Source organism: Mesorhizobium loti (assembly GCA_014189435.1).
GTDB classification, from domain to species: domain Bacteria; phylum Pseudomonadota; class Alphaproteobacteria; order Rhizobiales; family Rhizobiaceae; genus Mesorhizobium; species Mesorhizobium loti_G.
On record CP050295.1, the window covers coordinates 519,041 to 634,383 of the forward strand.

Here is a 115,343-nt window from a genome sequence, read left to right on the forward strand (position 1 = left end):
AAGTCTCGAGGAGAACGTCACCAATTTGCTGCTCGCCGATACTGGGGCGGTGGTAGACGAGCCGAACGTCCTGCTCCAATCGGAACTTCGGGAGACCCAACGCTACGCCAGCATCCTGGCGGCGATCGCGGACGGCTGCACCAAACTCGGGGAAATCGGCGGCCGTCTCCGGGACATCAAGGATTCCGTTTCGCTGAGCCCCTACATGAAGCGGCTCGAGCGCATGCGGCTGGTTCGGACCGTACATTCCCTCGACGCCAACCCCAAGTCACGGGACACGCGTTACTTCGTGGACGATCCGCTTGTTGCCTTCTGGCATCGGTTCGTTCGGCCGAACATGTCAAGTGTGATGCAGGGCTTCGGTCCCGAGATTTGGCGGCACCAAGTGGTGCCGCGGCTGGACGAGTATATGGGCGGCGCGTTCGAGGAAATCTGCCGAGGGCACGCCCGCCGCCATGCGCAGGAGGCTCTTCCGTCTCCGGCCCAGGAGATCGGTCAAATCTGGGGTGCCGAATATGACATTGACGTAGCCGGACGCTTGCTGGACGGATCGATGCTATACGGCGAGTGCAAGTGGCGCCGCGGAATGATCGGGGCGGATGTCCTCGCGACACTGATCGAGCGCGCCGGAAGAACCGACTATGGTCGTGGCGTAGAAGATCGCCACTTCGTCCTATACGCGCGCACCGGTTTCAAGGCAGGTGTCCAAGAGCGTGCCAAGGAGGACGGGCGAATTGTGTTGCTGACGCCCGACACCATGCTCGCCCTCTGAAATCCTCAGTCAAATCGGGCGACGGTCGATGCGGTCCTCGGCCCAGTCACCCTCGCGGTTCAGTCCGACGCGTCCGGCTTTCTCGAGGGTGCTAAGGATCGGAGACAGGCGCTTGCCGATGATGGTGACGGCGCGCGGATCGTCCCCGGACACCCGTGCCTCGTTGCGAACTCCTGCGCGCATTCGGCGGTCGACATCGGACGCTTGGCGGTCCGCAGAATGTCGAGAGTCATCTTGCGCTTGTTTGTCTCGCCGATGACCTTGTCGAGTTCCCTGACGCTTTCGGCCATGGGCAGCCGGCCGCGGCGCTACTGAGGCTGACCCAAGTCGTTCCCAGAGCTTGGCGCGTGCATCGACAACCGCAAATCGCGTGATGGGTTCGGCGGTTTGCGATGTGTCGCTGCGCGCCCACGATCACGTGGTGCCGGCGGCCGGCGAAACCAAGGCCAGCGGTAAGAATCGGCGTCAAATGGTGCGACACTGCCAAGATGCCGGACCTGCAACGGATGCAAGAATCGACGACAGCGATGAGCGGAGCGCCAAAGCGCAGTGACAGGCCGTTAAGCGCCGGGCAGCGTGCCCTTCGCTGACATCTCGAAGACATCGAGCAGGATGGCCAGCCCGACGCCGCACGCGGTCAGGATGAGGCCGGCCATGAAGATGCGGTTGGCGCGTTCGTAGATGGGTCGGCGCAGCGAACTCATGTCGAGCAGCTTGGACAGCGCCCGCATCTGCAACGCGATGCCGACCAGGATCGGCACAACGGCGAATAGGTCGTAGAGCCGCCATGGCACGGGGTTCGCCGCCCAATGCGTGACGAAGCCGAGCGAAAAGGCAAGCAGGATGCCCACGACAGTGATTGTGCCATTGCGGAAAATCGTCTCGATCAGCTCTTCCTTCGGATCGTGCTCGTCCAAGCAGCCCTCCCCTCCCTCAGCCGTAGCAGGCCCTTGCACAGTGTGAGACTAAGCTCTCGGGAAATCCCTGTACATCGCAGCCAATTAGTCAAGAGAGCTTCTGGCAAAGCGAACAGGTGGTTGTGGGGGGAATTAGCGGAACTGGGCGGTGAAACGCCGTTGAATTTGGCACTGACTGAGACAGGCGATCGGAGCCTTGTGCCCTATCGTCCCATATGGGCGCTCCTTGTTGTAGTATCTGCGACAATCCTCCAACTTTTCGAAGCCCTTTAATCTGACTCGCGCCAGATACCTAACATGATGCCATCGCAACGAGTTGGCGACGGAAGCATTGTCTGCACTTTGGGATCATGCCAGGCATTGCCTTCTTAAAGAGGTCGCGATCCGTCTCGTCCCAGTAATGGTCGCAATCATTCTTGATTGCGACTTTCCGTAGCCAGCTCCGGCCATTTATTTCCCTAAGATCTGCGATGCAGGTCGAGGCGTTGTCGCAGTTTTGGCGGGTAAGATAGGCAAGACGACCTCGGGTACCTTTCCGGTCAGCGAGTTAAGGAAGGCAACGAGCAGGTCGACTTCTTCGGCCTTCAACTCTTCGCCGAGCTGGGTGGTGCCCATAATAGCCACGGCCTGTTTCAGATCCCAAACCTTGCCCGAATGAAAATAGGGCGCGGTGAGTGCCACGTTGCGCAGCGGCGCCACGCGGAAAACAAAGGAATCGTCGGCTGAATTGGTGACGGCAAAGCGGCCCTTGTCGTTTTCCGGCCGTACCTCGGCGCTGGGCTTTTCAATAAGGCCGAATGCGTAATAGTCCTCCCCGCCAACGTTGATGCCGGCATGGCAGGACGAGCAGCCTTTGTCCATGAAAAGCGCCAGCCCCTGTTTCTGTTCGGAAGTCATGGCGGCGTCATCGCCATTGAGGAAAGCATCGAAGGGCGCCGGCGTGACCAGTGTCGCCTCAAAGGCTTCAACTGCCTTGGCTAAGTTGTCGAAGGTGACGCGATCGGCCTCACCGGGGAAAGCTGCATTGAACCAATCGACATATTGCGGCATCGACTTGAGCGTCGCGATGACTTGACCCGGAGTGTTGGCCATTTCGACACCGGCTTGGACCGGTCCCTTGGCCTGAGCCTTCAGGTCTTCGGCGCGACCATCCCAGAACTGCGCGATGTTAAAGACAGCGTTCAGTACCGTCGGCGCGTTGCGCGGTCCCTTCTGCCAACCATGGCCGATCGAGGTTTCAAGATTGTCGTCGCCCCCAGTCGCCAAGTTGTGGCACGAGTTGCACGAGAAGACACCTGACGCCGAGACACGGGGATCGAAGAACAATGCCTTGCCGAGGGCGATCTTTTCCAGTGTGATCGGGTGGTTGGCGACTGCCGGCGTGGTGGATGGCAAAGCCTTGAAAGTGGCCAGTGCCGTTTCTCTGAGGTCGGCGGGGATCGGTTCTGCAGCAAAAGCGATGGCTGCCGGCAAGGCGACAGCCATCGTAGTGAATAGCATTTTCATAAATGATCTCCGAGCGTTGTGCACGGACGCCATTGTGGGATATGCGGTTCGTGAACGCCCTGCGCTAGATCAACGGCGGGAGAGGACCGGGCCTGACGGCCAGACTTCGATCGGGTCTGCGATCGAATGGCGGAAGCCGCCACCAGGCTGTGTTCATCGCTGCGACCGTGGATCCCAACACGTGGCCGGCGCCATCGCAATTTGCTCGCGCTGACGGCCTGGTTGGTTCCTTGGGGCGTGGCGACGATCACCATAACAATGCCAAGGCGGCAAGCATCATTGGAGACCATGAAGGTCGAAGCCGTGTATCCGATGACGTACGAAACCTTCAGCGGCGCGGAACACCTTCGGCTTTTTCATTTTGCAAAATTCAAACGGAGGGGATCGAGCTTCAAAGCAAACTCCGACCCAGTTACGGGACAGCCAACACCGGGCGGATCAACGTGCATGACGGTGGGATGCGGCGCTATAGACCTCGATGCTGGGATGAGCATCGCAATAATCCTGTCGAGACAATTGTTGCGTTCAGCGGCAACCCCCACTATGAAGCGACGCTTCGCCGACTATGTTTCAAGCCGCCCGGAGATTTTCATGACAGAAGAAGCCGACAAAAACATCGACACCCTCATCGAGCTCACAGCCGATGTGGTCTCAGCCTATGTCTCCAACAATCCGGTTCCGGTAGGGGACCTCCCTGCTCTGATCGGCCAAGTGCATGCGGCTCTGAAAGGCACGGCCGGAAGCGTCTCCGCAGAAGAGCCGGCGGTCCTTAAGCCTGCAGTCCCGATCAAGAAGTCGGTGACACCCGACTACATGATCTCCCTTGAGGACGGGAAGAAATTCAAATCGCTAAAGCGCCATCTGTCGACCCACTACGGGCTGACGCCGGACGAATATCGCGCCAAATGGGGCCTGCCGGCGGATTATCCCATGGTCGCCCCGAACTACGCCGCGGCGCGCTCGGCATTGGCCAAGACGATGGGGCTCGGCCGCAAACCGAAGGAGCCGGAAACGCCGGCGCCAGCGCCGGCGAAACGGACCCGCAAGAAGGTCACGGCTTAATTCCGGCAACCGAGATTCGTTTTGGAGTGTGCTGCTGCCATTGGCATGATCTGCGCGTAATATGAAAAGGCGGGGGGAGCAACCCCGCCTTGTCTTTCCAGACAGCCTGGTTTCAGGAATTCGCGACGGTTTGCAGCAATCTGCTGACCGAATCTCCGGTCAAGCCATGTTCTCGTCCACTCTTGTCGAGTGGGTCAGCCCATCCGGGACGCGCCGCGTGCTTCCGGCTCTTGCGGGACGCAGCCGAAAAATCAGCCAGCTTTGCTGAGGCTGCCAGCGGATGACTTGCCAGTGCGGCGGTCCTGTTCGATCTCATAGTTGATCTTCTGGCCGTCAGTGAGGGTTGAGAGCCCCGCGCGCTCGACAGCGGAAATGTGGACGAAAACATCCTGACCGCCATTGTCGGGCTGGATAAATCCAAATCCCTTGCTGCTGTTAAACCACTTCACTGTTCCGGTCGCCATATGCGTATTCCTTTGTACAATTGCAACGTGGGCAGGCCGTTAGGCCAGTCCGATACATAGCCGAGACTTTAGGCAAAGCAAAAACGAAAAATTGCGGGGCCCGGCTCGATCTGCTGATGGTGGCTCGCGCCACTGGGTCAACGGCCGGGTGGTTCACGTCGCCACCTTGGTGCATAACCCTGGCGAGGCTTGAAGGAGTTCGGAATTGGATTGTTTCAAAAGGATCGAGGCGTTAATCGATGCGGCCAGCGCGGATGCGATCGATAGGGCGCGCGTTTTGCTGGATCAGTTGGACGATAAGTCGCAAACAATCGCCCAAGCGATCGACGACTTCCTGCTTGATCTGATGACCCTGGTGTTTGTTATAGAAAGCACCCAAGAGATGTTCCATTATCCGGCGCGGCGGTTGGCACATCTGAAATTGACCAGGGTCAGGCTGTTGTTGGCATCATAGCCTTGAGCTTAGAGCCGGTCCCGGTTAGAAGGCATCGATCTGTTCGTCGGCTCACCAGCGCGCAAAAACTGCCTGCATGGCGTGTGCAAAATTCCGTCGCCCCCTCAGCCGGCGGCGGCTGCAACTCCTCACCTTTCCAGCATCGCCGCCCCGATCGGAAAAGGAAACGTTCAATGCCACACGGACATCAGTGAATAGCGCACTCGGCATGGCGCCCACGCAAAAGGCCCCTCTTTGTCGCCCACTTGACCACCCAGCACCGAAGAACCCGATCGGCGGAAATTGTTAGCTTGTTCCGACGACTGAACGGAGAAGAGAAAAAATTCCGATCCAAACTGCCCAAACTGCAAAGTGTGTTTTCGGCACTTTCGCAGATGGCGAAGCATCAGATGTTCTGCCTTCCAATCGGGGCTGCGCCCGATCCTGGCTGCGCCAGGCTGTAATGAGCGAAGTCCATTTCCGTTGCCGAAAATGGCTATGCAAACACCGTGCGATTTCGGCTCTCGAATGGCAGCATCTATCTCGATGATTGACCCAACGCCTTGAGGTAGGCCGCCACCTAAACTGCGAACAACGACAATACTAGCCCCAGCCCTGTTCCTGGAAAAACAGGATAATGCGAAAATTACCCTTTGATACAGTTCTGATCGCCAATAGAGGCGAGATCGCCGTACGAATCATCAAGACGCTGCGCGAGCTGGAGCTGCGCTCTGCAATTGTCTACCACGATCTCGATGCGGGGACGCCAGCCGTCTCAATGGCCGACGTGGCGGTTCCCACAAGCGGTCGCACACCGGTCGCGGCCTATCTCGATACCGCTCATCGCTGCCGCCCACGAGGTGAACGCCGGGGCGATTCACCCGGGCTATTGATTTTTGTCGGAGAATGCGGAATTTGCTCGCAAGGTGTTGGAGGCCGGCATCGTGTTCATTGGGCCTACTCCAGAGAATATCGAATTGATGGGCGACAAGATCCAGGCCCGCAAGTTCGTTCAGCGGAATGGCTTTCCCGTCGCGCCTTCGGCGATCGAGGAGGATGATCCAGCAACGTTCATTTCGCGCGCACGGTCCATTGGAGCGCCTTTGCTGGTGAAGCCATCCGCCGGCGGCGGCGGCAAGGGCATGCGGATCGTGCGCGACCTCGATGCATTGGAACACGCCATTGTGCATTCACTCAGTGAGGCGCAGCGGTATTTCGGAGATGCTGCGAAGCCACGATTATCGACGACGCTGGCAAGGAGTTGCCGCCAGGCGTGACAGGAGAAATAGCGGTGCGGGGCCCCAACGTCTTCTATGGATATTGGCGCGATCAACAAGCGACCCGAGAGGCGCAGCATGAGGGATGGTATCGCAGTGGCGATCTCGGTCACCGCGATGCCGACGGTTATTTTTGGGTCCGTGATCGCAAAAAGAACCTGATCATTTCCGGCGGAGAAAACATCTATCCGGCGGAAGTCGAGCGTGTGCTTGACGAGCACCCCGATGTCGCAGAATGCGCTGTCGTCGGCCGGCCGGATCCGCGCTGGCACGAAGTACCTGTCGCCTACGTGATCAGGCGGGCGGGGGCTCGGATCGAAGCAGAAGCACTGGCTGCCTATGTGCAGTCCCAGGTCGCCCGTTTCAAAGTCCCGCGCGAGTTTATTTTCACGAACGAATTGCCGCGAACGGCGTTGGGCAAAATCCAGCACTCTATTCTGAAAGAGCGCGATGCGCGATCAAGCGGGGCGTTGCGCGATGACTGGGTTCTTTTACGGCCACAGGTGAACTTGCGATTCAAGATGAATGCGGCTGTGACGGTGCCATACGAACCCGGCCTCGGCGAAAGGTTCGGAGGCTATCGCCTGTGATTCTGTCGCGAATTCAGATTTTGGACGAGAAGCGTAATATTGAGCGCGCTGCTCATGCCGCCCCACCAATCGCCGTCCGGCCGCGTCGATCGCCTTTATCTCGACGAGTTGCAGCCTGCGGTTGCCCGGCGGGATCAGCAAAGGGCGTCGCGCAAGGCCCTTCGTCCTCGGATGCGCCGATATATGGTCAACAAGCCGCAATATCTCAGCGTCCTTGAGGACGGCGATTGCGGTTACGTGGTCTGCTCCGGACATTGAAGAAGGCACGCCGATAGGAAGCACGCCAGGAGCACCTCCCGGCGCTACCTTGTTTTGTGGGTTTTTCAAAACGGAAGGCGCTCTCTGTCGGCTTGGGTGCGCGGCCCAGCGTCTAGCAGCCGCGCGATCTTGTCGGGAGGTGTACACACATTGCCTCACGATCCCCGATAGCTTTGGACAGCTCTGGCAACTGATCAAGCACGCTGCCGAGGCCAGACCCTGCAACGCCACGCTCTCGCCAGGTGCCCTTGAGCGGCCTCCTTGACTCCGGCCTGCCGAGCTCCCCCTCGCCTCTCCGCCACCTCCACTGCGAATAGCCTGGCGGCCACCTTCCTTCCTAACCGGCCAGGCTCCTGACTCCTCTGCTCGTTCAGCGTCGACCCTGGCCTGCCTGTCGAGGACAGCGTTCTGCGTCGACCACCATCGTCTCGATTCCAACCCTCTCAGTGCCGCGGCCAGTTCGAGGCGCATTTTATCCCCCGCCGCGGCAGCACGCTCAATCGTCTTCCGCACGAGCAAGATATCGTCCCAAGCCGCAAGCGCTTCGCGTTCGGCGCCGTCCGATGTCCGACAATGTCGGATACGCAACATAGCAGAGCCCGATTTATCACATTGCCGAAACGGTTTTCTCATTTGGCACGGCACGTGCGCGGTCATCCGCAAACGCGTCACGGACCAAGGAGAAGCCGTCCCATGATCACCTCACCAAAAAATAAGGCCGCACGTCTCCCGGACGCATCCAAAGATGAGGCTCGAGCAAGGCCTGGCAACATGCAGACGGCTCGGGTGGATCGGCGCTGCCTACCGGTCCACTTTCTCCCACACGGGGAGACGGGGACGCAGCGCCTTAAAAATGAGGAAATCGCTTTGCCACGAACCTTGCCGATCGTCCGGCCACCACAACCGGAGCCATCCACCAAACTTCCGTCTCGGTGGCTGCGCAGGGCATTCATTGAGACCGCCTTGGTTTTCGCGATGACCGCTCCGGTTCTGGCCGCCACCGACGACGGCAAGGTGACGGATTTCCTGCTCGACAACGGCATGGAGGTGGTCGTCGTCCCCGATCACCGCGCGCCGATCGTCACCCATATGGTGTGGTACAAGGTCGGCAGCGCCGACGAGCCGTCGGGCAAATCCGGCATCGCGCATTTCTTCGAGCATTTGATGTTCAAGGCCACGGCCAATCACGTCGCCGGCGAGCTGAACCGCGCGGTGGCCGAGATCGGCGGCTCGCACAATGCCTTCACCTCTTACGACTATACCGCCTTCTACCAGAGAGTGGCGCCCTCGGTGCTGGGGCAGATGATGGGCTTCGAGGCCGACCGTATGCGCAACCTCATCCTCACCGACGATGTCATCAAGACCGAGCGCGACGTGATCCTGGAGGAGCGCCGTTGGCGTATCGAGACCAACCCGCAGGCGGTGCTGGATGAGGAGGTCGACGCCACACTCTGGCAGAACCACCCCTACCGCATCTCGATCATCGGCTGGATGCAAGAGATGGAGCAGCTGAACCGCGTCGACGCCGTCGCCTTCTACAACAAATATTATAACCCCAACAAACGCCGTTGTGGTGGTGGCGGGCGATGTCGACCCGGAGACGGTGAAGGCGCTGGCCGAGAAGACGTATGGCAAGCTCTCGCGCGGACCGGAGCAGCAGCCGCGAGTCCGGCCGGTCGAGCCGGAGCAGAACACTAAGCGCACGGTGACACTCACCGACGCGCGCGTTTCGGTGCCCCGCTTTTCCACGCAATGGGTGGTGCCGTCCTATCATACGGCCGAACCTGGCGAGGCCGAGGCGCTCGACCTCCTGGCCGAGATCCTCGGCGGCGGCACCCGCAGCCGGCTCTACCAGCAGTTGGTGGTGAAACAGGGAATAGCCACCGAGGCCAGCGCCAATTTCCAGGGCACCATGCTGGATGCCACCAACTTCGCCATCTACGGCTCGCCGCGCGGCGGTGCAAGGCTTGCCGACCTAGAAGCCGCAGCCGACGCCGAAGTCGCCCGCATCGCCAAGGACGGTGTGACCGATGAAGAGCTGGAAAAGGCCAAGGACCGGTATGTCCGCTCGGTGATCTTCGCCCAAGACGAGCAGGACTACCTCGCCAACATGTATGGCTCGACGCTTGCCACCGGCGGTACCGTAAAAGATGTGCAGGAATGGCCGGACCGCATCCGCAAGGTCACCGCCGATCAGGTGAAGGCCGTCGCCGCCCGCTATCTCGTGCCCGACCATTCGACCACCGGCTATCTCTTGCCCAAGACGGAGAATTGATGTGACGATGAACCAACACCGTGCCGCCTATGCACAAGCCCTGCCATTTCCGCTTTCAGTGGCAGAAGGCAGCGTCGCACGCCTCGCCACCCCGCTGGCCATCCTCCTCCTCGCCATCCTCTTCCTCATCCTGCCTGCGCTCAGGGCCCATGCGGCGATGAACATCCAGGAGGTGAAATCTGAAAAGGGAATCAACGCCTGGCTGGTCGAGGACCATACGGTGCCGATTATCTCGGTCCGCTTCGTCTTCAAGGGCGGCACCACGCAGGACCCGGTCGGCAAGGAGGGGCTCATTCACCTGATGACCGGCCTGTTCGACGAGGGCGCCGGCGATCTCGACAGCGAGGCCTTCCAGGTGAAGCTCGACGATGCCGGCGCCGAGATGAGCTTCGACGCGCAACGCGACGGCATCCATGGCTCGATGCGCATGCTTTCGGAACAACAGGACGCCGCTTTCGATCTGCTCAGGCTCGCGGTCAACAGGCCGCGCTTCGACCAGAAGCCGGTCGACCGCATCCGCGCCCAGGTGGTCTCCGGCATCATTGCCAATGAGCCCGACCCCGATGCGATCGCTCAGCGCAAATGGCTACGCGCGATCTACGGCACGCATCCTTATTCGAGGCCGGACGAAGGTACCAAAGTGAGCCTCGCCGGCATAAGGCCGGCCGATCTCGGCGCCTTCCACAAAGCCATTTTCGCACGCGACGGGCTCCATGTTGTCGTGGTTGGCGACATTGACGCGAAGAGGCTGAGTGAAAAGCTCGACCAGCTGTTCGGCGATTTGCACGAGAAGCAGACGCTCTCCCCCGTTGCCGATGTCGCCGCGAAACTCGGACAGCAGGTGGAGGTGAACTACGAGCTTCCGCAGACCTCGCTGCGATTGGCTTTTCCTGGCGTCGGACGCAGTGAGCCGGATTTCTTCGCCGCACTGCTGATGAACGATATCCTCGGCGGCTCGCCCTCCACGTCGCGCCTGTGGGAGGAGGTGCGCGAAAAGCGCGGCCTTGCCTATGGCGTCGGCTCTAATCTGGCCGGTTACGAGCATTCTCATGCGCTGCTGGTTAGGACGGCGACACGCTCGGACCGCGCCGCCGAGACGCTGAGCATCGTGCATCAGGTGGTGAAGCAGATGGCACAGCAGGGGCCGACGGAGGCCGAGCTCGAGGCGAGCAAGAAGCATTTGATCGGGGCCTATGCCATCAACTATCTGGGTTCCTCCAGCTCGATTGCAGCCACGCTCGTCGGATTGCAGCTCGACAATCTCGGCACCGACTACATCCAGCGCCGTTCCGCCCTCATCGATCAGGTGACGCTCGACCAGGTCAAGGCTGCGGCGAAGAAGCTGCTTTCGGCCGAGCCCGCCATTATGGTCGTCGGCCCGCCGCTGGGGGCAAAGGATGAGACCAGGACGCCATTTCGCCTTCCTTCTCCCCTTGTGAGGTCTTCCCATGGGGGAGCGAAACCCTGTTCGGTGGGCTAGTGGGGTTTTTTAAAAGCCCGCCGAGCGGTTTTGGGGGCCCTTGCGAGGCATCTGCCGGTTCAGGCGGCCTACTCGCCTGATTGTGGCACGCTCCTCCTCACGCCAGCTTCTCTTCGGGTGGTAGAGGACCCCGATCATGGTCCGCAGATTGAAAGGCGCAGGCCCCCTCCATGCACTGCGTGCGGATGGCGAAGCCGACTTCCGATTTTTTCGCCTAACGAGAACCGCGAGCATCGATTAGAGAATTCAAAGTATCCTCCCTTTCCAGTTTGGGGACGGTGGTCTACCGGCTGCCTGGCTGAGGCCCTAAGGAACCCGGACGTCGCGGAATACATCGCACCCTGCTACATATACCCGCTGCGTCGAGGAGGAATCCGGTATTGCCCCTGTGCCTGCCGATGATCCGTCACTTGAGATCCCCCGACCTGTTTGGACCCATTGATCGCCTGCCAGCACTTGGCATGCCGATTGGCGAGCGGACATTTGAGGTCCTCAACCCATCGACTGGCGAAGTGCTGGCAGAGCTTCCCGACATGGGCGTGCAGGAGACGCGCGCTGCGATCGACAAGGCCTATGGCGCCCAGCCTGGATGGGCAGGATTGACCGCACGTGAGCGCAGCGACGTTCTGTGGCGTTGGCATCAGTTGATCATCGACCACGCCGACGATCTCGCCGCTATACTCACAGCGGAGATGGGCAAGCCGCTTGCCGAAGCCAAATCGGAGATGTCGCATGCTGCGGCGTACCTGCAATGGTACGCCGAGGAGGCCAATCGCATCTATGGCGAGACGATCTCCGCACCATCGACGGACCGCCGCATGCTGGTGATCAAGCAGCCGATCGGCGTCGTTGGCACGATCACGCCATGGAATTTCCCAGCCTCGATGGTCGCGCGCAAGATCTCGCCAGCCTTGGCCGCAGGCTGCACGATCATCCTCAAGCCCGCTGAACAGACGCCGCTCGTGGCTGGCGCCATGTTCGCACTTGCGCACCAGGCTGGCTTCCCCGAAGGCGTGGTCAACCTGGTCTATGCGTCCGAAGGCGACGCGGTCGGTCGCGAACTCTGCGCCAATCCCAAGGTCCGCAAGATCAGCTTCACCGGATCGACCGAGGTTGGCCGGCTGCTGATGCGCCAATGCTCGGACCAGATCAAGAAGGTCAGCCTCGAACTCGGCGGCAATGCACCTTTCATCGTCTTCGACGACGCCGAAATCGACGCTGCGGTCGAGGGTGCGATCCAGGCGAAGTTCCGCAATGCCGGCCAGACCTGCGTGTCGGCGAACCGCCTTTACGTTCAATCGAACGTTCACGATGAGTTCGTCGAGAAATTCGTTGAGAAAGTCCGCCGCCTATCGGTCGGCGATGGCTTCGCTGCCGGAGTGGACATCGGACCGCTCATAGACAAGCATGCTCTAGCCAAGATCGAATCCCATATCGCGGATGCGGTCGAAAAAGGTGGCACAATTCGATGCGGGGGCAATCGCATCGGCAAGGATGGCACGTTTTTCGAACCAACGGTCCTCACCGAGATTTCCAGCGTGATGGCGGTTGCGCGGGAAGAGACTTTCGGGCCGCTGGCGCCGATCATTCGCTTCGACGATGCGGATCAGGTCGTCCGTGAGGCCAACGATACGATCTACGGCCTCGCCGCCTACTTCTATGCCTCAAGCCTGAAGCGTGTCTGGCGTGTCGCCGAGGCCCTGGAATATGGCATGGTCGGCATCAACACCGGACGCATGTCCTCGGAAGCGGCACCCTTCGGCGGGATCAAGCAGTCCGGCATCGGGCGTGAGGGTTCCCGCCATGGCCTCGAGGATTACATCGAAATGAAATACCTTTGCATGGGCGGAATCTGAAGCTCTGCTTGCGCGGTTCGCAGTCCGAAGGCGCCGCGGGTCAGAGCAAGAGCTGGCTCGAGCGAGAAGCGGTCCGGGTCCTCAAGCCATGCGCCGTCATACTCGAAAAGGATGGCCTCCGTGCCTCGGACGCGATTGCTCCTCGCCATTCCGATCGGGCGTATGCGACCGTTCAGATCGATATGCACCTAGTCAGTCATCGCACGATGATGCGACTGGCGGCCTGAGATGGACGTGCTTAGGCAGATCGGCGCTGGCCAGCGCCTGTCCGACGCTGTCGTTTCTGATGTCGGCGACTTGACTCAGGCCCTCTAGCAGGCCGAGCGCCTGCAGGACGCCGGCCATAAATGCCGATGCTGACGGTGTTGGTCTCCGGCTTCGACCCTTTGGAGGGTCGAGCGAGACGTGAAGGCGCGCTCGGCCACGACCGCCATCGGCAGCCGTCGCCGTCGACGCGCATCGTGAATGTCCGCCCCAAGCTTACGCATGGCGCGCCGCACGGCAACAGGAGGGTTGTGTGGGGTTGGCATTTGAGACCTTCGCACTACAAAATTGCGGAATATGTCGCACGAAAGTAACAATCTTCTAGCCCGTCAAGGCCGCCGTCCCAGCAGGGAGCGAAGGTTTGATCTTACGCCGTCGCGATGGCATCGACCGGGAGATTCCGAACGTCAGCGATCGCGCGGCGGCAGTGGTTTTCACGTCAGCGGGCTCGTTGGGACGACTGTCGACCTAAGTGAAGGGTCATCTGTCTCCGTCAGGATACGATCGATCGGGAATTCGGTGACGAGGGGCGCCCCCTCCGAACCGAGCGGGGTATCTCAGCAGCGACGGACAAATAGCAGCCGAGCGTCGCGTCTGATTGGGCGCAGGAGTTGTCGTGGCGGATCTGTTCATGCGGTGATGGACATGGAGATCTCGCGCCAGCTCACGGGCGGCGCGACGCGATCATCCCGTCGAACAGACGCCGGCTGCGGTCGCTCAACCGGCGATGTTTTCCGATACCACCATCGCATCGTCGGACAAAAGCTCCTCGACGACGAGTTCCTCGCCCCTGGGCGCCGAGTCTATCCGGCGCTTCTTAATGCCGTCGGAAATCCCACTCGAGACGGTTGGAGATTGCCTTCTCATATTCCATTCGGCGCGGACATTGCCGCCGCCCAACTTCAACTCCTGAACACCAGGGGCACATCCACCCTGAAACCGGATGCCCGGCAGGAGACTGAGCTCGCTGCCGGGCCGAGTACGCCTTGGGAGGTGGCGTAAGTCAGCGGCTTTTCGGGTCAATGAGACGACTTCTCCTCAGTCCGAACGCCTTTTGCCGTAGACCTTGCATGTACCGTGCCAAAGCAAAAAAGCATTCAAAAATGACTGATGCATCAGATCATGCTGCGTTGCGTATCCGACATGGTCGGGTATCGGACAACGCTGAACGTGGCTGAATGGTGCATGAATTAGCTTTCCCCGGGCAGATTCTGTTTGAGATAGCGCCGGGCACCCGGGACCTGCTGCACGCTAGGCACACCCTGATCGATTGCGACGGCTCTCGCATCGAGTGCGACCTCTAGTTCGACCGAGCTGTCGGGTCGATGCGGGGACGGCGCGTAGCGCTGTCAAACTTTCCCGCGCATCATCATTGCACGTCTGTCTGCGGCGCGGCAATCAATGTGAGGTGCGCCAGGCCAAGCTGGCGTGTTCCAGCCGGTGCGAGTCCGGCCCGGGTAAGGGGTAGCGCCCGCCCGGTAGCGAGTGTTGCGGCGTGGGAGGTGACGACCACGGCGAAGCGTACACAGCAATCATGCGGGGTGTGGGAGTGAGCCACGATAGTGATAAGATTGCAGGGGCCGAGACTTTCTCACCTGTCGAAGGCAACATGTGCGGAGCCGATAAGCGAGGCACCGTCGCCCTGCCGGGGTCTAGGGCCACATCACGCATGAAAGGAACACGTCGGAACCTGGCGATCCGCTCAGGCAGATCAGATCGACCCAGCGTCACGCCGTAGAAGAAACGCAAGGCGCAAACGGTCTGGTTCAACGCGCCCCACGACCCTTCGGCCCACCAAGTGGGCCTGATAGGCGCGCACCTCTTCGTATCCCAGTTGATCGGGTGATCGTCCAAAAAATCGACTGAACTTCGCCACGTGATGCACGTAGGATCGCTGGGTCTCCGGTGACAAATTGCGGATCGTCAGATCTTCAATCATCCGCTGACGCAGAGGGCTTATCTGGGCCATGTGGGGTTCTCCTGTCTGGAAGGTTGGCTCGACACCAAATCTTCTCAGACAGGGGCCTCCTCAGGCCAGACCCGCGCATCAGCTACCGCGGCAGCGGTTTAGTTCAATCACAAACTCGCCCGACTGGGAATCCCAAGCCGATTCAATCAATCAATGAACCGCTCTAGAAGAGTAGTAGCGGCTGGCCGCTAGTGACGTTTGAGGCTCCGAGGGTACACGATGGGCCGGCATTCGTGGGAGCGACCGTTTCCGTTGGTGTGCTCCGGTTCGGCCAAGCAGGCGCAGCTTGACGAGGACACCGAGACACTGACGATGAATCCCGCGCCAATGGAAGGCAATTCAAACGGTGCGCGAGAACGTCACTGCGGCGAATGCGAGAATGCCACCTGCGCGCTTCCACGTGACGTCGCGCAGCTTTGGCAAACCGAACCTTTGGCGGTGTTCCAATTCTGGAATTTCGCCCGGCACACTCGCTGAACGGCAGAGCGAGTACTATGCCCCCCAAGGGGCATCAATCTCAGCCATTCTCACCCACATCGGTGGCACGCCGCGATCACACCGCCCGAGGACTTGATTCCGGGATGGGCGCTCGATCGCTCTCCATCAGATAAAGTCATTGGCGGCATTACCTTTTTGCGAGGTTTCCAACGCTTTCTAATGTGCTACCGGAATGCAGTGGCGGTCGAGAGCGCGCATATGCCAGACCCCTCTTCCAGGGCCTGGCAATACGCTTGGTCGCCCAGTGAGTACGACACGCCGAGCGCGGCTGGCGGCAACACTGCAACTAGAAGAAACAGGGAGAACTACTATGAGCAAATGGGGTAAAAAGTCGGACCTAGCCATCACGCCTAACAGAAGGCAAATTCTCAAATCCGCAGCTGGCGTCGGCGCTTTGGCGATTGCGTCGTCGAGCGGAATTCTGCCAGTGTTCGCTCAAGATTCCGCTCCCAAGAAGGGCGGCCACTTCAAAATCGGCCTCTCCGACGGCGCCACATCCGACTCCCTTGACCCTGCGATCTCCGCGACCGCATTCACGCGACTGTTCCTCAAAACCCTGCATGGCTATGTAACACAGATCGACGCCGACGGAAATCTTACCGGTGAGCTAGCCGAATCCTGGGACGTATCGAAAGATGCCAAAACCTGGACCTTCAAATTGCGGAAGGGGGTTGAGTTCCACAATGGCAAGAGTTTGGAAGCAGGGGATGTTGTTGCCTCGATCAATCACCATCGCGGGGCGCAATCCAAGTCGGGTGCCAAGGTCACCGTTGAACCGATCGAGGATATCCGTGCGGACGGACCTGGAACAGTCGTCTTTGTTCTGAAAGACGGTAACTCAGATTTTCCCTATCTTCTTGAAAACTACCAGCTCCCCATTTGTCCTACGAATGACGGAAAGGCGGACTTCTCCGGGGTTGGCGCCGGAGGCTACGTACTCGATCATATCGACTACGGCGTGAATGGCGCAGCCAAGCGTTTCGCAAACTACTGGAAGTCGGATGCGGCCTGGTTTGATTCATTCGAGGCTCTTGTCATACATGATGTCACGGCGCGCACAAATGCCCTTACGACAGGCCAGATCCATGCAATGCAGCAATGCGACCTGAACACGGTCCATCTATTGGAGAGGAATAAAGGTCTGGAGATTTCGTCGGTCGCCGGCACCCAGCACAACACAATGGCCATGGTCTGCGATGTCGCTCCATTCGATAACCCAAATGTGCGACTCGCGCTCAAATACGCGATCAATCGCCAGGAACTGCTCGACAAGTTGCTCCGCGGGTATGGGCAGGTTGGCAACGATCACCCGATCGCCTCCACAAATCGCTTTTTCGCCAAGAATCTGCCGCAGCGTGAATTCGACCCGGACAAGGCTCGGTTCCACCTCAAGAAGGCTGGAGTTGCGGAGCTGAAGGTAAGCTTGTCTACCTCGGATGCAGCCTTTTCGGGCGCAGTCGACGCTGGAGTGCTCTATCAGCAAGATGCAGCCAAAGCCGGCATCAGTATTGATCTAGTCCGCGAGGTAAGTGACGGCTATTGGGACACAATTTCGAAAAAACCCTTTTCATGAGCCAATGGGCGGGCCGGCCAACCGCCGACTGGATGTTCTCCCAAGGTTATGCAGCGCACGCCGCATGGAACGAAAGCCATTGGACAAACACCCGCTTCAATGAACTATTGGTGGCTGCCCGATCGGAACTTGATGACGCCAAGCGGCTGGAAATGTATTCTGAAATGCAGAGCATTTGCAAAGATGATGCGGGCGAAATTATTCCCGTCTTCGCTAACTACGTCAACGCTCTTTCGACGAAAGTTGGCCACAAGAAGCTCGCTTCCAACTGGGATTTTGATGGTTTCCGCTGCGTAGAACGCTGGTGGTTCGCTGATGAGTGATGTGGTGGAGGGCTGAGGTTCTGTCGGATCATCGTTCAGCGCGTCGTCAGCGACGCGCTGAACGATTGGACTCCCAGCAGGGGCGGAAGCCATCGGCACTTGCGAATGCTTATCTTTGAACTTCTTCGGTAGCCGAGATGCTGCAAAGAGATCACGGACCAGATGACCTAGGTCATTGACAATATACCCGCTGAATGCCGGCCAGTTTACGCCAGCACTGGCAGGTCCATTGCGATACCGATCAAGTCGAGATCTTGCTACGCCCAACCAACAGGTTGCTTATCGGCAGTAGGGTGAGAAGGAGCTGTAATGACCTTAGTTCGCTTGTCAGAGCATCTCTGGAAATTGGTGGACACCTGCAATGTTTACGTTCTGAAGAGCGGCGGCGATTGTTTGCTGATTGACGCAGGATCGGGCTCAATATTGCGGCATCTCCATACCATCGGAATTGAACGGATCGATTGGGTTCTACATACCCATCACCACAGGGATCAATGCTGGGGAACACCGAGCCTTCAAAGAGCGGGAGCGAAAATTGCCGTTCCGGAATATGAGCGCCACCTATTTGACAATGCCGAAGCCTATTGGCAGGCTAGACGTATATACGATAACTATAATGATAGCAGCACGTTCTTCTCGATTGGCCGCAATATACAAATCGACGCCGTTCTTGAGGACTATGGTAACTTCGTCTGGAAAGAGTTTGAATTTGTCGTACTGCCGGCAAAGGGCCACACATATGGAATGGTCAGTCTAGTCGCAGTTATCGACGGCATGAAGATCGCGTTCACGGGCGATCTGATAGCGAAAGGCGGAAAACTTTACCAGCTCCACGCTATGGAGTATGGTTATGGTGACCTTTTAGGCGTCGAATTTACTATGCAGTCAATTCTAGCTCTTAAGAAGGAGTATGTGCAAAAAGCCTATCCTTCGCATGGGGAGCCGATCACCGAAGTGGTCGCCGATATTGAGGCGCTTGAGAGACGACTCGACGCCCTTGCTGGCATAGGTAGATTGTTCACTTCGGGTCGAGACCACAATTTCAATGATACGCACCTCATACGCGAGAGCAGGCTGGAGGCCATATCCGAGCATCTCCTGTGGGCCGGTCCGTATACCTGTTCTAACTTTTATGTTGTTTTGAGCGGTGACGGCCACGCAATGTTCATTGATTATGGGTTGGTATCGCCTGGGCATCTCCATTGTAGCGCTGATTCGGATGGAATGCAGGCGTTGCGTTTTGTTGAACATCATATCGACCAGCTGCGTCAGGACTACGGGGTCCAGGACATCGAACTCGTGGTGCCGACGCACGCCCACGACGACCATGTGTGTGGTATTCCGTTTCTCCAGCGCCATTTTGGCACGAAGTGCTGGGCTCTAGATTGTGTTGCTGACATCATCGCCGCCCCTACTGCGTGGGCAAGTGCGCCTTGCTGTTTTCACAAACCTATCGCAGTGGACCGAATTCTGCGTGACGGTGAGGCATTTCAGTGGAGGGGGTTCGAGTTTCAGGTTTACTTTGCTCCAGGTCAAGCCGAATTCCACGCGGTGATTGTGGGTCATATAGACGGCAAGCGAGTTTTGTTTGGTGGAGACAATTTGTTCCTTTTCAATCCTGCGGCGGGCGGTATTGAGCGGAATATTCTCGTTCAGAGTACCGTCATGCGCAACAGCTTCCAGTTGGACATGCATAGCCGTTGCGCGCATGTCATAGAGTCCATCAATCCTGATCTCGTGTGCCCGGGGCACGGACAGTTGATTGCCGTGGATCAGGCAAGGATCGACGAGTACACAGGCTACATCAGGCGTAAGGAAGCAGCCTTCCGCGATATAGTAGATGAACCAGCAGACCATTTTATCGATCTATTCTGGGCGCGAATGCTTCCGTATTTTTCGGAGGTTCGGCCAGGCAGCAAGGTAAACTATACCGTCAGGATTCGCAACAACTTGGAACGCACTGCTATATATGGCGCGCGCCTACTACTGGAATTTGGTTGGGCCTCGGATGGAGAAGCTAAAACCGTCATGCTTCAACCGGGCGAGCGAGGTGAGATAATGCTCGGGGCCACTGCCCCGTCTCAGGTCGATCCGCGGCGAAGGCTTATCAGCGCTGAAGTTCTGATCGACGGTGTATCGCAAGGACCGATCTGCGAAGCCCTCGTGTCAACCTTATTGGACGCGGATTGCTAACCAGACTCCGACGGGCGCGGCGATGAGACTTTGGCGTGGAAAGTTGGTCAGAAGGCGGTCATGGCTGGTTCCAACCGACGAAATTATTGAGACGGCAGAACATGCGCTAGATTACGATTTAGTCGCGGCAGAGGAAGGTTGAGAAGAAGGTCTCAAGATGCGATTTGCGTCTGTCGGATATGTTGGCAAGCCTTCCCGTTCACTGATCGGGTGGCCCATGGCGTTGCTCGCGTTGCCCTTGTTAGCGTTGCCGAGACGGTTTCTGCTATCTGTTCAACATGCCTTAACCCAAGACGGTCTCGACAACATTCGCTAATCGTCGGCGAGCAGAGCGACCGCGCGACCCTGCGCCTAAACCGCAGGAGCAAATCTCCCCAGAGCAGAGCCATTGTGGCCATGCGTATGGACACGCCAACTGGTTGCGGCGCCAGCGGCAAACGTGACCGCTTTCTCGCTGCATAAGACCGCTTATCGGTCCTGCTTCGGATTAGACACTTCCTAGCGGATCGTGCTGGATAACCGCAGCCAGCCCTCTCGGGATTTCAGTTAATGTTGGGTTGACGATATTGCATTAGCTGGTCAAAGCGAGGATAGAGCGTACGCATACGACGAAGGCCGCATGATTGGCACACGCGCGCGTGCGCGGCAGGCTCTATGATGGCGTTGCGTGAAGGTCAGGCGGTCTGCTGATCGACCGGTTTGTCGGCATCGCGCAGGCGCTTCCATTCCCAGGGCAGTAGTTCGTGCAGACGCGAGGCGGGAAGATCGGCAATGCGGGCCAGGACGTCGGCGAGCCAGGCTTTCGGGTCGACGTCGTTGAGGCGTGCCGTCGTGATGAGGGTAAGCATAACGGCGGCGCGGTCGGCGCCGCGCTGGGAACCGGCGAAGGTCCAGTTTCGCCTTCCCAGAGCCATCGCAGGGTCATTCTGCCCATGTCGGGCAGATGATAGAGTTTCATTATCGCTGGCATCCATATTACGGCGGTCGTTTTCGGCATGAAGGTCGCGAGGACCGGGCCAATGGCGCGATCATTCGGGTCGAGATTAGGCCGGGTGAGATCATCCAGGTGGCGGAGTGGATGCTGGATCGGGCGTTTTGCGCCGACATGGAGACGGGCGAACCGCGCGTTGCGGTGATTGGGCTTGTAGAGCTTCATAGACTGCTTACCGAGCGCGGTTTCAGGCAGACTTCGACGGATGGACTCACGGCCATCCAGGAGGCGCGCCATGAAGGCACTACCACGACCCTCGTCGCTACCGATGCTGACCCAGCAGCTGAGCATGCCGCTCGATACGCCGCAGATGCGAGGCCTGAGCGACCCGGAACGAAGCGTTGTTGTCGCCAGGCTGGCGACCCTCCTGATGGCCGCGGCCGGCGTCGCGACGAAGGAGACGAGCGATGACGGGCAATGATCTCCTTCCAGCGACGGTGCTGAAGCGCAAAGCTGTGGTCTACGTTCGACAGTCGACCCCCGGTCAGGTCCAGAACAACCTGGAAAGCCAGCGGCGACAATATGAACTTTGTGGATGTTGCGCGCCGCTGGGGTTTCCGTGATGTCGATGTGATCGACGATGACCTTGGTCGTACCGCCAGCGGTGCTGTAGACCGCCCTGGTTTCGAACGACTGGTCAGCGGCCTGTGCACGGGCAAAATTGGCGCAGTGCTCTGTCTCGACGCATCGCGCCTTTCTCGCAATGGTCGGGATTGGCACCATCTCCTGGAACTGTGCGGCCTGGTTGAAGCGCGCGTCATAGATCTCGACGGGGTGTACGATCCCTGTCGGCCGAACGATCGATTGTTGTTGGGCATGAAGGGCAGTATCAGCGAGTTCGAGCTCGGCATTTTGCGAACGCGCATGCTTGACGCGGCTCGCGCCAAAGCGCGGCGGGGGGAACTGCGCCTCAGTGTTCCGATCGGCTATATCTGGCATCGTGAATACGGTCTGGGGCTTGATCCTGATCTTCGGGTACAGCAGGCGATCCGCCTCATCTTTTCGCGCTTCCGCGAGCTTGGCAGCGCCCGTCAGGTGCTGATTTCGCTGACGGCTGATAATTTCCATTTTCCCCGTCCTTCTGACGGGCGCAAAACGGTGTCCTTCGACTGGGTGCCGGTTCGCTATCGAAGTGTTATTTCGATCCTGAAGAACCCATTCTACGCCGGGGTCTACGTCTATGGTAAAAGCGAGAAGCGAACGGAGATTGTCGATGGCAGGGCTCGCAAAAGCTACGGCCACGACAAGCCCTTTGGAACGTGGGAAGTGCTGCTCCAGGATCATCATGAAGGCTATATCGATTGGAGTGAGTTTGAGAGGAACCAGAGCCATATCGCCGTCAATGCCTTTGGACAGAAAGGCGGCATCAAGTCGGGTCGTGGCGGCCGGGCGCTGCTCGCGGGCCTGCTCACGTGCGGCCGATGTGGAAGGCGGTTGGGCGTTGTCTATTCGGGCCGGCCTCCGGGTCATCCCTATTACCGCTGCGAACGTATCAACCAGATGCTGGCCAAGCCACGATGCATGACTTTTGGCGCATCTCGCATCGACCCTGCCATCGGCAAAGAGATATTGAGGGCCGTGACGCCAATGGCGATCGAGGCCGCAATGGAAGCTGACCGTGCGCAGCAGCGTCTGGCGGTCCATGCCGCCGATCCGTGCAGCATCTTCCCGGCTCATCCCGTCCATGGCCGCAGCAACCGACAACAAGCGCCTGCTCTGGTTGACGTCATTCGCCACCTTCGCCAGTCGCCGAAGCGCCGCAGCCGAATAGTCCGTACCGCTGATCCCATCGCCCGAATCCTCCTCGCGACAAGGAATCACGGATCAATCGCTGCGGATAACCTGCCCCGGTTACCTCCCCTCCTACATCATCAAAGGAGGTAAAGAGGGCCGGGCGCGCCTTGCCGTCATTTCGCGCGTGCTGGCGCCTTCAACGCAATCGCTGCTCGATCGCTTCGAGCCGCTTTCGGATTTCACCGTGATCGACGCCGGCTGCGCGGGCGGAGATGTAAGCTTCGAGTTGGCGCAGCGGGTCGGGGCTAATGGCCGCGTCGTCGGCATTAACTTCGACGAAAGCAAGCTTGTGCTGGCGCGCGAAGAAGCCGCCGCGCGCGGCATCGGCAATATAGAGTTTCATAACGCGAACATACTCCATCCCTGGCCGGCGGACGGAGCCGCGCTGGTTCATGTCCGCTTCTTGCTCACGCATCTCGCCGATCCTGAACGACTCCTCGAACGGGCATGGGAGGCGCTCCTGCCAGGCGGCGCGATCGTTACTGAGGACATCGACCACGGCAGTCAGTTCTGCGATCCACCCTGCCCGGCTTTCGACCGCTACGCCGAGCTCTACGTCGAAGCGGCCCGTCGGCGCGGCGCCGATCCTTTCATCGGGCGCAGGCTTGTCCGCCTCCTTGAAGGCGTCGGGTTCGCGGATGTCGACTCAGCACTGACGCAGCCATACGGCCGACAAGGGGACGTCAAGCAGGTTCCGATGCTTACTTTCTCGGCAATCGCTAACGCACTGACGTTATCGGGTATCGCCACCAGCGACGAGGTCGGTCGTGTCACATCCGAGCTCGACGCCTTTGCTGCGCGGCTTGATACCACAATGTCTTGCCCGCGCATCCTTCCAGGCTTGGGGCCGAAAGCCTGTGGGCGCTCAGTTCCGACCGGCCAAGAGCGCGGCGATAATCTGAGGGACCATAGCTGACAGATTTTCCGCAATGAGCCCCAGCCCGAGCTGCGAGCTGCCTCCGCATGCACGGGACGGCCGCGCGACCGCCTCAGAATGCCGGCATCCTCTGGGCCAGAGAGCCGGCTAAACGGCCTCGAACGAACTTTGAGCGCATCGGCACGGCAGGACGGCGCAACCGCAATCTGTCGAGCGTCAGCCGTTGCGAAAGGTGTAACCGTACCCGTTGATCGCCGGCGCGCCGCCGAGATGCGCGTAGAGGACCCTCGACCCCTCTGGAAAGAAGCCTTTCTGGACGAGGTCGATCATCCCTTGCATCGATTTGCCCTCGTAGACGGGATCGGTAATCATACCCTCGAGACGCGCACACAGGCGGATCGCCTCCTTCGTTCCCTCGGACGGAATCCCATAACTCGGGTGCGCGTACTCCTCGAGCAACACCACGTCATCCTCGACGAGTTCCGTTTCGAGCTCGACGAGCATCGCTGTATGTTGGGCAATGCTTAGCACCTGCGCCTTGGTCTTAGCGGGGATGGCAGAGGCATCGATACCGATCACGTTGCGCTGTCGACCGTCCTCGGCGAACCCGACGAGCATCCCGGCATGCGTTGAACCGGTGACAGTGCAAACGACAATGTAGTCGAAGGCAAACCCAAGCTGTTTCTCCTGGGCGCGCACCTCCTCCGCGAACCCCACATAGCCGAGGCCTCCTTTCGGGTGAACAGACGCCCCGGCTGGTATCGCGTAGGGTCTGCCGCCCCTCGCCTTGACCTCATAGAGCGCTTTTTCCCAACTGCGGCGGATACCGATGTCAAAGCCATCGTCGACCAGGCGCACCTCTGCTCCCATGATGCGGCTCAAGAGAATGTTGCCGACCCGGTCGTAGACGGCATCCTCATGTGGTACCCAGCTCTCCTGAACCAGGAGACATTTCATGCCGATCTTGGCGGCGACCGCGGCGACCATGCGCGTGTGGTTGGACTGCACGCCCCCGATGGTGACGAGCGTATCGGCATCTGACGCGATCGCGTCGGGAATGACGTATTCGAGCTTGCGCAGCTTGTTTCCCGCCGAAAGCGAGACCGGAATTGCAGTCCTCGCGCTTGGCGTAGATTTCAACCTTTCCTCCCAGATGCTTGCCGAGGCGGTCGAGCTTCTCGATGGGTGTGGGTCCAAATGTGAGCGGATAGCGTTCGAACTTTTCCAGCATATTCTCTCCAGCAACACGTGACTGAGCTGAACCAGCTCCGCCCTCGCACATGGGCTTTTGATTTGGAGCCAGCTGCGTCGTCGGACGTTGCAGAAGGCTCCCATTTTTCTTTCCAGCGCCGCGTTCGTCATCGAGACAAAGCCACCCGCATGCCGGCGTGCTGCGGCGGCTCCTGTGCTTACGGAACCCAAACAGCTGCATCTCCCGCCGTTCGACGGCCCAGGATGCGGTCACCTCAGCTCATTTCAAGCACCTATTCTTGGACGGTCAGCTCGATGTCCCTGGTTGATCCAAAGTGGCGTGAATCTGAGTTCTGATCTTCCACTGCGCCTCAACGGAGCGGCGACATGCTGCCCATCGGAACGAGTTGAGGCGCATCTGAAGAGTCATTCCTCACCTCATCATGGTCTGCCGGCTGGGATCGAACTTCCTTGCAACTACTGAAATGCTCAGTCCTTTGGCCAGCTCTGCTAGCGCAGCCAGACCGCCAGACCAGAAAGAGCACGCTTGCGAAATAGCCCACCTGAAGGAGCAGTGAACAGGCCAGCGTCGTGACAACTGCTAGACGGATGGAATGCGAGGCGAAGTAGACAGTCACAGCATTGCCGCACAGGACCAGCACAAACACGGCACAAAAGATTCTAAAGGGCAACGCCGTTCTCCTGGTTTTCGTCTCGTCAAATCATTGCTGCTCATTCAGCGAGCTCGTCGGCCGCAACATGGGTTTGGCAGTTCTTCGGGCAGACGCGGCCGCAGGCTCCGCAGCCAATGCAGCGGCCGGCATGATCGACAACCATGATCATGCGATTGAGCTCGCCGTCGAAATCCTCGTCTTCGCCGTCGCAGACGCCGAGGATTTCACCCGCGTCATCGACGCCGTAAAGGTGCATGACCTCGCGCGAGCAGACCTTGAAACAGCGCCCGCAGCCGATACAAGTCCTGCCATCTATAGCGGTCAGATATTCCGGCAGCCATATGGAGCCGTCGCGGGTGGTGAATGTGCTCCTCATCGTAAATTCTTCATTGCAGCGAGCTCTCTCTTGGCATCATCCAACTCGGCAAAAACGGCGTACGCTTTCTCAGCAACCTCCTCTATCTCAGTCCATTGGACCGGAAGATCCTCTGCAAGGTCGCGCAATTTCATCTTGGCAACTGCCGCGCGCAGCTGAAGCTTTCGGACTTTCTTGCCCATCTCATCCAGGTTTGACATAAATCCTTCCTCGAAATCGGTTTCATAACGCCCACGCCACGTCGGGATAGACAATAGGTGCAGTCGCATCGTCGACCAGTTTCGTACCGGCCTCCGCGAGTTTCCCGGAACGTCTCGAAGCCGAACCGGTGGACGTCTTGACAGAAGGACCAACCGCCCGACCGTGAAAAGCATGCGCTCGAAGCCCCCATCGGTTTCATCTCCATCATTGGCGATGTCATCAGGCCGGAGCGCTCCTCGATGGCAAGCCCCACGGCGGTGTAAAACGCGTCGAGCCTCCACAGCACGTCGGGATCAGGATCGCCCATGACAGGGATCGCACGGCGCTGTTCCGTGGTGACGATGAAGTCGGCCAGCAGCGTGGCGTCCGATTTGCCTTCCCATGAGCCGTCGAAGTCCTGAGCACGGATCAGCCGCACGAGGCATTTGACAAACGGGGTGGCAAGGGCCGCCTGCTCCTCGTTGATAGCAGGGCCAACCGCGGCATCAGACATTTCGCCTTCTCCTCAATTTCAGTCCTCGTAAGGACGATTTCTGTGTTCGGGGACGCCGACTTCGGGCACACTTGCGCAGCCGACGTCCGGCTTGGCCGGGCCGATTCCACGCAAGTGATGTCCCTGTGGCCGACCTTGAACACGTCCTCGACTGTGACGTCTTCCACGACTGGCCAGAATTCGCGTCGAACATCGCGTCCGCAGCAATTCGGCCGGAGGTCATTATAACATTTGAACCTCCAATCTGCGGCAAGCGATGCGCCCTGTGCTGCAATGGACATACTTACTGCGGGCTCGCCGCAGACAATGGGCGAATTGGCCAGGGTTCAATTCCAATTGTCATCCCTTTGCGATCTTTGCTCATGAGGCGACTGCGGTTTGATTTTCAGGCGCCTTGTTTTGCGGAACCACGCAAAGATCCGCGTAACAGGCGTGCTCACCCGTGTAGTTGGCCAGGGCTTGGAGCAATGGGGTAAGGTAGTGCTGTTTGATGTGGTCCGGCATTGGCTCCGGATCACCCAGCGATTTCAGTGCAACCTCGATCAACTCGATCGCGCGATCCTTGTCGCCGCTCTCGTAATAATACTGAGCGAGCGGGACGTACCAAAGGAATTTAAGGGGGCCATCGCCTTGTGGAGGATTGAGTGTCAGGATCTGTTCCGAGAGCTTGTCGCCCATCGCAAAGCGCTCAGCACGCGGGAGATGGGAGTTGTCCATCTCGGGATCGAAGAGTTGGTTCAGGGCCATAACCATCCAAGACACGGCCTCGAACTTTTTGTCGATCGCGTCTTCGACCAACTGGCGCATGAGTGGCAAGCCGGCCCGCATGTCGCGCAGCTTGTGAAGCAGTAGATTCGCATGAGTGCGCCGGAACTCGATATTGTCTGGCATCAAGGCGCGGCCTTCTTCGACAGCCGAGAGCGCCGCCGTCCAATCCTTGGCCTCCATCGCCGGCCGAAGTTTGGCGTATATCGGCTTGGTCAGCGATTGTTCGCGCGCTGTGCGTTGGTGACTGGCAATCCGCTCCCTATCAGCGGCTTTCGCTTCATCGCTGGGGCGCCAGCTGCCGTTAAGCACTTCCGGCAAAACCTCATCGAGTTGCATCGGATGACCGATAAAGGCGATGTGGCCGTCTCGATCGACCACGAACGAGGCCGGAATCCCGACAGAAAAGCTGGGTTCCATCCAAAGCTTGTTCATTTCGCCTGTGTAGTCGAACGCGATCCGATAGTTCAGATTCGAGCACTTTTCGGTCAACCACGCGTCCAACTTGGTTCGGGCCTCGACGGCCGTTGGAGCGTCTTCATCCGCCGCGACCCCGACGACCTCAAGTCCGCTGTCCTTGTATTTCTCCTGCAGCTGCACCAGATGGGGCATCGCCGCCACGCATGGTCCGCACCAGGTTGCCCAAAATTCGACGATGTACACTTTGCCGGGCTGGAAGTTCGTGAGGGGCTCGCCACGCAGCCAGTCCTCCACTTTGATCGAAGGAGCCGGGGACTCCATCTGCAATTCCATGTTGCTCTCCAAAGCTACTGCCAAAGGTTGCGCGCTTTATGCGCGAGCTTGTTTCCCCCTTAGAGACGGGGCAGAAGGTTCAAGGAAGGAGCATCGCTCGTCTTGCTCGTCTGCATGCAGTCAGCCTTCACTCAGTTGCCGCATCTCAACTTGCAAAGGCCGTGCCAGCGCGCTCAGCGACGCAATAAGCCCATGATTGCGCTTAGAAAAAACTCCAAGTGGCCAAGATGGCCGGTTGTATTGAACCGGACATGTTTTCTGCCGCTGTCAGGTTTTGGACACGCATCATGCGCTTCGCGCCGCCAGAAAAAGCGTGGCCGCGGACGACGCAACATATATTCGGATTGAGGGACGAGCAGATGGACATCATGACTGCGCGGGCTACCGCCATGCTCTTATCATCGTCCGCTTCACGCCACCTGGCCTGAGCTTCTTGCCGTTCGGGTCCTCAGGCGGTAGCGGATCCCGCCCTTTGCGATTGCAAGGGGCCGCTCCATCCGAGCCTGTGCCCTGCCCTCTTCCGCCCTGCGATGGAATTCCTAGCTGGCGGCATAGGAGTCCTTCACGACGAAGCCGGTCCAGCTGCGGCTCGCGAATACCGCCATGGTCAGATTGACGATGATGATCGTGGTGAAAAAGGCCAGGATGAGTGCCGGCATGTACCGGCCGGTGAACGCTCCGGGATTTTCTGCTCTCGTGTCGTTATCTTCCGTGTCCCCTGTGCACAGGCGCTACAGGGACCGCCTGATGCGAATATAAGCGTTGTCGGAATTGACCAGCCCGAAAACCGCCCGGTCGCTACGCGGCTCGGGCCGGACCGGCTGAAAACGCTGAAGATGCCGCCGCCCTCGCCGCTACTGGCTACCGTCTCAGGCGATGACAACGCGATTGATGCCATCCATTCACGCCGACTACGGCCAAGAATACGACCGTCTCGACTTGAAGTTGAGGCCTCGGCCACGGCACGGCCGTTGCGTCGTTCAGCTCCCAGCCCAGTGTTGAATGAGATCGCGATAGCGCGCATGCGATGCCGCTACGGCTCCGAACTCGGCCTGCCGCGCTGAAACGGCTCTCCTTCTCTCCTGACGCCGACCTGCGAAGCCGTGGTTTTGAGTGCATTGAAGAGGGCCTGCCCGGCCGGTCTCCGCGTTGCGGATCATCTCGGGGCGAAGAGAACCCCGAGCGCGCGCTAGAGACGTCTGATGGTCTAGGCGAGGGCGCGTGCGGATTGGCTGCGAGGAGGTTCGCGAAATTTCCCGCGTTTGCCGCGACCTTTCTTCGAATTGGCATCAGGATAGGTGACCCAAGGGAGTAGAGCTTCGAACAACTCGGTGCTCCCTGGAACCAGTCAGCGAGCCAAAAACAGCGGCAATGGCAGCTTCCCAACTATCCATCTCGTGACACCGCCGAAGAGCCGCTCACGCAGCCGGCGGCTGCCATATGCGCCCATGACGATCATGTCTGCGGACGTGTCGATTGCGTGCTGCGCGAGGACCGTTGCCACCGGTTTGCCGGCACTCGGCAGCCGGTCAACTGACACTCGAGCACCGTGCCGAGTAAGATAGGCAGCGATGTCGGCTCCCGGCTCAGCGCCGTTTCCGTTGAAAGTAGCCTTCGGATCGACCAGTGTGACACGAACTTCCTCAGCTCGGGATAGCAGATCCAGCGCTTCCCGAACCGCGCGGGACGCCTCGACTCGCGAATCCCAGCCAACCAACACGCGCCGCGGCGACAGCGTCGCCTCAGCGCCCTTGGGCACAACAAGTACCGGCTTTCCCGTATCGAACAAGCTGCCGTTGATAACAAGGGGTCCGAGATTATTGTCGTTGAGAAGTGCGGGGCCGACAATTGTCAGGTCGGTGCAGTGCGCCCGCTGTCGCACGGCGTCGCCGACGTCGGCCTCATCGCAGTAGTCTGTATCGACGTCAGAGCAAAGCGACATGGCTTTCAGCAGTTTCTGAATTTCCTTGGATGTTTTTTCCAGATGGGCCATGTCCTGCGAAAATGTCTCGATCTGCCTAAACCGTTTGTCCAACATGGCAATGGCCTGGGCGCGTTGTACCGGCCACTCGAGGATGCCATCGCCGAGCGGCGGAGGCGACATAACGAGCGGTGGAGGCGACATAATCAATACGGAAAGATACGCGCCGACCTCGGCACACAAGCCGGCAGCTGTTCTGACGTCCTGATCGGAATGGTCAGAACCCGTCACACAGAGTACGCTTTTAAAACCCATTTGCCTGCTTCTTTCTAAGTATGTCGTACCTGTAGGCACGTTTCGAAGCCGCAAGAGTTGTGCCACTCCTCATCTCCGTCGTGCTCAGGGCCACCGGTTCGCTATTTAGCCGTCCGGCCTCTCGAGCGAGTAGCCGGCCGACCTGGTGGTACGGATGACGGTGGAGGGCGAGGCCGCCTTCAGCGCCTTTCTGAGCCGGCTCATATGCACATCGACGGTGCGCACACCGACGTGGATGTTGGCCGGCCAGGCCGCGCCGATCAGCTCGTCCCGAGTGAAGACCTTGCCGGGAGTCTCAAGCAAAAGCCGCAGCAGGTTGAACTCGATCGGCCCGAGATGGATCTCGTGGCCATTGCCACGAACCCGGTGGGCATCGAGCCTCATTTCAAGGTCGCCACAGGAGAGCCAGCCGCCGTTTTCAACCCCGTTTGCACCCCGCTTCGTCAGCGCCAGCCTCGCCCGTAGACAATCAAGCAGCTTGGCCGGGGCGATCGGCCGCACAAAGCTCTCGTCAATGCCTGCCTTCAGGAGATCGAGGTGCTGGTTCTCGGCGCCGGGCGCGATCAGGGCAATAATCGGCAGCGCGCCGGTCCGGGGCTCCCGCTTGAGCCGGGCGCAGATTGCGGACCCGGTTATGCTCGCTGGCCCGCAGTCCAGCACCACGGCCTGGAAGTCCCGTTCGTCGGCCATTGCAAGTGCTTCCTTCGCGCCGCCTGCCGGCTCACTGGTGAAGCCGTCCACCTCCAATATATGGCTGAGGAACAGATAAAACTCGGCATCTTGCGAACAGATCAGGACGAGTGGCTTCATCAGCGCTACCCTAGGAACCAAATCGGTCTCGACCGCGTCGGTTGAGTGGGCTGGCCATCGCAGCTGCTCAAGACCTGACATGACCCCCCCTGTCCGAAACTCGGTTCCATCACGCCCGTGCCACGTCGGGATAGGCTTCAATAGCTGCGATGCCATCGCCGACCAGTTTCGTGCCGGCCGCCGCGAGCTTCCCGAACGTCTCAAAGCCGAACCGGTGGACGTCGCGCAGGGTCTTCGACAGGACGACCAGCCGTCCGGCCGCGAAGAGCACGCGCCCAAAGCCCTCATGGCTCATCTCCATCATCGGCGATGCCATCAGGCCGCAGCGCTCCTCGATCGCAAGCCCGACGGCGGCGTAGAACTTGTCGAGCCTCCACAGCACGTCCGGATCGGGATCGCCGATGATCGGGATCGCACGGCGCTGTTCCTTGGTGATGATGAAGTCGCCCAGCAACTCGGCATCCGGTTTGCCTTCCCATGACCCGTAGGAATCCTGAGCACGGATCAGCCGCACGAGGCATTTGACGAACGGGGTGGCAAGGGCCGCCTCGTCCTCGGCGACAGCAGTGCTAGCCGCGGCATCAGACATTTCGCCTTCTCCTCATTTCAGTCGTCCTCGAAGGATGGCTTCTTCTCGGTGACGCCTGCCTCCGCCAGCACCTTGCGCAGCCAAGGGGGAGGACACGTCCTGAGCATCATCTGCGTGCGCAACAGCACCTCCTGGATGCTTTGGGGGTGCGGCACCTTGATCGGATGGATCTTTGCCGAAACAATCTTGGCTGCCGAAGGTCCGCCGATCGCCAGACAAAACAGCAGATGACAGCCCTTCAGCGCCTCCACCTTCGGCGTGATGCGGTCATCGCCCTCGCTCCGATGCTCCCCGCTTTCGTCGGAAACGTCGTCGAAGGCCACGGCTTCCACGAGCTTCCACTCCTCGCGCGTCACGTCGTAGACAGCAAAGCGTTTGGCCGACCCGAAATGGGCATTGAGGTCCTTCATGTCTTGCGTGGCGATCGCCACGCGCAATGCGCCTGTTCGTCGTGTAGGCATCGGAGCGTGAACCTCGTCAGTGACGAGTGAGAGGCGACGGACGGGGCCCATCTGGCGTTTCTCGCTTGCGGAGGGGATCAAGTTCTTCAGGTGTCGGCGCCTTCCAGTAAGCCTGGAAAATGTTGGCAACTTCGAAGACCAGGTCGCGGGTGCCCTGATAGAGGATTGTGAGCTTGTGCTGGCTGCCGAGCCGGTCGAAGACGGGAAAGCCGACGCGCATGAGCGGAATGCCAAGGCGCTGCGCGGCCTGGCGTCCATGGGAATGGGTGACGAGGAGATCAGCGCCGGCGGCAAGAGCTTCCAAATCGCCGAGATCGCCGATTTGAACCGACTGCGCTGGTACTTTTTCCAGAATTTTCGACATATCGGTCGTGGCGACGGCCGCCGCGATTTCGGAGCCCATGCCGACGAAGAACGTCGCGAGTTGATAGAGTTGGTCTGGTTCAGCAGCGATCGCAATTTTCTTGCCTCCGAAATGGAAATGTCCGTCGAGTAACGCATCCTGCAATTGGCCCCGGCGACGGCGCACCCCGGCCGGCACCGACGCGCCTGAAACCGCGGACAGCAGCGAGACGAACCGATCGGCGCCCTTCAATCCGGTCAGCGACTGGAACAGCACGTAAGGCACGCCGGTCAATTTCTGCAGCACCTCGGCCGGGCGGCGCATATGCTCGCCGATGGCGATGCATTGCTCGGCCGTGCCAAGCTCGCGGATGTCCTCGACGCTGGTGCCGCCATAGGTGGTCGTGACCCAACGGTCGGGCACGGTGCCGTCGAGCGAGCCTGAAACGTCCGGCAAAATCACCGGCTTCAGCCCAAAGCTTTCGACCATCTCACGCAAATGCTCGATGTCAGCCACAGTGAGGTTCCAGCCGGGCAGGATTGCGATCTTCTTTGACTGCCGCACCTGCTCGCCAGGGCGTGTAATGCCTTCGATCATCGCGGTGACAGCCTTGGCCCAGCCCTCTTCGATGGCGCCGTCGAAATCCGGCGTGTTGGCCAGCACGATCTCCGTACCCGCGATCTCTTCCGCGTGCTTCAGCCTGATGCTGGCGATATCGCCTGCGCAATCTTCGCCACGGGTTTCCACCAGCGCCGTCGTGCAGACCCCGATCAGCTTTGGCTTTGTGCGGACCTTGAGGTTGAGGATCGCCTCTTCCAGATTGTCCGCCCCGCCGAGGATTGTCGTCACTTCGTCCATCGCGGTGGTCTGCAGGGGGATCGCTTCCTTGAAATGCCGCACGAAGAGCACGAGCGCGAAGCTGGTGCAGCCCTGGCTGCCGTGGAACAGTGGCATCGCACCCTCGACCCCAAGAAAGGCCAAGGCCGCACCCAGCGGCTGTGACGATTTCAGCGGATTGACGGCTGCCGATTTGGTCTGGGAAAGGATGCGGGCCATCGGCTTTCCTCAACGCTCGCCGCAATCGTCGGCCGTCGTACCGGCGACTTCCTGGACAGCGTGCAACGTCGCGGTCTCGCTCCTCGTGCCCGGCAGTTCGTCCTCCACCGCAGGCTGGCAATCCCACGGAGCCGGCTCGCGCACCTGGGACCAGATCGGGTTATGAATGGCGAGGTCGATCTGGCGTACGAGTTCCACCATGCCGTCATAGCCCGCATAAGGGTGCTGGCGCTCCTGGTTGATATCGAGCCAGGGTGTCTTGGCCTTGAGCGCGATGAATTGCGTGCGCCCGCCCGACAGCATGATATCGGCCTTGTGTTCTGAGAGCATGGCGTAAAGGTCGCGCGCTGCCATCTGCTCGAACATGTGGTTGTCGTCCTTCAGGATCTGCTTGATGCGCTGCTTGTCTTCGACTGTCGATTTCTTGACCGAGGTGCCGACGATCTCCATGCCGATCTCCATCAGCGCGTGGACGATCGACCAGGACTTCACGCCGCCTGTATTGAGAAGCACGCGCTTGCCTTGAAGCCGCCGCCGATAGGCTTCGAGCTTCCTCCACGCAATCGCCTCTTCCACCGCGATCAGCGTCCGTGTGCGGTTGAGGATCTCGCGATCGGCGCCCTTCCTCACGAGCAGCTCAGCAATGTTGCGAAGTGCTTCCGAGGTGTCGGTAATGCCGTAGAAGGAGCCTTCGAAAAACGGGATGTCCCAGCGCTCCTCCATCTTGCGGGCAAGATTGATGAGTGCCGTCGAGCACACGATCATAGCCGCCCGGGCGCGGTGCGCGGAAGCAACGTCAAGGTAGCGCGCGTCGCCCGGAATGCAGGCGCGCACCCGGATGCCTAGCCGATCAAGCAGAGGCTTCACCAGCCAGAATTCGCCGGAGAGGTTGAATTCGCCAAGGATGTTGATGTCGTAAGGCCCGGCGTCATCGGGTTCTACCGTGCCGATGACGTGATCGAGCAACGCCTCGGCGGCGAGCTTGTTGCCGAGGTTCTTGGAGCCGGCCAAGCCCGGGGCATTGACCGGCACCACCGGCAACCCGAATTTTTCCCGCGCACGCTTGCACACGGCCTCGATGTCGTCGCCGATCAACGCCGTCACGCAGGTCGAATAGACGAAGATCGCTGACGGCGCATAGGCTTCCCTAATCTCGCGGATCGCCTTGAAAAGCTTGCGCTCGCCCTGCCCCATCACCACGTCGAGTTCGGTGAGGTCGGTTGTGAAGCTTGTGCGCCAAAGCGTTGGCCCTGACGAAGCCGCGCCGCGGTTGTCCCAGGAATTGCCCTCGCAGGCCAGCGGCGCATGGACCAGGTGCGCGACGTCGGTGATCGGCTGCAGCACGATCTTGGCGCCGTCAAAGGCGCAGCCGCCGGCTGCCGCCCCGGGGGTCAGCGGCTTCGAGCAGCCCTCTTTGCGCGCCTTGGCATCCTTGCCGCGGTTTTTATCGCAGGCGGGCTCGTTGAAGACATCCTGGATTTTGGCGCTGAGCGAGGACATTGCGTCGGTCTCCAAAAGTGCATTGGAAGGCGGCCAGCCTCGGCGAAAGGCCGGCCGCCGCTGCTAGCGGGTGAGGTCATAAGAATAGTCCGTCACACCCGTCTCGCTGGTCTCGCGATCGAGCTTGTCGAAGATCTTGTCGAGGATCGTCGTCAGGACGCGTAACCCGCCCTGGTAGCCCATGAGCGCAAAGCGATGGTGATGGTGCCGGTCGAAGATCGGGAACATCAGCCGGATCAGCGGCGTGCCGGTGTCGCGCTCCAGATACTTGCCATAGGAATTGCCGATCAGCAGGTCCACCGGCTCGGTGAAGAGCAGCGAGCGCATCGCCCACAGGTCCTTGCCCGGCCAGACCTGGGCATCCTTGCCGAAGGGCGAGGATGCAAGCAGTACCTTCATCTCGGCTGCCCATGCCGAGCTGCCGTTGGTGGCGAGGCAATGGGTCGGCTCGCCGCCGGTCTCCATGACGAAGCGGGCCATGGCGTAGACGAAGTCCGGATCGCCGTAGATCGCGTATTTCTTGCCGTGCAGCCAGGACTGGCTGTCCGCCATGGCGTCAACCAGTCGGCCACGCTCAAGGCGGATTGTCTCGGGGATCTCCTTGCCGGAAATCGCCGAGACCTTCATCAGGAATTCGTCCGTCGCCTGGACGCCGAGCGGGTAATGGAACGAGGCCGTCGCCTGCCCGACTTCCCGGCAGTAGTCCAGCGTTTTTCGGGTGTTGTAATGCTGCAGCGAAAGTGTCGCCTCGGCGTTGAGCGCCTTCTTCACGTCTTCGATCTTCGTGCCGCCATCATACATGCGATATTCACCGTCCGACGGCGTGTCGAACTGGTCAGAGGCGTCCTGGATGAAGGTGTAGGACACGCTCATCAGATCGAGCAGGCGCTTGAGTTCCCGGTTGTTGCCGACGCAGAAGCCGTCGAAACCGGGAATGATGTTGATGGTTCCCCCGGCTTTCGTGCGCTCCTGGCCTTTCCAGAAGTGCTCCAAAATGCCCTTGACCATTACGTCATAGCCATCGACATGGCTGCCGACGAAGGCCGGCGTGTGGGCGAAGGGCACGTCGAAGTCGCGCGGGACCGAGTTTTCGTCCTTGGCGTTCTCGATGAAGCTGTGCAAGTCGTCGCCAATGACCTCCGCCATACAGGTGGTCGAGACGGCGATCATCTTCGGGTCGTAGAGCTGGTAGGTGTTGGCGAGCCCGTCGACCATGTTCTTCAGGCCGCCGAATACCGCCGCATCCTCGGTCATCGAGGAGGAAACCGCCGACGCAGGCTCCTTGAAATGGCGCGACAGGTGCGAGCGGTAATAGGCCACGCAGCCCTGGCTGCCGTGGACGAAGGACATGGTTCGTTCGAAGCCCGCGGCCGCGAACACCGCGCCGAGCGGCTGGCAGGCCTTGGCGGGGTTCACCACAAGCGCTTCGCGGGCGAGATTCTTTTCGCGGTATTCCCACGTCTTGGTGAATTCGCGTTGCTCGGTAACGATCTGATCCGGGTGCGGACATTCGAAATTCAGCTTCTTCTCCGCGAGCATCTGCCTGTATTCCGGCTCGCGGAACAGGGGAGCGTGGTCGAGAATTTTTTCAGCCGACTGCGGCATTGGTGATTACCTCTTTTTCATCTGGCCGCCCCATAAGGCAGCTCAGGGACGTCGAGACGTTTCAGGTGTCCCGCGGGCCACGGGGCCGCGGGCGTTCATCGTCTTCCTTGGGGAGACCAGGCTAAGGCCGGGTGTTATTCGGCAGCCATCGCCCGCCCACGGCTCGGGCTTTTTTCCAAGGGGCGTCGTACAGGCCCCAGACCGGGTTGTTGATGGCAAGATCCACGTCGCGGGCGAAAATGGCAAAGCCGTCATAGCCGTGATACGGTCCTGAATAATCCCAGGAGTGCATCTGGCGGAACGGTATGCCCATCTTCTGCACGGGGTATTTTTCCTTGATGCCCGAGCCAACGAGATTAGGGCGAACCCCCTCGATGAACTTCTCCAACTCGTAACCGGTCACGTCATCATAGATCAGCGTGCCGTTCCTTACGTAATGGCCTGTGCGCTGATAGTCGTCGTTGTGGGCGAACTCGTAGCCTGTGCCGACGATCACCATGCCGAGGTCCTCGTATGCTGTGATGACGTGGCGGGGGCGCAGTCCGCCGACGTAGAGCATGACAGTATTGCCTTCCAGGCGCGGCCGGTACTTGGCGATGACGGCGTCAACAAGCGGTCTGTACTTGGCGATAACCTTCTCAGTCTTCTCCTCGATTTCAGGGCCAAAATGCATGGCTATCTTGCGCAGGGAGGCTTCGATCTGGGAGGGGCCGAAGAAATTGTACTCCATCCAGGCGACCCCATACTTTTCCTCCATGTGCCGGCAGATGTAGTTCATCGACCTGTAGCAATGGATGAGATTGAGCTTGGCCTTCGGCGCGCGCTCTATCTCGGCGAGCGTGGCGTCGCCCGACCAGTTGCCGACCACGCGCAGCCCTATCTCCTCGAGCAGGATGCGCGAGGCCCAGGCGTCGCCGCCGATATTGTAGTCACCGATCACGTTGACGTCGTACGGGCCCGCCTCGAACTCCACGTCCTTCTTCTCGAAGACCCAGTCGCGGATCGCGTCGTTGGCGATGTGGTGGCCGAGCGATTGCGAGACGCCGCGGAAGCCCTCGCAGCGCACCGGCACGATCGTCTTTCCGTGCTCCTTGGCCTTGTTGCGGGATACTGCTTCGGTGTCGTCGCCAATCAGGCCGATCGGGCATTCGGATTGCACGCTCATGCCGTTGTTGAGGGGAAACAGTCCCTCAATCTCGTCGATGATCTGTTCCAGCTTCTTGTCACCGCCGAAAACAATGTCCTTCTCCTGGAAATCGGAGGTGAACTGCATTGTCCCGAACGTGTCGATGCCCGTCGTGCCTACATAGTAGTTGCGGCGCTGCGACCAGGAATATTGCCCGCAGCCGACCGGGCCGTGCGAGATATGGACCATATCCTTGATTGGACCCCACACCACGCCCTTAGAGCCGGCATAAGCGCAGCCACGAATCGTCATCACGCCCGGAATGGACTTGATGTTCGATTTGACGTCACATTCGGAGACGACCTCGCCAGCCTCGTCCCCGCTCTTTGCGACGCTAAGGTGCTTTTTGCGGCGCTTCGCCGCCTTGTCGGGATATTGCGACAGCACCTCCTCGATAAGCTTTGCATGGAGAGTGCCGTCATTCTCGTAATCCAGGCTCATGGGACCCCTTTAAAGGTTCGAGTGACGCCTCACCGACGAGGCGCCGTTCTTTGAAAGGCGCGTCAGCTCAACGCGGCGCCTCGTGGCGGCAGCGCTCGTTACTGGGCGGCCGCTTTCGTCGCTTCCTTGGCCTGAAGCTCGGCAAGCATCTGCTCGTCGGTCTTCATGATGCCGAAGTCGAGCAGCATGTCCTCGAGCTCCTCCATGGTGATCGGAGTCGGCACGGTGCCCTGCCCCGAATTGCCATGGATCTTCTCGGCCAGCGCGCGGTATTCCCCCGCCTGCTTGGAGTCCGGGGCATACTGGATAACCGACATCTTCCTGAGCTCGGCGTGCTGGACGATGTTGTCGCGCGGCACGAAATGGATGAGCTTGGAATTGAGCCTGGAAGCCAGTGCTTCGGCGAGGTCGAGCTCGCGGTCGGTTTGACGCTCGTTGCAAATCAGGCCGCCGAGCCGCACGCCGCCCGAATGGGCATATTTCAGAATGCCCTTGGCGATGTTGTTGGCGGCATAGAGCGCCATCATCTCGCCGGACATGACAATGTAGATTTCCTGGGCCTTGCCCTCGCGGATCGGCATCGCGAAGCCGCCGCACACCACGTCCCCGAGCACGTCGTAGGAGACATAGTCGACATCGTCATAGGCTCCGTTCTCCTCGAGGAAGTTGATCGAGGTGATGACGCCGCGCCCGGCGCAGCCGACACCCGGCTCGGGACCGCCGGATTCCACGCACTTGATGCCTTTATAGCCGACCTTGAGCACGTCCTGGAGCTCGAGGTCTTCGACCGAACCTTCCTCTGCCGCGAGGTGCAGGACCGTATCCTGCGCCTTCGAGTTCAGGATCAGGCGGGTGGAGTCGGCTTTGGGGTCGCAGCCGACGATGAGGATCTTCTGCCCAAGGTCGACAAGTGCGGCGAGCGTATTTTGGGAGGTGGTGGACTTGCCTATGCCCCCCTTGCCGTAGAATGCGATCTGACGCAGACCTGACATTTAGCTTTCCTTCCTTCGTTCCATCCATCGCGGCTGCCCGCGACATGCCGGTCGGCAGCTCTCGCCGCCTCACACCCAAAGGGTCTCAAGATGCGTGCCAATTGGCTTGATCGAACACAAGAAAAATTTTGATGTTGCTTTTCAGCTATTTAGCCTGAGGGCAAACAGTGCTCGTCGGAACAAGTCCGTGTAGCGGACGCGACAAAGGCGACAGAAAGATCGGATGGCGCTGCTCGAGACCGCTACAGGTTGACCTCGGTGTCCGGAGCAAGTTGGAGCAGCGAGTTAAGGCGACTTTGGTCGAGAGACCTGCTGCAGAGACTTCGGTCCACGCGTAGCTGTGTATCGCTCCAGGCTGCTTTTGATCCCGCGCGGTTCAGCCTTTGTCTTCGCGATCGCGAGGTTTGCTTCTTCGCACCAGACGTCCTGTAGGCTTGGCTGCCATTTCTGCTGATACGCTTGGATTGACCCCAAGGCGAGCATTTGCACCAACGGAAAACGAGCACAACCGGCCGAGCTCATGGATCGTCACGCTGGGAATAGCTGCCTTGGCGATCTCGCACAGGTGTCGGTTATGCGTCAGGTAGATCACCTGACCGGCACATGCCATCTCACCAAACAGTTTGAAGACCTCCTCTGATCGGCCGTGGTCGAAGGTCTCCATTATATCATCGGCGATAAAGGGCACGGAGGGCCTAGACGGAACCGTCGGCCGTCAGCTCCGAGATTGACGGGCGCGCCCTCACCGACCGTTTCCCAGATCAGGCCTCCGTTCCTACTGACCGACAGGCCTCCTTCAGTCGCGGCGTAAATCGTGTCGGCGTCTTGCCGATGCGGCGAGGTCGATCAGCTGGGAGCGGTCCAACCACAGCCACATCTTCCCGGCAATGTCGGGCAGCAGGCGCTGTACGTGTTTTCGCTGCTTGCCACCATAGTTCAGTTCGGACCGGGCCTGCGCTTCTACAGGAAGGGTTTGCCTACCCTGTGATCCACAGCCCTTCGTTCGCCGACGTAGCGGTTACCGTCCAGAGCGAGGCGATCGCAGTTGCTTGGGCAAAACGTTTCAAATTCGACTTCATGCTGATCTTTTGCGTTCAGGGAGCCACGGCGCCTGGGTTGACTGATGAACACCGTCCGTTCGCGCATGTGGGGTCGAATTAACTCTTGGCGAAGAGGAGGCAGACTCATCATCCAACAGTAGCCGGAGTTCCGCTGGGTCGAATGCCATCATTGGTGGGGAGGCGGGTTCATCATCCAATAGCTGCCAGGGCTCCTCCTCGTGCGGCATGCGCCCCCTCAGTCGGTTTTGCAGCGCCTGCCGATCGGCGATGAGGTTGTCGAGGTGCAGCGGCTCGTGGTCCGGCCGCTGCCCGTCCACCAATCGTCCAACCAGCGCCCACGTGCCCTCCAGCACAAAGACGCCGCAATCGTAATCGTTCGGCTGTCGCGGCATGCGGGCTGGCGTCAAGGTGGCGTTCAGCAGTCTTGCGAGTTGTCTTGCAGGCACGTCGTTGTACCCCTCTCGCTGAAGGGAGTCGTAGTGATAGGCGAACCGCCTTTCCGGGTTGCGGCGATCAACGAGCAGCAGCGACCAATGGGTGCCGGGGCTATTGGGAGTGCCATTGTTCAATGGCAGGAACAGGAAGTCGGCTGGAGCGTCGTTTTGATTATAGATGGACTGCAATGTGCCTCGCGCGTTCTGCGGCTCCATGTGGCGCAGTAGATGGGATACCGACGGACTGACTAGCCGTGTCCGGGCGGCGAGCGTCGGATTGATCCCCTGCAGCTGCTGCTCTACGAAATCGTAATCCATCTGCACATGGGCGTCGCTCAGCCACTCGGTGGCGCCGAGCACCGACCCGTTGGTGACATTGGACGAGGCTGTCGTATCCAACGCCCCGATCTGGACATCGGAGGAGGTGGTCGTGGACGTAGTCACATCAACCACGGGAAGACCGCGGTAGGTGTCTGGCAGCTTGGCGGTGACTGGCCGGCCGGGTCCTGGAGCCCTTGCCGGTGCCGCTGGCGCAGCTTCACTCATGGGCCGAGGTCGAGTGTGATGGATGAGCTGAACGTCATCGGGGCCTCCCTGCCTCAATACGGCGGCGGACCCTGTCCCTTGCATCATCTGCTGCCACTCCGTCTCGACCATCTGCCCGCGCGGACGCACCGGTGCAGAATGAGCATCGTCGCGCAAGTCGACCGGTGTGGACGGCAAATCAACTAGAGAATCAAGATCGCCGTAGATGTCTGAGGGAGCTCTGGCAGAAGGCGCCGGCGCAAAGTGAGCATTGTAACCCAACTCAGCCGGATCTGGATCAACCAATGCTTCAAAGCCAGGATAGAGATCCTGAGCTCTGGCAGTTGATGGCGACGCCGGTTCTTGCATCCGCCGCCGCACCAACTCCTCGCTCAACCACGCCAAAGCTTCATCGTCCGAGGAGGCTGGCACAAGAGAAAGCTCCTGCGGCGAGCCGGGCTGTCGAGCGCCCTGGTAACGACCAGGTACTGGCCCGGTAAACAGCGGCGGAAAGGCAGGCGATGGAACCCAAGCGTTAAGCTCGAATGATGTGGGCGGATTCTGATGAACCGCCTCAAACCCGCCGTCCTGCCGGCTTGGCAGGACGTTGCTCCCGGCCAACTCGTCCGCGGCCGACTGGTGGTCGTTGCGCCAGTTCAAAGGATGAACGGCTTCTGCGGAATCCGGCGGCTGATGATGGCTCGCGCTTGGCCCGAGAAATGGCTGTGGGCCGGCCTTATCCAATCCCCCCAAAGCAGATCCTGATCGTAATCTTCCATGGGTGGCAAAGCGATAGCTTCATGTGGGGCACTGTGCTGCGCAGTGGCGCCTCCGATCGCGCTAGTCTCCGCATGCAGCCTTGGGATGTATTCGCCCTCTCTCTCCCGCATAACGGGCTGCCCTTCCAATGGCAATGCGCCCACCGGGTAGGTGGAGGGCTGCATCGGCATGCGGCCGACTGAATTGCCGATCTCGCTCAGCTGCTGCTGAATGGCGACGGTTGACGGCGCATTCAGGGTCCTCTGCCGCTTTGCCGGCCTCAACAGCGCTGTGGAATGTTCATTGTTGATGATGACCCACTCGGTTGGCAGGAGGTTGCCCCTGTCAATCGCGCCAGGCGAGCGCCGAATCTGCTGTTCGCTGACCGCTAACAACGGCCGGGTGGCAGCCTGAACACCAGCCTGCCCAGAGCCGGCTGCTCCGAAAGCGCCCGCCCCTATGCTGTCGAGGTTATCCAGTCCAGCGGGCAACTTCCCTGGAGCAATGAAAAATGACGGGGCTGGTTGATTATCCTGCTGTCCTTGAAGCTCCTCTGGCCAACTGCCAGCTTCCGGCCACGCGCTTTGCTGCGCAGCGGCGTCGCCGACCCGCCTCGGCTCCATCAGTGCCGCGTCGTCGAGATCAGGACCGGTGGGAACACGGCGCTCGAGCTCCATCGCTTTAGCGCCGGCCTGCGATTTTCGGAGCTGAGCCAGTGCGAAACCGATGTTCCGATGACCACCGGTGTCCTCCTTGAAGGCCTTGACATCTCCATCCAATGCCTCGCCGGAAAGCCGACCAGCAATGCCCTTCTTGTTGTTTTGACATAGGTAGTCACTGAAGCTCCTAAGATCAGTTGCATTGGTGCTGCCGATATTTGTCGCTGCTTCCTTTCTGTACTCTTTGATGAGAGCCGCGTCCTCCGGATACGGAGTCAACTCAGGGCGGCCTGCGATCGGCACGGTTCCCCCCGTCGACTGCGAGGTCCGGAGATGACTTATTGCCGTAAGCAGCCTCGAGGGATCACCCTTTCCGATGAATTCGCACGCATCATCGGTCAGCGACTGCTTGTCGAGCCGATCCTTCACGGGATCTTTGTTATTTGCGAAGAGCCAGTGGCCAAAGCCGAGAAGAATACTTACATTGTTCTTGGCGGTCTGCTCGGCGGCCCCGCCTTTGACGAGGGCCTCCTCAAGACTGAAAATAAAGTCTTGATCCCTGAAATGAAGAGGGCGCTTGCTGACCCTTTTCAAAAACCGAGTTGACTGAGCCGGCTGTGGCGCCGAGGACGACGGGCCAGATTCGTCGATCAGCCGATCGTGGCTTTCCGCAGGAAGCTCCTTTGGCCAACTGCCAGCTTCCTGCCACGCGCTGTGCTGCGCAGCGGCGTCGCCGACCCGCCTCGGTTCCATCAGTGCCGCGTCGTCGCGATCAGGAACGGGGGAAACACGGCGCTCGAGCTCCTTAGCGCCGGCGTGCGATTGTCGAAGATGAGCCAGTGCGGCACCGATGTTCCGATGACCGCCGGCGTCCTCCTTGAAGGCCTTGACATCTCCATCCAATGCCTCGCCGGAAAGCCGACCAGCAATGCCCTTCTTGTTGTTTTGACGTAGGTAGTCACTGAAGCTCCTAAGATCAGTTGCATTCGTACCGCCGGTGTTTGTCCCTGCTTCCTTCCTGTACTCTTCGATGATAGCCGCGTCCTCCGGATACGGAGTCAACTCAGCGCGGCCTACGATCGGCACGATTCCCCCCGTCGACTGCGAGGTCCGGAGATGACTTATTGCCGTAAGCAGCCTCGAGGATTACCCTTTCCGATGAATTCGCGCGCATCATCGGTCAGCGACTGCTTGTCGAGCCGATCCTTCACGGGATCTTTGTTATTTGCGAAGAGCCAGTGGCCATAGCGGAGAAGAGTACTTACATTATTCTTGGCGGTGGGCTCGGAGGCCCCGCCTTTGATGAGGGCCTCCTCAAGACTGAAAATAAAGTCTTGATCCCTGAAATGAAGAGGGCGCTTGCTGACCCTTTTCAAAAACTGAGTTGACTGAGCCGGCTGTGGCGCCGAGCCGGCCGGCATCGCTCCACCACCTCCACCTGTATTGGCGACCTCGCTCAGTTGCCGCTCAAAGGCCGCCGCACCTGCGGACGGAGCCGCGGGTGAGCTCTCTTGCGGGCCAGCCCTGTTCGATTGTCCACGCACCCGCTTGGTCGAGGTGAAGTCCATCGGTTCTCACTTTCAGCAATATAAGCCCGTTTGAAGCTGGGCTTGGATTTGACACAGGGAAGCTATCGAGAACCTGACGACGACAACGTTCCCGTCAAGACGGATGGGTTGCTAAGTTTTCGGCAACCAGAGGCATGGCATGGGCTCCGGTGTTTCGCCGGAGAGTTCAGATGTTCAACGGTCGCCATTTCGACCAGTCCGTGATCCTGCTTTGCGTTCGCTGAAAACTGGCCTACGGCTTGAGGCTTGGCAATGAAGGAAATGATGGCCCGAGCGTGGCATCAGGCCATCGATCATTCGACGATCTATCGCTGGGTCGTTCGCTTCTCGCCCTTGCTGCTGAAACGCTTCAATGGGCGCAAACGTGCCGTGACCGGCAAATGGCTTGCGGACCAATCGGGCGGCCATTGTTTCCTACAACACGACCAACCCCCTCCGGGACCGTTCGCGGCGCAGACTGACGCCGATCCAGATCCGCAGAGCCAATACCTCAACAATCGATCGAGCAGGACCATCGGCGCATCAGGTGTCGTGTACGGCCCATGCTCGGTTTCAATCACGCGCCAGCGCGATCGGCACGCTGGACGGGATCGAGATGATCCACATGATGCAAAGACGACAGGCGAGGATCTGGCGATCCGCAAGCTGCATGAAGGCAAGACTGGAGGAGCGGTGCCCATGCGGGTGCCGTTCGCACCAGCCTGAAACCGCCGATTTTAGAGCATCCTCAGCAGCGCGCCGCCTATCGAATACCCCGCGCCAAATGCGCAGATCAGGCCGAAATCGCCGGGCTTCATGTCGGCGTGGTTCTCTGACAGCGCGATGATGGCGCCGGCGCCGGCCGTGTTGCCCAGCCGCTCCAGCACCATCGGCGCACGGTCGTGGTCGACCTCGTGGCCGAAGGCCAGTTTCAGGATCATCGCGTTCATGCGCGCATTGGCCTGATGCAGCCAGAAGCGCCTGACCGCCTGCGGCGTCAGCCCGTGCTCGGCGAGGAATTCGACGATGAACTTCTGCCCGGCGACGGTGACTTCCTTGAACACCTTGTTGCCGACCTGCTTGATCAGATTACCTTCCAGATTGATCATGTAAGGATCATCCTGGGCGGTGCGGGTGTGGTAGCCCAGATTGGTGCGGATGTTGTTCGACATCTGCGTCCAGATGCGCGTGTCGAGCACCTCGAATCGTCCCGGCCGCTTCTCGCCTTGGGCAAGACCCTCCACCACCATGGACACGGACGCGTCGCCGAAGATGAAATGCGTCTGCCGGTCGCGGAAATTGAGATGGCCGGTGATGATCTCCGGCGTCGTCACCAGGATGCGTTTGTGTGCGCCCGACCGCACCAAATTGACGGCGATGTGCAAGGCGGCGGCAGCCGAAGAGCAGCCAAGCCCCATGTCGAAGCCGGCGCCCTTTGTCCCCAACACTTGCTGCATTTCGATGGCGATCGCCGGATAAGGCCGCTGGTGATGCGAGGCCGAGCAGATCGCCAGGTCGATATCGGACGGGCTCAGTCCGGCATGGTCGAGAGCCTTTCGCGCCGCGGCGATGCCGAACTCGGCCTCGAGCGATAGCGCATCGTCGGGCCGCGCCGGAATGCGCGGGGCCATGCGGGTCGGGTCGAGAATGCCTTCGCGCTCGATCACATGGCGGGTGCGCACGCCCGAAGCGTGGACGATGAAGTCGCTGTCCGATTTCGGCAGCGGCGGCTCGCCGGTCTCCTGGCGGCGCGCATTCTCCATGTCGACCCAGGCATTGAAGCTGGCGACCAGTTCTTCATTGGTGATCTTGGCTTCAGGGACTTCAACGCCGATGCCGCTGATGATGACGCGATGCATGTTTCAGTCCGTCGCACGCGCCGGCGCTGCGGCTCTCACGTGGGCGTCGAATTCGCGAGCCGGCCGCGTTCGCTCATCCTCGAATTTGACAAAGAGGGCGCCGGACCGGTCAGCCATGTCAGCTCCCACAATCATTCGACGGTGACCGATTTTGCGAGATGGCGCGGCTAGTCGACATCTGTGCCCATGACGAGCGCCGTGTGGTAGGCAAGAAGCTGTATCGGCACCGAGAAAATCATTGGCGCGACTATCTCGTCGACTGCCGGCAGCCCCCGCAGCCGCCAATTCGTCCTTCAACTCGGCGAAATTCTCGATAATGCCGTTATGGACGACGGCCACACCATCGCTAAAGTGCGGATGCGCGTTGCGTTCAGTCAGTGCCCCATGAGTTGCCCGGCGCGTGTGGGCGATGCCAATGGTGCCGCCCAGCGGCTCTTCCTTCAGCCTCGCCTTGAGATTGACGAGCTTGCCCTCGGCGCGCCGGCAGTGCAAGGCGCCCTCGGTGATCGTCGCAACGCCGGCTGAGTCATAGCCGCGATATTCCAGACGCTTCAACGCGTCGACCAACCGCTCCGACACTGGCTGTTGCCCAACGATGCCAACAATCCCGCACATGCTCGTCTCCGATTTCTCCCGGCAGCCTGGGTCGACCGGAAGGACACCCGCCCGGCCGTTTCTATTCAGAGCCTCCTAGGGGAATTCGGTACGATTGGTAAAATCGATTATTGGGATAACTGTTATCCACCCAGTGGATGGGGCTAGGACGCGTTTGGGCTACGTCCTCGATCATCCCGGCGGAAACCGCTCATCTCGGCGATACGGGCCTCCTGAACGATCCGGGACGCGAGCACCTCACGCAGATTGCGCGGATTGGCCCTCAATGTCTTATGATCGAAGACGCGCCCCAGCAACGCCAGATCGGAGGGATTGAAGGCGCCGGATTGCGCGAGCATTTCGACGAAATCGGCATGACACCCCCTTCGCTGCAGGCTCCGTCGAGCACAATCGATAGTTGGGCGCTATTGCAAGGTCCAGGCTGGACACTATGGCAGCAAACGTCCCGCGACCAAAAACAAGTGCTCAAGAGAAAAACCCGCCGCGCTTCGCGGCGCGACGGGTCGATCAGGCGTTGCATGAAGCATCGCTGCTGCGTCGTCATGAAACGCTGGGCCCACCCCTTTGCCGACCGATGTTCCAGGAGATACCCTCGCGCTGAACCACGCCAGAAACCTCCTTGCCGATGTGCCGATGGAGCACCGGCCGCCATGGCACCAGCGTGAGCTCGCGCGACCTCTCGATCGCGGCATATTTGCCGCAGGCGAGCTCAACCGATCGGCGCAGCATACCCTCTATTCGATCTCCTGCCCGGGCTTCGGCATACGAGAGCCCAAGTTCCTGCGAAAGCTGACCGACAACACGGTTCAGCTCACGCTAACGCAGGATCGAAATCATGTTGGCGCGATAAACTATCCGGTCCTGCTCTTCACTCGCGAGACCCTGCACGAGCAGCCACTGCCGCCTGCGTGCCTGCGCGGCCCGCACATCACGGCCGAAACCCGAGCCATGCAAAGCCTCCGGTCTGTCAGAGACCAGCTCGCGGTCAATCCAGGTGGCGCCGTCGAAACCAATCTGTTGCTCAAGCGACAATGAGGAGAGCTTCTCGACCGTGACAGGTTCTTCCCTGGCACGCTGACGCTCGTAGACGACGACGCGTTTGGGATGGTCCGGCCCGATGACCCTGGTGCCGTCAGGCTCGCGCTTCACTCCACCGGTGGCGTGGCGGATCGCTTCAAGGCGCCGGACGTGCGTTTCGGCGAAAGGTTCGGTGACCGACCGATCATGCTTGAGATGGATGTCGATGTTGTAGCGCCCGTTATGGGCGGCCACGATGTCCGCGATCGTACGGTCAAACTGCCTTGGCTCGGTGTTCCTCGGGGTGACACGAAAGCAGCTACGCTGGACAACCAAAGGGTTGTTATGGCCAGGGATCAAAGCCCGAAGGGCCGAGACCGCCGTACCAGAGCGAATGAAGCGGACTCGGTTCACGAGAGCCCGCCGTGCGTCATCAGGCGCGCGGGCGCCCGCCAACGTCAATAGGACGGGTTTGCGATAGTGGGGCTTGGGGGCTTGATCCTGTACTCGAAATCTTCGCCCAGCTGGGATCGAAAACCGATCGTGTCGGCGAGGTCGAGGATCCGTCCACATCGACGCGCCGACTATCCCGCTTGGATGGCCGCGAAGGATGCTTCTGGTCAACTCTTGAAGATTACAGCAGCGGTGGACGGTCTGGCGAAAGTCCCATTTTCGAGAAGAACACGTTCCATACCTCAACCTCGCCCAGTTGATCAGGAACATGGTTCTCCTGATGGATACTGCAGCGCTCCGGGACTGGCCCTATGAACTTCGACTTATCATATGCATTCCCGTTGGCGCGGAAATAGGCCACATGGAACCTTGAGTGTCCCAATTTTTTCTCAAGTAGAGTGACCATCTCCTGGAGATCGTCTACGCCAAACGTCTTTCCCATCTGCTGATCCCCCGGAGCATCCGTCGCCGAGACATAACGCACAAACAACGTCTTTCGTGTCCGAGCGATGTCAAGCATCTTATTGTATTTGTAAATCAGCTTCTCTCGGCAGGACCGTAACGCTTCCGGCGTGAATATCACTGCGTTGGACGTGGTCCGATCGAATTCATGGTGGTAAACTACCCCGTAATTCTCGCAAAAAGCTGACGTCCCATTGAAGCAGGCTGATACACGAAGCCCAAATCGCGCTCCATCATCTGCCAATATTTCCTCGATGGAGGCTATAGGTGTCACAATCCAATCAAAACAGCTGCTCGGGCGCCGTTTGAAATAGCGTCTGATTTGCGTCGCAGGAGTGCAGTCAGATCCAAGGCTAAAAATAGCTTCGTAAGGCATTGCCCGGTCCTTAGGTGGTACCAGATAGGAGTGAAAGAGCGATGCTTTCCAGCATTTCGAAAGATAGGGCAAATCGATTGTATTGATACGGACCATCAGCGCTGCGGATATGGAACCACGCAGCATCAAACTGGCCAAGCCGGTCATCATCGCGCGGCTTAGGATCGTTGTCCGCGATAAGCTGTTACCTGTGGGTTCGTTCCTCGCCGAATGGAGGCAGCGGTAAGCGAACGCACTCTCCATCGGCGGCGGCTCGCTGGCCGTGCGGGCGAAACGAAATCGTCGAAAATGGAGGTCATTCAATTTCGGAAGCAGATACAAGCTGCAGTCGTGGGGCAGCGTGTCTGGCGATACGCTGGTGGCAACCGTGTCCTTGATCGCCTGCTTGAACATCGACAATGATCACCATCGGCCGTGACAGCGACCGGCTGGCGAGGCACTGGCCATCGGGCGGCTGCCGCCGTGGATGTCATTCGGCCACCGGAGGGCAGCAAGATGGTACTTCAGACGCCGCGTAGGCACGATGGCGTCGACGCATAGCCGCAACGGGCGGAGCACGGAGGCGCCGGAAACGGCGATCTGCAAACTCTGGCAATCCTGTCGCAGCAGCACGTGCTGCATCCCTGCTCGCGTCAGCAGGACGTATCGGTGCGCGCATAGTTTGGAAACATTTCCAGCTAAACCGCCTCGAAAGACACAACAGTATGCCTCAATAGGTTTTCCGCCGTCCGAAAGGTGGGGTGACTGAGGCTTTTAGGTGAAGGAACGATTTTTCCGGATGCAAAAGCGTCCGGAAAAATCCTCTACGGAACAAACAGAGAATTGACCGCATGGAGGGCATTTCGCCCGACGCACAACGATACTCACCCCCCAGCGAGTTCTGCTGTACACACACAATGGAGCCTTCTAGGCATGGAAATAGGAAAGGGCAACACTTCCTCTCGAGCGCAAATCCGCCTAGCGCCTTATTTGCGCGAGCAACGCGTCATTAATCGTCAATTTGGGTTATCGATTTCTTCTCATGCGGTAGGCCTCCAGGCTTGAATAGGGAACACGAAGTGGGCAACATCGATCGGTCCAGGAGGCGACGAAATAGCAGGCGCAACAACCGCATCGGGCCTTATGCGAAATCTGTTGCATCAGCTCTCGTGGCCGTCACGCTGCTCGGTGTCGGCTCAGCTTGGTATCACAATACAAATCCCCTCTTCGCGGCAGACACCGGGAAAGGAGTAGAGCTGATTGGCCGCGCTTCCGTGGTCGATGGCGACACGATCGAAATTCATGGCGAGCGTGTCCGCTTCAACGGGATCGATGCACCTGAGTCTGCCCAGACCTGCGATGACCGCGAAGGCAAGGCCTATCGTTGTGGTGCTCAGGCAGCCAAGGCCGTCGACGCGTTCTTATCCGCGTCCTCGCCCACTCGTTGCGACTTTGTAGAGCGCGATCGGTACGGCCGCTTCGTCGGCGATTGCTATCGGGCAGATGGCACAAGCGTCCAAGCGTGGATTGTCGGAAATGGGTGGGCGATGGACTGGCCGCGGTACAGCAACGGCAAATACGCGAACCAGCAGGAAGCCGCGAAAGCCGACCGGCTCGGAATCTGGGCCGGAACCGTGCAGCCGCCTTGGGAATGGCGGGCTGAGGGCCGCAAAAATCTGCCTAGCCAACCAGCGCCTCTGGTTGGCGTCACCTCCGGCGGCGCCAAAAGCTGCAACATCAAAGGCAACATCAGCACTACTGGCGAACGCATCTATCATGTGCCTAGCCAGCAGAACTACGAGAAAACCAAGATTACGGAGGACACCGGAGAACGGTGGTTCTGTTCAGAAGCCGAAGCACAGGCAGCCGGATGGCGTGCTGCCAAGAGATGACGATTTCTGGGATTGGATTGCAGCGGCCGACCATCCGAATGAACCACACCGTCGACGTCCTGCATATGTCGTGTGGCCGAATCCGAGCACCCTAAAGTGGACATCCTGGACGAATTCCCGGCATAGGTAGCAAAAGGCGCCTTCGACGCCCGGCTGTCGCAATTGCGATGGTGAAATCCGATCAGATGCATTTCTATGTGCGCCACTGCAACGGAGAGAGGCCGATGACGAGCATGACCAAAGGAAGCTGTCTGTGCGGAGCCGTTGCCTACGAGGTACATGGCGACTTGCGTCCGATCGTCGCCTGCCACTGCAATCAGTGCCGGAAAGCATCTGGTCATTACGTTGCAGCGACTCAGGCTGAACTCAAGGATGTCGTCATCAAAGGCGACACGCTGAAATGGTTTCAGTCCTCTGAAACGGCCAAGCGAGGCTTTTGCTCGAACTGCGGCAGCAACCTGTTTTGGCAGGGTTTCGGAAGGCCTCATATTTCTATTTGGGCCGGCACCATCGACGGTCCAACCAAACTAAGGATGGAGAGCCAGTTGTACCCTGAATCGGCCGGCGACTATTACGATCTCCCCGATATTCCCGTGGTGGAACAATCGTCCCTCAGAGAATGAACATATGGTCATGCTGTCGAGACCAGGACCGCAGCTCGCGATGAGGCGGTCGGTCAGACCTGGTGGCGTTTACTGCCGAAATCTAGCTCGTCGAATCCGCGATTGCGCGGGTTCCCCGATCACTTCTCATTATTCGTCACAATGCCGTCGCAGGGCCAGACTACCGCCACGTATTGACGATCCACGGCGCGACAAGACCGTGGCATCGCAGCCCGGCGATGAAGGTCTGCGTCTGCCATTTGCCGAATGGCGCATGCGTCCTGAAGCGCTCGCCCTTCGGCGCCCAGCCGGTGCGTTTGGTCAGCTTGGTATTGGTCGACGTCTCATCGATGAAGATCAGCCGCGCCAAAGCCTTGTTGAAGAACCGCTTTCGCCGCCCGGTCCACAATTCACGCGCCTGGCGCACGTCGGCCCGCTGCTGCTCGCTGGCCTGTAGAGTTTTTTTTATGACTGAGCCCCAGGCGATTGAGCAGGCGCCCGACATTGGAGCGATGCACGCTTACCCCACGCACCTCCAGTTCGACGCAAAGCTCATCCAGCGTCAGTTCGCCGGTCTGGGCCAATCGCAAGCGAACAAACTCGGCATGCGGCTCAAGCTTGCCGCCGCCCACATGGCCCTGCCGGCGCGCTTCAAGCGAACCGGTCTGCCGGCGCAGGTTGATCAGATTGTTCACAAAGCGAGGCGAAACGCGGAAATGGCGCGCAGCCTCGCGGTGACCATGTCCCTCATCGACATACGCAACAACACGCCGACGCAACTCAAGCGGTAGCGGCTTGCCCATCGCGGTCTCCTTTCAACCGCAATGAATCACGAACTCAAATCAAAGGGAATCCTGAATCCCTTAAATCGCGACACGCTTTAGCCCAAAAGCAACAGTCACAACTTCTCTCAAGTCCGCACGATCCGCCTCCTCGTCGCCTTCCAGCAAGCGGTGCCAGAGCTTCGTCGATCCCTGTGGTTCTGCGTGCTGCCTCAATGCCAGAAGCGCCTCGTGTTAACAAAGGTGTCATGCGCTTCTGCGGCGTCTTCAAGAAGCTTGGACTTGTCTTCGGAGCGGAAGAGATCCGTCGCACCAGCCACGTCCGAAAGCGCCAGCGCTGCCAGCATATCGGGGGCGGTGGCGAGATCGTTGAGGCTGCCGAGCTGATCCTGCAGGTCCTTCATCGCCATGATGAACCGTCGATGGCGTTTGGCTTCCGCCTTGCTCTTGTAAAGCGGCTCGAAGAACTCCGCCGCATAGCGCAGTTTCTTTGCGGCGATGCGCACTTCATGGCGGGTCTCGTCATCGGCATCGATCAGATTGTTGCCGCCCTTCGCCACCTTTTTCCAAAGTCTATCAAATACACCGGAGGCGAAATCCCGCGACGACTGCTCGTGCAACGTTTCGTCCGTTTGGTCGGTTCGCCAGTCCCTGATGGAAATCCACTCGGCGGCATCGATCATCAACGTGCGGGCGCGCGCCGAGGAGAGCGATGCTTCGACCGCCGCATAGGCTTCGTCGCGCGCGTCTTGAAGACGGATTGAAAGAGCCTCGCTCGAAGCGCGGTCGATCATCACGTCGATATTGCGCGCATCGCCAAATTCCGAGGCGAGCCATGTCAATTCTTCGCGCAGGCGGTCGAAACGGCAGTCGTCGAACTGCGACTTGCAGATCGAGCATAGGGAGCGCAGCCGTCGCAGCGACACGCGAGCCTAGTGTACGGCCTCGGCATCGCGAAACCAGCCCAGCGCCGTTTCATTGAGACGAAACTGTTTGAGACACGCCGCTGCGATGCGCGCGAAAGCCGTTGCCGCGCTCATCTCGCATGTAAGCGGGGTCGCGGCCGCGTTCACAGCACAGGGCGCCGAGCCAAGCAGACGATAGCCCCGTTCCGCTTTGCTCAGCACCCCAAGATGTGCCGGCGTGATCAGGTCGACTTTCCGGGCGAGCGCAAACAGCGCTGTCGTGAACCCGCCTTCTTTTCCAACTCTATCTCGCAGAGCGGCGCCTCACGATCGGCCGCAAGGACCTTGCCAAGATCCAAAGCGACTTCGATCGTGGCGTCGCCATCCATCACATTCCAACGATGCCGTTTGACATGAACCTCGAACAAGGGCGCAAGCTTTGGGCCAGCCCCTGCAAGCAGGTCTCGAATCTGCGGACCGTCAAGTATCGGGGTATCGCCGTAGACCGGTCGCTCCCATTCCTCGCGCGTGAACGATCCGACCGCGGCACCATCGCCGGCTTTGACGGTTTGTATCCGTTCATTTCCCGATTGCCGAATGCGAAGCGACAGGCCGCGCTTGGACAGATCCCATCCAGGGGTGTCGAAATAGATGGATCTCTGCTGAAGAATGGTGGGCGAGGATCCGAAAGGATTTTTCCTCAGCAGCGACGCTGCACCCGACCGCGAGAGCTCGAGCTTCAGTTCCGTTTCCTGCATGATGTCCTCGGCGTCGCTTCACGATAATCGGAGGGACCCCACCACATGGTGCGTCACACTCGGTTTTTGATATCACGAGTCCATGTGACCTGTTCACTGTCCTTGAATGCCTTGTGCAGCATGGCTTCCAGCATCCGCGTCGGTTCGCGAATGCGCTCTCCAAAACAGAGTTGAGCACTTTTTTGCGGATGCGCAGGAAGCCCTTCGTCGGTACGAAGGGAAGATTTGCCCGTCCTATAAGGGCAGCGCTCCGGTCCGAATTGGGCCGAAGCCAAAGGAATTGCGGTCGTGGCGAAACGGTAGACGCGCAGCGTTGAGGTCGCTGTGGGGCAACCCGTGGAAGTTCGAGTCTTCGCGGGTTTCAAACTTTTTTTGGAAACTGCAGGAGCTTGCCCTTTTTCGCCCCGGCCTTGATCGCTGCCGAGCGCTTCTTTTCGGCAGCCATTGCACCATACTGACGCCGGGTTGCCGTTGCCTCGCAGGGTGCGCATATTGGCGGCAGGAAAAAGGGGAGGGAACTCGATGAGCAGGACACCAAAGCCACCCAAGGGAGGTCTAGCTGGCGTCGACGAGTTGCAAAAGTCGATGAGAGAGATGAGGGCAGCCGAACTGGCTATTCTGAATCAACTCGTGAAGGAAAAGCCCGAATTAGCGAAGCCGGATCGGCACGATGATCTCCTTGAAGAATTCAAGCGGCGCCTAGAGAAAAGCCGCCCCCGATAAAAGGGGACGGCTTGGCCAACGCCACCATTGGCGGCCGGGTAATCAGGCGGGCCGCGTCAAGGCCGCAGATGGGGGAACGTGGCTATCATCCATGCTCGAAGCGCAAGGATATCCTCCGCAGGTCGGTCCCGGTAATACTCCTCGATCTCATGTAAGACCTCTACTAAATTAGGGCTCATTTGCTTTGCCAGGGGTGACGCCGGCAGCGCCCTGGTCGAGGTCGCGGGGGCTAAGAGTCGGTTTGGAAAATCACGGATGGGCGTTTCTGCGTAGCATGATGCCGCCCATGGCGACGAGGATCATGGCCTGCGAGACATCGATGCGCTGCTCGTAATCGCGCACGAGGCGTCGCCACCGGATCATCCATCCGAACGTCCGTTCGACGACCCAGCGACGCGGTAGAACCTTGAAGCCTTTCTGGTCGTCGGTGCGGCGGATGATCTCGACGATGAAGTCGAGATAGCAGGCCTTATCCATCAGCTTGAGCCGGTCATAGGCCCCGTCGGCGAAGAGATGCTTGACCCACGGCCAGCGTTTGCGGATGCCGTCGAGTATCGCCTGCGCACCCGCGCTGTCGGAGATGTCAGCGGTGGTCAGGTTGACCATCAGGAGCCGTCCGTCCGTATCGACCGCAATATGGCGCTTGCGCCCGACGATCTTCTTACCCGCGTCGTAGCCTCGTGCTTTTGCATGGGGTGCCTTGATCGACTGACTATCAATCACACCAGCGCTGGGTGAAGGTTCGCGGCCCTGCCGCTCGCGGTCGAGCATCAGTTCCACGTCGTGGATCGTCTGAAACAGGAAGCGCCGTGCCAACTCGCGGAACCAGCTATAGACCGTCTGCCACGGCCCAAAATGAATGGGCAACATCCGCCACCCACAGCCTGAGCGCACCAGATAGCGCACCGCGTTGATTACCTCCCGAAAATCCACCTCGCGGGGACGCCCACGCCGACCAGGAACCGGCATCAGTGGCGCGATCCGCTCCCATTCCTCATCTGTCAGATCACACGGATAACGCTTCGTCTTACGCGCGATCTTGGCAACACGGCCACGGCTCTGTTCGGTCCACATCCTCGCTCTGAATCAGACTTCATGCGCAAACGAAACCCCTCAAATCCGATTTTCCAAACAGCCTCTAATCCGTCAAGTATTGAGCGGCGGGATATTTTCGTGGTATTAACGCAATCGGTCATTGGAAGCTCCTACTAGCTTTTGGTGACAAGTAGCGGGAGGCTTGTTGGTCGCAAGCCCCCGCTGCGAACCTCAGAATCATTGCTGGATTTGCATATTTTTGCAAGAGGGGGCCAGTTATTTATACACTTCATGCATTTTTATGACTTCAGTTTCCCTTGAGATCAGCCGTCAGTTATTCGTGTTTTTTCGATCCAGTTCTTCGCAAAGTTGGGAGGGGATCTATGGAATTCAACGAACGGGAGAAGGCCGCTTTAAGCCCAACTCTGATTAATGCAGCGGCCTTCTGCATCGTCCTTTCGACGGTCTATCTAGTGGATTGATCGAGACAAAAGAGTCCGATGTTGGATTCCCATCGGTTTTCGCATGTGCGACGATCGGGCATGCGCACCGGTATTACATTTGACGTCACTGCCGCCGACAGGATCCGGCTCGAAGCCATCGTGGCAAAGCACGGTTCGCCGCAGAAGCATGCGTGGCGGGCGAAGATCATTCTGATGAGCGATGACGGCTTGGGAACCGTGACCATTATGGAGGCTACCGGCAAATCGAAGACCTGCGTGTGGCGATGGCAGGAGCGTTTTATGGCCGAAGGCGTGGATGGCCTTTTGCGCGACAAGAGCCGCCCGCCAGGCATTGCGCCACTCGATCCCGAACTGGTCGATCAGGTGATCGCGCTGACGCTGGAAACGCCCACCACCAGCGCCGGCGTGCAGGATTCATCGGCGATGTCGACGAGGCGCTGCTGCGCCGATCGCATCTCCTGCAGCAGCTTTACCGGGTCCAGCCTCGCCTGTGTTTGCGCAAGCCTGGCACGAACCGGTTCAGGCGTGCGTGGATCTGCCAGCAGTCGCTGGCACGGTGTTGCCGCAGGGTGATAGCGCTTGCGCACGCGGGCGCCGTCCCGTTCCTTTCCGGCCAGCTTGAAGGAGGGTTGGAAGAAGTTCACGAACAGCCGAACCGTCGAATAGAGCTGTGCAAGGGCAGCAGCGGCTTCACGCCCCTCCAGCCGACGATGCGTCGCGCCACGGCGCCGTTCTTCTGTTCGACGAAGGCCTGGTCATCTTTGCGGTAAGGACGGCAGCGGGTGAACTCGATGCCGGCATCCAGACAGTAGTCGCGTATCGTCTCGTTCAGGAACACGCTGTCATTGTCCGTGTCGAATCCGAGAAGCTGAAATGGCAGGAGCCGCCGTAATACCGTCAGCACCTCGCTCAACAGCTTCTGTTCACGCACCAGCAAGGGCGCGCATTCCGTCCACCCGCTCGCGATGTCGGTAAGACAAAGCGTTTGTATGAAGCTTCCCCGCGTCGTCGGTCCACTGTGCGCCACCAGGTCGGCCTCGACGAATCCAGGCGGAGGATCCTGCCAATCGGAGAAGGTTCGGATCGGAATGCTGCGCCGCAGCGCGGTGGACGCTGTACTGCGACGGCGTCTCGGCCCACCAGCGATGTCTCGAACCTCGCGAAGGGCGCGATCGATCGTGGCCGCGCTCATCGCCAATAGCCGTGTGCGGATCTCGGCGGTTAGGTGCAGATGCCCGTGACGCTCCATTGCCTCCACCAGAATCGGAATCAGCATCTTCAGACGCTTGCCGCAGATGCGATCCGAAGCTTCCCAGAGCACGATCAGCGCTTCGCGCACCGCGTCGTCATAAAGCCGGCGCTCCGGTCGCGGGCCCGAACGCTGCGCCTGTGGTCCATTCCGCAGCAACCGCATGGCATGCTTGCGGTGAACGCCGCTTACCGCCGCGAATTCATCGAGAATGCGCGACTTCTCTGCCCGATCGCCTCGGGCGTAGCGCTCCGCTACCACCTTCACCAGCTCATCCCGCGTCGCCATGCTTATCCGCCTCATCTGATTTGCTCCCGCCCCAAAACTGCGGGGAGCAAATCAGATGAGGCAACGGCCCAACATCCGGGAGCAGTTCAGGCGATGCAATGCGCGCTCTCACATTGATTGCCGCGCCGCACGCGTTCGCGATGTCGTCGTCCGGCTGATCGATTCCGTTCCTCAGAAGTCGCGAGAGGTTGGGGAGCGACATCTCATGTATCTCGAAATCCGGGCAACGGTACTCGATCTGGAGGAGCCAGGACCTGCTGCTTTGCCCTTGCGGGATGAATGCCCATTTTTTCTCAGACGCCCATAATCATTGCATATATGCGCGCTACGAAGGGTCAGAATTGGGAACGAAACCAAATCGGGCGAGGCTTGATCATGTCGACCGCTAGCCGAGGGAAATCCTCCGCACAGCTTTTCCGCCATCTATCGGCAAAGTGGCCTTCAGCGTTCAATCCGAAAGCCCCCAGGCCGCTCAAGATCGGCATCCATCATGACATTCGCGCGCTTGATGGCGAACTGTCTGATGATGAATTGAGGAGAGCCCTGCGCGCCTACACCAGAATGGCCAGATACTTGGCCAGGCTGGATGCAGGCGCCGCGCGGGTTGATCTCGACGGCAAGCCGGCCGGCGAGGTATCGGATGCGGACGCGGCGACCGCCAAGGCTTTGCTGTGCGCCCGCAAGGACAAGCAAGAGACCAAGCAAACGCCGGAGCCAAGCGCAAAGCCTGAAGCGCCACCCAAACGGAAACCGAAGCAAACGGTCGTGTTCAAGGCAAAGAATACGGCCCACAGCCCGACCGGAATAGTCGTTGAGACGAAGCGTCGCCGGTCATTCCGAAAGCCGATGGCTTGATCGCCGCTGAGCAATCACGTTGTTCGAACAGGAAAGCCGCCTAGCTCTGCATTGGCAAGCGCATGATCTTTTCTACGGATTGCCGATCATCGTTGATGAATGGCTGCCAACGGGAGAGTGAGACTGCCCCATCTGGTCGGCCAGCGATTCGAGGAGTTGGCAAACTTGATCGGGCCGGCCGGAGCTTTCGCTTTGGAAGGCAAGGCATCCGCAGCAGCATTGTCGACATTCCGCGCCCATGAGAGCCTGCGCACGTCGCTGTGTCACGGTGTCGGCAAAATTGTACTCGACCAACAAGGGGGTTGGTTGCTCGTGTTCAGCGGAAAAGGTTACCTGTCCAGTTCTGCTAGCCTCGGCAAAGGCCCTCCGAGAGCCGACGGCAATGGAGCGACAGTATGGCGACCGCCTTCTGTCGGCGTCCGGCAAACCGACGAAGCCCATGCGCACCTTCACGCCTACATCGTCCCTGACGACTTGCGCGCCTCCTGCCTTCATCCGGGCGTTGATAGCGCTGGGATATCCTCAAGCGCCTTCCGCCACTTGACATGATATCACATGAGATATCATATTGAAGCTATGAATGTGTTCGATGCCAATGTCTTGCTGGCTGGATTGCGGTCATCGAACGGTGCTTCGAACGTGATCGTCCGCGAGATGATCCAGGGAAACGTCCCTTTCGCCGTGTCGCCCGCCGTCTCGCTCGAATACGAGGACGTGCTGAAGCGTGCCGGGATTCTCGGAGAGAACCCATGGATCACAAACGAAGAGATCGATGTTGTCCTCGACGCGGTATTCAAGCGCGCCAAACTGGTCTCCCCTTGGTTCCGGTTCAGGCCGTTCCTGACCGATCCCAAGGACGACCTTTACATCGAATGTGCCCTCGCCGCCGGAGCGAGGACCATCGTCACCAGTGATCGGCATTTTGACATTCCGGCAGTAGGCGATTTTGGCATTTCGATCATCAAGGCAGGAGCTTTCGTCGCCGAATTCAGAAGAAGGAACCAACCATCATGAGCACATATCCGTTGAGGCTTGCCGACCATGTGATGGAAGAGGCCAAGCAGGCTGCAGCAGAAGACAACGTGTCGCTGAACCAGCTCCTATCGGCGTTCATTGCCGACGGTGTCGGCCATCGGCGCGCAATCCTCAGTCTCAAGAAAAGGGCCGCGCGCGGCAGTACCGATGCGGCCTTGGCGATCTTGGATCGCGCGCCGGATGTCGCGCCAGATCCAGGAGACGAGCTTGTAGAGGAAGGAAGTTCGGTTAGCCCGAAAATGTGAGGACTCCAAAAGGGTCGCCTGTGTTTGGTAGATAGGCTCGATCCCGTTAGCCCTTGCCTTGGGGTTCTATCAAGCAGGATCGACAGCCTTTTCGTGGTGGATGCCTCCGCCCTCGCGCGCAACGCAGCCAAGCTCTTAGTGAACACAAATCCTATCCTGCGGGCGTTCTCTTCGTCACTGCTTAACTCGTTCTCTCAGGCATGGTGATGTTCCTTTGCCAGTCCTCGGTGAACAGCATCAGGAGGCCCGCGGGCGTGGACCGGTGCGCCCCCATGCCCCCACCCCGCGCGGAAACGACTCCTTGCGAAAGCGGCTGCACCATCACGGGAGTCCTTTGCGAAAGGATTGACGCGAGCATCCGCCCCTCCCCGGCGCGCTCCTCGGGCGCCAGGTCTTTCGATTCAGGGTTGACGTCACGTCACCGCCGCAGGCTTTCATGCGCGGCACGGCTTCCCCGAAGCCCCCCGTTCCGTCAGTTTCCTCACCGTCCCGGCCTCGGCCGACGTCCTTCGAAGGCAGCGGCTGCCCGCGGCCTCTGCCAACCGCTCCGCCGCAGCGACCGTTCTATCGTAGGCTAATCCTTGGTGGGTCCTGAGCAGACCCGATTTCTCGTAGGCAGCGACACAGGACCTGCCGCCTGGTCTTGTCGAACTGACGCATAGGTTGTAGTGCCGACGTATGGCGCTAAGGGCAGGAATTTTCCCTCAACCGGGACAAGTGTTGATATGCGATTTTGGACCAGAACCCGACAAGATTGCGGAACCAGGGATCATGAAGGGCCCGCTCGGTGTCAAACCTGAGATGTACAAGGAGCGTCACTGTGTCGCGCTGAGTGCCGGCCGAGGACTCACCACCATCGCACCGTTCTCAACTGTCGCTCCAAAAACACCGCAAAAGTATCATTATTGCATTCCTCCGGGGGCGTACCCATTTTTTGATCCGCATGAGGAAAACTGGCTCAAGGCCGACATGCTGGAGACCGTTAGCAACGAACGCCTCGACCAGCCTTTTTTGGCAGGGAAGAGGTCTAACGTGAGCCTCTCGAAAGTGGACTTGTTGGAGGTGCGTAAGGCTATTTTGCACTGGCTAGGCCTCAGTCGCTTGACAGAGCACCTGTGAGCCACCATATTTACGAATGTCAGCCGTACCCATTCGGCAAGATAGATCGTCAAGGCCCTGCAGGTTCACGCCTGTGGGGCCTAAGCTTTTTTGGGAGTAAAAATGCGCTGAATATGCCTGATAGGGCATTCGACCGAGTTGATGGCGGCGCAGCGCAAAAACCGGGGGCCAAGCCTGCCAGCTTACTGCGACCCGCCATGACGAGGACGTGATTTGCCTCCGACGCCATCCGCTATTCGGTGGCACCGCCAGAGAAGATAGTCTCCAATCACCAATCGATGGGAACCTGGGATCGGCAGGCGATCGAACGTTTTACCCATCTCTGGAAACCGAGCCAGATTCTTACGGGCCTCGTCCCAAGACAGTGCCACCTCATGAAAACTTCATGACCGCCATAGTCTGCGGGAGCGACCTTCGCTGGGATCGATCGCTGCGGACCTTCGACCAAGTGGCGTATCACGACGAGATTGCAAAATATCTAATGCCGTATCCAGAGGTATAGTGGATGCGTTCAGCTGGCGCCTGAGATACTGCGCCTCGGAACCTTTGCGAGCCCGAAAGGTTGGGGCGGGTGACGGCGGGCCATCGCGCTTCCCTCAGGGGTTTCGAAATCGCCCGGCTCGGCGAGCCTGCGATCCGGGAACTATTGAATTTGCTCCAGTCGAAGTCCAATCACAGGAAACTGCAGACCGGTCCCAAAACCGCTTTCTGCCGCCTGTATGACTGGCTCGCCCACGAGTCCGACGACGACGCCTATGAACCCCTTCGTGACATCATCATGCGCCACTCGATCGAGACGATGCCGGTCGTGTCCAGAGGATGAGATCTTCGGAAGGCCGGTATCTACCCGGAAGTTGCATTCCGTACGAACCGCATCCATCGAGTTCGAAACTCATCCCAAACGCCTTCGCAAACTGCTCCTTCTTGGCAAGTTGATCGATGAGACGACACGAACTGTCCCCGATGACAAGGTGCTCTTCGATGCCGAAGAAGGCCGCACGTTCATCCGGCGCGTGTTCGACGCTTTGCCTATGACGGATGCTGCGAAATACCTCAACGTGCCTCGCCTCCACGACCGCGGCCTGCTGGAGCACGGGTTCATCCGACCCGTGATCGAACTCGACCAAGGAGTTCTTACGCACTACAATTTTGCAAAGGCGGCCCTGGATGATTTCCTGGCGCGCCTCCTCGCCGGCGCAGACGAACCTGGCGAGGCGGACCCCGGGTTCTGCAATCTCCTCAGTGCCGGAAAGCAAGCATGCTGCGCTGTCATGGAGATCGTCAGGCTTAAGCTCGAAGGGAAACTGACGCGCACGAGAAAGTCGCCGACTGACTGCGGTTTCCTTTCTCTCCTGGTCGATCCGGATGAGGTCCGCCTACTGGTGCGACGAGAGGAGCATGGCGGACTGTCCCTTCGCGAAACCGAAAAGAGCCTCGGCGTAAGATCTGAAGTTCTTACCGCCCTCCTCGCGCAAGGCCACCTCCCATTCAGGGTTGGCATCAATCCCGTCAACCGTTGCCCGCAGAAACTGGTGATGCGAGCCGACCTTGATGAATTCATGAGAACCTATGTGTCGCTCATTCGGCTCGCAAAGGAACGGGGAGTTCATTTCAGCGGATTGAAGTCGGCTCTTGAAGAGTCCGGCGTCCCGCTGGCATTCGACCGCGAAACGATCAGCACGAGGTTTTATCGTCGAGACTCGCTGCCGTCCGTTTGACCCAAGACGTCCATCAATACAAAGCCCGGCGCCTGCCGGGTTTTTTGTACCCCAGCACAAGTGAGGCGCACTGTCGTGTCCAAAGCGAGGCGTCCTGTTGTGTCTAAAGCCTGAATTCGTGAGGCATTTCTGTATAAAATATTGAGATATTTCAAATAGTTACACGACGATGCGAGGCAAACTTTGAGGGTCCCGACAGGACGTCGTTGGCGCATGCGTCGCCTCCATGCGGGATGTGTTCCCGCCATCGAAGGGCAAAGCCGCCATTGATGCAGCCTGTAGACCTTTACAGCTTGCTAGCGAACGACGCGGCCAAGATTCGCCTGACCGGAGCCTGCGTCGTGGAGATTGACCGCATCAATGCTGACAAGGCCTTCCGGCGTCATCCGCTGGCCTTTGACCTCGATGGGTGCGCGGCGTGGCGGCACCCAGCCGATCTGGCTGAAATCAGGGATCAAGAGGAGGCTCCGATCGATTGGTCGATGCGAACCGCAAACAGGGGCTCGCAGACGGCAACGCCTTCGGTGAAGGCGGGCCGTCGTTCCGCTGCCAGCGTCTCGACCGGACGTTCGCTTTTCAACGGATAGAGCGTGGTGGCGATGATGGTTGGCTCGCCTGCCTGATAGGCTGCGTTGCGCCGCGCTGCCGCGGCATGAACGCGTGCCTGGATATGCCCGCCCTGGAGGCTGGACAAGACGCCGCCCTCGGCCTCGATTGTCTGCAATTCCGCCCAGGCCATCTCGCACAGTTCCGCGGTCAGCGCTTCGACCGCGCCGGATCCGTAGGCAGGATCGGCGACATGATCGATATGGCTTTCATTGGCCATGATCAGTTGCGCGTTGCGGGCAACGCGGCGGGCAAAACCCGCCGGCAGACCATGCGCGATCGTGTGCGGCAGGATTGAGATCGAATCGGCGCCGCCTGATGCTGCCGCAAAGCAGGCAATCGTGGTGCGCAGGATGTTGGTTTCGGGGTCCAATGCCGTCATCATGCGAAACGACGTCTCTGCGTGGATATTGGCGGTGGAATTGGGGATCGAACAGGCTTCCTGCAGCCGTGCCCAGAGCCTGCGCAGTGCCCGAACCTTGGCCACCGACAGGAATTGGTCCTGGTCGACGCTGAGCGCAAAGCCGATATGGGGTGCGGCATAGACAAGCGGCTGCCGCGCCGTCTCGAACATTCTGAGATAGGAGACCGCCGAAGCCAGCATGATGCCAAGCTCTTGCGCCTCCGTGGCGCCGGCATTGTGGAGCACGCGGCCGTCCGCCTCCAGGAGCACGCCCGGAACGCCCATCGAGAAGAAATGCGCCAACGACTGCGGCATCGACGCCTGCAACGCCTCGATCGACATGCGCAGCCGGCCGGTCCCGGCGAAGATCGCCGCCGGATCGATGCCGAAGGAGAGGTTGAGCTTTGCCGGGTCCGAACGGCGCTTGCTCAGGAGCGCCACCAGCCAGTCGGCCACGGCCCGGCTCCAGGGATGGGCATCGATGCGGATCTGGATACGGTTGAGCGGCACACCGTCCAGCACTGTCTCCAGTGCCTGCGCCGTCCTCGGCAAGCCGTAGCCGAATGCGTTGGGCGCGCCTTCAAAAACAAGCGACAATCCCGTCGCGCCTTGCGCTACGTCCTCCAGGGCCTGGGCCCTGGCGCGGTCGATATCCGGATCGTCGACGCGCTGGCTGACGATCCAGGGCGATTTCGGGTTTGCGCGCACGGTTGGTTCCGCTGCGGTGCTGCGGTCGTAAAGTGGTTCGATGCGGATGTTGTCGTCGGTGTGCGAGACCAGCTTTTCCTCGAAGGATGCGCCGGCCAACGCCTTTTCCGCCAGGGCCAGCCATCGCTGGCGCTCGGCATTCTCGGGTTCAACATCCCTGGTCAAGGCTCCAGCTCCCATCCTTCTTCCTCGTTTTTATGCGTCCGCATCAGCCTGGAACACAGTCTACGGTTCCCGGTCCGATATCGTAATGCAATGCACTTGTTGGATCTGAATTCGACCTATCGGAATTATGTCAGCCTGTGGCACAAACCATGGCCGATTGCCACATACCGGCAAAATTGACGATCTCGGCAGCAACCCACGAGCTCCATCCATCTGGTCGGGAAGCGCATAGTTCAGGGCGATGCTGCGTGATCAGGTGGGTGGTCTCCGGCTGTTTCGTTGTTTTTGAGTTTGCAACCGACATCGAACTGATGTGTGCGACCCCGGCTCAACAATCCCTGCAGGTGGGGCGAGGCGTCCGCCTTCGTCTCATGGCTAAATCCGGCATCAAAGACAGCCGATGGCGCCACTCGCGGCCAGTGCCGACCTTTCGAACAGGGCAAGGACTGCCTTGTCATCAGATGGATCCACCATTGTCGGCAGGAGGTGGTTGCGCAATGTCACGCTCGTTCAGCCAAAGTTCCAGGGCCTCTACCATCTCTTCGGCTGACTTGCCGAGTGTCTTGAGATGGATTTCGGGTTTTTCCGGTACTTCATACGGTGAATCGACGCCGGTGAAATTCTTGATCTCGCCATTCAGCGCCCGGGCATACAGGCCCTTTGGGTCGCGCCTGGCGCATTCTTCGAACGGCGTGTCGACGAACACCTCGACGAATTCGCCGTCGGCCATCAATTCCCGCGCCATGCGCCGCTCGGCGCTGAACGGCGAGATGAAGGACACGATGACAATCAGCCCGGCATCGGCCATCAGCCGCGCCACTTCGGCGACGCGGCGGATGTTTTCGACACGATCGGCGTCGGTGAAGCCGAGATCGCGATTGAGGCCGTGACGGACGTTGTCGCCATCCAGGATGTAGGTATGGCGCCCGGTGGCGTAGAGCTTCTTTTCAAACAGATTGGCGATGGTCGACTTGCCGGAGCCGGAAAGCCCGGTGAACCAGAACACGGCGGGCCGCTGGTGCTTCATGTCGGCGCGGACGCGCTTGTCGACATCGAGCGATTGCCAGTGGATGTTTTCGGCGCGGCGCAGCGAATGCAGGATCATGCCGGCGCCGACTGTGGCGTTGGAGATGCGGTCGATCAGGATGAAGGCGCCAGTGGTGCGGTTCTCTGCGAAAGGATCGAAGGCGATCGGTGTCCGCGTCGAGATGTTGCAGATGCCGACTTCGTTCATCTCGAGCGACTTGGCCGCCTCATGAGCAAAGTCGTTGACGTTGATCCGGTATTTCAGGTCGGTGACGGTGGCGCTGGTCTGGTCGGTCTCGGTGCGCAGGATGTAGGAGCGACCCGGCAGCAGCGCATGCTCGTCGAACCAGACGATGTTGGCGGCGAACTGGTCGGCGACCTGCGGCCGTGCTGCCGGCGACACCAGCATGTTGCCTCGGGAAACCTCGACCTCGTCGTCGAGGACAAGCGTGATGGCCTGGCCGGCGACTGCCTTTGGCAGGTCACCGCCATGCGCGACGATGCGCCTGACATGCGAGGACTTGCCGGATTTGGCGACGACAACCTCGTCGCCCGGCGAAACCGAGCCGGAGGCAATCGTGCCGGCAAAGCCGCGAAAATCGAGATTGGGACGGTTCACATACTGCACCGGAAACCGGAACGGCAGTTCGACCGCGGCTTCGTCGACCGATACGGTTTCCAGATGCTCGATCAGCGTCGGGCCGGAATACCATTCCATGCTGTCCGAGCGGCCGGTGACGTTGTCGCCGTAGCGGGCGGACATCGGGATCGGCACGATGGTCTGGAAGCCGAGATCGCGCGAGAATTGCCGGTAGGCCTCGGTGATGCGTTCGAAGATCGCCTGGTCGAACCCGACGAGATCGATCTTGTTGACGGCCAGCACGATGTGCCGGATGCCGAGCAGCGAGGCGATGATCGAATGGCGTCTCGTCTGCGGCAATACCCCTTGCCGGGCATCGATCAGCACGATGGCCAGGTCGGCGGTCGAGGCGCCGGTCGCCATGTTACGCGTGTATTGTTCGTGGCCGGGCGTGTCGGCAACGATGAACTTGCGCTTCGGCGTAGCGAAGAAGCGATAGGCGACGTCGATGGTGATACCTTGCTCGCGCTCGGCCTCGAGGCCATCGACCAGAAGCGCGAAATCGATGTCGTCGCCGGTCGTGCCGTGTTTGCGCGAATCGCGTTCGAGCGCGGCGAGCTGGTCCTCGAAAATCTGCTTGGTGTCCGACAGCAGGCGGCCGATCAGCGTCGACTTGCCATCATCGACGGAACCGCAGGTCAGGAAACGCAGCAGCGATTTCTTCTCCTGCGCCGCCAGATAGTCGCGGACGCCGTCAGTGGAGGCGAGGCTCTTTGCCATGATGTGGCGCATGGTCAGAAATACCCCTCGCGCTTCTTCTTTTCCATCGAGCCGGCTTCATCGCGGTCGATCAGGCGTCCCTGCCGTTCGGAGGTGCGCGCGGTCAGCATTTCGCCGACGATGGCTTCCAGCGTGTCGGCATCCGATTCGATGGCGCGGGTCAGCGGATAGCAACCGAGCGTGCGGAACCGCACAAGGCGGTCCTCCACAGTCTCGCCGGGGCGCAGTTTCATGCGCTCGTCATCCCGCAGGATCAGCATGCCGTCGCGCTCGACGACGGGCCGTTGCTTGGCGAAATAGAGCGGCACGATCGGGATGTCTTCCTGCAGAATGTACTGCCAGATGTCGAGCTCGGTCCAATTCGACAGCGGAAAGACGCGGATCGATTCACCCGATGCGATGCGGGTGTTGAATATCTTCCACATCTCCGGCCGTTGGTTCTTCGGGTCCCACACATGCTGCGCGTTGCGGAAGGAGAATATGCGTTCCTTGGCGCGGGATTTCTCCTCGTCGCGTCGGGCGCCGCCAAAGGCGGCGTCGAAACCGTATTTGTCGAGCGCCTGGCGCAACGCCACGGTCTTCATCACATGGGTGTGCGTGTTCGAACCGTGATCGAACGGGTTGATGTTGTCGCGCACGCCATCTTCGTTGACATGAACCAGGAGATCGAAGCCGAGTTTCTGCGCCATCTGATCGCGAAAGGCGATCATCTCGCGGAATTTCCACGTCGTGTCGACGTGAAGGAAGGGGAATGGCGGCTTGGCGGGATAAAACGCCTTCATCGCCAGATGCATCAGCACGGAGGAGTCCTTGCCGACCGAATAGAGCATGACCGGCTTGGCAAAGGCGGCCGCAACCTCGCGGAAGATGTGGATGGACTCGGCCTCAAGCCGTTGCAGGTGCGTCAAAGGAACATTCATGTCGGCACTTTCTAATCCAGCCTTTGACGGCGCTTAAAGCGCCGCCCCGGGCAGAACTGCCAGTCATCCCCGAAGCGGGCCCCTGCAAGCGCGAATGTGCGCCGGACGTTCGACGCTTGCTGAAACCATATGATCACAGCTTTCGTCATCGCAACGATCTGAGACATCCGAGAGATTGCCCCAATGGTGTGCTGTTCAATCAGCCGGCAATATCATACGCCGGCCAAACGGAATGAACGACCATGCCCGTTCGTGGAGATAGTACAGCACGATTTTTGTAATAACTTCAGCACTGGCGATCGATCCTGCGGAAACGACATTTCCAGTTATGAGCCAGCTCAGCGCGAACGTATCGACACTGCCTGTGATGCGCCAACTGACGGCCTTGGCTATGGATCTGCCGTGGGTCTCGGGAACAGGAATGAACATGCGCAATCGCTCCAGGGGGACGTCAAAACCGACCTGATTTGGTCAGCTTGGTTTGATGGTGGGAACGTTCTTGATCCTGCCTGTCGATCAGGTCGGGAGGAAGTACGTTGGCGGTCATGCCCTTCTTCGCAAGTCTGCAACAAGAACGCACTTAGTTGATGCCAATCGCGGCCAAGTGGCAGCCCCGTCGTGGAGCAAGCCCGCTACTGGCTGCGAAGGCCAGTCAGACGGCAGCGACGTCAAAGAACCTCGCATAAGGTCCGTCTGCGAAGTGAAGCCGCAACTCGTCGAAGTTCTCTACCGTTTCGTCGAGCGGTCGCGCTTCCTGGCGCTGAAGGATGGCGCGACCGGAAAGCTGAAGCCCCGGAACCCCCAAGAAATCCCAAACCGCTCCCAAACATGCGGCGGGTTCTTGAAGAAGGCTCTCATATTCGATTACCAGCACGTTGGACGGCGCGAAGGCGTGCGCAACTCGAGCGTAGAAAGCGTCGGCGGTTTTGAAGTACGCCTCGCAGTTGTCGATTGGCAATCTGACCCGTGGTGGCGGAGCCCCATCCTTGTCCGAACTGAACTTCAGCCATTGGCCGCTTTGCCGTGCCTGCACGAGCGACCTTAGCGATTCCAGTATGTTTCTCCGGACCACGAGGATGACCTTGAGTCCTGGCCAACGGGCCAGTTCCGCAAAAAAGCCCGGATGATCGTGAAACTGAGGTTCGTTGACCTTGCAGCCAACATGCGTCACCGTCTTGTCGCTCCAAGTGGGACAGCGCACGTAAGCAAGCTCTAGGAGCTCGCGATCGCCGAGCAGCAAGCGATCCTTATCGGGCCAGTTGGTGTCGTACTCGTTGAGCAACTCACCGTTACTCAATATGTTCGGATGCTCGTTTAGCAATACTTCCAGGTAGTGTGTCCCGGTCCTTGGCATAGCAAGGATGGCAAAAGGCTCAGGTGTCGGTGAAATGTGGGTCATGGTGTGTGTTCCAGCTGATGATAGTTTCGACGGTTCAGGGCGCCCAGGACAAGAATACTGGATGTGATCTCTTGAGACGCGGAAGGATGCAATCCGCGCTCATGCAGCCGGATCGCGCCATGAGGTTCTGGTATCGCAGACCGGCGTGCAAGGCTGCGTCCAGTCGCGTGTGCGCCTCAGCTTGTGTGTTCTGCTGTCCCCAACTCACAGTCGCTGGGCCAAGCACGTTCGCGGCTGTAGCCGTTCGCGATGCCGACTCTCGTTCTCCTTCTTGTATTCGTAAGTAGCATCAACGCAGCAGGCGCCGGCGAAGCAGCACCATCGAGAGGAAGAACGGCACTACCGCGTATATGCAAAGCGCACCAATGTGCAGGGCGATGTCCCCAGCCGGGCGATCAAGCATGCCCGGACGAATCAGGTCGATCGAATGCGCCAGCGGTAAGATGCCCGCTATGTGCTGAAAGGTGCTTGGCAGTTGAGTGACCGGGAAGACAGCGCCGGACAGGAACAACATGGGTGTGAGGAAGAGCGTCTGGTAGAATATGAAGTAGTGGTAACTGGGCGCAAGCGCGGTTACGATCATCGCCAGGCTCGCAAAGGCCAACCCAGTGAGAGCGATGACTGGTAGCACATAGAGGACGGACGACCATGCTGAGTAGCCCGCTATGACGGCCACCATCGCAATTGCCGTACCGGCCAGAAAGGCTCTTGTCGTTGCCCACACCAACTCACCGAGAACTATGTCGCCAAGGGTAAGTTGTGTGTGCAGGATCGCTTCCCAGGTCCGCTGTTCGTTCATGCGAGGGAAAGTCGCATAAATTGTTTCGAAGGTGGACGCGGTCATCGCACTTGTCGCGACCATGCCGGCTGCCAAAAAAGCAGGGTACGACGCGTCTTCAACGCGACCTACCATCATTCCGAGACCAGTGCCGAGTCCGAACAGGTAGATCATAGGATCGGCGAGGTTACCGAGAATCGACGCGAGCGCGACCTTCGTCCATGCCAGATAGTTGCGGCGCCATACCGCAATCCAGTTCCAAGCGTTGGCGGGTAGAGCCGCCGAAAAACCTTTACCCATCGTTCACTTCTCCATCTCGCGTCCGGTCAGCCGCAAGAAAACGTCCTCCAGACTGGGTGGACGCTCCAGAAGGCGCAGACCCGCGCGCCCGCGCAGTTGTACGCGAACCTGCTCCGGATCGGCCGTATAGCAAAAGAGCGTCTCGCCGCTCACCTCGACGCGCTGCACGTATGGCCTGATCAGCGAAACCAACTCCTGGGGATTCCCGCCGAAGATCTCGATCACCTGGCACCCGATGTGTTCCTCAATCAGGGCATGAGGGCTGCCTTCGGCGAGTTTGCGTCCATGCTCCAGAACGCACAGCCGATCGCATAAACGCTCGGCCTCTTCCATAAAATGGGTAGTCAAAATGATCGTCTTACCGCGCCCCAGCAGGAAACGCAGACGCTCCCAAATCAGGTGTCGCGCGTGCGGGTCGAGGCCGGTCGTCGGCTCGTCCATCACGAGTAGCTGGGGGTCGTTGATCAGCGCACGTGCCAGTGTCAAACGCCGTTTCATGCCGCCAGATAGTTCGCCGACACGTGCATCCGCCTTGCTCTCAAGACGGGCGAACTCGAGGAGCGACGGGATGACCTCTTTGATCTTGCGTGTGCTCATGCCGAAGTAGCGCCCGAACACCAACAGGTTCTCTCGTACGGTGAATTCCTGGTCAAGGTTGTCGAACTGCGGAACCACGCCGATGCTCTTGCGTGCCAAGCGACTCCGCGCACCCACTGGCTCTCCAAGAACCGTGATCTTGCCCGCATCAGGCACTGTCATGCCAAGGAGCATACGCGCAATCGTGCTCTTGCCCGCACCGTTCGGCCCCAGCAAACCGAAGCACTCTCCCGACGCAACGGTGAACGACAGCCCGTTCACAACAAGCTTGTCGCCGAAGGACTTCTTCACGCCGGCAAGGTCGATTGCTACTTTGGACATGTGTCTATCTCAGTCTTAAGAGGCCATCAGCCGGCCCGGTAGCTTACTTGCGAATATTTCTTGGCAGAACCGGCCATCGCATAGTGACGGCCCCTTTGGATAGTCACAGCCGAAGCAAGCGTGTGTCGCTCTCACCGGACGGATTAGCGTCGAGATGCAATCGATCGCCGTGCTGACAATTGATGGATGTTGCCCAAGCTCACAACGTGTCCATCCAGCCAACGCACTCGATCACTCAGCGCTGCAAACGCTGTCCGCGTTCACCAACTTTGAAGAATCGCGCGGAAGATCCGTTCTTCGAATTGCCTCAGCACTTCCCGAACTGCCTGTACCAACTCCGGCAATCGGGTTTGCGACGATGATCTGCTTTTTGTCGGCGTTGGGCAGGGTGGCAGTCTTGCGTGAAAGCCAATCACTATTGCTCAAGGTGCACAAAGCATAGGCTTTCAAGGGGAGTAACAGAAAGATGTTGATAAAAGTGTGCAGTGAAAAGCCGATAAATCGAGCTTGCCGAGCTCGACATGCTGTCACGGTGCACCGAATGATGGTCATTGCTGCAATAACGAGGATTGTCGGCCACGGCAGCGTGGCTGTCAGTGCAAACTGCGCAATCCCGGCTATTACAGACAGGGCAAGAAGTAGCGGGCCAAGATTCTGTCCGACGACGTCCAATGTAAGATAGCGATCGAGGCCGGGCAACAGGCGCAGCGCAAGCAGCGTGTCCCGGAAAGTGCTCCGTGCCCAGCGCAGTTGTTGGCGCAGATAAGGTCCTAACCTATCGGGAACCACCGTTACAGCAATAGCGTCCGGAACGTACTCGGTTCGAAAGCCTGCCTCCAGCATGAGGATCGTAAGATGGCGATCCTCACCGAAGTCGCTTGGCTTGCCCCGAAACATCTGCGTCTCGTACTGGTCTAGCAGCGAAAGCAGCGAAGATCGGCGGTACATAGCACATGGGCCGCAACAGCACATGACAGCACCGAAGCGGGCTTGCGCCGCCCTCTCCTCGTTGCAGGCCAGCCAGTACTCCATATCGATCAATCGGGTCAGCCAAGTGTCGCTCCGGTTGCTTGCCGTCAACTGGCCCATGGCAGCGCCGATTGCTGGATCCTGCATCTTCCGTGCAAGCTTCCTGATGACGTCGGACGCAAGTGTCGTGTCCGAGTCGACGTTGAGCACCAAATCTCCAGATGAGCGACGTATCGCGGCGATCTGCGCTTTGCGCTTGCCGACATTCTCTGGGAGCAGAATGAAGTCGAATCGCGGGTCGCCGGCGTAATTGTCGTGAACGGGAATGACGGCGTCGCGATTTCCAGAACCGTCATCAACCACGTAGACACGTAGCTTTCCGGCGTATTCCTGGTTTGCAATGGAATCTAGGCACGCCGAGAGCGTAAGCGGGCCTTCGTTGTAGCAGGGGATGATGACATCCACGCTCGGCCAGAGGTCGGAGCCGACCAGGTCTTCCGACGCCGGTGCAACGGTTGGCGGCAGGGAATAAACCGCCTGCATGCCCTTATAAACAGTCGAGAGCAGTGCATAGCACGCGACGGCGACAGTACTGGTCGTGGTAAGCAGGTCCATGGGATCTCGTATGTTCAGTGATGTTGAGGGAGCGGGCGGATTACAAAACCGCGGTGATGCAGCGCTGGAATCAGGATGGATAGCGCCGTGACAGTCTGGTCACGCAGACTGGCGTAGGTGGCCGATTTCAACTCCTCGGGCCACCCGTCGTGCAAGAGCACAATTGCGCCCGGCCCAACACCGGTGAGCACCTCATCGACAATCGCGTCGACGCCAGGGCGAGCCCAGTCTCGCGGGTCAACTGACCAATGGACGCATGCCAATCCAGCGCGCGCCGACGTAGTGAGCACGTCCTCGGTCCAGACCCCATACGGCGCGCGCATGCGCCGCACCGTGGCCTCGGGACACGCCATCCTGATGGCGTTGCTTGCCTCGACTATTTCACGTTCGACTTCGCCGGGTTCGCATCTGGACAGGTCCGGATGAGTCATCGTGTGATTGGCTACCTCGTGCCCTTCTGCAATCATTCGTCGGATGAGTTCCGGCTGGTCTGCTGCGTGGGCACCGATGACGAAGAACGTCGCCGGCACCCGATGTTGCGCCAACAAATCGAGGATCTGCGGTGTGCAAACTGGATTGGGCCCGTCGTCAAACGTCAAATAGACGCTGCGATCTTGAGTGCCGTCAGCGCAGTCACTGGGCACTTCGCACATGTAGTCCACATTTTTCATAGGTTTGGAACGCTCCGATCGATCAGGGTGCCGGGCGGCCACTCGCCCATCGAGCATCGAATTGGCGCAACATGGTTCGGCATCGCCTGCCAAACCGTGTCGGATGGAATGGAGAGGTTGTCGCGTCGTGTCGACGCGATGGACCTTGCACGGGTCACCGAAGAACCAAGCCGCAATCGACATGCGACTTGATTGATGTTGGGCGTATGCCGGAAGGCGTACACCAGAAAATGCTCCTCGGAGCCGAAAGTGCTCCTCGGAGCTAAGGCAAACATCGACAACGTTCCTTTAGGACTTCCTTGAATTCTCCCTATGCGACGTTCTGCAAAATCGGTAAAATCGTTTGTTTCGATCAGATGCATCCACGCTTTGGATAGCTGATGACATGCGTTTTCAAACGGCTCGATGTAAATCTCCTCGTGGTGGACGACGCGCGCTCGGCGGGCGCGGCCTCACTGCCGCGGCAAGCCGAAGCATCGGATGACACGAGCCCTTTCGAACAATCATCGTGACTAGCCCGCCAGCTTGCGGCGCGCTATGGCGTCGCATTGTGTGGTCCAGCGCTATCGAGCTACGGGTAGCGCTCGGCCTGGGGTGGCCATCGCCGCAGCGTTCTGGAGCATCGGCGTTCATCATCATCATCGAGCGGATCGAGCAGACCTCGAATCTGACGCTGCATCGGCAGAAGCTGGCCGCACGCGGTATCTTAGTGTCCCGTAATGCGGTTTGGCAGTTTCTCAGGCGCGAGGGGGGAAGATGGGCCAGCTCATCCACACAACCACATCCACCGAATGCGCAAACCACCTCGCAAACGCTCGTGGGCATGCTTCTATCAAAATGCTCTAAGCCAAGCGGCCATGTCGTCGCGCGGCTGCACGATTCTTTCAACGATGAAATATTGCCATGAACAGCCGCGAACTTATTCTAATACCGCGTGCGGAAGCACTCGCCCCCTAAGTTCGTTAGAGTGGAGACCTCTCGCGTGATGCCTACCCGCACTGTGGCCCATCTCCCGCGTAATCTCGGCCGCCACTACCTGCCGCTCTTGGCCATCAGGGCGGCCGACGGCCAAGGGTGATCACGCCGCTCTGCTGGGCTATCTGAAATCACGCATATTGCTGCCCCTTCGGTGATGCTGGATGAATCCCAGATCTTCGTGGCAGATAGCTGGTTGCGCAGGTCGCGGACCGTGACGCAAGGGCGTTTTGGAACAGGTAAGGTCCGGTCAGCCCGTGCTCAGATCATCGCCAAGCCGCCATTCACATGGATGGTCTGGCCGGTGACGTAGGCGGCTTCGTTGGAGGCGAGATAGGCGACGGCGGACGCCACTTCAACACTCGAGCCCATGCGGCGCGTCGGAATCGCCGCCATGATCATCTCCTTCTGCTTGTCGTTGAGCTTGTCGGTCATTGCCGATTCTATGAAGCCCGGGGCGACGCAGTTGACGGTGATGTTGCGGGTGGCGATCTCCTGCGCCAGCGATTTGGAAAAGCCGATCATGCCGGCCTTGGAGGCGCAGTAGTTGGTCTGACCGGGATTGCCGGTGACGCCGACCACCGAGGTGATGTTGATGATGCGGCCGTGGCGGCGGCGCATCATCGGATGGGTGAGTTCACGGGTCAGCCTGAAGACAGCGGTCAGGTTGACCTCGAGCACGGTGTCCCAGTCGGCGTCCGACATGCGCACGAACAGACCGTCCTTGGTGATGCCGGCATTGTTGACCAGTATGTCGACACCTTCGAGATCGGCCTCCGCCTTCTGGCCGAGCGCCTTGACCTCGTCGCGGTTCGACAAATTGGCCGGGAACAGCTTGACCCGGTCGCCAAGCTCGGCGGCCAGCGTCTCCAGCTTCTCGACGCGGGTGCCGTGCAGGCCGACGACGGCGCCTTGCGCATGCAGCACCCTGGCGATCGCCTCGCCGATGCCCCCGGATGCGCCGGTGACGAGCGCCTTGCGGCCAGTCAGTTCCAACATTTATTATGCTCTTTTCAAATGCTGCAGCATCGCCGCGCCAGAAGTCTCGGTTCGTGGCAGCTTCCTCGCCGCGAACTCGCGCAGCGCAGAGGTCTCGGCCACGATAATTCCAGGCGCCGGATGACCGACGTGATCACCTCAATCTGCTGCTTCACTGGGCTACTGCAAGTACTTGCACTACATCCAACCCTTCAGCCCACCTGAGCAAGGAGGCCGCTACGGACCGATCGGGGATTCCGCAAACATCGGGATACGGAAGGTGACCTTGCCGGCATGTCGTCCTACACCTGCCTGAATGCCAGAACTGCGTTCATGCCGGCCATGGCGAAGGCGTTGCTCAGTGCCACGCGGACCTTGCGCTCGCGCGCGACGTTGGGCGTGACATCGAGATCGCAATCGGGGTCTGGCTCGCGATAATTGGCGGTCGGCGGCACGACACCCTCTTGGATTGCCATCACGCAGGCGATCATTTCAAGCGCGCTCGCGGCGCCGAGGCAATGCGCGTGCATGGACTTGGTGGAAGAGATGGACATCGAGTTGGCGTGGCCACCGAAGACTCGCTTGATCGCCTCCGTCTCCATCCGATCATTGGCCTTGGTGCCCGTGCCGTGCGCATTGATGTAGTCGACATCCTGGACATTCAGCCCGGCATCGGCAAGGCAGGCGCGCATCGCCGCCTCCGGTCCCTCGACAGCCGGCGAGACGAGGTTGAAGGCATCAGCGGAAAGGCCGATGCCGGCTATCTCGGCAATAATCGTTGCGCCGCGAGCAGTGGCATGTTCATAGCTTTCCAGCACTGCCATCCCCGCACCCTCGCCTAGCACCAAGCCCCTCCTGTCGGAGGAGAAGGGCCTGCAGGTATCTGGCGCAATCACGCGCATTGCTTCCCACGCTTTCACCACACAAAATACGAATGGCGCGTCGCTGCCTCCGGCAAGCATCACGTCGGCCCGGCCGCACCTGATCTGGTCTACGGCTGAGGCAATCGCATGGTTGGCAGAGGCGCAGGCGGAGGTGACGCCGAAGACCGGCCCGCGCAGGCCGAGGCTCATGCTGACCTGGCCGGCAGCGGCACTCGGCATCGCCTTGGGTACGTCCATGACGCCAGCACGGCGCGCGCCGTTCAAAAGGAGAGCGCGGTAGCTTGCCTCGATCGCTTCCCAGCCGCTGCCGCCGACGCCCACTATCGCACCGAAGCGATAGGCATTTCGTTCATCGCAGGAAAGTCCGGCCTGTCGCATGGCTTCCCGCGCTGCAAGCACGGCAAGCAGGCTGAAGCGGTCCATGGTGACGAGCTGCCTGCGGTCGATGTCGTGCTCAGGGAGCGTCTTGATCTCGGCACCGATCGTGCCGGTCAACCCATGAAGCTCTGAAGTGACAATCGGGCCGATTGCTGAGCGACCTTCGCGCATCTCTTTCCAGATGGAGGGGGCATCAGTGCCCAGCCCGCACAGCCCGCCTATTCCGGTGATGACGACCCGCCTGTCCATTCAAGCTGCCTCAGCAAGCAAGCCGCGGATGGCTTTCACGATGTCGCCAACATTCTGGAGATCCGACCACGCCTCCGATGTGTTCATTTCGATCTTAATGCCATAGGCTTGCTCGAGGTCCCAGAGCACGTCCGCCAGTCCCAGCGAATCGATGCCGAGCGCGGTCACTTCCGTCTCGGTCGTTATTTCGCCGACTATGGGTCGAAACGCTCCCGCAAAGTTCTCAGATTCGACGCGTTTCTTGATTATGGTAATGATTTCCGTTGCGAGTTGATCAGCCATTCTGTCTGTTCCTTTCGATTTCAGCTGGTTTGACGTGGACGCGGCTCAACTCCTGCGGGCCGCGTTGCGAAAATAGCCACCGACAAAGCTCATGCTCATAAGGGCGGGCTGAGTTCCGGCCGATCGGCGGCGTAGGCTCTGATGACGAAGAAGGTCGCCGGCACCCGATGTGGCGCCAGCACACGACGGATCTGCGGTATGCAATGTGGGTTAGGCCAGTCCTCAAAGGTCGGCGTCAGCGCATCACCCGGCACTCACATGTGTAGTCCTGCTTACAATTCTGGACCGTTTCGGTCGATCAGGGTGCCGGGCGGCCACTCGTCCATCGAGCGTCCAATTGGCGCAACGAAGACGATCACGTCCTCGACGCGGGTAGGCGGCATGTAGGGATGTATATTTGCGAGGGTGGACCGTACCTCAACCCCCGACACAATGCTCGCCAGACCGCCGCGGCAGAACCTCTCAACGTGGTTCCGCATTGCCTGCCGAACCGTGCCGAACACAAATGGAACCCCCATCCGCTGCAGCAATGGGTACACAACGCTCAGTGAAAAGCTGATTCCGAGTCCCTCAAGATCCGGACGGACCCCGTATAAGCCAATTTCGGCCACCAGTAGATCGACCTCGCCAACTTTGATGAAGCGGCGCAGTATGCCAATATGAGCCGCTATGCCGTGCGCGTCGTAACCGATTGCGCGGAATTCCGGCCTTGCACCGGCCCAGCTACGGCCGCCTTCGAATGGCTTTGCGAGGAAGGCCCCATGCCGTCCATAAGTCTTTAGAAAGAAATCGGAGAGTTCGACATGGTCGGCCAGTTGCAACTCATTTTCCCAGCACAACTTCCACCGTACGTCAGAGCCCATGGAAATACCTCATCTTGATTGCTGTTTTTGAGATAAGCGCCTACGCATGGAGAGCTTGTCGCGTCGAGCTGACGCGATGGACCTTGCGCGGATCACCGAAGAACCAAGCCGCAACCGACATGCGAGTTGATTGATGTTTCGGCGTATGCCGGAAGGCGTACACCAGAAGATGCTCCTCGGAGCTAACGCAAACATCGACGATTTTCCTTTAGGGCTTCTTTGAATTCTCCCTATGCGACGTTCTCCAGAATCGGTAAAATCGTTTGTTTCGATTGACGGCATCCACGCTATGGATAGCTAAAGACATGCGTTTCAAAGGGATTGACCTAAATCTCCTCGTTGTGCTCGACGCGCTGCTGGTGGAGCGCAGCCTCTCGGCGGCGGCCCGCCCCATCAACCTCAGTCAGCCGGCCATGAGTGCGGCCGTCGCCCCCGCTGCGCGATTTTTTCGGCGATGAACTGTTTACGACGAGCGGCCGCGAACGTTTTGTGACCCCGCGTGCGGCAGCACTTGCCCCCGCGGTTCGCGACGATCTCTGCACATCCAGTGCTCGATTATGGCTGTCCACCACAAGCAGCTGTCCGGCAGCTTACGTTCGAGAGATACATGTCGATGAGGCACGTCTCGGTCAGGTTCGGGCGTATTCTGAAGCCCTCCATCGAGGAATGGTTCTTGCTTGAACCCCCGTCGCGACCCATCGTCGGCATCGGCGGAAGACACTGTTCCATTTGCCATATTCATCAGGCAGATGACGCCATTGCGCCCCGGTTCGGGCCATACATATCATGCCTTCGAAATAGCGCCGATTATCCTTGCGCCGGACGGCACCCTCGACCCCGCTGTGCTGGCAGCAGCGGCCCGATCAGTGCCCATTCCTCGTCCGATACCCCAATCCGCGCGCCCAACGCTGCCTCCAAAAGACAGCCTTGAATCAGCGACCGAGTCTAGCGTCAAGCTTTGTCCACGAAGCCTAAGCTAATAGACGACAGTGTCTCCAAACTTGCCCCAACACATGTGTGAGTTTTGCTACGCGCGCGAGTGCGCCTCGCACTCGTGCTTTGCCAGCCGCCCGCGGGCTTATTTCGTCACAGCAAGGGCATTGTCTGTGGCTAAAACCGGCCAGTATTTCGAAATTGCCAGAATGGCGCCGACGGAAGAAAAATGACCGTAGTCGAAATAGAGAAACTCGCCTGCGTCGGCGTAGGGGCAGCGTCCTGCGCTACAGAGGAATTTCAGCGGATCGATAAAGGTGGCGCCTTTGGTAAATGAGCGCACACGATTGTTGATGTCGGGATCCATGGCCATTGGCCAGTATGTATCATCCGAATTTCTGCGCTTTGCGAAGAATGCGATTTTCCGAACGTCGGTTATGAATTGCGGAGACTGGCCGATGACGAACACGCGCACACCCCGGCCACGAAGCGTATCGATCGTTTGCTGGAGACCGTCGAAACTTCTCGCCTCGTAGTCGGTCCACCGCCCGCTGAGGACAACCGTCTTGATGCCTGCGTCCCGGATGATCTCCAAGGCCTTCTGATTGAACCGTATGCAATCCGGGCGTGCATACGAGAAGTAAGAGAGAATCGGTGGACAGCCTGCGTAAGTATATTCCACGACGTTGGCTTGAATTTTCTTTTTGTTGGCCTCCAGCCCTGAAACATAGTGGGCGGCGAAGGAGTCGCCCCACAACAAAACGGTCGTAGCGAAGCCGCGAGTGCGTGTGCAGTCCTCGATGTTCCAGCTTTCGATCCGGCTCGAGCCCTCGTTGAAACAGGTCCCCTCGAGCCAGTCCCCGGCAGGAATCCGCTGCTGGGCATACTCCGGGAACCGTTGCGGAAAGCCGTTGCCGATCGCCCCGGCCGCCCCGCCAACGCAAACAAGAGCGATCGCACCCGCTGAAAAGGCGAAGATCGGCAACGGGGCGGTGAAGGACCTTTTCTGCCGAAACGGCTGCTCGATATACTTCCAGGAGAATGCAGCCAATGCGAAGCTTGCAACCGTCATCGCAATGATTATCGACGGGTCGAGATTTTGTAACGAAAGATAGTGCGCGAACGCATTGATCGGCCAGTGAACAAGATACAGCGAATAGGAGATGAGGCCGATCAAGACCAGTGGCCGGACTTCGAGTATGCGGCTAGCAATCGTCGATGGGCTATTTTGGCCGACATAGATAAGGAGGGCCGTTCCGAGGCACGGATACAGCGCGTTGTAGCCCGGGAACGGATCGCTCTCCGAAATCGCGAAGAACCCGATGGCGAGAAGGCCAAATCCGGCCAGCCCTACCATTTCCATAAGAAATCGATTGTTCAACGGCGGGGGCCGTTTCAGCATGAGCACGGCGCCCAGCATGAGTTCCCAGACTCGTGTCGGCAGCAGGTAGAATCCAGCGCTTGGCGCCAGCCATGTCGCCATGACCGCGAGCACGAAGCTGCCGAGAATGATCGGTAGGAGTGCTGTCAGCCAGCGCTTCGCAAAATAGCGATAGATCAGGAACATCAGGATTGGGGCAAAGATATAGTACTGCTCCTCGACCGAAAGCGACCACGTGTGCAACAGCGGTCGGAGCTCGGCATCGATGGAGAAGTAATTTGACGTTTTCCAAAAATAGATGTTTGACCAGAAAGTCGATGCCGCTATGACGCTGAGACTGAATTCGTGCAGATCTGACGGCAGAAGAATGAACAATGCCGCGATGCAGGTGAGGAGCGTGACAAAGATCAGGGCCGGCAGAATGCGTCGGGCACGGCGCCAGTAGAAGCTGACGATCGAAAACTCGCCGCGTTCAAGGTCTTCCAGAAGGCTTCCGGTGATCAGGTAGCCAGATATGACGAAGAAGATGTCCACACCGGTAAAACCGCCGGGAATTGCCGAGATTCCGAAATGGAACAGTACGACCGGCAACACCGCAAGGGCCCGAAGGCCATCGATATCACGCCTGTATGTCATTAAATTAGTCCTCTGTTCACAGGCCACGGCGAATGTCGGCAGCACACAGTTTGGGCTGGCGTCGGTACCCGCAGCCCTTGGCGGCCACTCCCCTTCTGCTCGCCCGCAAAGCTCTCCGGACGTGTTCGACCATGTCATCGACGCCAGCCTCCTTCGCTGGGACAATGACATTTTCGGGGAAGGCATTCGGGTTAAGGCGTTCTCTGCTATTGACCCGCCGAACCAAGAAACATCCTGTGCCAGGTGTCCTGACGTGATTTCCAAGCATGAGGATCCATTGCGATGCTGCGTAGTCGGTTCCAAAAATCGGCACCAAAACTCAGTCGACGGCGGACTAACGTCTCCTCGCGCTATTGAGCAAATCGATTTTGTTTATGCGGCCCCATCCAATTGATGGATGCATGCCCCCCGGGCGCCTTCACTGCCGGAATTAAGGAGACTGGGGCTCGGTTCAGATAGAGGCGAACGAGACGATCAGGTTGTGGCGTGACCGGAAGCGGCCATCCTTGCTACAGCCTGATTGATGGTTCGCACGCCAAGCTTTGCCTTGGCGTTTTCCAGATGGAAGGTCACGGTGAGTTTCGAGAGGCCGAGGATCTGGCTGATATCCCACGCCGCGCCGCCCATTTCAGAGCTTCGAACTCCCGCGTCTTTGCGCCATCCACCACGCAATTGCCGGCGAGCCTGCGCCGGACATGAATGTGGAAGTTGATCGCTACCAACTGCAAGGCTTTTTCGTAGCATTCCAGCGACCGCAAGACAGGCGGACGCGCCTCATCTGAAGCGAAGGTCAGCCAGCAAAGCGGCCGCGATGATCATGCATGGACATGGTCAAGCCGCACCGAATGCCAAACTGAGCTGCGTTTTCCAAAACTTCTTGCTGCGAGGCTGGCAAATACCGATGATCTCGATCCAGCCCCCAGTGGAAAGTATCCCAGCCTCGCAGCCCGCGCAGGATCACCGGATCGACGCTGTGGTAGCGCGGTTGCAGATAATTGGAGGTCCAGGAAGAAGGATAATTCGAGATCACTAACGGCGTGTCGCTGGAGGCTGGCGGGTAAGTGAAGTAAGCGAAGAGCGGAAATTCCAAGCCGGCGGCGGCCGAGGCCATTGCCTCGTGGAGATCCGCAGCATCGACGCTTGCTGAAAGTTGCTCGATGAATTTTTCAAATAGCCGATGCATCTGGTTTTGCGTAAACTCCGCGGATGTTCCTCGATGCCAGGCGCGGGGCTCGGGCTAAACGATCGCGAATCGAAGCGACGCGCAGGATCTAGTCCCCATCATCGCTCCCATTACTTTCCTGCTTCTGCTTGAAGACAACGCCGCGAACCTGACCAATTGCCAGGCGGTGACGTTGACACATTGTCGATGAGCCGTGTGTCGCCCAGCCAAGCCGCGACAAGCAGCCGTGCCGGTCGGTCAAGGCTTGCCAAAGCTCGCAGATCTGTTTCCCCGCGAAGTTCCAGGTATTCGACCTCGCGATAGCCGGCGGCCAGAATTGTTGCACGCGCTTCATCAAGCGTTGGCTGACGGGAGAGCCGCGCTCAAGCCGCTCGGCCGTATCGAAGAGGACCGATGCCAGCTTTGGGGCGATGACGCGTTCCGCTGGCGAGAGCCGGACGTTGCGCAATATCAAGGTCCCTCACCATGCGTCTGACAGTCTGAAGCTGCTGGAAATCCTTCTCGCCAAAAAACGCGAAGTCAGCGCCGGTCTGCGGAAAGAGCTTGGCCACGACCGTCGCCACACCATCGACAGCCAGCTGCGCTCAACCCGCGCCTCCTTCCCTTGCGTTACCCGCTGCGGGTGTCGCGTTTGGCATATTTTTGTGCAAATGCGAAGAGCTAAAAAAGCGGACTTGCGGATCTGCGGTGTTGACGCGCAGACCTCCACGCTTACACTAAATCGATTAAGGCGCCCCTAGCTCTGGGCCAACCACTTCGCGGACATGGACCACAAGAAAACAGGAACCAGGAAAGACAGAGCCGCCATCAAGGCCGGCCAAGTCAAAGTCGATTTGATCGCCGTTGTCGTCGCCGTCAATGACAGTGAACCCTGTGTCCTAACAATCGGCCGGATGAACACCCTTCCCTCCGGACCGTTTGCGCTCGAGCACCGATCGCTGCAATCCGGCCTGAGGGGGTGGGTCGAGCATCAGACCGGCCATTCGCTTGGGTACACCGAGCAACTCTACACGTTCGCGGATCGGGACCGCATCGGCGCCGAGCGCGAGCGCGCCATCTCCATCAGCTATCTCGCACTGACCCGCAAGGAACAGAGCTCGACCGAGTGCGGCTGGCGAAGTTGGTACGAATATTTTCCATGGGAGGATCACCGCTCCGGCACGCCGCCGGTGATGCTGGATTTTGTGCGACCGCGCTTGATCGAGTGGGCGGATGGCGCAAGCGACGCAGCCACGCGACGCGAACGCCGTCAGCGGTCGGCGATAGCGTTCGGCTTCGATGATCGCCATTGGAACGAGGAACTCGCGCTTCAACGCTATGAGTTGCTTTACGAAGCAGGCCTGGTTCAGGAGGCCGGAAGCGGCACGGACGCGACCCCGCTTCCCCTGGTGCCCAGCGAGTCCATGGTCGCCGATCATCGCCGCATCGTGGCGACCGGCATTGCGCGGCTGCGCTCTAAAATCAAATACCGGCCGGTCGTCTTCGAGCTTATGCAGCCGACTTTCACACTGCTGCAGCTGCAGCGAACGGTGGAAGCCTTAGCTGGCAGGCTCATCAACAAGCCGAACTTCCGCAGGCTTGTTGAGCAGCAGGAGCTGGTCGAGGAAACTGGCGAGACTTCCGTTGATACGGGGGGGCGACCAGCAAAGCTCTATCGTTTCCGCCGTGGGGTCCTCGATGAAAGGGCGGTCGCGGGCACAAAATTGCCGCTGACGCGGGCTTGACAACCTTATAGTCAAGGTAGACATATCCCCTTATTATCAGATCGAATATAATCGGAGGCGCTGATGACTGGGGCGTTACCTACTGCCGCGTCGTTGTACGAGCGCGTCCGGCGCGTGGTCCCGCCAGTCGAATGGTCGGCCTTTGCAAACGACATTGATGCCATCCTCGCGCTGAAGCGGGAGCGCAACGCCATCATCCTAGCGCACAATTATCAGACGCCTGAGATCTTCCATTGCGTCGCAGACGTCGTCGGCGACAGCCTCGCACTGGCCCGTAAAGCAATGGCGGTGGATGCCGACATCATCGTGGTTGCCGGCGTGCATTTCATGGCCGAGACCGCAAAGCTGCTAAATCCGAACACGACCGTGCTCATCCCGGACATGGGCGCCGGTTGCTCACTGGCGGATTCGATCACGGCACAAGATGTGCAGCTGATGCGGCAGCGCTATCCGGAGGTCCCGGTTGTCACCTATGTCAATACGTCCGCCGCCGTGAAGGCCCAATCCGACATCTGCTGCACCTCGGGCAACGCCAAGGCGGTAGTGGAATCGCTCGGCGTGCCGCGTGTGATCATGCTGCCCGATGAATTTCTTGCGAAGAACATCGCCGCCCAGACGAAGGTCGAGATCATCGCCTGGAAGGGTCATTGCGAGGTGCATGAGCGCTTCACCCCGGCCGATATCCGCGAGCTGCGCGCTGCACACGCGGGCGTGGTCGTACTCGCCCATCCCGAATGTCCGCCCGACGTTGTCAGAGAGGCGGATTTCTCGGGGTCGACGGCCGCCATGTCGGATTATGTCGAGCGGGAGAAACCGGCACGGGTCGTGTTGATGACGGAATGTTCGATGAGCGACAACGTCGCGGTCGCGCATCCCGACGTCGAGTTCGTTCGCCCCTGCAATCTTTGCCCACACATGAAGCGCATCACGCTCGCCAACATTCGCGCCGCGCTCGAGGAGAACCGGTACGAGATCCGGATCGATCCCGGGATAGCCGACCCCGCCCGCCGCGCGGTCGAGCGCATGCTTTCAATATGAACCTTGATGTCCTCGACATCGCCGGAGCGCCGGTCGTCATCGGCGCCGGCATTGCCGGCCTGATGACGGCGCTTCATCTAGCGCCGGAACCGGTCGTGCTTCTGTCCAATGCGCCGCTTGGAACCGGAGTCTGCAGCGAGCTCGCTCAGGGTGGTCTTGCGGCAAGTCTCGGCGGCGACGACGACCCCGAACTTCATCTTTGCGACACAATTGCAGCCGGCGACGGCCTCTGCGACGAGGCGACGGTGCGGCGAGTGGTCCGGGCTGCAACCAATGCGATCAAGACCCTGGACCGCTTCGGCGTCGCCTTCGACCGCTACCCTGAAGGCGCTTTGCGGCTCGGGCTTGAGGCAGCACATTCGCAACGGCGGATCGTGCATGCCGGCGGCGACGCCACGGGTCGGGAGCTGGTCCGCGCACTCATCGCCGCAGCGCGCCGGACAGCCTCGATCACTATTCTCGAAAACGTGGAGGTCCGCCGCCTGATCGTGGAAGACGGGTCGGTCATCGCCGTGGTCGCGGTCGGGTACGCGGGTGCGGTCGCTTTGCCCACGCGCCGCGCGGTGCTGGCAACCGGCGGCATCGGCGGCCTGTTTTTCGACACGACAAACCCGCCTGGCTCATGGGGACACGGGCTGGCACTCGCTGCCTGGGCCGGGGCAGAGCTCGCCGACCTGGAATTCGTGCAGTTCCATCCGACCGCCCTCGACACCCCGGGTCGGCCGATGCCGCTGGTGAGCGAAGCAGTGCGCGGCGAAGGCGCGATGCTCATTGACGAGCGAGGAGAGCGCTTCCTCGCTGAAACGCCTGGCGGCGAGCTTGCGCCTCGCGACGTGGTGGCGCGCGCCGTTTGGCATCAGCTTGCTGCCGGGGGCCGCGTGTTCCTGGACGCGCGGCGATGTCTCGGCCCTAGTTTTGAAAAGCGCTTCCCAGGCATTGCCGGTTTGTGCCGCGAGGCAGGCGTAGATCCTGCGACCGACCCGATTCCGGTGCGCCCAGCGGCACATTATCACATGGGCGGCGTTGCCGTAGACGCCGGCGGCCGCAGCTCCGTCGAGGGATTGTGGGCGTGCGGCGAGGTTGCTTGTACTGGCCTGCACGGCGCCAATCGTCTCGCAAGCAACTCGCTCACCGAAGCGGCGGTCACCGCGAGCTGGGTTGCTGAAAGCGTTGCCGGCGCATCGTATACCCGGCGACGGCGTGTATGTTCCACGTTGGTGCCTCCACGGCCAGACGCTTCAGGCATCAGGGCGGTCGTCTCCGCCGCACTCGGCATCATCCGCGATGGCCAGACGATGCGCGAAGCGGTGGCGACCCTGCTGCCGATGGCAGGCCACGACGGCCCCAAGTCCGGCCCGGCTTTGGTCTCACTGATGCTGGCCGTTGCAGCCCTACGGCGAGAAGAGAGCCGCGGCGCGCACTGTCGATCCGATTTCCCCCGGCGCGATGCAGACGCGTGTACGTCACGGCTGACGCTGAACAGCGCAATGCAGGCCGCCGCCGCACTCAGTTGCCGGGCACCGACACGGAGCACGTGATATGGTTTCATTCTCACCCCTCCCCTCGACCCTGATCGAACCGATCGTGCGCGGTGCCCTTCTCGAAGACCTTGGCAGATGCGGCGACCTGACCAGCGATGCAGTGATCCCCCACGATTGCATTGCCACCTTGGTGCTCAAATCGCGACAGGCGGGCATCGTTGCCGGGCTCGATCTGGTCGCGTACGCCTTCCTGCTCGTGGAGCCCGCGATCGACATTCACATTTGGCGTCCTGACGGCAGTGATGTCGGGGCGGGCGAAACCATCGCGAAGCTGTGTGGACCGGCGCGCGGCCTGCTCGCAGCCGAGCGCACAGCGCTCAATTTCCTGTGTCGCCTGAGCGGCATTGCCACAGCCACAGCGGCGATGGTGGAGTCCGTGCGTGGCCACAAGGCGAGGATCGTATGCACTCGAAAGACGACTCCCGGCCTGCGCGCGCTGGAGAAATACGCCGTGCGCGTCGGCGGCGGCGCCAATCACCGCTTCGGGCTCGACGACGGCGTGCTTATCAAGGACAACCACATAGCGATCGCCGGTGACATCCGCACAGCTATAGAGCGGGCGCGCGCCGCCGCAGGCCACATGGTGAAGATCGAGGTTGAGGTCGACACGCTGGAACAGCTGGATATCGCGCTTACAGTTGGAGTCGACGCGGTGCTGCTGGACAATATGTCAGTCGAGGACCTTGCCCGCGCCGTGGCAACGGTCGGCGGCCGCACAATCACCGAGGCCTCAGGTCGGGTGACTCCGAAAACGGCTCCCGCAATCGCAGCCACCGGTGTCGATCTCATTTCCATGGGCTGGCTGACCCACAGCGCGCCGATCCTCGATATCGGCCTGGACATGCCAGCCCTGGGAAACATCGGCACCCGCTTGAACTGATGGAGACGAAATGAAGAGCAGTACCCCTCGGACCTGCATGCAGCGAAAAGGTGCTCGAAGCGAGCCTGTTACCGTTCAACGACGTGAGATTCGAGGCGCATTGCGCTGACGACGGTCATAGCGCTGCGAGCCCCGCCGGTCGATTGACCCCTGCACGCGCTCGCCAACCAGCAACAAAAGGCTTTTGAAGATGACGATTGAAATGAACGCGGAAACCGATGTGAACCAGGTTGTGGACACCATCGACGTAGCGCTACCCCGATGGTGCAGCAAGGAGGCGGAGGCGATCCACGGCATGCCGTTCAATGACCTGCTCTTCCTGGCTCAGACGGTTCACCGCCAGAACTTCGATCGCAACCGGGTGCAGCTGTCGCGGCTGCTCAGCATCAAGACCGGCGGATGCCCGGAGGATTGCGGTTATTGCAGCCAGTCTGCACATCACAAGACCGGCTTGATGGCCACGAAGCTGATGGAGGTCGAGCGGGTCATCACTGAGGCGACCAAGGCGCGTGACGCCGGCGCCACCCGCTATTGCATGGGCGCGGCCTGGCGCAACCCGAAGGAGCGTGACATGAACGCCCTGATCGCCATGGTCCAGGGCATAAAGGCACTCGGCATGGAGACCTGCATGACGCTCGGCATGCTCGAACTTGGCCAGGCGCAACGCTTAAAGGCGGCCGGCCTCGACTACTATAACCACAACATCGACACCTCCGAGCGCTACTACCCAGAGGTTGTCTCGACCCACACCTTTGCCGACCGGCTGCAAACGCTTGGCCACGTGCGCGAGGCTGGCATAAAGGTCTGCTGCGGTGGCATTTTCGGGATGGGCGAGGAAAAGGCCGACCGCATCGACATGCTGGTCACGCTGGCCAACCTGCCTGAGCCGCCCGAAAGCGTGCCGATCAACCTTCTGATCCCCATCAAGGGCACGCCGCTTGCCGAGGCCGGCCCCCTCGACCCGCTCGCCTTCGTGCGTACAATTGCGCTCGCTCGCGTCATGATGCCCAAGTCCTTTATAAGGCTGTCCGCCGGCAGGACGGCGATGAGCGACGAAATGCAGGCACTGTGCTTTTTCGCCGGCGCCAATTCCATATTCGTTGGGGACACGCTGCTGACGGCGGAAAATCCCGGCGAGGACAAGGATCTTTTGCTCTTCCGGCGCCTTGGCATCGAGCCGATGGCAGTCGAGGCGCAATGAACGGGGCACCGCTTGCCCGCTACGAGGCAACCTTGCAGGGACTGGCGCGCAGGGACCGGTTGCGCACACTTGCGCCACGCGCCGGGCTCGACTTCTCGTCGAACGACTATCTCGGGCTGGCCGCCTCCAGGAGACTTGGCGAGGCGGTTGCGGCTGCCATTGCGCGGGGTACGCCGGTTGGCGCAACCGGGTCGCGGCTGTTGCGCGGCAACGCGCCGGAGCATGAGCAACTGGAGGCAGACGCGGCCGCGTTCTTCGGCACCGAACGCGCGCTGTTCTTTGGCAGCGGCTACATCGCCAACTTCGCCCTTCTGACCGCGCTGCCACAGAAGGGCGACCTGCTGGTCCTCGACGAACTCGCCCATGCCAGCATGCATGAGGGGGCGCGGGCCGGACGCGCCGAGTTCAAGCTGGTTGCGCACAACGACGTCGATGCTGCCGAGGACGCGATCACGCGCTGGCGCGCCGAAGGCGGCATGGGACGCGTCTGGATCGCGATCGAAAGCCTCTACAGCATGGATGGCGACCGCGCGCCGCTAAAAAGTCTTGTCGCGCTTGCCGATAGGCACGAGGCATTCCTTGTCGTCGACGAAGCGCATGCCACCGGTGTCTGGGGACCGGATGGCCGGGGGCTGGCCGCCGCATTCAAGGGCCGCGACAACATCGTCGCGCTCCACACATGCGGCAAGGCGCTCGGCGCGTCGGGCGCACTGGTCACCGGACCGCGAACGCTGTGCGACTATCTCATCAATCGGTGCCGGCCATTCATCTACGCCACCGCGCCATCGCCGCTGATGGCGGTGGCAGTGCGCGAAGCGCTCGCCATGCTGTCCGACGAGCCCATGCGCCGCGTTCAGCTGCAGGATCGCGTTGCCTTCGGCGGCCGTCAATTGGCCGAGCGCTGCGGCGTGAAGCCGAGCGGCTCGCAGATACAGCCCTTTGCCATCTATGTCGGGCGCACCATGGTGGTGGCGGCGGAACTGCAGGCCCGCGGCTTCGACATCCGCGGCATCCGCCCGCCGACCGTGCCAGAGGGCACATCGCGCCTGCGCATTTCGCTGACGCTCAACGTCGACGAAGCTGCCATCTCGGCCATGGTCGACGCGCTCGTTGAGGTGTTGGCCCAAACATGACCAGAGCGGCATGACCCAACGCATCGTCATCACCGGAACCGACACCGGAATTGGCAAGACCGTGTTTGCGGCTGGCCTCGCCGGTTTGCTCGACGGTTTCTACTGGAAGCCGGTGCAATCGGGCCTCGACGGCGAGACCGACAGCGAGGTGGTTGCGCGGCTTGCCGGCTTGCCCGAGGAGCGCGTGCTGCCGGAAGCCTACCGCTTGAAGAGCCCGCTGTCGCCGCATCGTTCGGCCGAGATCGACGGCGTCGCGATCAAGGCTGCCGATCTTACTTTCCCCGTCCTGCCGACGCCGCTCGTCATCGAGGGCGCGGGCGGGCTGATGGTGCCGCTCAACCGGCGCACAAGGTTCATCGACATCTTCGCTGAGTGGCGGCTGCCAGTTATTTTGTGTGCCCGCACCACGCTCGGCACCATCAACCACACGCTGCTGTCGATCGAGGCCCTGCGCGCCCGCTCCATCCCGCTGGCCGGCATCGCTTTCATCGGCGATGAGATGGCCGATACGCAACGGACAATCGTGGAAATGGGCGGGGTGCCGCAGCTCGGCAGGCTGCCCTATCTCGATCCGCTGACGAGAGAAACGCTGCGAGACGCAATGATTGCCGGCTTCGCCTTCGCCTCGATTGCGGGAGGTGACTGATGTCGCAGTCCCATGTCTGGCACCCCTTCACCCAGCATGCGCTCGAGCCGGCGATTCCTGAAATCGTCATGACCGAAGGCGCCTATCTCCACAAGGCCGACGGCGCGCGTATCCTGGACGCCATCTCCTCCTGGTGGGTCGTCACGCATGGCCACCGCCATCCGCGCATCATGAAGGCAATCGAGACAACCGCGTCGAGCCTCGACCAGATTATCTTTGCGGGCTTCACGCACGAGCCGGCAGAGCGCCTGGCCAAGGCGCTTGTCGGCCTCGCTCCCGCCGGACTCGATTGGGTGTTCTATTCCGACAGCGGCTCGACCTGCGTCGAGGTCGCGCTGAAGATGGCGCTTGGCTATTTCCGCAACATCGGCGCACCGCGCTCGCGCATCGTCGTCATGGAGCACAGCTATCATGGCGACACGATCGGCACGATGAGCGTCGGCGCCCGCGGTGTGTTCAACGCCGCCTATGAGGCTTTGCTATTCGAGGTCGACACCATCCCCTTCCCGGCCGCCGGGCGAGAGCAGGAGACGCTGGATCGGTTCGAGGCTGTCTGCCGCGACCTGCGCGCCGCCGCGCTGATCGTCGAGCCGCTGGTGCTTGGCGCCGGCGGCATGCTGATGTATCCGGCCTCGGTTCTGACCGAATTGAAGAAGATCGCCGAGGCCTCCGGCACGCTGTTGATCGCCGACGAAGTGATGACCGGCTGGGGGCGAACAGGAACCATGTTCGCCTGCGAGCAGGCGTCCATCTCTCCTGATATTTTGTGCACCTCGAAGGGCTTGACCGGCGGCGTGATCCCTCTGGCGGCCACGCTCGCCACCGATGCCATCTTCCAGGCTCACTATTCCGAGGACCGGACGAAGACGTTTTTCCACTCGAGCTCCTACACCGCCAATCCGATTGCCTGCGCGGCAGCATTTGCCAATGTCGAGATCTGGCGCGACGAGCCGGTGGCCGAGCGCATTGCGGCGTTGAGTGCGATGCAGGCCGCCGGGCTTCGACGCTTTCTCGACAACCCTTTCTTCACCGACAGCCGGGCGACCGGCACGATCGTGGCTCTCGACCTGCGCGCCGGCTCAGCCGGCTATCTGGCCGAGATCGGGCCGAAACTGCGCGCGTTCTTCCTCGACAAGGGTCTGCTTGTGCGCCCGCTCGGCAATGTCCTCTACCTTCTCCCACCCTATTGCATCACCGGCGACGAGCTCGAGCGACTCTATGACGCCATTGAGGAGGCGGGCGAACGCTTCGGTTCAAGGCCATGAGCAGATCGTCGCGCATTCTTGGGTTTGGCCATCATGCGCCGGCGCGCAGGGTCGAGAACCCGGAAATCGAGAACAGTCTCGGGCTCGAACCCGGGTGGATCGAGCGGCGGACCGGGATACGGTCACGCTTCTGGGCAAACGACGAAGACACGTTGTCGGGCCTTGCCGCGCATGCCGGCGACATGGCGTTGGCGAATGCCGGCATCGAGCGGAGCGACATCGGGCTGCTGTTGCTTGCCACCTCGACACCCGATCACCTCCTGCCGCCCAGCGCGCCGCTCGTAGCTCATCGTCTGGGTCTCGGCCGTGCAGGCGCGGTCGACCTCGCTGGTGCTTGCGCCGGCTTCATCTATGCGCTGATGTTCGCCGACGGGTTCACTCGCCTGCATGGCAAATCCACCCTTGTCATCGCCGCCAACATCCTCAGCCGTCGCATCAATCCCGCTGAGCGTGCCAGCGCCGTGCTGTTTGCCGATGCCGCCGGCGCCCTGGTGATCGGTCCTTGCGAGGACCCCGATCGCGGCATTCTCGGTGCCTCGGTGGTTTCCGATGGCTCGCGCTACGGGCTGATCCAGATTCCTGCTGGAGGAAGCAACAAGCCGTTCCACGGCGACCTCGACCTTGAGCAGACTCGAATGACGATCACCGACGGCCGTGAAGTGTTCGCCAAGGCGGTCGAGATGATGACTGCCTGCTCGCGCGACGCGCTAGCCACGGCGCATATGTGGGCGCGAGACATCGATCGGTTTGTACCGCATCAGGCCAACACCCGCATTTTCGATGCGGTCGGAAGGAATCTCGGCATCGCCGATCACGCGATCGTCAAGACGATCGCAGAATACGGCAACTCTTCCGCCGCGACGATCCCGCTGTCGCTGTCGCTGGCCAACCAAGCGGAGCCGTACCGGCAGGGCGAGAAGACCCTCCTGGCGGCAGCGGGTGCGGGTCTCAGCGGAGGCGCCCTCATCGTTGGAACTTAGCGGAACGCTCGGCCACGCACAGGACTGTCATGAATGGAGCTAGGATGGCCCAATGCGAAAATAGTCGCCTGCAGGCTCCATGGCTCTGGTTCCCTGACGCGAGAGCCAATCACCGTGCCGACCACCTTTTTCGAGCACGACGAGCGGCAAGGCTACCTGACTGGGCGAGGACTGCCTGGCGATGGCTGCCGGCGTGGAGGTGACCGAACCCGGCAACGTCATGCAGTGCGAAAAAAACCCCCATATGCCCGTTTTCAACGACGCTCGCTCCATTTCGAAACCAGGTGTTTCGCCCGATCTGGACGGCCACACAAATATCCAGCCTCGGGTGGCTCGTGCAAACGGTTGCCATCAGTTGGGCAAGGGTTGAGAGGAAGAATACTGGCAATGTGGATGCGGCCTGCACGAGCGCAACCATCAAATCGGACGCTGAAATGGTTGCCATCACCGCTTATGTCTGTCCGATACAATATTGTGCGCAGCGTTGGTACGGCTTTTGGCGGCGTAATCCTGGCATTCTTTGGACCGCTGGCCGCTTTCGCTTTGGCTGCGGTGAGTGATCTGGCGCCCCTGGCCGTCGACCGACATTCGGATCTTGGTAATCGAAGGCTGGTTATGGCCCTTCTTCCCGGTCGCTGCCTGCTGGTTGGCACGAACCAATGTGCTGTCGAGCATCACTTGGTAATTCTGAGGATCCCGATCAGGTCAGCGAATATCCGTTCCCATACCGGCCTTACCGCGCCTGAAGTGTGCAGGCTTTCGAGGCGCTGGCATTGCTCGCTGCTCAGTTCATATCGCCGGGCCATCCCTCGCTCCAGATCGAATCTCAACGCAGATTTGAATCGAGAATGTCGATTGGCCAGGTGAGGGTTATCATGGCCCTCTCAGCTTTGCTGAGACTGACCTATGGCCAAAAGTCCCGTAGATGCAGTGTGGAATGTCAATCCACAGAAACCCACCATATTGCGCTTAGAGACGCCCTCCTTCTGTGGCCGAGATGGGCGCCAAGGCTGTGTCGTGGCCGCGCCGAGATGCGGGTGAGCTCGACGGTTTGTCAGCCGCACCCGGTGCGTGTCGCTGAAGACCAATTGCCTCTGGAGTGCGAACCTGCGGGCCTTTTCCCCGCTCGGCCTCCCGCTTGGCCTTCGCTCAGCGATTTGCGAGAAAGGCATCGAAGGCGGCAGCAACAGCGCGAATCACAAAGCGATGTTCCTGCCGCACGCGGATGATACCATCTTCGATGTCGACGATCCCGTCCTTGACCAGCATCGCCAAGCGTTCGGCGGAATCGGGAAAACGGATCGGATCAAATTCGTGGGCGGCTCAGATTGCCGGCACATCGGCCTCCAAATCGCACATCAGCCGCTCGATGATTGCGGCTCGCACGCGGTCTTCGTCGGTGAGACGATAGCCCTGTGACGTCGCCAGACGGCCAGCTGCGATATGACGGCTGTAGCAATCCCGTGTGACCTCGTTCTGGACGTAACCCTCGCCAACCCGCCCGATAGCGGACGCGCCGAAACCGATCAGGGTTTTGCAGGTGTCAGCCGAGTAGCCCAGTGAGTTGCGCCGCAGGCGCCCGGTTTCCTGCGCCAGCGCGAGTTCGTCGTCGGGCAAGGCGAAATGGTCGAGCCCGATCTCTCGGTAGCCGGCGGCAACCAGCGTCTCGGCCACGGCTGCAGCCTGTTCGGCACGGGCAGCGCTGTCCGGCAGCGCTGTCTCCTCGATCAGGCGCTGATTCTTTATAGCGGATGGAATGTGCGCGTAGCCGAACACCGCAAGCCGGTTGGGGCGCATGGCGACCGCCGCCGTCGCGGTCTCCACGCAGGACCGCACCGTCTGATGCGGGAGACCGAAGATCAGGTCGAAGTTGATGCGGCTTACTCCATGCCGGCGCAGCATTTCGACGGCAGCCGCCGTCTGCGCCTCACTCTGGACCCGGTTGATCGCTTTTTGAACAATGGGATCGAAGCTCTGCACGCCGAGGCTGGCGCGGTTCACGCCGGCTGCTGCTAAGGCTTCGGCCATCTCGGCCGTGAACGTGCGCGGATCGATCTCGACTGCAACGGCGGTCGTCTTCCTGAACGCGAAGCGGCGGCGTAGGCACTCCATGATGGCCAAGAACTCCGCTGGCCCGATGAGGGTTGGCGTTCCGCCGCCGAAATGGACGTCGCTCACGGGCAGCGGCTGCGGCGGTTGCTCCGAGACCAAACGGATCTCGTCACGCACCACCGACAGATACTTGAGAATCGGAGCATCTTGGCGGGTGATGGTAGTAGGGAAGCCGCAATACCAGCACGTCGATCGGCAGAATGGAATGTGGAGATAGAGTGACACCGGATCGTCAGCCGGTAGGTCCCTGAGCCATTCCGCATAAGCCTCTGCACCGACCGCCGCGGAGAACTCCGGCACAGTCGGATAGATGGTGTACCAGGGCAGGCGGGCCTCGCGATATTTGGCCAGAAACGAAGTCTGCAACAGTTACCGTCCCATGCTGATAACGGTCATCCTTACCGCTGCGCTCTCCTGTGTCTTTGCGCTATGTCAGTCCGTTCCGCTTTTCGCTGCAATTTGCCTTTTGCCAGTGTTAATGCTCACGGGGCGATGCCACCGCCGATGAGTCTCCGTTGGGATGGTATGAACACCTAGCGGGTTAGCTACGGCGCTATCGCTTCCCCCGAGACCATCGCCCACACCGTTCGGCTCTACTTCCGCTCTCATTTTCAGCCGGGCGCCTAGATGAAACGTTGGTGGAGCGCGGCATTGCCGAATCCTGACGAAGTACGAGACTTTGCTCGCCGGCTGCTGGTTGAGGCTTATAAAGACCATCTGACATCTCGATGAGCTCGTGGTCACGCGTTGATCAGGACGGGAATGCGACGGGATTATCGAGGCCGCCGCAATGCCGAAACTGCCACGCACCTGCTTACCTGATGCCGATAGCAGGACCGCGCCCAAGGCGCACGATGATCGATGCAACGGCAAAGCGCCAGGTGGTGCCGCAAGTCGAACATTGTTCTCACACGGTCTGAACAATCGCACCGAGAATTCGCATGCTGCTGCAAAAACCGAACGGGCCATCCCGGCCAGCGATTCAGAGGCGGTTTACAACGGTTCGCGTCGGTCTTCCCAGATCTGCGAAATCACCTTGTCCGGACTGGTTTCCACGCGATCATGGCCGGCTTCATACCGACTAGGCGCGGCCCTCCGCCCCAACCGGCCCGGCCGTCCTTCGACAATCGCGTGCCCGACCTTGCTCGTGGATTGTGTCAGGGTCAGTTGGGGTCTCGTCTGATCATCGAGCGGTTCCGCGCAATGATGTCTCCCGAGGTTCCAAGCCGAACAAATGCTGTCACCATTGAACGAAACTGTCGCATATCGAACAAACAAACCAGATTCCAAACATTTGCCCTTCGTGCTCAGCCTGACGCCCAAAAACAAGAAACGCGACGCGAATGAGACTGGCCAATTTGAGGGTCAGCCCGCAACTCACGTCTTCAGCGTGGCACGTGACTTGCACAATCGACTCCGAAAGCGGTTGTGACGGTCTGCCGACAATAGCGGAGATGCCTATGGCCATGGCTCAGAAATGCGATTCCACGGGCGAACTGACGATTTAGGCTGACGAGTAGCGTCGATCGCAGGGCGCCGACCCAGATCAGTGTGACGGATAATGGCGGAGAAGCAGCGCTATGCCATTCTCCTTCGAACAAGGGACTGGTGAAGGGCTCATTCTTGGTCGCCCGCCCCCTTTTAATCTTTGAATGGAGATCAAGAATGAATATCAATAGCCTTCTTGTCGGCTCCGCTGCGGCCCTGACCGCAATTTCCGGTGCGCGCGGCGCCGACGCCGAGCTGGGACCCGCTGAACACGTCAAGATCTGCGACGTCTACGGCGCTGGCTACTTCTACATTCCCGGCACCGAGACCTGCCTGCGCATTGGCGGCTATGTTCGTTATGACATCGGCGCCGGCGACCTCGGCTCGAATGACGGCGCAAGAATTTCAGCTGTGAGAACTGGCGAGGATCGGGGAACATGGCGGAACAACGCGCTTTTGGCATTAAAAACATGGACGGGCCAGGAGACCGAACTCGGTACTTTTAAGACCTATTCCGAAACCCATTTCAACTTCGGCAACCGCAACTTTTATCCGGGTCCGGATAGTCCTCAGAACTATGCCTTCAACAGTGAGGTCATGTTGACTTTCGCCTGGGTTCAGCTTGGTGGCCTGCGAGTTGGTAAGGACTGGTCGGCCTTCGACACCTTTATTGGCCACGCCGGCAACGTTCTCAATGGCAAGCTTGCTCCTTACGGCGACGCTGACACCAACGTAATTCAGTACTACTTCGACGCCAGCAATGGCCTTTCGACTTTAGTTTCACTCGAGGAAGGCTCGAGCGCAGTCGGTACTATCGACAGCTATGTTCCGCACGTCGTCGGCGGCATGAGGTATACGCAAGGCTGGGGCGCGATCACTGGCGTTGTCGCTTATGATAGCAATTACGGGTCGGTGGCCAGCAAGGTCCGCCTTGACGTGAATGTCACCAGCGAACTTTCACTATTCGGAATGGTCGGCTACGGTTCCAACGGCACGCTCAACGATGACTCCACTAACCTCATCGACGCCCACGGTCGTGGTTTCTACAAGCAGTGGGGGGCAATTGGGCCTTCTGGGTCGGCGGCGCCTATTTGCTAAACGAGAAGACGTCGTTGAACCTTCGACTATCGGGCGATCAGTTCAAGAACTATGGTCTGGCTGCCAACGTCGCCTATACGGTCGTGCCAGGTTTTACAGCGACGGTCGAAGTCGACCATTATCACTACGGCAATTTCGGCGTCGGCATGGTCGACCCTTCCAACGTGAATTGGACTAACGCCGACAAAAAGAACAGCGTCGGCGGCATCGTCCGTTTCCAATACTCATTCTAACGGACTGAAAAGCTGCATCTCGGTGTCCTATTGAGCGGACCTATTGCCGCGTCTGTGTGAGCGAAAGCGAGTGTTAGCAGGGTCATGAGGAACTCGAAATTGCTGCATCTCAGCCGATAGTGCGACAGCTCAGTCCCAGGAATTCTAAAACCCCGTGTTGCTCTGGTTGCTTTGCAGCACGATCTTGACGACCGGTGCTGTACTGGTTCATTTAGAAGTTCCTGCTGCGCGCGATACTCAGGCGAGAATTTGCCCTTGCTGCTCAACCGGAAGACGCGGTCGGCGTGGAGGCCCGTCCCGTTCGGGACGCCGCTGCGCAGCACAGCGCTGTAGGAGACAATCGGTTGGCCAGAGAAGCCGCTTCCAGCGGGTCGCCCATAATCAGACGGTAACGACACAGCCGAGTTCCTGTTCGTGCCAGTGAACGATGCCAGTGCTACGGATCTTAGTCGCCGCGGCAGCCATAGCGCCAGGCGGCGCCGGCGTTCCGCCGCCGAAATGGACGTCGCTCACGGGCAGCGGCTGCGGTGTTTGCTCCGAGACCAAACGGATCTCGTCACGCACCACCGCCGCATCTTGGCGGGTGATGGTGGTAGGGAAGCCGCAATACCGGCACACCGATCGGCAGAACGGAATGTGGAGATAGAGCGACACTGAGCCGGCAGGTCCCTCAGCCATTGACCATGAGCCCTGGCATTGACCATGAGCCCTGGCACTGACCGCCGCGGAGAACTCCGGCACAGTCGAATAGATGGTGTACCAAGGCAGGCGGGCCTCTCGATATTTGGTCAGAAACGGTCACCGAGGTCGCCTTGAAACCACCAGAGCCGGTTTCTCCGCGCTCAGATGGGGCGGCAGCCTGGTCAGTGATCGCCGCTCTCGACGCTCTGATGACCCGAGCGCAAGCTCCCGGCCGCGGCACGAGCATCAGCCTCTGGCCGCGGCGTGTCACCCTAGATGAGCTTGATCGGGCCCGCCCTTCGGTGCGAACACATCATGCCACCGGCAGGCAGCGTGCGACTCGCCGCGCCTGGCTGAAATGCGAATGCATCCATTATGTGTATACCTACAATCCGAACATTCGATTGTTCAAGTCACTTCTCGAAAGCTAACCCTTCGTAGCCACGGAATCATGGGGTTCTCGAGGGCGACCTCGGCCTAACGAATGCAGGGGCCGCACGTAGGTGGACGATGCGCAGAGAAATTGCAGGCGGAGTTGTGGCATTTTGGGTTGACCAAGCGGCATTTCGGCCCGTCAACTCGTCTTCACATGTTCCGTCCCCGCCTATTGCAGGAGTGCGGCTTGCACGCTCCTGCGATTACCCGTCGGAGAGAGGGTTACGAATACTGCGACGAGTTGCGCGACGTCTGCTGTCGCACCATCCCATAGCGGTCGGTCACCTGTCCTACCTTGATAGGAGATGAAATGCGAACGCTGCTCGTTGACCATCATGCGGATCTTACGCGCGCCGTGCGAGTTGCGCTCGGCGATAGCGGTTTCGCCGTTGACGTCGTTGGTACACTGGAGCAGGCGTCGAGTGCATTTTGTTGCGCGAGCTATGAAATTCTTCTGCTGGAATTGGTTCTGCCGGATGGCGATGGTCTGGATTGGCTGAGGCAGCTAAGGAGCGACGGACATTCAGTTCCTGCCGTCGTGATGAGCAACATCGACCATCTTGAGCAGCGAATTGCGGTTTTCAATGGTGGCGCGGACGACTTTCTGGTCAAGCCGGTGTTTACGGACGAACTCATCGCCAGAATGCGAGCTGTTCTGCGCCGGTCGACACAGATGACCGACCCGATCATCGTATTTGGCAATCTCCACTTCGATCCGATCGGCCGTCAGGTTTCCGTTGCTGGTCATCCGCTGATGGCCGCACGCCGTGAACTATGTATTCTAGAGCATCTGCTCAACCGTGCAGGCCGCATCGTGCCGCGTGCGCACTTGGAAGATCACCTCTATTCGTTCAACGATGAAGTATCTGCCAACGCGCTTGAAGTCGGAATCTATCGCTTACGCGGACATCTCAATAGGTCAGGTGCAACGCCACGGATCAAGACCGTGCGTGGCATTGGTTACATTCTCGAATGTCCGACTAGCGCGACATCCGCATAGTTGGTCGAATTGAAAGAAAAGACTGCCTTGAAAATCATTCCAACTGGTCATGCGGGCACTGATCCGCGGCCGCCGCTCATCGTCGGCCCGAGACCTATTGTTTCGCGTTACTTGAGTCATGTCCTCTGCGCGCTCACTTTGTTTTCTCCTCTTCCCGCCGCTGCCCAGAACAAGCAGGTTCAAGCGGCACCCCGTGCCGCTTCCAACAGCATCAACGCCACGCTGAACCTTTCCTCTTCGCTCGGCAAGACAGTTCATTTGCCCGCGGCAGCCGCGACTATCTTTGTTGCCGACCCGGCGATCGCCGATTATCAGGCACCCTCAAGTACAACCATCTTCGTATTTGGCAAGAAATCCGGGCAAACGAGCCTATTCGCCCTGGACGAAAACGGCGAGGCTCTCGCTGAGTTTCGTATCGTCGTCACGCAACCGATCGGGGAACTGCGCGCCATGTTGAGGGACCAGGTCGGCGACTATCCGATCCGAGTCAGCTATACGCCGCGCGGTGCCATCTTAAGCGGTACAGCGCCCGATGCCGAGACCGTCGACACGGCGAAAAGAGTTACTGAGCAATTTCTCGGGGACGGTGCGCAGGTCGTCAATAACATCAAGGTCGCTGGATCCTTGCAGGTTAACCTCAGTGTCCGCGTAGCGGAGGTCTCCCCGTAGCGCGATGAAGGCACTCGGCATTAACCTGTCCGCCTTCGGTCAAGTCGGCAATTTCAAAGTGGGTTTATTAAGCGGCAAAGGTGCTGGCGCTGGTGCGGCGAATGGGGGCGGTACAGCAGAAATCGGATTCGACAATGGTGCTGTGAACGTCGGCGCGGTTCTCGATGCGCTCGCCGAGGAGCACATCGCTTCCGTGTTGGCCGAGCCAAACCTCACCGCTATGTCAGGTGAAACTGCCAGCTTCCTGGCCGGTGGCGAATTTCCCATCCCTGTCTTGCAGGAAAAGGGGCAAGTCTCGGTTGAATTCCGTCACTTCGGCGTCAGCCTGGAATTCGTGCCAACCGTTCTCAACAACGACCAAATCAATATTCGCGTAAAGCCGGAAGTCAGCGAACTATCGTCTCAAGGGGCTGTTCAAATCAACGGCATCTCCGTGCCGGCAATTTCCACCCGCCGCGCCGACACGGTCGTCGAACTCGCCAGCGGGCAGAGCTTCGCGATTGGTGGCCTCATCAGGCGGAGCGTCAACACTGATATCAGTGTTTTTCCTTGGCTGGGCGAGTTGCCGGTCCTTGGCGCCCTGTTTCGTTCGTCCTCATTTCAAAAGCAAGAGACGGAACTGGTTATTCTGGTGACGCCTTACATCGTAAGGCCAGGATCGAACCCCAACCAGATGAGCGCACCGACGGACCGGATGGGGGCGCCTTTGGACCAGGGGGCCACTCTGACGAATTCGTTGGCAAGTCCGCCAGTGGACCAGCGCCCTAGTCCCCGCACTGGCGCGTCAGGCGCCAAGGGCGGCCTCGGCTTTATCATTGAATAGCGGTCTACGAATGACGTTGCGGATCATAAGTCTGGTGATCACTCTGACGGTAAGCGTAAGTGGCTGCACAAGCACCGCGCCGATTGTCGAGCCATTGGCACCGATCCTTATCGGGCAGGAGACCACCGTACTAACGTTACACAGCCTTCGCGCTTCCGAACGGCGGCGTTTGCGCGTTTTCCTTGAAACGGCAAGTCACGGCCGGCGCGATGCCCTTCACCTCCTTATCAGCGGGGCGTTCGGGCTCAGCGCAGAGGCCGTCCATGAGGCCAGGCAGATGGGCATCGGCGGCTACAACATCCATTTGCTCGACCAAACCAACGGCGGCGCAGTGCGAATAGAGGCGATTGTCTATCGTGCCCGCCCTCCTGTCTGTCCTTCGTATTCCGGCCCTTTACTCAATGACAAGTCCTTCGACCAGACGCTTGGCTGTTCGATACGCCATAACCTGGCGGCAATGGTCAGCGATCCGCGCGATTTGCTCGACAACAGGGCTGTCAAACCAAGCGATGGCGATCGTGCGGCTGTACCAGTAGCCAGATACAGGACGGTCGCGAAGGACAAAGACGGCTGATGTCAAGTCGTCTCGTCTCTACCTGGTACACCCTGGCAGCTGCTTCAGCACCTAACGCGCGGACCCATCGGTTTTGGCGCACGATCATCGCCTCATCGAGGTCGTTGACCTGCGACGATCGAGATGGAAAACAGCTGCCCCCTTACCACACTAGGGCGCACTTGAGTGGACGCTGCAGGCTCGCGACTTTCCTTGGTGAGACAGCCGTTACTGTCACGCTGATGGTGTGAACGGAGTTGAGAGGATCCGCTCCAAGGCACCTTTTGAGGGCAAGACGATGGCATGCGCACTGAGCGGACCCTTTGTTGGCGTTTTAAGCTTCGCGTACCTGAAGTGCCACCGCTTGGATCAATGGCCAGGCGCCCAAATATTGGCCGGTTCGTGTCGAACAAGATGGCGCGGCGCCGCGCTCCAGGCGGCGAGTGTTGCGGGGCCGGCGGTGCCCCATGGTCGCCGGAGGATCACTTTCTTCAGCGGGCGCTGCGCGCCTCAGCTTGATGGCGCCGTGCGTCGGCGCGACCGAGCTGGCCGGCGCCACGCTTAATTTTCTGCCGCAATCGAGAACGCGTTGTCAAACCCAAGTCGCATTGGGCCTTGATGATCGCTCTGCCTTGGCGCGCACAATCCCCTCTGCCGGGTTCTTTTGTCGAGCTCTCCTTCTCACCCGCCCGGTGTGACACCACTTCAAAGGCGCAGGTCAGCCGAATCAAGCCGGACCTGCTCTAGACACTTTGGAATAGATGGCGATCTGGCGATCTTCCAGGCGCGCCGGTCAGATTGATAGCGCCGCGGCAGCAAAGCTTTACGCGGCCGCTGATTGGCAGGATGGGGGATCGCGCCGAGGAAGCGCAATCCGTTTATCAGGCCACGTTCTGAGATAATTGCGGCGTGCTGATCGGGCTAGGAATACCTGCGGCGTGGACAGGTTCCGCATTCAGGCGTGCCTGCAGATTGTTCAAATACTCTTCTGCGTAGGTTTGCGCCGTTGAAAGCGGCAGATTGATGCCGGCCGTCGCAGCCTCTTCCATTGCCTTCCTGATGAGCCCGTTGCGAATCGCGAGTTTGACCTGGGGGCCGGCGACAAGACTGACCGCCTGCGCTGCGACACCGAGGCCAGCTTCTAGCAGCGCCTGCTTCATATTGCCTCCGGTAATAGCTGTACGGACAACATTCAACGCTTGCGCCTCGCACGCAAGCGCCATCGATGCGAGATCGGCCACTTGGCCCACGGCCGGAATGAAGCTGAGTAGACCAACCGCCGTCGCAGTCCAATCAACCACTGTCGAGTACACCTTCAGCACGTCGCCGACTGTGTGGATGAAGGCCCCGCCGTTCTTTTTGGAAGACTTGATATCGGGCTGGTCCGCCGCACCCATCATCATGTCCGCGACGGCCTCCTGCTCTGCAGCGGCTTCAGGCACATGGGTTTTCGTTTTCTGAACGGTGCTGTTCGCAACAGACATGTTGCCGTAGAATTGCGCGAAGTCTTTTTTGCTGATGTTGCCGGAATCGACCGTATGCCCGCCGCCGAAGTCGAAGAACTCATTGTGGGTCTTATAGCCCGTAATTGAATTGTTCAGCAAACCGAACAAAAGCGGATCGGAGAGTAACTGCGAGGCCGTTTGGCGTACCTTCGGATCGAGGCTCTTGTCGTCTGCCATGCTCGCCAGCTTGTCACGAGTCAGGTCACCGCTCCCAAAGAAGGCGCGCTGATTGCTGTTAATCATCTTGAGCGTGTTCAGCTCGGTTTGCGTGAGGCTCATTGACGATGTAGCGGCTTTGAGGAACTCGTCTTTATGGACCGTATCTGAACCACCGCACAGCTGCTTCCAGGCATCCGGGTGATTTAGGAAGTGTTGAGCAGCCGCAATGACCTGAGGCGGACATTTGCCGGTTTTCGCTTGGCCGTCGACGATCCGCTTGAAATCAGCCAGGCTTAGATCCTTAGGCAGGTCGTCGGAGTACCGGTAAAGCTCGCGCAGCGCATCGCTCAAGGTCATGACCGAAGGCTGAGCATTTCCGGCGCTGTCGGATGGAATGTAGTTCTGCTGGTAGCTTTGCGCCTGTCGGTCTTGAAATTCGGCAACTTGTGAGTGATGGCGGGAAAATCCAGACAAATCCTTCGCCGTGATCTTGCCTCCACAGCGACCATCGCCCTGCGATCCGATCGCGTAAAAGAGTTCGGGATCCTGCTGCAGTCCTTCGATCGCCGCTTTCAGATCCGGCGGCGTAGAGGGATCATTGGCTTTATCGCCAAGCGACTCCCAACTGAGTGGGCATTGGTCCTTGTGACGGTTCAGCACTGCCACGATCTGCAACTCGGCCTTGGTTAGCGAGCCGCCGTTCCACGTGATTCTCGAGCTTGGCACGGGAGCCGGCGATATGAAATCGGAGGCGATCGCAGGAGGCTGCGGGGCCTGATCCATCGATTCGATTGCCGCCTTCATATGCGACGGCAGCAGGTCCAATGGGTGCTGCCGCAAATCTTCCAACGTCGATTCGACATCCGGCGCCAGCGGACCCCGGAGCGCGCCAGGATTGGTCATGTCTCCGACCAAGTAGGTGGACAGCATTGCCTCGAAGGACGATGCGCTTTGCTGAGTCTGCAATACCACGGCAGAAGGCTTCAGGCCCGACCATGCCTGTACGGGCTGTGGGAGATTCGAAGTGATGGATGATGAAAGGTTGCTGGCCGACATTGTGCATCCTCAGACGTGACGTTGAAATCCCAACAAAGGCCTCATGTAAGCCAATGTTTCACGAACGTTCCGAGCGTTGGCCGGTCGCCAAAATGGCCCCTAGCAGTGCCTTTAATTGCTCCGCTCGTTGTTAGCCCCAAGGTCAATTCCAGCCAAAAGCCAGCGACATGGGGCTTCCGATTCCCATCATGAGCGGCTTAGCTTTCGAGAAACTGACGAATTTCAGAAGAATTCACAATCAGGAGCGGCCGACGTGATGATTTCTCCAGAAGCTGCGGCGTCTCCTTAGATGTCATCTCTGGCTCAGCTCAGGCTTCCCTGCAACGCTATCCGGTTGCGGCACGTCAGAAGAATAAGAGACTTCCGGTTGTCCGTTACGGACGACCGTGGTGGAGGAACCCCGAAACAATATCAGTACCGATTCCCTTGGCGGCGTCTCAGCGACGTGAGGCTGCGCCTGCGCCTCGGCCACAAGGCCGTTGAACGTCTGCTCCACGAGCGCGATGAAGCGCGGTGGACCGGAAACAAGGACGAGGCCATTTCCGGGCGTGGGTCTCACTACATAGCGGTCATCGGAGATGCCAAGCCTATCGAGGGCGCCGTTGAAGGCATCGAAACGAATCGAAGTGAGCACGAGCATCCGAGTTTGCGCTTCTTTTGCAGCGGACACATAGAGCACAAGCCCATCATAGTACCATTGGAGATGGTACAGGCTGGTCAAGCGGTCCAGGAACTCGCGCGGTGGCAAATCCGGCATACGCCCGCGAATCCGCCCCTTCACCTCGGCGCTGATATTGACCCTGATGTTCAGGTTGTTGCCGAACTCCTGCAACGCGGCAGTGAGATCCTGATCTAGAACCGTATACCTATAGGGTGTCGAGGGAAGCGATAGGGGGGCGCCGACAGTTGTTTGGATGCCGGCGGAGAGAAAAAACCCGACACAGAGAAGTCTTTTCAAGCTGTGCAGGATGGTGGATCGTATGAGCGTTCTTGGCATCTCGCCCTGATAAACCAAAGGATGGAATTTTCACAAGTCACCAAAGTCGTCAAAGTGACTTTAAATGACCAACCGACGCTCCCGTCAGCTTGTCGTCAGCTCGCCTCCCTAAGGGATTGACTCAACAGCGGGTGATGAACCGGCTGGACTCGTCACGCGTTAAAGAGAAGCAATCGAGTCCTTGTATGATGATGCCTGTCACGTCGATCCCTGCCAGTGTTACTGACAGTCTCTCCAGAGTTGGCTCACCGTCATTCGGCGAGCAGGCCCAGTTTGACCACGCTCTAGCCCAGGCGGCTGCCTCGATGAAAAGCGATACCGCTGCGGCGGCGCCTGTTCCTCCGCCCTTGGATGTTCAACGCGCAACTGCGCAGACAAGTCCACTGGGACACCGCGTGCTGCAGGCGATTTCTTCGATGCACGGGGACAATGCAGTTACTTCTGCCGCGCCCGACCATCAGGTAGCCCTTCCGAAGGGCGCTCTACCGGGTGCGGCTGAGAGGCTTCCGGTCGAAGGTGGGGCAACGGGGACGTCGGACGTTCCGCGAGCAGGGGGTGACTTCGAAGCGATGGTTGCTGGTCTGCGGGATCTCTACAACGGCGTCACCCAGGTTGCGCTTGTTTCCAAAGGTGTCAGCGGCATCACCTCATCGGTGAACAAACTAATAAAAGAAGGATGAACGGCGCGAATGATTGGCTTAGCCCATGGCGAAATCATGCGTAGTCGCCCGTCTGGTCGGCGATCGCTTCATTTTGTCGTGCTGCCACTTCTCTTCGCCTTGAGTGGTTGCAAGGTCGATCTCTACACGCAATTGCAGGAGCGCGAGGCGAATGAGATGCTGGCGCTTCTGATAGACAACGGAGTTGACGCGGTCCGGGTTGCCGCTAAGGACGGGACCAGCACGATCCAGGTCGACGAAAAGCTCATTGCCTTCTCAATCAACCTCTTGAATGCCAAGGGGCTGCCGCGCCAGTCTTTCAAGAACATCGGCGAGATATTCGAAGGATCAGGACTGATTGCCTCGCCGACCGAGGAGCGTGCCCGTTACGTTTATGCTCTGAGCGAAGAGTTGTCGCGCACGATCAGCGATATTGATGGCGTCTTCTCAGTACGTGTTCATGTCGTTCTGCCGAATAACGACCTGTTACGAGCGGGCGGCACGCCATCCTCGGCCTCGGTCTTTATCCGGCACGACGCCAAAGCAAATCTTTCCGTTCTGCTGCCGAAAATAAAGATGCTCGTCGCCGACAGCATCGAAGGCTTGTCCTACGAAAAGGTCGAAGTGGTTTTGGTGCCAGTGGAACGGTCCGTACATGAGCAACCCTCCGTACCGGCGACTGCGTTGGCCCAAGCGTCTAAATCCTTTCCTGCGCCACTTCTGGCGATCGTGATTGGTGTTGCCGCAGCTGTATTCGCTGTGGCGTGCTATCTCTTAGCAAGTGTTCTTCGGCATCGGCGCAGACAATCATCGGGCGAATTATCCAAGATCGGGGGCCGCTCGGGTGTTTCCGTTGTCGAGGCCATTCGAAAAAAATCATTGGCCGTGCGGCATAGGTGATATTCTCAATGCCCATTTCGATGCAGACTAGCGATCGCGATCATTCGTCGCAATTACGTTCCGTGTACTGGAGCAAGCTTGCTGCTTCGGCCCATCCGACTCGTATTGCCGCCTGTCTGGATCCGACGTTAACGGCTGCGACAGTGGTGCAGCTGCAGACCTGTGCCAGGCTGCAGCCAAAATTGGCAGAATTGCTGCTTGACAATGACACGGATTCGAACGGATGCGGCTGGGGGCCGGATCTTCTGCAGGGGCATGACCCGAGTCGGGCTGCCCTCTTTGCGGGCAGTGTTTGGCATGCTCGTTCGCTGCTGAAGCTTGTTTCACAACGTCACCTCACGGTGCTAGTTGAACATATCGGCGCTGATGCGCACGCTTTTGGCATCCGACATCTGGCGTATGCGATCACAGGCAGTTTGATCGCTGATCCGAAAAAACTCGCGCTCCAAATTGAACACGATGGACATGCCTGCCTTGGTGCTTGGCTCGATCAGAGTCCAGTGCTTGAGCGTAACCGCGTGCTTCTACGGTTGCCCCTCGGGACAGCCGCCGAGAATCCAGCGCCCGAGCACGGCAATGCCTCAGGCCAGTTGTTTTCGCTCGTGCTAGCCCATTTTGAGTCGGAGATCCCGGCGCTATGACAGCCGATGTTTCCGCGGCGCCCGTCGCACCGCAAATGCGCCCAGTTGGGCCACTGATACCGGCAAGTGAGCTCGAAATCTGGCAGTGCGCCGCAGAGGCGCGCGCTGCGGCAGAACGGCATCAGCAGCGGGTTCGCAGTTGGGCACGCGCCGCTTATCAGCGTGAGCGGGCGCGCGGCCAAATCGAGGGTTTGAATGCAGGCGCGGAGGAATTGGCACGGCTGATTGCGGGGACAGTCTCCGAAGTGGCGCAACGAAAGGCGGTTCTGGAGCAGGAACTGCCACAGCTCGTGATGGAGGTCCTAAGCGATATTCTGGGCGCTTTCGACCCGGGTGAGCTGTTGGTGAGGGCTGTTCGTCACGCCATTGAGCGCAAATACAGCGGCGCGGAAGTTTGCCTTCATGTATGCCCCATGCAAGTCGATATGCTCGCGCGCGAGTTTGCTGGATGCGACGGAAGGGAGGGTCGGCCGAGGGTTCGGATCGATCCGGATCCGACGTTGTCGCTTCAACAGTGCGTGCTGTGGAGCGAGTATGGCAATGTCGATCTGGGACTTGACGCACAGATGCGCGCGCTGCGTCTCGGCTTCGGGTTGCTGTCTGAGGAAGGCGAACCGTGACCACACCGGTACCAGAGCATAGTAATTTCGCTGGCATCCGGGCTCCCGATCCGGCGATCTCGTCTTTGAGGTCTGCAGCAAAGCAAATCGACACGCGTGTGGTGCGCGGACGGATCACACGGGCTATCGGTACACTGGTCCATGCTGTCTTGCCGGACACTCGTATTGGGGAAATTTGTCTCCTACAGGATCCGCGAACCGGACTGTCGCTGGAAGCCGAGGTGATCGGCCTGTTGGATGATGGGGTGTTGCTTACGCCGATCGGCGACTTGGTCGGCCTGTCCAGCCGCACAGAAGTCGTGGCCACCGGACGAATGCGTGAAGTGCCAGTCGGCCCCGATTTGCTCGGCCGCGTGATTGACAGCCGTTGCCGTCCACTTGACGGCAAAGGCGAAGTTAAAACGGCCGAAACTCGTCCGCTGCGCGGCAGGGCACCCAATCCGATGACAAGGCGCATTGTTGAGCGGCCATTCCCGCTCGGAGTCCGTGCCCTGGATGGTCTCCTGACATGCGGCGAGGGCCAGCGAATCGGGATCTATGGCGAGCCTGGTTGTGGCAAGTCGACGTTATTGTCGCAGATCGTAAAAGGTGCCGCCGCTGACGTTGTCATTGTCGCCCTCATAGGCGAACGCGGACGTGAAGTTCGTGAATTCATCGAGCGGCATCTTGGGGAGGCCGGCCTGCGCCGTACGGTCGTTGTCGTTGAAACGTCCGACCGCTCAGCAGTGGAGCGGGCGCAATGTGCTCCTATGGCGACTGCGCTCGCCGAATATTTTCGCGAACAGGGACTACGCGTCGCTCTGATGATGGACTCGCTGACGCGCTTCTGCCGCGCCATGCGAGAAATAGGCCTCGCTGCTGGTGAGCCGCCGACCCGACGGGGCTTTCCTCCTTCCGTGTTTGGCATGCTGCCAGGCCTGCTGGAGCGGGCCGGCATGGGTGAGCGCGGCTCGATCACGGCCTTCTACACTGTGCTTGTCGAAGGTGATGGCACAGGTGATCCAATCGCCGAGGAATCGCGCGGCATTCTCGATGGCCATGTCGTCCTCTCACGCGCTATCGCGGCGCGATCGCATTTCCCCGCTATCGATGTGCTGCAGAGTCGCAGCCGCGTGATGGATGCGGTCGTTTCTGGGACACATCGCAAGGCAGCATCCTTCTTCCGCGATCTCCTGTCGCGCTATGCCGAGAACGAGTTTTTGATCAATGTCGGCGAATACAAGCAAGGCGGCGACCCCCTAACTGACCGGGCTGTCGCGTCGATTGGCGAGCTGAGGGAATTTTTGTGCCAGACCGAAGGCGAGGCGTCGCATTTCGAGGAGACGGTCGCATGGATGTCGCGTCTGACCGCGTGAATCGTGTTCAGGCCTCGAGGTTACGGCTCCTGAAGGAAATGCAAGAGCGTGGTGCCCGTAGGGAGCTGTCCAAGAAGGAAACCGAGCGCCATATGGCCACCTTAGCCGTACACAATGCCTCGCAGGGGCTTGCAATCGCACAGCAACATTGCGCTTCGGCCGAAGCAGCGCTCTACCAAGAGCTGATGACGCTCGACAGCTTGTCCAGCGCAGCACTCGACCGTCACGACCTTTGTATTGACCGGCTTGCGGCTGAGATCGCTTTCAAACGCCAGATGCTTGATGATGCACGCCTTGCTCAAGAAGAGGCCGAGATAGCGGCATCTGAGAAGAGGGAGCTATGGGTCAGATGTTCGGCGGCAACGCACAAATGGCAACAAATCGACGATGACGTCAGGCGCGCCGTCGATATTCAGTCGGATGCCGCAGGCGAGATAGAGGCCGACGATGAAATGTTGCTTCGGTATGGGAGGGTTTCTCTCGCCCAGATGTCGCGCAACCAGATCCGATAACCGCAGGTTCTGTGAATGACGCGCTCGTGCAGTTTAGAGCCGCTTTGGTAACCACTGTGGTCAGACCCGCTATACTCGAACCAGCGCTAACACTGTCCCACGAGGTCGCCTCGTGGCTCAATGATATAGCGACTTCCCGCACGCCGTTTCAGAGCCGGATCGGCGACAAGTCGCTATCGCTGCGGATGGGCGGAGTTGTGTGGCAGCAGGAACCTACTGCCATTCCGATGCTTGACTGCATTTGGCGGGTGGGAGGTGAAATGGTCGTCTTGTCGCTGTCCCGACCGCTTGTAGAGGCGCTCGTCTCGACAGTGCAGAGTGACCTTGCTTTCCCTTCCGAGCCAACTGCTTCGCTCATTCTCGAACTTGCACTCGAGCCGCTGATAGCTCGCCTGGAGCATAGGACACAGCGGAGCGTGCACCTCCTTTGCGTGCGTGAAGCCATGACACCGGCACCTTATCTCGATCTGGATATCGTCTTCGGTCCCGTCAGTGGCAAGGGTCGTCTGTGCCTGTTCTCGCCTCTTGATGGCTTGGTGCCGACTGCGTTCCGCGCTTTGGGCGGACTGATTGGGCAGTTGCCGCGACAGCCGCGCGGGCTTTCCACAGAGCTTCCGGTCATAGTTGCAGGAGAGATCGGCACGCTTCGCGTTCCGGCGGCGCTTCTTCGAAGAGCATGTGCCGGTGATGCTCTGATACCAGACATAGCGCCGTTCGGCCGTGGCCAGATCACCCTATCAGTGGGTCAGTTATGGACCGAGGCAGATCATGAGGGCGACCACCTAATCCTGCGGGCGCCTTTCCGCCCGCGATCGTGCCCGTTGGAGAATGCGCATATGAAACAACCCGAATCTCAACTAGGGCCGTCGGAAGCCGATCTCGACGAAATCGAGATCATGCTTGTCTTTGAATGCGGCCGCTGGCCTATCCCTCTAGGAGAATTGAGGAGTGCCGGCGAAGGACATGTTTTCGAACTTGGTCGGCCGATCGATGGTCCAGTCGACATAGTTGCTAATGGTCGGCGTATCGGGCGTGGCGACATTGTGCGCATCGGAGATGAGTTGGGCATCAGACTCTGCGGCAGATTGGCATGCAATGACTGAGATTCAGCCGGCCATCCTGACGCTTCTTGCGGTTACCGCCGGACTCGGGCTGCTGGTTTTAGCAGTCGCCACGACGACGGCGTTCGTAAAGGTATCGGTTGTTCTATTCCTCGTCCGCAATGCGCTCGGGACCCAGACGATACCACCGAACGTGGTACTATACGCCGCGGCATTGATCCTCACCATGTTCGTTAGCGCGCCTGTTATTGAACAGACCTATGATCGCCTCACAGATCCGAAACTGCGTTATCAGACGATCGATGACTGGATAAGCGCCGCTCAAGAAGGAAGTGAACCCTTGCGCGATCATCTCAAGAAGTTCACGAACGAAGAGCAGCGGCGATTTTTCCTTTCCTCGACTGAAAAAGTCTGGCCAGAGGAAATGCGCGCCAAAGCCACACCTGATGATTTTGCCATTCTCGTACCATCTTTTCTAATTTCAGAACTCAAGCGTGCATTCGAAATCGGCTTTCTCCTTTATCTGCCCTTTATCGTCATCGATCTTATCGTAACGACAATCTTGATGGCGATGGGCATGTCAATGGTATCCCCGACGGTTATATCTGTACCTTTCAAACTATTTTTGTTTGTCGCTATTGATGGCTGGTCGAGATTGATGCACGGACTTGTGTTGAGTTACACGATACCGGGAGGTTAACTATTACTGAATCGACTATTGTCACACTTATGAGCCAATCTTTGATGGTTTTCATGATCTGGGTTCTGCCGCCGCTCATTGCATCGGTGGTTGTTGGCCTGGGCATTGGCATCATCCAGGCGGCAACGCAGATTCAGGATGAAAGCTTGCCGCTCACGGTGAAGCTTCTGGTCGTTGTCGCGGTAATTGGCCTGTTTGCCCCTGTGCTCAGCGCCCCGCTCATAGAGCTTGCCGACCAGATCTTTACTGAGTTTCCCGCAATGACACCAAGCTACTAGCCTCCGCCATGTATGCGTCATCGGGCGAGATTCAAATCCTGATCCATGCGGCTCTCGAGCTCGTCGTTGCGGCCAGTCTTGGCGCAGCCCGCGCGATAGGCATTATGCTGGTACTTCCTGTATTTACACGATCTCAGGTCGGTGGGCTGATCCGCAGCTGCCTGGCTGTTGCCTTCGGACTGCCGTGCTTGGCACAGGTGAGCGACGGGCTGCGCGCGCTGGATCCTGAAACGGTTCTAATCCATGTAACTCTGCTCGGTTTGAAGGAGGTTTTTGTCGGCGTGCTACTTGGCACTTTGCTCGGCATCCCCCTATGGGGCCTTCAGGCGGCTGGTGAGTTTATCGATAACCAACGTGGCATCACCAGCCCGTCCGCTCCGACCGACCCCGCAACGAACAGCCAGGCTTCCGCTATGGGCGTTTTTCTCGGGATCACTGCAATCACGATCTTCGTCGCATCAGGAGGTATGGAGGCTGTCATCAGTGCTCTTTATGGCAGCTACCTGATCTGGCCCGTTTTTCGGTTTCACCCCACATTGAGCCCGCAAGGAGCAATGGAGCTATTAGGGCTCCTCGACCACATTATGCGCACGACATTATTGGTCTCCGGCCCTGTAGTGATCTTCCTGCTGCTGGTGGATGTATCAATGATGATACTCCGTCGCTTTGCGCCGCAATTCAAGTCGAGCCAACTGTCCCCGACGCTCAAGAATATCGGCTTTCCGATTATCATGGTCACCTACACCGCCTATCTGGTCGAGGGCATGAAACTGGAGATTGCACAAGCGAATGGCGCGCTTGAGTGGTTCGGCAAGTTGCTGAAATGAGCGACACGAGTGAAGAAAAGAATCACGCCGCCACCCCGACGAAGCTAAGGGAAGCGCGCAAAAACGGGCAGATACCGCGCAGCGCCGATTTCGTCCGCGCGGCCGGCACTTGCGCTGGGTTCGGCTACCTTTGGCTGAGAGGGAGCGTGATCGAAGACAAATGCCAGGAAGCGCTATTATTGGTCGACAAGCTGCAGAACCTTCCTTTCGATATCGCGGTCCGGCAGGCATTGGTCCTGCTGATCGAACTCACCCTGGGGGCCGTTGGCCCGCTGCTTGGAGCTCTCGTCGCCGCGGTAATTTTGGCGGGATTGATAGCCAATGGTGGATTTGTCTTCTCTCTCGAGCCTATGAAGCCCAAGTTTGAGAAGATTGACCCTTTTCAAGGGCTGAAACGCATGGTGTCTGCGCGTTCAGCAGTCGAGCTTGGGAAGACACTGTTTAAGGTAGTGGTCCTCAGCACCACCTTTCTTATCTTGCTTTTCGGCATGTGGAAGACGGTGATCTATCTGCCAGTCTGCGGCATGGGCTGTCTCGGCTTGGTCTTTACGGAGGCGAAACTGCTGATGGGGATTGGCGCCGGTGCACTTCTGGTGGGCGGGCTGATCGATCTCCTGTTGCAGCGTTCGTTGTTTCTGCGCGAAATGCGCATGACCAAGACCGAAGTGACGCGCGAGTTGAAGGAACAGCAGGGGACGCCAGAGTTGAAGAGTGAACGGCGTCGCATCCGCGACGAGACGGCTGGCGAGCCTCCGCTTGGGTTGAATCGCGCCACGTTGATCTTCAGAGGAAAGGCGATACTGGTCGGTCTTCGCTACATTCGTGGTGAGACCGGGGTGCCGGTCCTAGTTTGCCGCGCCGAGGGCGAGGCCGCTTCGCACATGTTCTGTGAGGCGCAGGCCCTACATCTCACTATTGTTGATGATCATGTCCTAGCGCATCAGCTCATCAGCGCGACGAAACTGGGCAACGCCGTTCCCAGGCAACATTTCGAGCCCGTCGCGAGAGCACTCTTCGCCGCAGGCTTAGCCTAGATGTGGCGCCTCAACAGGCTGTCCTCGGTGAGGCCGAGTCTGCTGATTGGCGTTGTGGGTTTAGGCTGCGGGACTGTTCCACTAGCCATTAAGCCAGGCAGGCGGCTCGACGGCGCTGGGAAGTCGGGCATGGGACGGCATAGGCCTATTCCCCAAGACCACGCTTGATGAAGCGCCCGGCCTTGCGTTGGTCTTGGCGTGTAGGTTTGATGCGGATGGGCTTGAGCCCAAGGATGCGGCAATCCTCGCGAAGGCTTTCGCCTTGTAGCCGAAGCCGGCCTAGTAGGCGACCGCCTCGTATGGTCGAATTGGTGGCTCGTCCGATATCCCTGCACGCGTAGTGCCACCGGGCAGACGGATGCAGGAGGGCGTATCACCGGATCGACCTCGATCGCGGCGACTTGAGAGACCTTGGCCATTAGACCGCCAGGACCGGGTGTTTTGCGCGTGAAGGAGTGCCGCTGAGCCTGCCGACGCTCGCCGACCAGGTTGGCGCGGCCACATTCGCGCTCGTGCCCATCCATCGTCGATCGAGCCTCATGTCCTCCTCGCCGACCGCTGGCACGGCGGCGATACAAACGTGCCCGTCCTCGCCAAGGGCAAGGCCGATAATGGCAGGCTGCGGGTCTATGTCAGCGTTCGGCGGTGTCGATCCGCCCGCCGAGCTGTTTCATTATTCGCGCTACCGGCGTGCCGAACATCCACGGGCCCATCTTGGCACCTGGTCCGCGATCCTGCAGGCCGACGCCTATGGCGGCTATGGCGAACGCCACGCGCCGCCGGTACTCGAAGCAGGGCGCATGCGCGCCGCAAATTGTTCGAGCTCGTCGGGAGCCAAGCTTTGCCACAATCGCCTAAAAGAGGATCATGCGCGTACCAGGGCAATCTTTACGTTAAGGTCGGATTGTACAGGGCTATACTTGCCACAGAAAGCGGCTTGTTCCGCCGTTCCGGCTCCGGTTTCGCCTCTGCGCTTTCAAGGCGCGCCAGAAGCCGGGCCCGCTCTCCCGCAGCCTTTTCCACGCTGGCCTGCTTGACGTGGCCGTAGCCGCGAATGAGAGCCGGGACTGACGCCAAGGCAGCAGCCGCCTCCAACTTCGCTGGCGTCAGGATGCGGGCGATGCGGTCGACATCGGCCTCGTAGCTTGCGAGCAGGCCGCGCTCCGTCCGCCGCTCGGCGGAATAGCCGAACAGATCGAGCGCTGATCCGCGCAGGCCCTTCAGCGACGCAAGCAGGCTGAATGCCTTCATCATCCCCGGCCCGAAACTTGATTTCTTTGGCTTTCCGTCCGCGCCGCGCCGGCCCATGATCGGGGGCGCGAGGTGGAATTCCAGCCGGTCGTATTCCTGGAATTGCGCCGCCAGTTGGCGCTGGAACGATCCGTCCGTGTAGAGGCGGGCGACTTCATACTCGTCCTTGATAGCCATCAGTTTGAAGAGGTTTTTCGCCACGGCCTCGGCGACCGGGGCGGAGCCCGGCAAGACTGCCTGCTCGGCCT

The 115,343-nt window shown here is 59.6% G+C and carries 90 protein-coding genes and 26 pseudogenes (2 of these 116 running past the window's edge); 52 read left to right on the forward strand and 64 right to left on the reverse strand.

Annotation, left to right across the window (positions count from 1 at the left end; translation table 11 throughout):
- A protein-coding gene (locus HB777_39485) for an ATP-binding protein (protein QND69769.1) crosses the window boundary here: on the forward strand, positions 1-772 show its 3' portion. Its footprint begins 635 nt before the window's first position; the window shows 772 of its 1,407 coding nt (coding positions 636-1,407); the start codon falls outside the window, past its left edge; it ends in the stop codon at positions 770-772.
- Between the two features lie 9 nt (positions 773-781).
- On the opposite strand, the gene HB777_39490 is transcribed toward HB777_39485, so the two are convergent.
- The 3 genes from HB777_39490 to HB777_39500 all read right to left on the reverse strand — a co-directional run bounded on the left by HB777_39490 (position 782) and on the right by HB777_39500 (position 3,228).
- Complete coding sequence (locus HB777_39490) at positions 782-955, reverse strand: hypothetical protein (GenBank protein QND69651.1); 174 nt, start codon at positions 953-955, stop codon at positions 782-784.
- A 377-nt stretch (positions 956-1,332) separates the two neighbouring features.
- The gene (locus HB777_39495) at positions 1,333-1,689 is read right to left on the reverse strand and encodes a hypothetical protein (protein ID QND69652.1); all 357 of its coding nucleotides are present in this window, start codon (positions 1,687-1,689) and stop codon (positions 1,333-1,335) included.
- 450 nt (positions 1,690-2,139) lie between these two features.
- Positions 2,140-3,228 (reverse strand): cytochrome-c peroxidase, encoded by a 1,089-nt coding sequence (locus HB777_39500; protein QND69653.1) that lies wholly within the window; start codon positions 3,226-3,228, stop codon positions 2,140-2,142.
- A gap of 558 nt (positions 3,229-3,786) precedes the next feature.
- Between HB777_39500 and HB777_39505 the strand changes: the two genes are divergently transcribed.
- The gene (locus HB777_39505; GenBank protein QND69770.1) at positions 3,787-4,257 is read left to right on the forward strand and encodes a MucR family transcriptional regulator; all 471 of its coding nucleotides are present in this window, start codon (positions 3,787-3,789) and stop codon (positions 4,255-4,257) included.
- Between the two features lie 251 nt (positions 4,258-4,508).
- Here the strand turns inward: HB777_39505 and HB777_39510 are convergent, their stop codons facing one another.
- Positions 4,509-4,721, reverse strand: coding sequence for a cold-shock protein (locus HB777_39510; protein QND69654.1), 213 nt, complete (start codon positions 4,719-4,721; stop codon positions 4,509-4,511).
- 205 nt (positions 4,722-4,926) lie between these two features.
- Between HB777_39510 and HB777_39515 the strand changes: the two genes are divergently transcribed.
- The 7 genes and pseudogenes from HB777_39515 to HB777_39545 all read left to right on the forward strand — a co-directional run bounded on the left by HB777_39515 (position 4,927) and on the right by HB777_39545 (position 12,890).
- On the forward strand, positions 4,927-5,175 hold the full coding sequence (locus HB777_39515; GenBank protein QND69655.1) for a hypothetical protein: 249 nt from the start codon (positions 4,927-4,929) through the stop codon (positions 5,173-5,175).
- Between the two features lie 616 nt (positions 5,176-5,791).
- Positions 5,792-6,431: pseudogene (locus HB777_39520) on the forward strand (hypothetical protein).
- Positions 6,392-7,021 carry a long-chain fatty acid--CoA ligase gene (locus tag HB777_39525; GenBank protein ID QND69771.1) on the forward strand — a complete coding sequence of 210 codons (630 nt, stop codon included), beginning with the start codon at positions 6,392-6,394 and terminating at the stop codon, positions 7,019-7,021. Before HB777_39520 ends, HB777_39525 begins: the two are co-directional and overlap by 40 nt.
- Before the next feature lie 39 nt (positions 7,022-7,060).
- Positions 7,061-7,279 (forward strand): hypothetical protein, encoded by a 219-nt coding sequence (locus HB777_39530; protein QND69656.1) that lies wholly within the window; start codon positions 7,061-7,063, stop codon positions 7,277-7,279.
- Positions 7,280-8,254: 975 nt separating this feature from the next.
- Positions 8,255-9,554 (forward strand): annotated as a pseudogene (locus HB777_39535) (insulinase family protein).
- 7 nt (positions 9,555-9,561) lie between these two features.
- Entirely contained in the window at positions 9,562-11,034 is a 1,473-nt protein-coding gene (locus tag HB777_39540) for an insulinase family protein (GenBank protein QND69772.1), read from the forward strand.
- 380 nt (positions 11,035-11,414) lie between these two features.
- Positions 11,415-12,890, forward strand: coding sequence for an NAD-dependent succinate-semialdehyde dehydrogenase (locus tag HB777_39545; protein QND69657.1), 1,476 nt, complete (start codon positions 11,415-11,417; stop codon positions 12,888-12,890).
- Between the two features lie 26 nt (positions 12,891-12,916).
- On the opposite strand, the pseudogene HB777_39550 reads toward HB777_39545, so the two are convergent.
- The 4 genes and pseudogenes from HB777_39550 to HB777_39565 all read right to left on the reverse strand — a co-directional run bounded on the left by HB777_39550 (position 12,917) and on the right by HB777_39565 (position 15,123).
- Positions 12,917-13,039, reverse strand: a pseudogene (locus HB777_39550) (type II toxin-antitoxin system HipA family toxin).
- A gap of 43 nt (positions 13,040-13,082) precedes the next feature.
- Positions 13,083-13,420, reverse strand: a pseudogene (locus tag HB777_39555) (helix-turn-helix domain-containing protein).
- Positions 13,421-13,871: 451 nt separating this feature from the next.
- Positions 13,872-14,054 carry a hypothetical protein gene (locus HB777_39560; protein ID QND69658.1) on the reverse strand — a complete coding sequence of 61 codons (183 nt, stop codon included), beginning with the start codon at positions 14,052-14,054 and terminating at the stop codon, positions 13,872-13,874.
- A gap of 498 nt (positions 14,055-14,552) precedes the next feature.
- Positions 14,553-15,123, reverse strand: a pseudogene (locus HB777_39565) (site-specific integrase).
- Between the two features lie 219 nt (positions 15,124-15,342).
- Here HB777_39565 and HB777_39570 point away from each other — a divergent pair.
- The 3 genes and pseudogenes from HB777_39570 (at position 15,343) to HB777_39580 (ending at position 19,710) form a co-directional block, all read left to right on the forward strand.
- Complete coding sequence (locus HB777_39570) at positions 15,343-15,600, forward strand: hypothetical protein (GenBank protein ID QND69659.1); 258 nt, start codon at positions 15,343-15,345, stop codon at positions 15,598-15,600.
- Between the two features lie 331 nt (positions 15,601-15,931).
- Positions 15,932-17,517, forward strand: a pseudogene (locus tag HB777_39575) (ABC transporter substrate-binding protein).
- Positions 17,518-17,826: 309 nt separating this feature from the next.
- Positions 17,827-19,710: an MBL fold metallo-hydrolase gene (locus HB777_39580; protein ID QND69660.1), complete on the forward strand. Its 1,884-nt coding sequence runs from the start codon at positions 17,827-17,829 to the stop codon at positions 19,708-19,710.
- A 674-nt stretch (positions 19,711-20,384) separates the two neighbouring features.
- Here HB777_39580 and HB777_39585 read toward each other — a convergent pair.
- Positions 20,385-20,627: pseudogene (locus HB777_39585) on the reverse strand (transposase domain-containing protein).
- Between the two features lie 309 nt (positions 20,628-20,936).
- Here HB777_39585 and HB777_39590 point away from each other — a divergent pair.
- The 3 genes and pseudogenes from HB777_39590 (at position 20,937) to HB777_39600 (ending at position 23,411) form a co-directional block, all read left to right on the forward strand.
- Positions 20,937-21,122: a hypothetical protein gene (locus HB777_39590; GenBank protein ID QND69333.1), complete on the forward strand. Its 186-nt coding sequence runs from the start codon at positions 20,937-20,939 to the stop codon at positions 21,120-21,122.
- Positions 21,109-22,321: pseudogene (locus tag HB777_39595) on the forward strand (recombinase family protein). The gene HB777_39590 and the pseudogene HB777_39595 overlap by 14 nt, the downstream one beginning before the upstream one ends.
- 298 nt (positions 22,322-22,619) lie before the next feature.
- A complete protein-coding gene (locus HB777_39600) occupies positions 22,620-23,411 on the forward strand; it encodes a class I SAM-dependent methyltransferase (protein ID QND69661.1) in 792 nt (263 codons plus the stop codon).
- A gap of 177 nt (positions 23,412-23,588) precedes the next feature.
- Here HB777_39600 and HB777_39605 read toward each other — a convergent pair.
- From HB777_39605 to HB777_39700, 20 genes and pseudogenes are all read right to left on the reverse strand, one after another.
- Positions 23,589-24,603 (reverse strand): annotated as a pseudogene (locus HB777_39605) (1-aminocyclopropane-1-carboxylate deaminase).
- A 331-nt stretch (positions 24,604-24,934) separates the two neighbouring features.
- On the reverse strand, positions 24,935-25,255 hold the full coding sequence (locus tag HB777_39610) for an exopolysaccharide repressor protein (protein ID QND69662.1): 321 nt from the start codon (positions 25,253-25,255) through the stop codon (positions 24,935-24,937).
- Positions 25,256-25,295: 40 nt separating this feature from the next.
- Complete coding sequence (gene fdxB / locus HB777_39615) at positions 25,296-25,613, reverse strand: ferredoxin III, nif-specific (protein ID QND69663.1); 318 nt, start codon at positions 25,611-25,613, stop codon at positions 25,296-25,298.
- Complete coding sequence (locus HB777_39620) at positions 25,610-25,813, reverse strand: hypothetical protein (protein QND69664.1); 204 nt, start codon at positions 25,811-25,813, stop codon at positions 25,610-25,612. Before HB777_39620 ends, fdxB begins: the two co-directional genes overlap by 4 nt.
- 22 nt (positions 25,814-25,835) lie before the next feature.
- Positions 25,836-26,307 (reverse strand): annotated as a pseudogene (locus tag HB777_39625) (NifX-associated nitrogen fixation protein).
- 360 nt (positions 26,308-26,667) lie between these two features.
- Positions 26,668-27,825, reverse strand: a complete 1,158-nt coding sequence (locus tag HB777_39630) for a TlpA family protein disulfide reductase (GenBank protein ID QND69665.1) — start codon at positions 27,823-27,825, stop codon at positions 26,668-26,670.
- 539 nt (positions 27,826-28,364) lie between these two features.
- Complete coding sequence (locus HB777_39635) at positions 28,365-28,484, reverse strand: hypothetical protein (GenBank protein ID QND69666.1); 120 nt, start codon at positions 28,482-28,484, stop codon at positions 28,365-28,367.
- Positions 28,485-29,173: 689 nt separating this feature from the next.
- A complete protein-coding gene (locus HB777_39640; GenBank protein ID QND69667.1) occupies positions 29,174-30,061 on the reverse strand; it encodes a universal stress protein in 888 nt (295 codons plus the stop codon).
- 105 nt (positions 30,062-30,166) lie between these two features.
- Entirely contained in the window at positions 30,167-30,952 is a 786-nt protein-coding gene (locus HB777_39645) for a response regulator transcription factor (protein QND69668.1), read from the reverse strand.
- A 28-nt stretch (positions 30,953-30,980) separates the two neighbouring features.
- Positions 30,981-31,460 carry a NifX-associated nitrogen fixation protein gene (locus HB777_39650; GenBank protein QND69669.1) on the reverse strand — a complete coding sequence of 160 codons (480 nt, stop codon included), beginning with the start codon at positions 31,458-31,460 and terminating at the stop codon, positions 30,981-30,983.
- Between the two features lie 17 nt (positions 31,461-31,477).
- Complete coding sequence (gene nifX, locus HB777_39655) at positions 31,478-31,972, reverse strand: nitrogen fixation protein NifX (protein QND69670.1); 495 nt, start codon at positions 31,970-31,972, stop codon at positions 31,478-31,480.
- Positions 31,938-33,320, reverse strand: a complete 1,383-nt coding sequence (gene nifN / locus HB777_39660) for a nitrogenase iron-molybdenum cofactor biosynthesis protein NifN (GenBank protein ID QND69671.1) — start codon at positions 33,318-33,320, stop codon at positions 31,938-31,940. The genes nifX and nifN overlap by 35 nt, the downstream gene beginning before the upstream one ends.
- Before the next feature lie 9 nt (positions 33,321-33,329).
- Positions 33,330-34,820, reverse strand: a complete 1,491-nt coding sequence (gene nifE, locus HB777_39665; protein QND69672.1) for a nitrogenase iron-molybdenum cofactor biosynthesis protein NifE — start codon at positions 34,818-34,820, stop codon at positions 33,330-33,332.
- A gap of 63 nt (positions 34,821-34,883) precedes the next feature.
- Complete coding sequence (gene nifK / locus HB777_39670; GenBank protein ID QND69673.1) at positions 34,884-36,425, reverse strand: nitrogenase molybdenum-iron protein subunit beta; 1,542 nt, start codon at positions 36,423-36,425, stop codon at positions 34,884-34,886.
- A gap of 121 nt (positions 36,426-36,546) precedes the next feature.
- Complete coding sequence (gene nifD / locus HB777_39675) at positions 36,547-38,052, reverse strand: nitrogenase molybdenum-iron protein alpha chain (GenBank protein QND69674.1); 1,506 nt, start codon at positions 38,050-38,052, stop codon at positions 36,547-36,549.
- A 98-nt stretch (positions 38,053-38,150) separates the two neighbouring features.
- Positions 38,151-39,044: a nitrogenase iron protein gene (gene nifH, locus HB777_39680; protein ID QND69675.1), complete on the reverse strand. Its 894-nt coding sequence runs from the start codon at positions 39,042-39,044 to the stop codon at positions 38,151-38,153.
- A gap of 514 nt (positions 39,045-39,558) precedes the next feature.
- Positions 39,559-39,741: pseudogene (locus HB777_39685) on the reverse strand (hypothetical protein).
- 378 nt (positions 39,742-40,119) lie between these two features.
- Positions 40,120-41,433: a hypothetical protein gene (locus tag HB777_39690; protein ID QND69773.1), complete on the reverse strand. Its 1,314-nt coding sequence runs from the start codon at positions 41,431-41,433 to the stop codon at positions 40,120-40,122.
- 287 nt (positions 41,434-41,720) lie between these two features.
- Positions 41,721-43,568: a hypothetical protein gene (locus tag HB777_39695; protein QND69334.1), complete on the reverse strand. Its 1,848-nt coding sequence runs from the start codon at positions 43,566-43,568 to the stop codon at positions 41,721-41,723.
- Positions 43,569-43,603: 35 nt separating this feature from the next.
- Positions 43,604-44,050, reverse strand: a complete 447-nt coding sequence (locus tag HB777_39700; protein ID QND69676.1) for a hypothetical protein — start codon at positions 44,048-44,050, stop codon at positions 43,604-43,606.
- A gap of 170 nt (positions 44,051-44,220) precedes the next feature.
- On the opposite strand from HB777_39700, the pseudogene HB777_39705 reads away from it, so the two are divergent.
- A pseudogene (locus HB777_39705) lies at positions 44,221-44,678 on the forward strand (IS6 family transposase).
- An 88-nt stretch (positions 44,679-44,766) separates the two neighbouring features.
- On the opposite strand, the gene HB777_39710 reads toward HB777_39705, so the two are convergent.
- The 5 genes and pseudogenes from HB777_39710 to HB777_39730 form a co-directional block, all read right to left on the reverse strand.
- On the reverse strand, positions 44,767-45,888 hold the full coding sequence (locus tag HB777_39710; protein ID QND69677.1) for a beta-ketoacyl-ACP synthase III: 1,122 nt from the start codon (positions 45,886-45,888) through the stop codon (positions 44,767-44,769).
- Positions 45,889-46,134: 246 nt separating this feature from the next.
- Positions 46,135-46,503: pseudogene (locus HB777_39715) on the reverse strand (glutamine--fructose-6-phosphate aminotransferase).
- Positions 46,504-46,646: 143 nt separating this feature from the next.
- A complete protein-coding gene (locus HB777_39720) occupies positions 46,647-46,841 on the reverse strand; it encodes a hypothetical protein (GenBank protein ID QND69678.1) in 195 nt (64 codons plus the stop codon).
- 202 nt (positions 46,842-47,043) lie between these two features.
- Positions 47,044-48,243 (reverse strand): annotated as a pseudogene (locus HB777_39725) (DUF3363 domain-containing protein).
- Entirely contained in the window at positions 48,155-49,204 is a 1,050-nt protein-coding gene (locus HB777_39730) for a hypothetical protein (protein QND69679.1), read from the reverse strand. The pseudogene HB777_39725 and the gene HB777_39730 overlap by 89 nt, the downstream one beginning before the upstream one ends.
- A gap of 719 nt (positions 49,205-49,923) precedes the next feature.
- Between HB777_39730 and HB777_39735 the strand changes: the two genes are divergently transcribed.
- Positions 49,924-50,682 (forward strand): thermonuclease family protein, encoded by a 759-nt coding sequence (locus tag HB777_39735; GenBank protein ID QND69774.1) that lies wholly within the window; start codon positions 49,924-49,926, stop codon positions 50,680-50,682.
- 233 nt (positions 50,683-50,915) lie between these two features.
- A complete protein-coding gene (locus tag HB777_39740) occupies positions 50,916-51,305 on the forward strand; it encodes a GFA family protein (GenBank protein QND69775.1) in 390 nt (129 codons plus the stop codon).
- 160 nt (positions 51,306-51,465) lie between these two features.
- Here HB777_39740 and HB777_39745 read toward each other — a convergent pair whose 3' ends face one another.
- The 5 genes and pseudogenes from HB777_39745 to HB777_39765 all read right to left on the reverse strand — a co-directional run bounded on the left by HB777_39745 (position 51,466) and on the right by HB777_39765 (position 55,526).
- Entirely contained in the window at positions 51,466-51,711 is a 246-nt protein-coding gene (locus HB777_39745) for a hypothetical protein (protein ID QND69680.1), read from the reverse strand.
- The gene (locus HB777_39750; protein QND69681.1) at positions 51,695-52,087 is read right to left on the reverse strand and encodes a transposase; all 393 of its coding nucleotides are present in this window, start codon (positions 52,085-52,087) and stop codon (positions 51,695-51,697) included. Before HB777_39750 ends, HB777_39745 begins: the two co-directional genes overlap by 17 nt.
- 191 nt (positions 52,088-52,278) lie before the next feature.
- Positions 52,279-53,729 (reverse strand): annotated as a pseudogene (locus HB777_39755) (inorganic triphosphatase).
- Positions 53,730-53,782: 53 nt separating this feature from the next.
- Entirely contained in the window at positions 53,783-54,277 is a 495-nt protein-coding gene (locus HB777_39760; protein ID QND69682.1) for a hypothetical protein, read from the reverse strand.
- A gap of 424 nt (positions 54,278-54,701) precedes the next feature.
- Complete coding sequence (locus tag HB777_39765) at positions 54,702-55,526, reverse strand: IS5 family transposase (GenBank protein ID QND69683.1); 825 nt, start codon at positions 55,524-55,526, stop codon at positions 54,702-54,704.
- A gap of 503 nt (positions 55,527-56,029) precedes the next feature.
- Here HB777_39765 and HB777_39770 point away from each other — a divergent pair.
- Positions 56,030-56,341 (forward strand): annotated as a pseudogene (locus tag HB777_39770) (helix-turn-helix domain-containing protein).
- Positions 56,342-56,343: 2 nt separating this feature from the next.
- Here HB777_39770 and HB777_39775 read toward each other — a convergent pair.
- Positions 56,344-57,488: pseudogene (locus HB777_39775) on the reverse strand (transposase family protein).
- Positions 57,489-57,863: 375 nt separating this feature from the next.
- On the opposite strand from HB777_39775, the gene HB777_39780 reads away from it, so the two are divergent.
- The 6 genes from HB777_39780 to HB777_39805 all read left to right on the forward strand — a co-directional run bounded on the left by HB777_39780 (position 57,864) and on the right by HB777_39805 (position 62,460).
- Positions 57,864-58,343 carry a prop expression regulator gene (locus tag HB777_39780; GenBank protein ID QND69776.1) on the forward strand — a complete coding sequence of 160 codons (480 nt, stop codon included), beginning with the start codon at positions 57,864-57,866 and terminating at the stop codon, positions 58,341-58,343.
- A 576-nt stretch (positions 58,344-58,919) separates the two neighbouring features.
- Positions 58,920-59,357 carry a PIN domain-containing protein gene (locus tag HB777_39785; GenBank protein ID QND69684.1) on the forward strand — a complete coding sequence of 146 codons (438 nt, stop codon included), beginning with the start codon at positions 58,920-58,922 and terminating at the stop codon, positions 59,355-59,357.
- Positions 59,354-59,623 (forward strand): hypothetical protein, encoded by a 270-nt coding sequence (locus HB777_39790; protein QND69685.1) that lies wholly within the window; start codon positions 59,354-59,356, stop codon positions 59,621-59,623. The genes HB777_39785 and HB777_39790 overlap by 4 nt, the downstream gene beginning before the upstream one ends.
- A 678-nt stretch (positions 59,624-60,301) precedes the next feature.
- Positions 60,302-60,742 carry a hypothetical protein gene (locus HB777_39795; GenBank protein ID QND69686.1) on the forward strand — a complete coding sequence of 147 codons (441 nt, stop codon included), beginning with the start codon at positions 60,302-60,304 and terminating at the stop codon, positions 60,740-60,742.
- 571 nt (positions 60,743-61,313) lie between these two features.
- Positions 61,314-61,565 (forward strand): hypothetical protein, encoded by a 252-nt coding sequence (locus HB777_39800; GenBank protein ID QND69687.1) that lies wholly within the window; start codon positions 61,314-61,316, stop codon positions 61,563-61,565.
- Between the two features lie 31 nt (positions 61,566-61,596).
- A complete protein-coding gene (locus HB777_39805; GenBank protein ID QND69688.1) occupies positions 61,597-62,460 on the forward strand; it encodes a hypothetical protein in 864 nt (287 codons plus the stop codon).
- 296 nt (positions 62,461-62,756) lie between these two features.
- Here HB777_39805 and HB777_39810 read toward each other — a convergent pair whose 3' ends face one another.
- The 15 genes from HB777_39810 to nodA form a co-directional block, all read right to left on the reverse strand.
- On the reverse strand, positions 62,757-62,918 hold the full coding sequence (locus tag HB777_39810) for a hypothetical protein (protein ID QND69335.1): 162 nt from the start codon (positions 62,916-62,918) through the stop codon (positions 62,757-62,759).
- The gene (locus HB777_39815) at positions 62,915-64,357 is read right to left on the reverse strand and encodes a methylmalonyl-CoA mutase (protein QND69689.1); all 1,443 of its coding nucleotides are present in this window, start codon (positions 64,355-64,357) and stop codon (positions 62,915-62,917) included. Before HB777_39815 ends, HB777_39810 begins: the two co-directional genes overlap by 4 nt.
- A 442-nt stretch (positions 64,358-64,799) precedes the next feature.
- Complete coding sequence (cysN, locus tag HB777_39820; protein ID QND69690.1) at positions 64,800-66,740, reverse strand: sulfate adenylyltransferase subunit CysN; 1,941 nt, start codon at positions 66,738-66,740, stop codon at positions 64,800-64,802.
- Between the two features lie 2 nt (positions 66,741-66,742).
- Positions 66,743-67,648, reverse strand: coding sequence for a sulfate adenylyltransferase subunit CysD (gene cysD / locus HB777_39825; protein ID QND69691.1), 906 nt, complete (start codon positions 67,646-67,648; stop codon positions 66,743-66,745).
- Positions 67,649-67,843: 195 nt separating this feature from the next.
- Positions 67,844-68,077: a DUF2061 domain-containing protein gene (locus tag HB777_39830; GenBank protein ID QND69692.1), complete on the reverse strand. Its 234-nt coding sequence runs from the start codon at positions 68,075-68,077 to the stop codon at positions 67,844-67,846.
- A 223-nt stretch (positions 68,078-68,300) separates the two neighbouring features.
- Entirely contained in the window at positions 68,301-69,047 is a 747-nt protein-coding gene (locus tag HB777_39835; GenBank protein QND69693.1) for a sulfotransferase, read from the reverse strand.
- 289 nt (positions 69,048-69,336) lie between these two features.
- Positions 69,337-70,125, reverse strand: coding sequence for an ABC transporter permease (locus tag HB777_39840; protein QND69694.1), 789 nt, complete (start codon positions 70,123-70,125; stop codon positions 69,337-69,339).
- 3 nt (positions 70,126-70,128) lie between these two features.
- Positions 70,129-71,043, reverse strand: a complete 915-nt coding sequence (gene nodI / locus HB777_39845) for a nodulation factor ABC transporter ATP-binding protein NodI (GenBank protein QND69695.1) — start codon at positions 71,041-71,043, stop codon at positions 70,129-70,131.
- A 231-nt stretch (positions 71,044-71,274) separates the two neighbouring features.
- A complete protein-coding gene (gene nodC / locus HB777_39850) occupies positions 71,275-72,627 on the reverse strand; it encodes a chitooligosaccharide synthase NodC (protein ID QND69696.1) in 1,353 nt (450 codons plus the stop codon).
- Positions 72,628-72,641: 14 nt separating this feature from the next.
- The gene (gene nodB, locus HB777_39855) at positions 72,642-73,298 is read right to left on the reverse strand and encodes a chitooligosaccharide deacetylase NodB (GenBank protein ID QND69697.1); all 657 of its coding nucleotides are present in this window, start codon (positions 73,296-73,298) and stop codon (positions 72,642-72,644) included.
- Complete coding sequence (locus HB777_39860; protein QND69698.1) at positions 73,295-73,660, reverse strand: hypothetical protein; 366 nt, start codon at positions 73,658-73,660, stop codon at positions 73,295-73,297. The genes nodB and HB777_39860 overlap by 4 nt, the downstream gene beginning before the upstream one ends.
- Before the next feature lie 874 nt (positions 73,661-74,534).
- On the reverse strand, positions 74,535-75,272 hold the full coding sequence (gene fabG / locus HB777_39865; protein ID QND69699.1) for a 3-oxoacyl-[acyl-carrier-protein] reductase: 738 nt from the start codon (positions 75,270-75,272) through the stop codon (positions 74,535-74,537).
- A gap of 281 nt (positions 75,273-75,553) precedes the next feature.
- Positions 75,554-76,762, reverse strand: coding sequence for a beta-ketoacyl-[acyl-carrier-protein] synthase family protein (locus tag HB777_39870; protein ID QND69700.1), 1,209 nt, complete (start codon positions 76,760-76,762; stop codon positions 75,554-75,556).
- Complete coding sequence (locus tag HB777_39875) at positions 76,763-77,044, reverse strand: acyl carrier protein (GenBank protein ID QND69701.1); 282 nt, start codon at positions 77,042-77,044, stop codon at positions 76,763-76,765.
- A gap of 272 nt (positions 77,045-77,316) precedes the next feature.
- Complete coding sequence (gene nodA / locus HB777_39880) at positions 77,317-77,907, reverse strand: NodA family N-acyltransferase (GenBank protein ID QND69702.1); 591 nt, start codon at positions 77,905-77,907, stop codon at positions 77,317-77,319.
- A gap of 305 nt (positions 77,908-78,212) precedes the next feature.
- Here nodA and HB777_39885 point away from each other — a divergent pair.
- Positions 78,213-78,589 (forward strand): annotated as a pseudogene (locus tag HB777_39885) (LysR family transcriptional regulator).
- Here the strand turns inward: HB777_39885 and HB777_39890 are convergent.
- The 4 genes and pseudogenes from HB777_39890 to HB777_39905 form a co-directional block, all read right to left on the reverse strand.
- A complete protein-coding gene (locus HB777_39890) occupies positions 78,537-78,695 on the reverse strand; it encodes a transposase (protein ID QND69777.1) in 159 nt (52 codons plus the stop codon). The pseudogene HB777_39885 and the gene HB777_39890 overlap by 53 nt on opposite strands.
- A gap of 290 nt (positions 78,696-78,985) precedes the next feature.
- On the reverse strand, positions 78,986-80,857 hold the full coding sequence (locus HB777_39895; GenBank protein ID QND69703.1) for an acyltransferase: 1,872 nt from the start codon (positions 80,855-80,857) through the stop codon (positions 78,986-78,988).
- A gap of 474 nt (positions 80,858-81,331) precedes the next feature.
- A pseudogene (locus HB777_39900) lies at positions 81,332-82,040 on the reverse strand (LuxR family transcriptional regulator).
- Between the two features lie 110 nt (positions 82,041-82,150).
- Positions 82,151-82,609 (reverse strand): annotated as a pseudogene (locus HB777_39905) (4-phosphopantoate--beta-alanine ligase).
- 195 nt (positions 82,610-82,804) lie between these two features.
- Between HB777_39905 and HB777_39910 the strand changes: the two are divergent.
- From HB777_39910 to HB777_39955, 10 genes and pseudogenes are all read left to right on the forward strand, one after another.
- On the forward strand, positions 82,805-83,764 hold the full coding sequence (locus HB777_39910) for a hypothetical protein (GenBank protein ID QND69704.1): 960 nt from the start codon (positions 82,805-82,807) through the stop codon (positions 83,762-83,764).
- Between the two features lie 63 nt (positions 83,765-83,827).
- Positions 83,828-84,802 (forward strand): quinolinate synthase NadA, encoded by a 975-nt coding sequence (nadA, locus tag HB777_39915; protein QND69705.1) that lies wholly within the window; start codon positions 83,828-83,830, stop codon positions 84,800-84,802.
- Entirely contained in the window at positions 84,799-86,340 is a 1,542-nt protein-coding gene (locus tag HB777_39920; protein ID QND69706.1) for an L-aspartate oxidase, read from the forward strand. Before nadA ends, HB777_39920 begins: the two co-directional genes overlap by 4 nt.
- 1 nt (position 86,341) lies before the next feature.
- Positions 86,342-87,223, forward strand: coding sequence for a carboxylating nicotinate-nucleotide diphosphorylase (locus HB777_39925; GenBank protein ID QND69707.1), 882 nt, complete (start codon positions 86,342-86,344; stop codon positions 87,221-87,223).
- Positions 87,224-87,425: 202 nt separating this feature from the next.
- Positions 87,426-88,424: a biotin synthase BioB gene (gene bioB, locus HB777_39930; GenBank protein ID QND69778.1), complete on the forward strand. Its 999-nt coding sequence runs from the start codon at positions 87,426-87,428 to the stop codon at positions 88,422-88,424.
- Positions 88,421-89,557, forward strand: a complete 1,137-nt coding sequence (locus HB777_39935; protein QND69708.1) for an 8-amino-7-oxononanoate synthase — start codon at positions 88,421-88,423, stop codon at positions 89,555-89,557. Before bioB ends, HB777_39935 begins: the two co-directional genes overlap by 4 nt.
- Positions 89,558-89,567: 10 nt before the next feature.
- Positions 89,568-90,203: an ATP-dependent dethiobiotin synthetase BioD gene (gene bioD / locus HB777_39940; protein ID QND69709.1), complete on the forward strand. Its 636-nt coding sequence runs from the start codon at positions 89,568-89,570 to the stop codon at positions 90,201-90,203.
- Positions 90,203-91,468 (forward strand): adenosylmethionine--8-amino-7-oxononanoate transaminase, encoded by a 1,266-nt coding sequence (locus HB777_39945; protein ID QND69710.1) that lies wholly within the window; start codon positions 90,203-90,205, stop codon positions 91,466-91,468. Before bioD ends, HB777_39945 begins: the two co-directional genes overlap by 1 nt.
- Complete coding sequence (locus HB777_39950; GenBank protein QND69711.1) at positions 91,465-92,448, forward strand: beta-ketoacyl-ACP synthase III; 984 nt, start codon at positions 91,465-91,467, stop codon at positions 92,446-92,448. Before HB777_39945 ends, HB777_39950 begins: the two co-directional genes overlap by 4 nt.
- Before the next feature lie 220 nt (positions 92,449-92,668).
- Positions 92,669-93,024: pseudogene (locus HB777_39955) on the forward strand (hypothetical protein).
- Positions 93,025-93,597: 573 nt separating this feature from the next.
- On the opposite strand, the pseudogene hemN reads toward HB777_39955, so the two are convergent.
- Positions 93,598-94,926, reverse strand: a pseudogene (hemN, locus tag HB777_39960) (oxygen-independent coproporphyrinogen III oxidase).
- A gap of 1,299 nt (positions 94,927-96,225) precedes the next feature.
- Between hemN and HB777_39965 the strand changes: the two are divergent.
- Positions 96,226-97,379, forward strand: a pseudogene (locus HB777_39965) (porin).
- 480 nt (positions 97,380-97,859) lie between these two features.
- Here the strand turns inward: HB777_39965 and HB777_39970 are convergent.
- Positions 97,860-98,171: pseudogene (locus tag HB777_39970) on the reverse strand (coproporphyrinogen III oxidase).
- Between the two features lie 634 nt (positions 98,172-98,805).
- On the opposite strand from HB777_39970, the gene HB777_39975 reads away from it, so the two are divergent.
- The 3 genes and pseudogenes from HB777_39975 to cpaD all read left to right on the forward strand — a co-directional run bounded on the left by HB777_39975 (position 98,806) and on the right by cpaD (position 101,561).
- On the forward strand, positions 98,806-99,495 hold the full coding sequence (locus HB777_39975; GenBank protein ID QND69712.1) for a response regulator transcription factor: 690 nt from the start codon (positions 98,806-98,808) through the stop codon (positions 99,493-99,495).
- A 27-nt stretch (positions 99,496-99,522) separates the two neighbouring features.
- Positions 99,523-100,987: pseudogene (locus tag HB777_39980) on the forward strand (type II and III secretion system protein family protein).
- Positions 100,988-100,997: 10 nt separating this feature from the next.
- Complete coding sequence (cpaD, locus tag HB777_39985; protein QND69713.1) at positions 100,998-101,561, forward strand: CpaD family pilus assembly lipoprotein; 564 nt, start codon at positions 100,998-101,000, stop codon at positions 101,559-101,561.
- Positions 101,562-102,421: 860 nt separating this feature from the next.
- On the opposite strand, the gene HB777_39990 is transcribed toward cpaD, so the two are convergent.
- Together HB777_39990 and HB777_39995 are read right to left on the reverse strand one after the other, a co-directional pair.
- Complete coding sequence (locus HB777_39990) at positions 102,422-104,260, reverse strand: nodulation protein NOLX (protein QND69714.1); 1,839 nt, start codon at positions 104,258-104,260, stop codon at positions 102,422-102,424.
- Positions 104,261-104,552: 292 nt separating this feature from the next.
- Positions 104,553-105,257 carry a nodulation protein NolW gene (locus HB777_39995; protein QND69715.1) on the reverse strand — a complete coding sequence of 235 codons (705 nt, stop codon included), beginning with the start codon at positions 105,255-105,257 and terminating at the stop codon, positions 104,553-104,555.
- Positions 105,258-105,442: 185 nt separating this feature from the next.
- Between HB777_39995 and HB777_40000 the strand changes: the two genes are divergently transcribed.
- From HB777_40000 to HB777_40055, 12 genes and pseudogenes are all read left to right on the forward strand, one after another.
- Positions 105,443-105,937, forward strand: a complete 495-nt coding sequence (locus HB777_40000) for a nodulation protein NolB (GenBank protein ID QND69779.1) — start codon at positions 105,443-105,445, stop codon at positions 105,935-105,937.
- A 9-nt stretch (positions 105,938-105,946) separates the two neighbouring features.
- Positions 105,947-106,816 (forward strand): type III secretion inner membrane ring lipoprotein SctJ, encoded by an 870-nt coding sequence (sctJ, locus tag HB777_40005; protein ID QND69716.1) that lies wholly within the window; start codon positions 105,947-105,949, stop codon positions 106,814-106,816.
- The gene (locus HB777_40010; GenBank protein ID QND69717.1) at positions 106,813-107,457 is read left to right on the forward strand and encodes a nodulation protein NolU; all 645 of its coding nucleotides are present in this window, start codon (positions 106,813-106,815) and stop codon (positions 107,455-107,457) included. The genes sctJ and HB777_40010 overlap by 4 nt, the downstream gene beginning before the upstream one ends.
- Positions 107,454-108,077 (forward strand): type III secretion system stator protein SctL, encoded by a 624-nt coding sequence (sctL, locus tag HB777_40015; GenBank protein ID QND69718.1) that lies wholly within the window; start codon positions 107,454-107,456, stop codon positions 108,075-108,077. Before HB777_40010 ends, sctL begins: the two co-directional genes overlap by 4 nt.
- Positions 108,074-109,432, forward strand: a complete 1,359-nt coding sequence (sctN, locus tag HB777_40020; GenBank protein QND69719.1) for a type III secretion system ATPase SctN — start codon at positions 108,074-108,076, stop codon at positions 109,430-109,432. Before sctL ends, sctN begins: the two co-directional genes overlap by 4 nt.
- On the forward strand, positions 109,408-109,944 hold the full coding sequence (locus HB777_40025) for a hypothetical protein (GenBank protein QND69720.1): 537 nt from the start codon (positions 109,408-109,410) through the stop codon (positions 109,942-109,944). Before sctN ends, HB777_40025 begins: the two co-directional genes overlap by 25 nt.
- A gap of 26 nt (positions 109,945-109,970) precedes the next feature.
- Positions 109,971-111,047, forward strand: coding sequence for a type III secretion system cytoplasmic ring protein SctQ (sctQ, locus tag HB777_40030; protein QND69721.1), 1,077 nt, complete (start codon positions 109,971-109,973; stop codon positions 111,045-111,047).
- Positions 111,040-111,705 carry a type III secretion system export apparatus subunit SctR gene (sctR, locus tag HB777_40035; GenBank protein QND69722.1) on the forward strand — a complete coding sequence of 222 codons (666 nt, stop codon included), beginning with the start codon at positions 111,040-111,042 and terminating at the stop codon, positions 111,703-111,705. The genes sctQ and sctR overlap by 8 nt, the downstream gene beginning before the upstream one ends.
- Positions 111,706-111,707: 2 nt before the next feature.
- A complete protein-coding gene (locus HB777_40040; GenBank protein QND69780.1) occupies positions 111,708-111,983 on the forward strand; it encodes an EscS/YscS/HrcS family type III secretion system export apparatus protein in 276 nt (91 codons plus the stop codon).
- Between the two features lie 8 nt (positions 111,984-111,991).
- Positions 111,992-112,810: a type III secretion system export apparatus subunit SctT gene (gene sctT, locus HB777_40045; GenBank protein QND69723.1), complete on the forward strand. Its 819-nt coding sequence runs from the start codon at positions 111,992-111,994 to the stop codon at positions 112,808-112,810.
- Positions 112,807-113,844 carry an EscU/YscU/HrcU family type III secretion system export apparatus switch protein gene (locus tag HB777_40050; protein ID QND69724.1) on the forward strand — a complete coding sequence of 346 codons (1,038 nt, stop codon included), beginning with the start codon at positions 112,807-112,809 and terminating at the stop codon, positions 113,842-113,844. Before sctT ends, HB777_40050 begins: the two co-directional genes overlap by 4 nt.
- 440 nt (positions 113,845-114,284) lie before the next feature.
- Positions 114,285-114,670 (forward strand): annotated as a pseudogene (locus tag HB777_40055) (transposase).
- A 62-nt stretch (positions 114,671-114,732) separates the two neighbouring features.
- Here HB777_40055 and HB777_40060 read toward each other — a convergent pair.
- A protein-coding gene (locus HB777_40060; GenBank protein QND69725.1) for an indolepyruvate ferredoxin oxidoreductase family protein crosses the window boundary here: on the reverse strand, positions 114,733-115,343 show its 3' portion. 2,914 nt of this gene lie beyond the right edge of the window; the window shows 611 of its 3,525 coding nt (coding positions 2,915-3,525); its start codon lies beyond the right edge, outside the window; it ends in the stop codon at positions 114,733-114,735.

Coding starts and splice junctions, on each gene's coding strand:
- HB777_39490 (QND69651.1), bottom strand. CDS start 955: ATGCGCGCAGGAGTTCGCAACGAGGCACGGGTGTCCGGGGACGATCCG.
- HB777_39500 (QND69653.1), bottom strand. CDS start 3,228: ATGGCGTCCGTGCACAACGCTCGGAGATCATTTATGAAAATGCTATTC.
- HB777_39505 (QND69770.1), top strand. CDS start 3,787: ATGACAGAAGAAGCCGACAAAAACATCGACACCCTCATCGAGCTCACA.
- HB777_39510 (QND69654.1), bottom strand. CDS start 4,721: ATGGCGACCGGAACAGTGAAGTGGTTTAACAGCAGCAAGGGATTTGGA.
- HB777_39540 (QND69772.1), top strand. CDS start 9,562: ATGAACCAACACCGTGCCGCCTATGCACAAGCCCTGCCATTTCCGCTT.
- HB777_39570 (QND69659.1), top strand. CDS start 15,343: ATGGGCCGGCATTCGTGGGAGCGACCGTTTCCGTTGGTGTGCTCCGGT.
- HB777_39580 (QND69660.1), top strand. CDS start 17,827: ATGACCTTAGTTCGCTTGTCAGAGCATCTCTGGAAATTGGTGGACACC.
- HB777_39590 (QND69333.1), top strand. CDS start 20,937: ATGAAGGCACTACCACGACCCTCGTCGCTACCGATGCTGACCCAGCAG.
- fdxB (QND69663.1), bottom strand. CDS start 25,613: ATGAGGAGCACATTCACCACCCGCGACGGCTCCATATGGCTGCCGGAA.
- HB777_39620 (QND69664.1), bottom strand. CDS start 25,813: ATGTCAAACCTGGATGAGATGGGCAAGAAAGTCCGAAAGCTTCAGCTG.
- HB777_39630 (QND69665.1), bottom strand. CDS start 27,825: ATGGAATTGCAGATGGAGTCCCCGGCTCCTTCGATCAAAGTGGAGGAC.
- HB777_39635 (QND69666.1), bottom strand. CDS start 28,484: ATGCCGGCACTCATCCTGGCCTTTTTCACCACGATCATCATCGTCAAT.
- HB777_39640 (QND69667.1), bottom strand. CDS start 30,061: ATGGGTTTTAAAAGCGTACTCTGTGTGACGGGTTCTGACCATTCCGAT.
- HB777_39645 (QND69668.1), bottom strand. CDS start 30,952: ATGTCAGGTCTTGAGCAGCTGCGATGGCCAGCCCACTCAACCGACGCG.
- HB777_39650 (QND69669.1), bottom strand. CDS start 31,460: ATGTCTGATGCCGCGGCTAGCACTGCTGTCGCCGAGGACGAGGCGGCC.
- nifX (QND69670.1), bottom strand. CDS start 31,972: ATGGGCCCCGTCCGTCGCCTCTCACTCGTCACTGACGAGGTTCACGCT.
- nifN (QND69671.1), bottom strand. CDS start 33,320: ATGGCCCGCATCCTTTCCCAGACCAAATCGGCAGCCGTCAATCCGCTG.
- nifE (QND69672.1), bottom strand. CDS start 34,820: ATGTCCTCGCTCAGCGCCAAAATCCAGGATGTCTTCAACGAGCCCGCC.
- nifK (QND69673.1), bottom strand. CDS start 36,425: ATGCCGCAGTCGGCTGAAAAAATTCTCGACCACGCTCCCCTGTTCCGC.
- nifD (QND69674.1), bottom strand. CDS start 38,052: ATGAGCCTGGATTACGAGAATGACGGCACTCTCCATGCAAAGCTTATC.
- nifH (QND69675.1), bottom strand. CDS start 39,044: ATGTCAGGTCTGCGTCAGATCGCATTCTACGGCAAGGGGGGCATAGGC.
- HB777_39690 (QND69773.1), bottom strand. CDS start 41,433: ATGCAAGAACCGGCGTCGCCATCAACTGCCAGAGCTCAGGATCTCTAT.
- HB777_39700 (QND69676.1), bottom strand. CDS start 44,050: ATGGACTTCACCTCGACCAAGCGGGTGCGTGGACAATCGAACAGGGCT.
- HB777_39710 (QND69677.1), bottom strand. CDS start 45,888: ATGCATCGCGTCATCATCAGCGGCATCGGCGTTGAAGTCCCTGAAGCC.
- HB777_39720 (QND69678.1), bottom strand. CDS start 46,841: ATGCTCGCGCAATCCGGCGCCTTCAATCCCTCCGATCTGGCGTTGCTG.
- HB777_39730 (QND69679.1), bottom strand. CDS start 49,204: ATGTTCAAGCAGGCGATCAAGGACACGGTTGCCACCAGCGTATCGCCA.
- HB777_39740 (QND69775.1), top strand. CDS start 50,916: ATGACCAAAGGAAGCTGTCTGTGCGGAGCCGTTGCCTACGAGGTACAT.
- HB777_39750 (QND69681.1), bottom strand. CDS start 52,087: ATGGGCAAGCCGCTACCGCTTGAGTTGCGTCGGCGTGTTGTTGCGTAT.
- HB777_39765 (QND69683.1), bottom strand. CDS start 55,526: ATGTGGACCGAACAGAGCCGTGGCCGTGTTGCCAAGATCGCGCGTAAG.
- HB777_39780 (QND69776.1), top strand. CDS start 57,864: ATGTCGACCGCTAGCCGAGGGAAATCCTCCGCACAGCTTTTCCGCCAT.
- HB777_39785 (QND69684.1), top strand. CDS start 58,920: ATGAATGTGTTCGATGCCAATGTCTTGCTGGCTGGATTGCGGTCATCG.
- HB777_39790 (QND69685.1), top strand. CDS start 59,354: ATGAGCACATATCCGTTGAGGCTTGCCGACCATGTGATGGAAGAGGCC.
- HB777_39795 (QND69686.1), top strand. CDS start 60,302: ATGGCGCTAAGGGCAGGAATTTTCCCTCAACCGGGACAAGTGTTGATA.
- HB777_39815 (QND69689.1), bottom strand. CDS start 64,357: ATGGGAGCTGGAGCCTTGACCAGGGATGTTGAACCCGAGAATGCCGAG.
- cysN (QND69690.1), bottom strand. CDS start 66,740: ATGCGCCACATCATGGCAAAGAGCCTCGCCTCCACTGACGGCGTCCGC.
- cysD (QND69691.1), bottom strand. CDS start 67,648: ATGAATGTTCCTTTGACGCACCTGCAACGGCTTGAGGCCGAGTCCATC.
- HB777_39830 (QND69692.1), bottom strand. CDS start 68,077: ATGTTCATTCCTGTTCCCGAGACCCACGGCAGATCCATAGCCAAGGCC.
- HB777_39835 (QND69693.1), bottom strand. CDS start 69,047: ATGACCCACATTTCACCGACACCTGAGCCTTTTGCCATCCTTGCTATG.
- HB777_39840 (QND69694.1), bottom strand. CDS start 70,125: ATGGGTAAAGGTTTTTCGGCGGCTCTACCCGCCAACGCTTGGAACTGG.
- nodI (QND69695.1), bottom strand. CDS start 71,043: ATGTCCAAAGTAGCAATCGACCTTGCCGGCGTGAAGAAGTCCTTCGGC.
- nodC (QND69696.1), bottom strand. CDS start 72,627: ATGGACCTGCTTACCACGACCAGTACTGTCGCCGTCGCGTGCTATGCA.
- nodB (QND69697.1), bottom strand. CDS start 73,298: ATGAAAAATGTGGACTACATGTGCGAAGTGCCCAGTGACTGCGCTGAC.
- HB777_39860 (QND69698.1), bottom strand. CDS start 73,660: ATGCATCTGATCGAAACAAACGATTTTACCGATTTTGCAGAACGTCGC.
- fabG (QND69699.1), bottom strand. CDS start 75,272: ATGTTGGAACTGACTGGCCGCAAGGCGCTCGTCACCGGCGCATCCGGG.
- HB777_39870 (QND69700.1), bottom strand. CDS start 76,762: ATGGACAGGCGGGTCGTCATCACCGGAATAGGCGGGCTGTGCGGGCTG.
- HB777_39875 (QND69701.1), bottom strand. CDS start 77,044: ATGGCTGATCAACTCGCAACGGAAATCATTACCATAATCAAGAAACGC.
- nodA (QND69702.1), bottom strand. CDS start 77,907: ATGGGCTCTGACGTACGGTGGAAGTTGTGCTGGGAAAATGAGTTGCAA.
- HB777_39890 (QND69777.1), bottom strand. CDS start 78,695: ATGATATGTATGGCCCGAACCGGGGCGCAATGGCGTCATCTGCCTGAT.
- HB777_39895 (QND69703.1), bottom strand. CDS start 80,857: ATGACATACAGGCGTGATATCGATGGCCTTCGGGCCCTTGCGGTGTTG.
- HB777_39910 (QND69704.1), top strand. CDS start 82,805: ATGGACCACAAGAAAACAGGAACCAGGAAAGACAGAGCCGCCATCAAG.
- nadA (QND69705.1), top strand. CDS start 83,828: ATGACTGGGGCGTTACCTACTGCCGCGTCGTTGTACGAGCGCGTCCGG.
- HB777_39920 (QND69706.1), top strand. CDS start 84,799: ATGAACCTTGATGTCCTCGACATCGCCGGAGCGCCGGTCGTCATCGGC.
- HB777_39925 (QND69707.1), top strand. CDS start 86,342: ATGGTTTCATTCTCACCCCTCCCCTCGACCCTGATCGAACCGATCGTG.
- bioB (QND69778.1), top strand. CDS start 87,426: ATGAACGCGGAAACCGATGTGAACCAGGTTGTGGACACCATCGACGTA.
- HB777_39935 (QND69708.1), top strand. CDS start 88,421: ATGAACGGGGCACCGCTTGCCCGCTACGAGGCAACCTTGCAGGGACTG.
- bioD (QND69709.1), top strand. CDS start 89,568: ATGACCCAACGCATCGTCATCACCGGAACCGACACCGGAATTGGCAAG.
- HB777_39945 (QND69710.1), top strand. CDS start 90,203: ATGTCGCAGTCCCATGTCTGGCACCCCTTCACCCAGCATGCGCTCGAG.
- HB777_39950 (QND69711.1), top strand. CDS start 91,465: ATGAGCAGATCGTCGCGCATTCTTGGGTTTGGCCATCATGCGCCGGCG.
- HB777_39975 (QND69712.1), top strand. CDS start 98,806: ATGCGAACGCTGCTCGTTGACCATCATGCGGATCTTACGCGCGCCGTG.
- cpaD (QND69713.1), top strand. CDS start 100,998: ATGACGTTGCGGATCATAAGTCTGGTGATCACTCTGACGGTAAGCGTA.
- HB777_39990 (QND69714.1), bottom strand. CDS start 104,260: ATGTCGGCCAGCAACCTTTCATCATCCATCACTTCGAATCTCCCACAG.
- HB777_39995 (QND69715.1), bottom strand. CDS start 105,257: ATGCCAAGAACGCTCATACGATCCACCATCCTGCACAGCTTGAAAAGA.
- HB777_40000 (QND69779.1), top strand. CDS start 105,443: ATGATGATGCCTGTCACGTCGATCCCTGCCAGTGTTACTGACAGTCTC.
- sctJ (QND69716.1), top strand. CDS start 105,947: ATGATTGGCTTAGCCCATGGCGAAATCATGCGTAGTCGCCCGTCTGGT.
- sctL (QND69718.1), top strand. CDS start 107,454: ATGACAGCCGATGTTTCCGCGGCGCCCGTCGCACCGCAAATGCGCCCA.
- HB777_40025 (QND69720.1), top strand. CDS start 109,408: ATGGATGTCGCGTCTGACCGCGTGAATCGTGTTCAGGCCTCGAGGTTA.
- sctR (QND69722.1), top strand. CDS start 111,040: ATGACTGAGATTCAGCCGGCCATCCTGACGCTTCTTGCGGTTACCGCC.
- sctT (QND69723.1), top strand. CDS start 111,992: ATGTATGCGTCATCGGGCGAGATTCAAATCCTGATCCATGCGGCTCTC.
- HB777_40050 (QND69724.1), top strand. CDS start 112,807: ATGAGCGACACGAGTGAAGAAAAGAATCACGCCGCCACCCCGACGAAG.